This is a genomic window from Paraburkholderia ginsengisoli NBRC 100965 (assembly GCF_000739735.1).
GTDB lineage: Bacteria > Pseudomonadota > Gammaproteobacteria > Burkholderiales > Burkholderiaceae > Paraburkholderia > Paraburkholderia ginsengisoli.
This window is the reverse complement of sequence record NZ_BBJF01000006.1, coordinates 455534-568866: the sequence shown is the minus strand read 5'-3', so window position 1 is coordinate 568866 and position 113333 is coordinate 455534. Positions and strand designations below refer to the sequence as shown.

The window sequence follows — 113333 nt, the reverse complement described above, 5'->3', positions numbered from 1 at the left end:
CCTTGCATTCTCCTTTGCTTTCCTTTCCCGCGCCGCGCCCGCAAGGGCCGCGGATGTAAGTCGATGCTACATGATCTCGTCGAGCAATATGGGCCGGCGCTCGTCTTCGCCAACGTGCTGGCCGCCTCGCTAGGGCTGCCGGTGCCGGCGATGCCGTCGCTCGTGCTGTTCGGCGCGATGGCGGCGATGCATCCCGGCTCGGTCGGCACGCTATTGCTGCCGGTCCTGATTCTGTCGATCTTCGCCACGCTGATCGGCGACAGCGCCTGGTATTTTGCCGGCCGCGTGTATGGCGGCAATACGCTGAAGACGATTTGCCGCCTGTCGCTGTCGCGTGACACGTGTGTGAAAAAGACCGAGCGCTTTTTCGGCCGCTGGGGCGTGCGCGTGCTGGCGGTGGCCAAGTTCGTGCCGGGCCTGTCGATCGTGTCGATTCCGATGGCCGGCGCCATGGGCACGAGCTACCGCACTTTCCTCACCTACGACAGCATCGGCGCCGCGTTGTGGTCCGGCACGGGCCTGATCATCGGCGCGTTGTTCGCGCGACAGATCGACATGCTGTTCGCGATCGCCGGACGGCTCGGCCGCACGGCAGCGCTGGTCGCCGTTGCGCTGCTGCTGGTGTACGCGGCTTACCGGTGGATCCGGCGCCGCCAGCTGATTTCGAAGCTCGCCGCCGCGCGCATCGAAGTCGACGAACTCGCCACGCTGGTCGCGGCGGGTCAAACGCCGGTGCTGTTCGACATCCGGTCGCACGAGAAACGCAAGCTCGATCCGTTCATCATTCCCGGCTCGAAGTTCGCCGACGAACGCCAGCTCGACGAGATCGTCGCGACTTATCCGCACGATCAGAAACTGGTGATCTACTGTTCCTGCCCGAATGAGATTTCCGCGGCATGGATGGCCAAGCAACTGAACGAGGCCGGCTTCTCCGATGTGCTGCCGCTGCGCGGCGGCATGGAAGCCTGGCGCGACTCGGGCAAGCCGGTGGAAGCGCTGCGCGACATGCCGCCGCCTGAAGTCGCGGTCGACGACGTCGCGCCGAAGGCCGTCTAGCCCCCGCAGCGCACCCGCATCGGCGCGCTCGCGCCGATTCGCCTCCCGTTCGTTCTACCGATGAACTCCGAAGGAGCGGTTCAATGCTTTCGACTCAGGAAGTTTCGACTCAAGATGTTGAAGGACAGCAGGCGTTAATCGCCGACGCGCCGTTTTCGTCGCTCGCGACGCGTATGCACCAGATGTTCCCCGAGCTGACCTGCGCGGAAATCGACCGCCTGCGCCGCTTTGGCGAGATCGGCCAGTGGCATGCCGGCGAGTTGCTGTTCGAGACCGGCCATACCGGGCCCGGTATGTTCGTGCTGCTCGAAGGGCGCGTGAAGGTTTATCAGCGCGATGGCATCGGGCGAGAAGTCGTGATCGGCGAACACGGCGCCGGGCATTTTCTTGCCGAGGTCGGTCAGTTGTCGGGACGGCCCGCGCTCGTGAATGGCCTCGCGCTCAGTGCCGTGCAAGCGCTGCTGATTCCGCCTCACGGATTGCGCGCGCTGCTCGTCGCCGAAGCGGAACTCGGCGAGCGCATCATGCGCGCGCTGATCCTGCGGCGCGTGTCGCTGATCGAAAAGGGCGCGGGCGGCCCGATCCTGATCGGCAATAGCGGCGATGCGCAGCTCGTGATGCTGCAAGGCTTCCTGTCGCGCAACGGCCATCCGCATTCCGTGATCGACGAACGCGACGAAGACGCGCTGCGTCTGATCGAGCAGTTCGCCGCGCAACGCGAAGACATGCCGCTCGTGATCTGTCCGGACGGTTCGGTGCTGCGTCACCCGAGCATGCCGGAACTCGCGACCTGCCTCGGCCTGCTGCCCGACCTCGACGACTCCCATGTCTACGATGTCGCGATCGTCGGCGCCGGACCGGCGGGTTTGGCAACCGCGGTGTACGCGGCGTCCGAAGGCCTGTCGGTGATCGTGCTCGACAGCCGCGCGCCGGGCGGGCAAGCGGGCGCCTCGTCGCGGATCGAAAACTACCTCGGCTTTCCGACCGGCATCTCCGGCCAGGCGCTCGCGGGCCGCGCGTTCGTGCAGGCGCAGAAGTTCGGCGCGCACGTCGCGATTCCGGTCAACGTGAAGGCGCTCAATTGCGCGGAGTCGCCGTACCGGCTGGAGCTGAAGTGCGGCGGGCATATCACCGCGCGCACGATCGTGATTGCGAGCGGCGCGGTTTATCGGCGGCCGGCGCTGGAAGGCCTCGATCGCTTCGACGGACGCGGCGTCTACTACTGGGCGTCGCCGGTCGAAGCCAAGCTCTGCAAGCGCCAGGAAATCGTGCTGGTGGGCGGCGGCAATTCGGCCGGTCAGGCGATCGTCTATCTGGCGACACACGCGGCCAAGGTGCATGTGCTGATCCGCCGAAGCGGTTTTGAAGCGACCATGTCGCGCTATCTGATCGATCGTATCCGCTCGTTGCCGAACGTGTTCGTGCATCCGAACACGGAGATCGGCCGGCTCGAAGCCGACGAAAGCGGACTGGCAACGGTCGGCCTGAAAAAGCCGCTGCCCGACGGCGTCGAACATTTCGACACGCGGCATCTGTTCCTCTTCACCGGCGCCGATCCGAACACCGACTGGCTGCGCACGTGCGGCGTGGAACTCGACGCCAAAGGCTTCGTGCTGACCGGGACCAGTGCGGACGGCGTGGCCACCTGCGATCTCGGGACGACGGTCGAAGGCGTGTACGCGATCGGCGATGCGCGCGCGGGGTCGACCAAGCGGGTCGCCGCTGCGGTTGGGGAAGGCGCGGCGGTGGTCGCGCAGATCCATCAATTGCTGGCGGTCTCTGCTGGCGAGGCGGTCGCGCTGGGTGCTTGACCCGGGCGATCCGGGCCACTCGTCGGCCCTTGGCGCAGCGAAGCGCTCGAGGTCCGACGGGTAACCTGCTGTTACACACGCCTTCAACTCGTTGCACCTGCGATGCTCCCCGTTTCGTAAGATGGTCGTTAGCCGTTAGACAGCCAACGACCGGCTCTTTCGAAATGGAGACCTCGCATGATCAAACGCGTCTATCGCGCGATCGTATTCGCCGCCCTTGGCCTTACCGCCGCCTGTGCATCGACTGCAGCGCTGGCGCGGGTGAACGTCGGCGTGTTCGTCAATACGCCCGGCCCGGTGTACGCCGCGCCGCCCGTGATGTACGCACCGCCACCGCCGGTTGTCTACGCGCCGCAACCGGCCTACGGTTACGGCTACCGCGGCGACTATTACCGCCACCACGGCTGGCATCACGACCATGGCCGCCATCGCGGCTGGGATCGCCATCATGGACGCGGCTGGTAAATCCGTCGCGGGCATCGCGCCCGCTCCGATTCATTCGCCGTATTCACGCTAAAGTAGCGGCTGCTGATCCAGGTCGGGCCTCGTGCCCGCTTCCCTCGCAGTCACTCACTGATCGACCGACGCCCGCGTGAAGACACTGCCGCTCCCTGCCGCCCGCACCCTGCATCTGGCCGCGCAAGGTTTGCTGACGCCGCCGCGCCGCAAGGCCGTCAAGGCCGATGTGCTCGACACGATCCGCCGCATGGCGCAATTGCAGATCGACACGATTCACGTGGTCGCGCGCAGTCCTTATCTCGTGCTGTTCAGCCGGCTCGGCGCGTATCCGCCGCAATGGCTCGACGAACATCTCGCCGCGGGCAAACTGTTCGAGTACTGGTCGCATGAGGCCTGCTTCGTGCCGATCGAAGACTATGGCCTGCTGCGTCATCGCATGCTCGACCCGAGCGGCATGGGCTGGAAATACGCGGCCGAATGGCACGACAAACATCGCAAGGACATCGACACGTTGCTCGCGCATATCCGCGCGACGGGTCCGGTGCGCTCGGCGGATTTCGTCCGCGAGGCGGGCACCAGCAATGGCTGGTGGGACTGGAAGCCCGAGAAACGCCATTTGGAGGTGCTGTTCGCGATCGGTCAATTGATGGTCGCTGAGCGCCGCAATTTCCATCGCGTCTATGACCTGACCGAGCGCGTGCTGCCGGATTGGGACGACGCGCGCGATCTGCCGCCGGCCCACACCGTCACCGCCGACGTGCTGCGCCGCACCTGCCGCGCGCTCGGCGTCGCGCGTGCCGATTGGGTCGCCGATTACTACCGGCTGCCGCGCCGTCCGTATCGCGACGAGCTGCATGCACTCGCCGACGCGGGCGAGCTGATTCCCGTGCAGGTGGAAGGCTGGAAACAGGACACGTTCGTTCATCATGACTTCGCGCCGCTGCTCGACGACGCAGTGAGCGGCAAGCTCGCATCGACCGTGACGACGGTGCTGTCGCCGTTCGATCCCGTCGTGTGGGATCGCAAGCGCGCGGCCGCGTTGTTCGACTTCGACTATGTGATCGAATGCTATACGCCGGCCGCGAAGCGCAAATACGGCTACTTCGTGCTGCCGCTGCTGAGCCGGGGCAAGCTGGTCGGCCGCGTGGATGCGAAAGCGCATCGGGCCCAAGGCATCTTCGAACTGAAGTCGCTGCATATCGAACCGGGCGTGCGTTTGAGCGCTCGCCTCGCGGGCGATCTGCGCCGCGCGTTGCAACGTTGCGCCGATTGGCACGGCACGCCACAACTGACCATGACGACGGCGCCGCCGGATTGGCGCGAAGCGTTAAGCGCCGACAGCAACGCGCAAGCGTGACCACCCACCATCGCCGCGCGAACCTGCGTTCAATGCAACGCCGCCCACGCAAGCGACAGCGAGAACACGCCCAGCACGATCGACGCGCCGCGCTGCATCTTCACCGGATCCAGCCACAGCTTGCCGCTGCCGAGCGCCGCGCCGAATGCAATCCACGCGAGCGCGATCGGCACCGCGAGGCACGCGAACGTCAGCATCGCGATGAGATACGCCGGCATTTGCGTGAAGGCGATAGCCGGAAAGATCGTGCCCGCGAACAGCAGGGCTTTCGGATTGAGCAGCGTCGCCACGAACAACGTGCGCATGCTGCCGGTGCGCTGAGTCGAATCGGGTAACGCAACCGCCGCTCGCCACATATCGACGGCCAGGTAGGCGATGTACCCACCCGCCGCTATGCGCAACAGCGACGGCAACCACGGCAGCGCATGCGCCGCGTGCGCGAGAAAACGTCCCCATACGGAAATCGACACGAGATAGCCTGCCAGCTCGGCGGCGATCAACGGCACCGAGCGTCGCACGCCCTGACGCAAACCGGCCGCGGCCAGCAGCGTGTTGGTGGGCCCCGGCGTAATCAGCACGACGATAATGCCGACCGCCAGCAATGCGAATGCAGACGCAGAGAACATAAAAAAGCGCAGTGTTGGAAGCAGTGCGCCTTTTTATCATAGATGACGGAAGCGCTGCGGTGCGGCGCTGAAATGCGAGGACGTGGCTGCGCTCAATCGCTGCATATAACGGCTGCGCGTATGCCGCGCCGCTCGCCCAGCACCGCCGCGTCCTCCTTCAGTGATCCAGCTTCGCGCGCAATTCGCGAGCGGCTTCGAGCAGCGCTTCGTAACCCGAACGCGCGTGCTCCGGCAGATCGGGATCGCCCACCAAGGTGCCGAGCGTTTCGATCAGGCTGTACAGAATGCCCCGCGCCGCGCCCGACGCAATGCCGCCGGACGACACCTGCTGATCCACGTGACTGAGCGCTGCATCGAGGTTCTCCAGATCGGGCCGGTTGCCGTTGGACGGCTCAGGCGAAACGTCTTGGGTCATGATGGAACATCGCTCCTGTTGAGGCTGTTGATGCTTCGGTGAACAAGCCATCCTTTCACGTTGTTATATACCGATCGTGCGCCGCCGTCTATTCGTGATCGGGCCGAGCGCGATCCACGTTAAGGCGTCCATCGATACATCAGGATTTTCGCGCGTGCGTCGTCTTCGAGCAGCACCACGTACTCGCCGTTCTCGCGCTGCGCCGCGCTGATGCCGAGATACACGTCCACCCAGCCGCTCGTGTTGCCGACGCTCGCGCCCGGCGTCATGGTGCCGACCGCCTGGCCCGTGCGCGCGTCGTACACATCGACCTTCGCCGTGTACAGCTCCGCGACGAAGATGTAGTTGCCCGCCACCGCGACACCCACCGTGGTCGTCTGCGGATTGCTTTGCGTATTCCACGGCAGCGAGATCGCGTACTGTTGCGTGGGCGTGCCGGAGCTCCAGTTGTCGTAGCGTGCGAGCACCGGCCCCGCCTCCTTCCAATGCGTCGCGTCCCACGGAATCGCGCTCGTGAAACCGGACAAATACATCGTGTCGGTCTCCGCGATGTAGACGAGCCGCGCGAGTCGCGTGAACGGTTGCGGCATCGCGAACATCTTCGAGGTGGCGTACGTGTAGATCGGATTGCCGGCCGCGTCGAAGCCTTGCATCGGCATCTCGCGGATGCCGCTTAGCGGCGTCGCGAGCCAGACGTCGCCCGGCGTGTCGACCCACCAGAAGCCATTGCCGACCGTGCTGCCGGTCGACGGATTGCTGCTGATTTCGCTGGCGTCGACAGCGCCGTTGCCATTGGCGTCGCGCCACAACCATTCGCCGTAAGTCGGCTGGCCTGCGGGCCATGAGCCCGGCAGCGGATTCTGCGCGAGCAGGCCGGATGGAATCGCCATTTCGCCGTGCGCCGTATCGAAGCGATAGACATTCAGATAGTGCGCGCCGGGATCGAGCGTATAGAGAAACGGCCGGCCGTTGATCCGGCGCACCATCGGCTCGCCGCGCACGCCGCGCGGCTGATGGAATGCGGGGTCGTCGGGATAATCGAAACGGTCGAGCGTGAAGGCTGCATACGTCCATTCGCGGCCGGCGGGCTGGTTGTAGTCGAGCGTGAAGCGCTTCGAACCCGTGTAGACGGAGTTGGGCGTGGCCGGATCGAACGCGGCGCTATCGACGAACGTCAGGCCGTAGAGCCGCCAGTTGAACGCGCGCGAGCTGAACACATAACTTTCGAGCACCGCGCCCTGTCCGACCGACGCCGAACCGATCGCGCGCGGCCCCTCGCCGTTCTGCGCGACATACAGATTGCCCGCCGCATCGACCCCGATCCCCGTGATGCCGTTGAACCGCACGTTGCCCGCCGCGCCCTTGATCGCATGAAACATGCCGTTGCGTGTGCCGATCGCCGCGCCGCTTTGCGGCTGGCCGTTGGCGTCCTTGTTGAAGACGAGAATCTGCTGCAGCGGTCCGTTATCGGCGACCAGGATCTGCCCCGACGGCGCTACCGCGATATCGGTCGGCACCGTGCCGGCGGGCAACGTCAACGAGTTGGCGAGCGCGGCGCCGTTGGCGGCGTAGTGCAGAATAGTTAGGGTTCCGGATGAAATACCGCTCAGCACCCACAGCGACGAATCGGTGTCCACCGCGATGCGACCCGGCGACGTGACGCTCCACGAGCGCAACGGCTGCATCGATTGCGCGTCGTAGACGACGATCCGGTTGCCGTAGGTGTCGGCCACATACAGTTCGGTATCGGTGGCGGCGAGGCCGCGGATGCTCGCGTCGGCGCCGGTGGTCACCGTCTGGACCGGCAGGAAGCTGTTCTTCGTCGCATTCGCACTATTGCCGATGCCGCCGCTGAACGGCGCGCCGTTCGCCAGATTCGCGAGCGTGCGGCGCGTGATGCCGTACCAGGTCTGATTGGCCGCTGGATAGTCCGCGCCGACCAGCGCGTTGCTCTGATTGCCGATCGACATCGCCGCGTACAGGTACGTGTGATTGACCGCGACCGCGTCGCCACCGGCCGCGCCCCAGCCGTGCGTCGAGCCGGCGACCGCAAGTTTGTCGCCCGCGCGGTAGGCCGCGATTTCGCTGCCGCTCTCGTCCCACGGCGCATTGGTATAAACGGTGCCGTCGGCGCCGACGCTAATGGCCTGAATATCCTGCTGCATCCATTTGCCATCGCCAAAGCCAAAGCTATTGCCGATCCATGACGTGGTGTAATTGAGTTGAGATTGCGCGGACACATTCAGCGGAATCAGACTGTGGATTAAAGCCACGGCCACGCCCAGGCGGGAGAGAAGTTTCACGACGGTAGTTCCTTGCGAGGCGCGAAGCGCGCACGGCGGGCGTGTCCGGTGCGCTTCACATGTACGCGGCGTGTGAGACGCCATTGCGCATACATCGGTGTTGGCGCTTTATCCTCGCATATAAAAAGCGGAAATTTATTTGCTAAAAAAGTCGTGCTATTGGCGAATCGATTTAAATAATTCGAAGCACATAAGATCACGCTGTAATGGGCACGTTATTCTGTTTCTAGCGTATGCGCCCGGCAGGTTGCCGCGTGCGTGTGTCGACCACGTGATGAGGCGCGGTGAGAGTGAGGGGTGTGACCGGGCGAGCGCGGTGGCTCTGCGGGAATCCGCAGCCTTCGCTCCGCGCGCTGGCGGAACGAAGGCTCGAGTACTGCGCGAGCGCGTTACGAATGCACAGCGTGCTCCGCAACCGCCGCTTGCGCGGCAGCCGCTTCGGCAGCGGTAACGGCAGGCGACACGATCGCCGGCTGTCCCGTCTGACGACGCGAACGCCCGGAGCTCAGATAATCCGCGATCGAATCCTGCGTGACTTCGCCGACATAGCGGCCGTCGCCATCGAGCACCGGCATCCATGACGAATTGAACTGGTACATCTTCGACAGCACGATGCGCAAATGCTCGTCGGCGCTCACGGTCGCCTTGAACGGGGTGAGATGATCGCCGCACACGCCCTGACCCGTGCGCGCCGCACGGCGCGTCACGTAGCCGAGCGCCTGCCGGTTGTCGTCGACGATGGTCAGATAGCGGTTGTCGCTGTCGTCCATCATCTGGAACGCGCGCGCGACCGGCATGTCGGCCCGCGCGGTTTCCGGCTGCGTGGCGGCGTCGCCGGCCTTCACCAGCAACAGGCGCTTCAACGTGCTGTCCTGGCCGACGAACGCGCCGACGAACTCATCGCACGGATGCGCAAGCAACGTATCCGGATGATCGTATTGCACCAGTTGACCACGGCGGAACACCGCGACGCGGTCGCCGAGCTTGATCGCTTCGTCGATGTCGTGACTCACCATGATGACCGTCTTGTTCAGTTGACGCTGCATCTGGAAGAACTCGTTCTGGATCGACTCGCGGTTGATCGGATCGACCGCGCCGAACGGCTCGTCCATCAGCAGCACCGGCGGATCGGCGGCCAGCGCGCGAATCACGCCGATACGCTGCTGCTGCCCGCCCGACAGTTCGCGCGGATAGCGCTTCAGGTACTGCTTCGGATCGAGCGCCACCATCGACATCAGTTCCGTGGCCCGCTCGCGGCAGCGCTTCTTGTCCCAGCCGAGCAGACGGGGCACGACCGTGATGTTTTCCTCGATCGTCATGTTCGGGAACAGGCCGATCTGCTGGATCACGTAGCCGATGTGCCGGCGCAATTCGACTTCGTTCAGACCCGAGGTGTCCTCGCCGTTGATCAGCACGCGGCCCGAAGTCGGCGCGATGAGACGGTTGATCATCTTCAGCGTGGTGGTTTTGCCGCAACCCGACGGGCCGAGGAACACACAGATTTCTCCTGCGCCGACGGTGAGGCTCACCGAGTCGACCGCCTTGACCTGCTGGCCGTCCTTCTGCGTAAACGTCTTTGTCAGTTTGTCGAGTTCGATCATGTCTTTTGCACTCCCTTCGGTGTCAGCAGGCGTTGCAGCGCTTGCAGCAGCAGGTCGGAGACGATCGCGAGCAAGCTCACGAGCACCGCGCCCACCAACAGTTTCATCATGTTGCTCTGGCCGATCGCGCGAATGATCAGCGTGCCGAGCCCGCCCGCGCCGATCACCGCGGCGATCGTCATCACGCCGATGTTCATCACCACGGCCGTTCGCACGCCGCCGAGAATCACCGGTACCGCGAGCGGCAAATCGACGAGGCGCAGCCGTTGCCACACGGTCATGCCGATGCCGATGCCGGCTTCCTTGATACCCGCGTCGACGTTGCGCAGCGCGAGGTAGGTGTTGCGCATGATCGGCAGCAGCGAATAGAGGAACACGGCGGTGATCGCGGGCACCGCGCCGATGCCCTGGCCGAAGCGCGAGAACACCGGAATCATCAGGCCGAACAGCGCGATCGACGGCAAGGTCAGCACCACGGTCGCGACGCTCAGCAACGGCGCGGCGAGCCATTCGTGTCGATTGATCAGGATTCCCAATGGAACGCCGACGACGATCGCGCAGCCCACCGCGATCCCCACCAGCCACACGTGTTGCGCGGTCAGTTGCAGCAGCTCAGGCCAATTGGCCGATAAATAGTCGAATACAGTCATGAAAGGTCTCCGCTCAGGGCAGCTTGTGCGCGTGCAGGAAGTCCGCCGCGACTTCGCGCACCGGCTTGCCGTCGATGTCGACCTGCTTGTTCATCTCGAGCATGACGTCGTTGTTCAACGCGTCGGATAGCGCGTTCAACTGCGTCGCGAGTTGCGGGTTCTGGTCGAGAATCGCTTTGCGCACCACGGGTGTCGCGTTGTACGCGGGGAAGTAGTGGCGGTCGTCTTCGAGCGGCACGATGTTGAAGCCCTTCACGCGGCCGTCCGTCGTGTAGATCAGACCGATCGGCACCTGGTTGTTATGCAACGCGGTGTAGACGAGCCCCGGGTCCATCTGCCGCGTTTCCGCGCGGCTGAACTCCATGCCATAGGCGGCTTCGAGCGGCTTCAGGCCGTCCGGCCGATTGGCGAACTCCGCATCCATCGCGAACACGTGCTTCTTTTTCGGCTCCGCCGCGAGCTTCGCGGCGAGCTGCGAAATCGTGCGAATGCCGGTTTTCTGCGCCATTTCCTGCGGCAACCCGAGCGCGTACGTGTTGTTCAACGGCGAAGCATCGAGCCAGACGAGGCCGCGTTTCGCGTCGAGTTCTTTCACGCGTTCGTACATCGTCTTCGGATCGAGCTTCTCGGTGATCTTGTTGTAGACGATCGCGGCAGTGCCGGTGTATTCCCACACCACGTCGACCTGGCCGTTCTCCTGCGCACTACGCAACAACGTGCTGCCGAGTCCGGTGCGCGCGTCGATCGTGTAGCCCTTCGATTGCAGGTATTGCGACGTGATCTCGGTAAGAACGTACTGCTCGGTGAAATTTTTTCCACCGAGCACGAGCGTCGCTGCGCTCGCATGAAGGCTCGCGAAGAGCAATGCGCCGGCCGCGATCCAGCGGCCGCGCTTGAACGGATTCATCATGCCGTCACCCCGCGTCGTGCGAGCAGGTAGCGGCTGCCGGTCGAGACGATGCCGTCGAGCACCAGCGCTAGAATCGCGGTGGCCGCGGCGCCGAGCAGAAGCTGCTGCTGATTGTTCAGGTAGATGCCGGGGAAGATCAGCGTGCCGAGACTGTCCGCGCCGATCAGATAGGCGAGCGGCGCGCTGCCCACGTTGATCGCGAGCGCCGTTCGCACGCCGCCGATGATGATCGGCATCGCGTTCGGCAGTTCGACGCGCAGCAGCGACTGCCACCCGGTCATGCCGATGCCGCGCGCCGCTTCACGCAGCGCGGGCGACACGTTCTTCATGCCTTCGTACGCGTTGCGCGTGATCGGCAGCAACGACGCGAGGAACAGCGCGACGAGCGCCGGAATGTCGCCGATGCCGAAGATGCCGAGCGCAATCGCCAGCACGGCCAATGACGGAATCGTGTTGCCGATGTTGAAGATCTGCATGAAGCGTTCGGCGTGACGCGCGAACGACGGTCGGCTCAGCAGGATGCCGGCGGGAATGCCGACCAGCAGCGCGAGAGCCATCGAGTAGCCGACCAGCAGCAGGTGGCGCTTCGTGTAGTAGACGAGATCGGGCGCGTACTGATGCAGTGCGCCGGGGTCGATCGCGCGACACAGCAACGCGACGACGATGCCGAGAGCGACGAGACTGCCGATCAGTCTGGCAGGACGATGAATCATGAAAATGCGCCTCCTTGTTCGGGCGGCGCGCGGAAATAGCCACGCCGCACAGGCGTCATGACGACGCTGCGAATGGGAAGTTCGGGACGCGGCAGGTGCCGCGAGTTGAACCGAGTGGTACCGGGCGGGTTTGGTTGCCCGGCGCAAGGACGTTGGGCGATGAGTTGCCCGGGCCCTCGGTGGCTGACCAGTCAGCAAAACTGGTGCCAGATCCATCGATGAAAGTGGACGACGGCGCTGAGCCGCTTGTCCGACGGGGCGTGAGCCCCTTTGGAAGACCGGTTTTTTTACCGGTGACGGGACGAATGCAATGTGACGCTAGTTTGCATCCAACCCCTTCTAACTTAAGCTATTTAGCTGCGATTTCGCGGTTAGGGTCCGGCGATTATACGGACGTTGGAGGGCTTCGTCTACCCATGTGGCTAATTTATAGGCAGCGGCGCGGCCGTTGGGCTGGCAAACCGGCTCCCGGAAACGCTCACCGGTCGGGGGTTCGGGCGGCATGGCGCCGCCCGGAATCCTCACCTCAAACGGCCACCGAAGCGACCGGTTGACGGCGATTCGCCGTCGCGTCGGGCGACGCCAACGGCTCAATGCAGCGTCACGATCTCGCCACTGGACGCCGCGCGAAAATCCGCCGCGTCAGATCGAACGCGACCAGATTGCCGGCCACCACCAGCAACAGCCCGACCACCGCCAACGCGGACCAGCGGTAGCCCTCGAACACGGTCGACGCCGCCAGCGCCACGATCGGAAATAGCACCGTGCAGTACGCGGCCCGCTCCGGGCCCATGCGTCCGACCAGCATCAGGTACGCGGTGAAACCGATCACCGAGCCGAACACCGCGAGATAAACCAGCGCGCCGAGATAACGCGCGGACATCTCGACGTCGAACGAAAAGCCGGCCAGCAAGCTCCCGACCGTCAGGATGCTGGCGCCGATCAACATCGCCCAGCTATTGGTGGCGAACGGGTGCAAGCCCATCGACTGCATCTGGCTCGACAGCAGATTGCCCGCCGAAAAACACAAGGTGCCGAGGAACGAGATGCCGAGTCCGAGCCACGCGGTGTGATCGTTCAGGTGTCCTGCCATCTGCTGAACGAACAGACACACGATGCCGACGAGACCGAGCAACGCGCCGGCAATCGCGCTCGGTTGCAATGGACGGCCCATGAAGAGCCGGCCGTTGATCGAGTTCAGCAGTGGCGCGGTCGAAAACACCACGGCCACGAGGCCGCTCGGGACGACCTGTTCGGCGTAGTAGAAGCACAGAAAATTCAGGCAGAAGAGCGCCAACCCTTGCGCGGCCAGCAAGCGCCACGCGGCGCGTGGCGGCCAGATCGGCCGGCGCATGATGCGCAGCAACGCGAACAGCAACAGCGCGGCAATCCAGAAGCGCCACGCAATCGACACGGGCGGCGGTACCGAACCGAGTTGCCATTTGATCGCGATCCACGTGGTGCCCCAGATCAGAACGGTGGCGGCATAAAGCAGGAGATTCATGATCGAGCCTGTCACGGCGAAAACGGAAGGAAGCTCGACTATGCGGCCGGGCAAGCGTCGGCACTTGTCCAGACTTGCGCATTTTTAATCGGGCGATGAACGGCCGCTCAGGGCTCGCCGTATACTCGTGCATCCGTCATCGAACCTTCGTCCGTCCGTTTCCGTGAACGCCAATCCGCCCGTCCCCGTGATGCCCGCTACCGAAACGCCGTTCGGCCTTCAGTCGGTCTGTCACACGCTGAGCAGCGCCAACGCGAATCTGGACCGCTTCGCGTGGCTCGGCGACCGGCTCGCGATCGCCGTCTGGACGCGCGATACGGAAGAAGCCGAGACCGTCTACGAACGGCCCGGCCATCACACGCTGTCGTGCTATCTGGATGGCGGCTATCGCACCGAACGGCAGAAAATGCCCGGTCACTATGGCGCGCCGTCGCGGCTGTGCGCGCTGCCCGGCGAACACGAATCGCGCTGGTGGGTGCGCGGGCACATGCACTTCATGCACCTGTACTTCCTGCCCGAGCATTTCACGCAACGCGCCGTGCAGGAACTGGATCGCGAGCCGCGCGAACTGACGCTCGCCGATCGCACGTATTTCGAAGATGCCCGCATCGCGAGGTTGTGCCAATCGCTCGTCAATGAAGATTGGCAGAACCCCGACGGCTTGCTGCGCACCAACGAGACCGCGCACGAAGTACTGAGCCTGCTGCTGCGTTCACAAGGCGTGCGCCGCGGCGACGCGTCGCTCAAAGGCGGGTTGTCGGTCGCGACGCGGCGGCGGCTGCGCGACTACATCGACAGCCATCTCGCGCAGACGCTCACGCTCGGCGAACTCGCCAACGTCGCGGCGTTATCGGAGTTTCATCTCGCGCGCATGTTCCGCGAATCGTTCGGACTGCCACCTGCTGCGTGGATCGCACAGCAACGGCTCGAACGCGCGCGCACGCTGCTGCGTACGACGACGCTGCCGCTCGCGCAAGTCGCCGAGCAATGCGGCTATGCGAACGCCAGCCATTTCAGCCATCGCTTTCGCGAGAGCGTCGGCGTCGCGCCGACGGTGTTCCGGCAGGCTATCGGCGGTTGAGTCGCGAGCAGGTAATTAGCGGTTACTGCAACGCCATTGCCAGCACGCGCGCCACATGAAGCGCGTCGACGCCGGCGCCATCGTGAATCTGATGCCGGCAACTGGTGCCGTCCGCGACCATCAGCGTGTTGCCGTCGATCTTGCGCACCGCCGGCAGCAACGACAATTCCGCCATCGCCTGCGACGTCGCGTAGTGCTCGGCCTCATAGCCGAAGCTGCCGGCCATGCCGCAGCACGACGACTCCACGGTCGACACCTTCAGCTCGGGAATCCACTTCAACACGGTCTGCACGGGTGTGAACGCATCGAACGCCTTCTGATGACAATGACCATGCACGAGCGCTTCTCGCATGGCCAGCGGCTTCAACGCAAGCTGCAAACGGCCGGCCTTTTCCTCGCGCACCAGAAACTCTTCGAATAGAAATGCCTGCTGCGAAAGCTGCCGCGCCTCAGCGCCGAACCCGTAGTGCAGAAACTCGTCGCGCAACGACAGCAGACACGACGGTTCCAACCCGACAATCGGCACGCCGCGCTCGACGAACGGCTTGAACAGATCGAGCATGCGCCGCGCTTCCTGCTTCGCTTCATCGACCAATCCCGCCGCGAGGAACGTGCGGCCGCAGCACACCGGCCGCTCGCCCTGACGCGCGTTGAAATGCACCGTATAGCCGGCGGCCTCCAGCACCTGTTGCGCGGCGCGCGCGTTGTCCGGCTCCATGTTGTTGTTGAATGTATCGACGAACAACAGCACCTCTTTCAGCGCGCCACCGCATGTCGTTTTGCCGGCCTTCGCATCGGACAGAAACGACTTTCTGAAGCGCGGCAAACTGCGTTCAGGCGCGAAGCCAACCGAGCGCTTGAACCACGCCGACAGCACCGGCACGTTATCGGCCAGCGCCATCAAACCCGGCACGCGGCTCGCGGCGCCCGCATAGCGCGGCATGAAGGCGACCAGCCTGTCACGCAGACGCAGCCCATGACGTTTGACGCGCGCCGCCCGCGCCTCGATCTTGAACTTCGCCATGTCGACGCCGGTCGGGCAATCGCGTTTGCAGCCCTTGCATGACACGCATAGATCGAGCGTGTCCTTGACGTCGTCGCTCGCGAGGCCCGCTTCGCCGAGTTGTCCCGAGATCGCGAGACGCAAGGTGTTCGCGCGTCCGCGCGTGACGTGCTGCTCGTCCTTCGTCACGCGATAACTCGGACACATCGTGCCCGCGTTGAACTTGCGGCAGTGGCCGTTGTTGTTGCACATCTCGACGGCCTTCGCGAGACCGCCGGACAGATCGTTGCCGCTGCCCGGCAAGCTCTCCGCTCCGGTCAGAGGATCGCGTTCGACGTTCCATGCCGACCAGTCTAGCGCGGTGTCGATCCGTGCTGTCGCATAGCCTGGCGCGAAACGGAAATTGCGCGCGTCGTCCATCTTCGGCGGACGCACGATCTTGTCGGGATTGAAGCGATTCTCCGGGTCGAACAGCGCCTTGATTTCGCCGAACGCCTGATTCAGGCGCGGCCCGTACTGCCACGCGACCCATTCGCCACGGCACAGGCCGTCGCCGTGCTCGCCCGAATACGCGCCCTTGTACTCACGCACGAGCGCCGCCGCTTCCTCGGCGATCGCGCGCATCTTCATCGCGCCGTCGCGACGCATGTCGAGAATCGGCCGCACGTGCAGCGTGCCGACGCTCGCGTGCGCGTACCAGGTACCTTCGGTGCCGTGCCGATGAAACACGTCGGTCAATCGGCTCGTGTAGTCCGCCAGATGTTCGAGCGGCACCGCGCAGTCTTCGATGAAGGACACCGGCTTGCCGTCGCCCTTCATGCTCATCATGATGTTGAGCCCGGCTTTGCGGACTTCCCACAACGCTTTCTGTTCGTTCGCGTCAGGCATTTCAACGACCGAACCGGGCAAGCCCAGATCGGCCATCAGTTCCGTGAGTTGGCTGAGCGACGCGAGTTGCGCATCGCGATTCTCGCCGGCGAACTCCACCAGCAGAATCGCTTGCGGCTCGCCGACCAGCGCCTTGCCAATCACCGGACGAAACGCAGGATTACTCATCGCCAGATCGATCATCGTGCGATCGACCAGTTCCACTGCCACCGGCTTCAGCTTGACGATGTGCTGCGTCAGCTCCATCGATTGGCGGAACGTCGGGAAGTTGACCACACCGAGCGTTTTATACGCGGGCAGCGGGGCGAGCTTCAGCGTCAATTGCCGGCTGAACGCGAGCGTGCCTTCCGAACCGACCAGCAGATGCGCGAGGTTAGCGAAACCGTCGTCGGTATAGGCACGCGGGTTCTGGCAATCGAACAGGTCGATGTTGTAGCCCGCCACGCGCCGCAACACCTTCGGCACACGCGCGACGATTTCGTCGCGCTCGCGTTGCGCGATTCGCGTCACGCCGTCGAGAATCTGCTGCAGGCGCGCGCCTTGCGGCGGCTCGCGCAGCGATGCGAAGCGCGCTTCGCTGCCGTCGGCGAGAATCGCGTCGATCGCATCGACGTTGTGCACCATGTTGCCGTATTCGATCGAACGCGAGCCGCACGAGTTGTTGCCGGCCATCCCGCCGATCGTGCATTGCGCTGCCGTCGACACGTCCACCGGAAACCATAGGCCGTGCGGCTTGAGCCACGCGTTCAGATGGTCGAGCACGACCCCGGGCTCGACTGTCACCGTGCGCGCATCGGCATCGAACGCGACGATGTTGTTCAGCCACTTGCTCGTGTCGATCACCAGCGCTTCGCCGACCGTCTGGCCGCATTGGCTCGTGCCCGCGCCGCGCGCGAGCAGCGGCACCTTTTCGCTGCGCGCGATTTCCAGCGCGATGCGCAGATCGTCCTGATCGCGCGGCACCACCACGCCGACCGGCATGATCTGATAAATCGACGCATCGGTCGCGTAACGGCCGCGGCTCGCCGCATCGAACAGCACGTCGCCGCGTAGCGATTTGCGCAGATGCTGCGCGAGCGGACTCACTAGACGCGCGGTGGAGGGGACCAGATGAATCGGCTTGACGAGTAAAGAAGAAGTGGGGTTCGTCATATCGTCGGCACGTGGAAAAAGCAGGCGAGGCTGCGAAAGCGAATGAAGCCGGTCAGTACAACGTCACGCTGACCGGTGCGAGTCCTTCGATGCGGCCGTTCGCCGTGCCCGCCGTGCGCGGGAAAAACATTCCGGTGTACGAACCAGCGGTGACCACCATCTCGGGCGTCACCGCAATGCCCCGCGAACTCGCGTGGTTGACGAGCCACGTCAGCAAGCGTCGCGGATCGCCCGCGGGATTGGCGGCCGGTGCTTCGACCACGTCGTGTCCATCGAAACTGAAACGCAGCGACGGCGCCATGAACGGAAAGTCCTCGCGATACGGCGTGAATTCACCGACGATCAACGCGCCGTGATTCTGCAAATCCGCGAGTTGCGCGAGCTTGTCGATGTCGGGCCACGCGGCATAGCGGCTCGCGACAATCTCGATGGTCGCGCCGATCGATGCGATGCCTGCCTTCACTTCGCCTTCGCTGTACGGCGTAGTGGACGGCTCGAAGCGGCGGCCGAAGCGAAACGCGATTTCCAGTTCGAGCCCGAGCGGCGCAAAGCCTTCACGCGAGACGCGCGCGCCGGCGGCATGCAAATCGGCAGCGGGCAGCGGCGCGCCCTGAATTGGCCCGCTTGCGGACTTCGCGCCGATTTTCCAGCCGCCGATTCGCGCGCCGTTGAGGCTCAGAATCTCGTGCTGGATCGCATAGGCCGCATCGGCGTCGGCGGGGATTTCATCGGGCGACAACGTGTCGAGTGTGAATCGATCGCGGCGGGCATCGGCAAGACGCCGGCTGAGTGAGGTGGTCATGTCTTTGATGTTTGCAAACGGGGTGGGACTGTGCGCTCACGCGCCCATACGTGTCGGGACATGCGCGTTGTCCGCCGGATCGAGCGCGAACTTGCTTTCCGGCTGCATGCGGAACGCGAGCACCACGCCGAGGCCCATCAGCAGCATGCTGCCGACGAACGGCAAATCCCAGTTGCCGAAGTAGTCGATCAGGAAACCGCCGACCACCGGCGAGATGATTGCTGCCAATGCCGAGCCCGTGTTCATCATGCCGCTCGCGGTGCCCGCGAATTCCGGCGCGATGTCCATCGGGATCGCCCACATCGGGCCGATCGTCATTTCGGCAAAGAAGAAGCCCGACGCGAGACACGCGATCGACAGATAGAGGTTGTGCGTGAACATCAGCGGGATCAGCGACAGCAGGCACAACAGCATGCACACCGACACCATCCAGCTGCGTGCGCGTTTCAGGCTGCCCGTGCGTTTGAAGATCCAGTCGGTTACGAGGCCGCCGAGCGTATCCCCGAGCACGCCGGCGAAGAACACCACGGACGCGAAGATCGCCGACTTCTGCAATTGCAGATGATGATTGCGCAGGAAGTACAGCGGAATCCAGCTCAGGAAAAGCCACAGCGTCCAGCCGTAGCAGAAGTACACGATCGTGACCGGCGCCATGCGACGAAACAGCTTGCTCCAGGGCACGCCCGCCACTTTCGGCTTTGGTGTGGGCAGCACGGCGAGTTCGTCGGCCGTGATGCGCGGATGATCTTTCGGATGCTCGGTGAACGTGACCGCCCACACGACGACCCACAGCAGGCTGAGCACGCCGCAGATATAGAACGACTCGCGCCAGCCCCAGTTCGCCATCACCAGCACGATAAGCGCGGGCGCCACCGCATTGCCGACACGCGACGCCGCATGCGTGATGCCCTGCGCGAAGCCGCGCTTTTCTTTCGCGACCCAGCGCGACATCGCGGAGGTGGCGGCGGGGAACGTCGCGCCTTCGCCGAAACCGAGCAGCACGCGCGCGGCCAGCAGCGATGCGAGACCGCCGGCGAGGCCGGTGAGCAGCGTGGCGACGCCCCAGATCGCGCCGCAGAACAGCAGCGTGCGCTTCGCGCCGAAGCGGTCGCTCACCCAGCCGCCGATCACCTGAAACAGCAGGTACGGATACGCGAAGGCCGAGAACACCAGGCCGACCTGCGTATGCGAGAGTTGGAATTCCTTGCCGAAGCCCGCCGCCGCCGTGCTGACGTTCACGCGGTCGAGGTAGGTGATGAAGTACATGATGCAGAGCATCACTAGAACGATACTGGTCGCACTGGTCACACGAAACCGCTTCATCGTCTCTCTCCATTGCATGTGTCGACGGCGCGCCTGAGTGGCGCGCCACGTCGTCGGCCGTCAGCGGCACGCGCTGCTGCGGACGCATTGCATGTTGTTCGCGCCGCGTTCTATGCGCGGCTTGTCGAGTGCTCGAACGGAGTGCTCCCTGCCCTCCCTCGCTGCCCTTCGTTTCTTCTTTTGAGGCTGACGCTTCCGAGCGTGCTGCGGGTGCCGGGCGCGCCCGCCCGGCGCAACTCAGGCCGCGGCCTTCAAACCGGACCTCTTGACCGGCTGGCTCAACCACTCCATAGCGGCAGGCAAGCCGCTTTCCTTGAGCGGCACACCCGCGAGACGCAAGCCCATTTCGCAACCGGCGAGCGTGGCGAGCAGCATCAGGTCGTTGCAATCGCCGAGGTGGCCGATGCGGAACATGCGGCCTTTCATCTTGCCGAGGCCCGTGCCGAGCGACATGTCGAAGCGTTCGTAGATGAGCTTGCGCACCGCGTCGGCGTCGACGCCGTCGGGCATCATCACACCGGTCAGCACCGGGCTATACACGGCCGGGTCCGCGCACTGGATTTCCAGGCCCCACGCGCGCACCGCGCGGCGGGTCGCTTCGGCGAGACGCTCGTGACGCGCGAACACGTTGTCGAGCCCTTCGCCGAGGATCATCTCCAGCGCTTCGTGCAAGCCGTAGAGCAGGTTCGTGTTCGGCGTGTACGGCCAGTAGCCGGTCTTGTTCATCTCGACGATTTCGCTCCAGTCCCAGAAGGCGCGCGGCAGTTTCGCGTGCTTGCTGGCGGCCAGCGCTTTCGGCGAGATCGCGTTGAAGCTGATGCCCGGCGGCAGCATCAAACCCTTCTGCGAACCCGACACGGTCACGTCGACACCCCATTCGTCGTGGCGATAGTCGGCGCAGGCGAGGCCCGAGATCGTGTCGACCAGCAGCAGCGCCGGATGACCCGCCGCGTCGATTGCGCGGCGCACGGCCGCGATGTCGGACGTGACGCCCGTGGAGGTTTCGTTGTGCACGACGCACACCGCCTTGATCGCGTGTTGCGTGTCGGCGCGCAGGCGCTCTTCGATCATCTGCGGCTGAACTCCGCACCGCCAGCCTTCGATGCCCGGCAGCCCGAGAAACTCCGGCTTGAGCCCGAGGTTTTCCGCCATCTTTTTCCACAGCGTCGCGAAGTGGCCCGTCTCGAACATCAGCACGTGGTCGCCGGGGCTCAGCGTGTTGGACAGCGCCGCTTCCCACGCGCCCGTGCCGGAAGCCGGATAGATCACCACCGGTTGCTGCGTCTTGAAGATCTTCTTAATGCCGTCGAGCACCTTCAGACCCAGTTCCCCGAACTCGGGACCGCGATGGTCGATGGTCGGATAGCTCATCGCGCGGAGGATGCGGTCGGGCACCGGGCTCGGACCCGGAATCTGCAGGAAGTGGCGGCCAGCGGGATGAAAGTCTAGCTTGAGCATTGGGCTCCTCCGATTGAATTTTGCATTCAAAAAACTATATCAGACGATCCGCGACGAGCCCAAGGCGAAATTGGCAGCTTGGCGCCCGTGTTTACCCGCGCTATTAACTAATCTTTCGGCTTCCGATAAAATCCCGACTCATGCGATGTTGAGGACTTTTGTATGCAAAATTCGGATTTCAACGCGGGTGTAACCGCTTCCCCGCTGATGCCGAAGGTCGAGCGCCAGCGCTTGCACGACACGGTGGTGGAGCACATCCGCCGCTTTATCGTCGAAGGGGTGCTGGAGCCGGGCAAGAAACTGAATGAGCGTGAGTTGTGCGAAACGCTTGGTATCTCGCGCACGCCGCTGCGTGAGGCGCTGAAGGTGCTGGCCGCCGAAGGGCTGATCGAAATTTCGCCGAATCGGGGCGCGTCGGTGTCGAAGATGTCGGAGGCGGAGTTGCGCGAGACCTTCGAACTGATGAGCGGCCTCGAAGCGTTTTCCGGCGAACTCGCTGCGGAACGGATGACCGCGGCCGAGTTGGCCGAGATCAAGGCGCTGCATTACGCGATGCTCGCGTGCCGCACGCAGAACGATCTGCCTGGTTACTACAGCCGCAATCAGGCGATCCATGACAAGATCAACGAGGCGGCGAGAAATTCGGCGCTACGGCAGACGTATATCGCGGTGAACCGGCGCTTGCAGGCGCTGCGGTTCCGTTCGAACTTTCAGGTTCCGAAGTGGGACAGCGCCATTCACGATCACGATGAAATGTTGAAGGCGTTGGAAGCGCGTGACGGCAAGAAGCTGAGCGCGATTTTGCGGCAGCATCTGCTCGACAAGCGCGATGCGGTGTTGCAGGTGCAGTCGCAGGAAGCGGCGGCGGGATCGGTGTTGAAGACTTGAGGCATTCCGGCAAATTGCGTTAAATGATTACGCTGTCAAAATCCGGAATTAAAGGTGCCAACTTTATGTCGGCGCCTGCTTTCGGCTTTGCTTTTCATTTCCATAAGTCTCCCGCCATATACACGAAAAATAACGATTTACCGGCGCTTCGTAAGCAAAAGAAATCTATTGCGCCACCCGCCGCAACGGCGTTACAGCAAAGGATCGCAAGGGCCGATTGAATGGCGTCTCAATCGATTAAACAGAAAGCAACACTCGCTTTTTATTAGCGCATGGCCTCATGCGCCGCCAATCTATTATTCGCGCAATTCCTTGATCGAATAAGAGCTTTTAGAATGAATAAACGGATCGGCGTTGCGCTTATTTCGGCGTCTGTATTGGCGGGTTGTGGTGGCGGTGGCGATAGCGGCAGTGCGCCGGCCGTGCCGGACAGTTTTGTCGGCATCTTCAAAGGCACGACGGGAGATTCACGGACTTTCGTATCGATGGTGCTGACCGACGGCACGTTCTACGATTTCTACAGCGGCGTGCCGACCACCGCCGCCGCAGCAACTACCGCGACGAACACAACGACGAACCCGGTCGGCGGCGTAGTAGTCGGCACGGGCAGCGGTTCGGGCGGCAGTTTCTCGTCGTCGAACGCGTACGACTACCAGGTGACGACCACCGGTTTGAGCACCGGCGTCGCGGCCACTACGCTCTCGGCGAGCTATACGACCTACGCGTCCATGTCGGGGACCTTCACGCATAACAGCAATGGCGCAGCCAATACGTTTGCGTCCACCTATAACAGCACGCTGTCCGCAGCCACACCGTCGCTCACAACGGTGGCCGGCATCTATTCCGGCACGGTAGGTACGACTGCCGGCGGAACGGAAGACCTCTCGCTGATTATCCTGCCGGCGGGCACGGTGACCGGTCAAAGCGCGAGCGGCTGCTTCTTCTCGGGGACAGTCGCGCCGCATGCCACGAACAATGCGTACGACCTCAGCATCACGTTCGCGGCGACCGTCTGCACCTATAGCGGCACTGCGATGACCGGCCTGGGCCTCTACGACTCCACCGAGTCGAAGCTTTACGGCGCGACCTCGAAGACGGACAAAACGGCCGGCATCATTTTCGTCGTCAAGAAAACCTCGACTTCGGCATCCTGATTGCCGGAGGTTCGTCCACCCAAACTTGTCCACCTAAAATGTTGGCAAGCCTGTGGACAACGCTCTCACAGCACAGCTAAGTGGTTGAGGCAGTTGGAATAATGAACGGCGGCTTCAGTGTAGGCATTCCGCGGTTCCCTGAAGTCCGCCGCGACTGACGGCTCGTTTAGCAAGGACGCCTTGCGACACGACGCGTCCTCGTCTCCAGTTGTCCACATAATTTGTTGGCAAGGCTGTGGACAACTTGCGCACAGCACTACCAAGTAGTTGACGACACAGGCTAATCTTCCATCGGTGCTGTCGCGAGCAGCATCCGCTCAGCGCGCCGTCTCCTTCCGACGCAGCGACTCCGGCATCCCGTACAGCATGATCAGCGCGCAGATCACGCTCATCGTGCCGATCACGTACAACGCGGGCGTCGTGCTGCCCGTCAGATCCTTCACGCGACCCACCATGATCGGGCTCACGATCCCGCCGAGCTGTCCAAGCGTATTGATCAACGCGATCCCGCCGGCCGCGCCTGCACCCGTCAGCAACTTGGGCGGCAGCGCCCAGAACGCCGGAATCGACGCCACCACGCCCGCGCCCATCACGGCCAGCGCGATCACCAGCAATGTCGTCTGCTTGTCGAAGAAGCCCGCGGCAAAGAAGCCGATTGCCGACATCACCAGCAGGCCGAACACGAACTTGCGCCGTTCGCCGGTCGCGTCGGACAGACGCCCCACCACCACCATGCAGATCGCGCCGCACACATAAGGCACCGCCGTCAGCAAACCGATCATGGTCGGGTTGTTGGTGCCCGCCACGTGAATCAGATGCGGCGTCCAGAAATTCAATCCGTACGACGCCACCTGAATCAGGAAGTACACCAGGCCCAGCGTCAGAAAGCCCGGTGTCTTGAGCGCCCCCATCAGCGAATGACCGGTGTTCGAATGACGGCTCTGCTGCGCAATCTGTCCGGCCAGCAGCGTCTTCTCCGACGCCGACAACCAGCCCGCGTCCTCGATACGATCCTTGAGCAGTTTCAACACCAGAATCCCGAGCACGACACAGGGCAAGCCGCCGAGCAGAAACAGCCAGTGCCAGCCCGGCATGCCGAGCACGCCGTTCATATGTCCGATCACGAGCCCCGCGAGCGGCGCGCCGACCAGGCCCGAGAACGCGGACGCCAGAAACAGCATCGACGTGATACGCCCGCGATAGCTCGGCGGAAACCACAGCGTCAGGTAATACAGCACGCCGGGTGCGAAGCCCGCTTCCATCGCACCGATCACGAAGCGCAGCCCGTAGAACTGCCATTCGTTGTTGACGAATACCATTGCCGCCGTCGCGAGCCCCCACGAAATCATGATCCGCGCGATCCAGCGCCGCGCGCCGACCTTGTACAGAAACAGATTGCTAGGCACTTCGAACAATACGTAGCCGATCACGAACAGACTCGCGCCCAGGCCGTATGCGGTATCGGACAGGCCGAGATCGCTCTGCAACTGGAATTTCGCGAAGCTGATGTTGATGCGGTCGAAGAACGCGAACAGATAGCAGATCATGATCAACGGCATCAGCCGCCACGCGACTTTGCGGATCACGGCCACGAGGTCGTCCGCGCTCTGCTGACGACTGCCGCTTGCAACTGCGCCCAGGTCACTCATGCTTGTCTCCAATGCCGGATTCGGCAATGCCGTCCGGTCGTTTAGTCGGTTGGTGAATTGATTGGTCGGGGGAACGTCAGATCTGTAGAACGTAGTCAGGCACGGGATGCAGGTCGCCATTGCGGCCCGCCTTCGCGAGTTGCCCCGGCACGTCGTGGCCGAGCAACGCGGGCAGACCACGCGATAGCGCGATCAGCTTTTGCAGATCGATCCCGGTGGGAATACCCATCTCGTCGCACATGTTCACGAGGTCTTCCGTGCAGATGTTGCCCGACGCGCCCGGCGCGAACGGACAGCCGCCGAGGCCGCCGAGCGCCGCGTCGAAGCGGCGCGCGCCGACTTCATACGCAGCCAGCACATTCGCGAGACCCAGCCCGCGCGTGTTGTGAAAGTGCAGCGTGAGCGCGGCGGCCGGCACGCGTTCGAGCACGCGTTTCACGAGCCGCGCCACCTGGCGCGGATTCGCCATGCCGGTCGTGTCGGCGAGCGTGATGCCTTCGATGCCCATCTCGCGATACGTATCGACAATGCCGACCACACGCTCTTCGTCGATGCGGCCTTCGAACGGGCAGCCGAACGCCGTCGCCACCGACGCGTTCAGCAGCACGCCCGAGCCCTTCACGTGCCGCACGATGTCGTCGAATGCACGCAGGGACGACTCGCAACTCATGCGCATGTTCGCGCGGTTGTGGGTCTGACTCGCGGACATCACGAGGTTCAGTTCGTCGGCCCGCGCGGCGAGCGCGCGCTCGGCGCCCTTCAGGTTCGGCACCAGCGCGACGTAGATCACACCGGGATGCCGCGCTATCTGCTGGAATACAGCGTCGCCGTCGCGCAAGGCGGGAATCGCTTTCGGCGACACGAACGAGCCCGCCTCGATGCGCGTGAAGCCCGCGGTCGATAGCGAATCGATCAATTCGATCTTGTCGACGGTCTCGACCCACGTGGGCTCGATCTGCAAGCCATCGCGCGGCGAGACTTCCTGCACGATCAGTTTGTCGAATTGCGTGCTGTTAGGGGTGGCGTTCATTGTACGGCTCCTTCGCGGCGCAGCCGCTCGATGTCTTCGTTGGCGAACCCAAGCTCGCTAAGTACGCTGCCGGTATGCTCGCCGAGCGTCGGCCCTTGCCAGCGTACTTCGCCCGGCGTGTCGGACAGCTTCGGCACGATGCCCGGCATCTTCACCGACGCGCCGCCCGGCAATTGCGCTTGCAGCAACATGTCGCGCGCCTGGTAGTGTGGATCGGCGACGATATCGGCCACCGAATAGATGCGCCCCGACGGCACTTCCGCGCGTTCGAGCGCGGCCAGCACGTCGTCGGTCGCGTGGCGCGAGGTCCATGCGGTGATCGCCTGATCGAGCATCGCGGATTGCTTCGCGCGGCCGTCGTTGTGCGCGAGCGCGGGATCGTCGGCGAGATCGGGGCGGCCGATCAGGTGCATCAGGCGCCTGAAGATCGGATCGCTATTGCCGGCGATCACGACATAGCCGTCGTCCTCGGTGCGATACGTGTTCGACGGCGCGATGCCCGGCAACGCGCCGCCGCTGCGCTCGCGCACGTGGCCGAGCAGATCGTATTCCGGCACGAGGCTTTCCATCAGATTGAACACGCTCTCGACCAGCGACACGTCGACCACCTGACCTTCGCCCTGGCCGGTCTTCACGCGCAGCAGCGACATCAATGCGCCGATCACGCCGTGCAGCGACGCGAGCGAATCGCCGAGACTCACGCCGACGCGCGCCGGTGCGCCGTCGACTTCGCCGGTCGTATAGCGAATTCCGCCCATCGCTTCGCCGATCGCGCCGAAGCCCGGCCGGTCGCGATACGGACCGGACTGGCCGTAACCGGAGATGCGGACCATCGTCAGCTTGGGGTTGATGGCGTGCAGCACGTCCCAGCCGAGGCCGAGCTTTTCGAGCGCGCCGGGACGCAGATTTTCGATCACGACGTCGGCGTCGGCGGCGAGCCGCTTGACGATCTCGACACCCTCCGCCGACTTCAGATTCACGCAGACGGACTTCTTGTTGCGCGACTGCAGATACCACCAGAGCGAGGTGCCTTCATGCAGCTTGCGCCATTTGCGAAGGGGGTCGCCGGTTTCTGGCGCTTCGATCTTGATCACGTCGGCGCCGAACTCGGCCATGAGGCGCGCGGCGAACGGCGCGGCGATGAGGGTTCCGATCTCGACGACGCGAATACCCTGAAGCGGTCCACCCATGATGCTGTCTCCAATGCTGGTTTCGTAGTGAGAGACAGCTTATGAGCGGCGCGGCGGCGGCGTCCAACCGCAATTCGCCAACGACCGTTCGTGGATGGCGAACGCTCAGGGTTTGGCGGCGGTGGGCGGGGCTTCGGCGGCCTCCGAGGCTTCGATCGAACGCAAGTGATCGAACAACAAACGGCTCACCGGCGAAAGCGCGTCGACGTCGCGCACCACCAGCACGAGGCTGCGTTCGGACCAGTCGTCTTCGAGCGGCGTGCCGACCAGCCCGAGCGAACGGCCCATCAATTGATACACCTTGCCCGGCAGCACGCCGACGCCCATGCCGGCTTGCACCATCCGGCACACCGCGTCGAAACCCGGCACGTGGATGCGCAGGCGCAGCGGCTTGCCTGCCTGGCGCGCGGCGAGATGCGTGCGCGCGTTGATCGAACTCGCGGCGTGCAGGCCGACGTGATCGCCGTCGAGCGTTTCGGCGAAAGCCACACTCGTGCGCGCCGCCAGCGGATGATCGTCGCGCATCACGAGCACCAGCGAATCGCGCCGATAGTGCTCGACGTGCAGATCGTGCGTATCGGCGTCGCCGGAACAGATGCCGAGATCGGCGAGACTGTCGTCGACGGCTTCGACCACGCCGCCGCTCGGCCGCTCTTCGAGATCGAGCTTGACGCGCTCGTGCTGCAACTGGAACGCACGCAAGTCTTCGGGAAGAAACTCGACGATCGCCGACAGATTCGCCATCATCCGCACGTAGCCACGCACGCCGCTCGCGTGACCCGCCAGTTCGATACCGATGTTCTCGATGTCGCGCATCACACGGCGCGCGTGATGCAGCAACGTTTCGCCGGCCGGCGTCAGCGTCATGCCGCGCGCGGTGCGCTGGAACAGCGTCGCGCCGACCGCCTGTTCGAGTTCGAGCAGACGCTTGCTTGCGGCGGAGACGGCAATCGCCTCGCGCTCGGCCGCGCGCGTGAGCGTGCCTTCTTCGTAGACCGCGAGAAAGAGCTGAAGCGTGGTGAGGTCGAGCCTTCGGAGAAGGTTTTTGATTACCATGGCGGGGCGCCGGAAGTTCGGTCAGTGGTAATCATCCTCTAGCTGATAGCGCACCGCCAGCACGGTCACGGTCTGACTGCTCTCGATTTCGAACAGGGCGACGTAGCCTGACCGGCCAAACGGGATCAACAGTTCACGCAGAAACGGCGTATCCCGCTGAACCTTGCGGCACGTGAACGGCGACGTGCGCAGCGTGGCGACGCCGCCCCGAATGGCTTGCAACGCGCGCTCGGCGAGTTGCCAATCCGTATCGGCCCGTTCGAGGATGAAGTCGTACAGTCTTTCAAGGTCGGCTGCGGCAGCACGTGTGAAACGAACCTGATACGTCATCGTTTCTTCTTTGCTCCGGCCTTCGCTTTCGCTTCGACAAGCCGCGTCTCGAGACCGGCGAGGACGTCGTCAGCGGACACGTAGTCGCTGCTTTGCTTCGCCTCTTCGCGCGACGTCAGGCCTCGTACCACAAACTCACGAAGATTCAGCCGCCGCGCAATGTTGTCGCGGATAGCCTGTTCCACGAAATTGGAAAGGCTTTCGCCGTCCTGCAGCACGTCCTCTGCTGCGGCCCGCAATTCGGGCTCCACACGCACCGACGGAAAAGTAGCGCTTTTCATCATCTGCTCCATGCATCGCATTTGCGATGCATTATGTCGCTATCCGGATTCAGGCGCAACAGGCCCGCGCGGCCGTGCTCCCCAGGCCCTTGCGCTCAATCCTTCCACGCCGACCCAAGAATCATCGTGCAGAAATTCTCGCGATGATAATGCGGGTCCTTTAGCGCCAGCACATCCGCCTTCACGTTCCCGAAGGTCGTCTCCGGCTTGTGAATCGTGCCGTGCGCGAACGCGTCGATGATGCCTTCCTTGAAATGCGCGCCGCGCGGATGCGCGTGAATCACCTCGTGACGCTGATGCTCGGCGAACTCGTCGTAAGCGAGACCCAGCACGTCCATTTCCACACCTGCCGTGACTAGCGCGACCACCGGTTTCATATGTTGCGGAATGCCAGGCGTCGTGTGCAGCGCGATCGAATTCCACACCTGCTCGATGTCGTCCTCGCCGATGCCATGACGTCGCAGAAAATCGCGCGCCGCGTTGGCGCCGTCCACTTCGAAGCGGTCATGCTCGCTGCTGTACGGCGCGACGAGTCCCATGTCATGGAACATCGCGCCGATGTACAGCAACTCCGGATCGTACTTCAACTGCTTGCGCGCGCCGGCGAGCGAGCCGAACAGGAAGACGCGCCGCGAATGGTGATACAGCAGTTCGGTTTCGGTGTCGCGCACGAGTTGCGTGGCTTCGCGCGCCATCATGCTGTCGGGAATCTGAATGCCTGCGATCATGGTCATGTGAAGTGCTCCGTGACGAATTGGAGTGAGGGACGCGCTGTCCTCGCGACTTCAAAGCGCGTTTGGTATGCTGGTCCGCGGCGCTTTTTCGTGCGCTTTGAACTGCGCATCCGATGAAGTCCAGTATTGGCCAGCGCGCCGCCGCAAACAATCGCCGTGGACCGTTGAACCCTGCCAAACGCACCACGTTGACTGCCGCGGCTTGCGGATCTTCGTTCATCGTCAAAGGAAGTCTTTCGATGCCTACCGTCGCGATCGCGATCTTCCCCGGCGTGCAGGCGCTCGATGTCGCCGGTCCCGTCGATGTGTTTTCCGAAGCGAACGGGTTCATCGCGCCGGCCGATCGCTACGAGGTCAAACTGGTCGCCGCGGAGGCCACGCCGCTACGCGCGTCGAACGGCATGACGCTGGTCGCCGACGCCACGTTCGACAACGCGCGCGAGCCCTTCGATCTCGCGCTGGTCGCGGGCGGCCCGGCATTGCCCCATGACGCCGCGCCCGATGCGCGCCTGCTCGACTGGTTGACGAACGTCGCCACGCGCTGCGGCCGCTACGGTTCGATCTGCACCGGCGCATTCGCGCTCGGTCACGCGGGCTTGCTCGACGCGCGCAACGTCACGACGCACTGGCAACATGCGGCGCAACTGGCCGCGCAATTTCCGCGGGCGCGCGTCGATTTCGATCGCATCTATCTGCGTGACGGGCCGCTCGTTACGTCGGCGGGCGTGACGGCGGGTATTGATCTGTCATTGGCGCTCGTGGCCGAGGATCATGGTCCGCATACCGCGCTGGCTGTCGCCAAACGGTTGGTAGTGTTCGCGCAGCGCCAAGGCGGCCAATCGCAATTCAGCCCCTATCTGACGGCGCCCGCCGATGACACGTCGCCAATCGCGAGAGTTCAGGCGCACGTGATGGAGCGGATTCGCGAGAGCTTCACCGTGAAGCAACTGGCGGATGTCGCGGGCATGAGCGCTCGCAATTTCGCGCGCGTGTTCGTGCAGGAGACTGGCGTGACGCCGCATGAGTTCGTCGAGCGGGCTCGTGTGGATGCGGCGCGCAAGCTGCTGGAAAACAGTGGCGCGGCCCTCAAGGCAGTGGCTTATGAGTGCGGGTTTGGGACCGCGGACCGGATGCGAATCGTGTTCACGAAACGGATTGGCGTGACGCCGATGCAGTATCGGGAGCGGTTTCGGGCGGGTTAACCGCTGCGCGCAAGTGCAGCGCAAGCGGACGCGAACCACAATGCCGAGACCGGACGCACGCTTTCGCATCCGAACGTCAGCCTGTCTTTGCCCCTATCGCGCTTTCCTATCCAGGGAGTGACTGCTCCAGGGCGACGAGATTTCTCGGCACCACACGAATGATGCCGTTCCGTGGGCTGTCAATGTCGGCGATAAGCATGAAGGAAAGCGACACCACTAACGGCATGACCAGGAGGAAGCGCCGCATCACCTTTGCGCTGCGCGATCCGTAACCAACCAGCAGGTTGCAGAACAAGCCGATCAGAATCAGCAACGCCCATGCGGACCGGGGGATGCGGTTCCATTGCGCCGCCTGGGTGTATCCCTGCGTGTTGATCACGTCGTTCATCCCGGAAACGACCAATGCGGTGACGGGGGTGGGCTGAGCGGCCGCTGCGGCCCGAACGACGGCCCACATATCCATTTGGAGCCGCGCGGTCACGGCGTTGATTGCAGTGAGTTCCGCCGGGTCGCGAATCAGATAGAACTCAATGCGTTGATCCAGATATTTCCGGAGAAGCGGCCGCAGGTCTGTTGCCGCGGCGCTGGGCAGGAGATCCGCCCGGAAGAATGCCGTGCCAATCGCGTTGGCTTCCTCTTCTTCGTAGTTCTTGCGCTGGTCGTAGCGTCCCACCGCCATGGAAAGACTGAAGCCGATGACGAGCGCCAGGAGCGTCAGGGTAGCGGACAGGACTATGCCGAAGTCTTCGCGGGCATCGCTATCGAGCGGTTTGCGGCGTCTCAGCACGGAAGCGCCGACCCATGCGGCCCACGACATGAGAACCATGCAGACGACGAACAAGACCATTGGGTGAGTGATGAGCTGTTCCATTTTTGACGTCCTGTAGGCTGACCGGCTCCGGTCTACGCGTGACCGGCATCGCGAACTACGAACGATTGACAGACCACGGCCATGGGCGCGAACGACGTGCCGTCATGCGCCGTCGCTCGGCATCATGGTTCAGGCGAGGCGTTGCGCACGCCGCCTAGTTTCCACCGCATTCGCGGTTCGCGCCAGTGTCAGTCCGGGCAGGACCTGAATGCCGCGTGAGAAAATACGGTCCTCAGCCAGCCAACGCTTATAAGGACCGACATGCCTTCCACTTCCCCGATCCGCGCAATCGTCACCGGCCACACTCGCGGCCTCGGCGCAGCGCTCGCCGAACAGCTGATCGCACGCAACGTCAGCGTGCTGGGCCTATCGCGCTCGCGCCACGCCACGCTGAAGACGCGCTTCCCGGCGCAACTCGAAGAGATCGAACTCGAACTCGCCGACCCGGCGCGCGTCGCGCAATGGATCGCGACCGATACGTTGCGCGCTTTCGTCAGCGGCGCGCACACCGTTCTGCTCATCAACAACGCGGGCATGGTGCAACCCATCGGGCCGATCGAAGGGCAGGACGCGGCGGCGATCGCGAGCGCGGTGAGCCTCAACGTGGCCACGCCGCTGATGCTGGCCAGCGCGCTCGCGGCAGCCGCCGTCGATGCCACCGACCGCCGCATCGTCCACATTTCCAGCGGCGCGGCCCGCAACGCGTATCCCGGCTGGAGCATCTACTGCGCGACGAAGGCCGCGCTCGATCATCACGCACGCGCCGTCGCGCTCGATGCGAATCGCGCGCTGCGCATTTGCAGCCTGGCGCCGGGCGTGATCGATACGGACATGCAGGCGGAGATTCGCGGCAGCGGCGAGGACCAGTTCCCGATGCGCGCGAAGTTTGAAGAACTCAAGCGCAATGGCCAACTGACGACGCCTGAGCAATGCGCAGCCCAACTGGTCGACTACGCGCTCGGCGACACGTTCGGGCAGACGCCGGTAGCCGACATCCGCGAGATCGCCAAACCGGCGTGACGATCGGCAACGGCGCCTCCCGAAAAACCTCACCTTTGATACACAGCGGTGCGGGTTCGGCGTGAGGCGCCGCTTCAATTGCTCCCGAAAACCCTCACCTTTCGAGCTTGGGGGCAGGGCGCAAAGGCATGCTGGGCAAGGCGCGATGGGTTCGAAACAGGCGACTCCCGCAAACCCTCACCTTTGGACCGGAACGGCGTGAACCGTATGCGCGAGTGCGCGTCGTGGGTGGTTATGCCGTGTGTAGCGCATGCGCAAGGCAGGCGGCGCGGCGATGCGCCACGAAGGATGAACGACTCTCTGTCGATAGAGCGCCGATAGGTAAGCCATTGATACGGCGCGCACAATCCATCACGCCAGAAGAAGCAACGCGTGGTAGCGGAGTATGCCAACACGTCGATACGGACAACGACAGCGCAACAAATCTCGCCGGGGATGGTTGCGGTCGTGATCGTCGCCACCGCGCAAGAGTGAGGTCAAACGAGGTGCGCAGACTCACGTATCGCGTAACGTGGCCGGCTCCCGAATATCCTCACCTTTGAGCCGCGGAACGGCAGTTCGACGAACAAAGAAGCGCTCACGCCGCCACAGCGGACAGTTCGGAGAGCGCGTATTTCGAAGTCGCGAGGACTTCAGCGGGGACGGGAACATGCGCGCGCCGCAGCAGCGCGCCGCTGCGAAACATCAGCAGATCGCCGGGCTTGCAGGTGGTCCACACTTCATCGGTCAACGGCGTGGTGGCAATCACCGCCGTGCGATCAGCGGGCGTGCCGCGTTCCGCGAAGTCCACGGTGAGATCGCCATCGACCAGACGCGCGCTCGAAAACGGCCAATGACGAATCACGTACGACAGACGCGTCGAGCAATACGCGAACTGCGCTTTGCCGTTCGACAGCACGAAGTTGAAAATGCCGAACGGGTTCAGCATGCGTGTCGCCTGCTCGATGACGTCGAACACGGCGTCGATGTCGTCCGGGTCGGCATCCGCGTGTGTGGAGAAATGCGCGTAGAGGCGGTTCATGATGAAGCAGAACGCCGCTTCGCTATCGGTCGAGCCGACCGGCGCGAACGGCCCCGGCTCCGCCAACGCATCGATCGATTTCAGGTCGCCGTTGTGCGCGAACACCCATTGCTGGCCGCGCAACTCGCGCATGAACGGATGGCAATTCTCGACCCGCGCGCCGCCCTGCGTCGCCTTGCGAATGTGCGCGACGACATTGCGCGATTTGATCGGATAGCTCTTCAGAAACTCGGCAACCGGCGACTGATACGCCGGCCTTTCATCGACGAACACGCGGCATGCGCGTTCTTCGTAGAACGCCACGCCCCAGCCGTCGACATGATGATCGGTCAGACCGCCGCGCGCGGCGAAGCCCGTTAGCGAGAAGCTGACGTCGGTGGGTTCGGCGCAACTGAGGGCGAGCAACTGGCACATGTCGGCGTCGTCCTAGGCCAGTTGCACCGGGGCGCGAGTGCTCGCCGTAACCGCATTCGCAGTTACCGCCTGTATATGTCCAGAAGGTTTCGCGGCCATTGCAAGTCACCCCGTGTCGTTCACGTTCACTGGGAGACTAACGTGTTTCAACCACTGCCGTTATAGCGAATCATGCTTTGCAAATCACCGGGGTCATAGCGCCCGGCAACCGCTCCCGGAAACCCTCACCTTTCGCGCGGCGCGCCGCTTTTGAGCCGTCTAGCCCGCCAGCTTGCGGAACGTTTCGAGCACCGCGTCGCCCTTGAACGGCTTGACGATCCAGCCTTTGACGCCGGCCGCCTTGCCGCGCTCCTTCATCGCCGGGCTGCTTTCGGTGGTCAGCATGATGACGTTCACAGTCGTGTTCGCGAGTTCGCCGCGAATCTTCTCGACCATCGTCAGGCCGTCCATGTTCGGCATGTTGACGTCGCTGATCACCAGCTTGATGCCGGGACTGGCCTTCAACCTGGCGAGGCCGTCCTTGCCGTCCACCGCCGTATCGACGTCGAGACCGTTTTTCTTCAGAAAGCCGGCCACTTCGTCGCGCACCGTGCTCGAGTCATCCACCACCAGAATTTTCGACATGCTGTTTCCTTTGACCTTTTGACACTACTCAGAACAGATCCAGTTCGCCTGCTTCGACCATCGCGCCGACATCGTCCGGCACTTCCCTGAAGTCTTCCGGCGACCAGCTCAGGCTAAACACGAAACGTTGATGCAACCTGACCGCGCGGCCCGATTGCGGGTCGCGCAGCCAGTACATGAAACACAGTTGCGGATTGCCGCTGCCGAACGAGATGTACTTGTGCTTGTGATTCACCAGCAGCGGCACTTGCACTTCGCTGCGCCGCCATGCGTCCGCGTCGCCGACATAACGGTTCCTGAACGAGCCCCACACGAGGTTCGTCACTTCGCCGAGCACGCTGTTCAGGTCGCGGAAATCGGCTTCGCCGGCGGGCGCCTTGTCGATCATCCGGTGTCGGTCGAGCAGTTCGAGGATCGGCGCCTCTTCGGCCTGCATCGTCATGTAGCCGCGGCACCACGCACTCTCCAGCGGAATCAGGCTGAACACCTCGCCGAAGATGATGCGGTCGCGCACGATGCACGGCGTCTCGCACGTGATGCTCAAGTCCTTGAACACGTCGCCGAGAATCGCCTGGGTCAACTCGGCGATGCCGCGCACCAGCGCGTTCGGATAATCGAGGCTGAAGATGTATTCGTCGATCACGCGGCGCAGCGGCGCCATGTCGTGCGCAACATAAGCGGCGCACACGACGCGGCGCAAGCTCTCGGGCAAGCCATCCGTGTTCGCGTCGTGTTCGCGTCGCATGATGATCGGCAACTCGGGACGCACCGCGTTGATCCTGATCGCGAGTTCGGCGCTGGCCTCGGGCGAGCCGCCATAGTTCTCGGCGAACAGCACCGCGCCCAGATCGATGTTCGAACGCAGCACCGACTGCAAGCGGTTCTTGCCCACTTTCACGCCGACCAGATTGTTCTCGTCGCAAAAGCGCTTGAGCGCCTCTTTGTGCGTGGGGCAATCGTCCAGCACGAGTACCTTGCTGACCGGCTCGTTGAGGTTCATGTCGCTTTCCTGATCGCCCCGAGGCCTGTCGTCATGGTCAAAACAATTCCAGCTCGCCGCTGGTTTCTTCAACAGCGCTCGTATCCGCGACGAAGTCGAGCGGCGCATGCGCGCACACGCAGACGGTCGCGGCAAGCCGCGCGTCGCCGTTGAGCACGACCGAATACGACGACAGCAGCGCTGGCTTCAATTCATGCAGATGCGGCAGGCAACGCGCGTTCAACACATAGGGCGTCGACATGCCGAGGTCCGGGAAATAGCGCAGCAGTTCCTGATTCATCGCACCACAACACAGGTTGCAGATTTCCAGAAACGCTTCCTCGAACGGCCGCTCGTCGGCGTCGTTCAAGTAGTAGCGGCGCGTGGTGTCGTCCTCGTCGAAGTGCAGGATCAGCAGCAGCCTGAACACGATCGACGAAATGGTCAGCACGACCACCTGCGTGTCTCTCGTTGCGCCGCTGTCCGCTTCGGCAATCGACGCGATCTCGCAGAGGTCGCCCGCGTTCATCGGCAAACGCGCTTGCGCCGCCTTGCGGAAGATGCGCTCGAAGCTATCTTTCGCGTGAGCCGAAATCACACCGGCACCTCGTCGAGCTGCGCGTGAAAGCGGTTCGCCATCGACTCGACGCTGGCGAGCGACGCCGCGATCATCTTGCCGCCCGCCTGGATGTCCTGAAACGTCGACGTGGTGGTCAGGTCGTTGCGGTGCAGGCTGTCGCGATAGCTCTTCGACAACTCTTCGGAACGCGCGGCGAGCGAGCGCACTTCGCTCGCCACCACCGCGAAGCCGCGGCCGGCCGGACCCGCACGCGCCGCTTCGATCGACGCGTTCAGCGACACGATCACCACATGCCGCACGATCGACGACAACTCCTGATTCTTAGCGTGCATGTCGTGGTTCTGCGTCATCAGCGAGATCATCTGCTCGTGCCAGCGCTCGAACGTCGCGCCGAGTCCTTTAAGACGCGCGGCTTCGGCGGCGATCTGGCGCGCCTCGCTCGTCCACTGCGCCTTGCTCTCGTGCGCGGCGTCAAGCATCGCGCGCTGTTCAGCGGCGCTGGCCGACTGTCGCTTCAGCTCGTCGCGCAACTGTTCGGTCAACGCATGGAGCGCCGCTTCGGCGTGCTCACGTTCGCGGAGCGCTACCTGATGCGCGGCGTGCGCAGCTTCGAGCGGGTCGATCCGCGCTTGTGCCTCCGCACGCAAGCGCGCCGTCAGCCTCGCGCTGTGCAGTTTGTGGGCGGCCCATGCCGACAGCGCGGTGAACGCGCCGCCCGCGAACGCAGCCAATAGATACTGTTGAGTCACGACCAATCCTTCGAAATCCGGCGAGCCGCGTTCAACCCGTCACCGCGTCGAGTTGCCGTTCGCCGCTCGCTTCGCTGTCGCCATTGATGCCGCTTGCGGCGCGCGCCTGCACGCCGAGCGTGTCGACGGCGACGCTGTCCGGCAGGTAGACGATCGTCTGGAACTGACGGAACGGCGCGCCCTGGCGATCGTCGGTAAAGCGCAGCTCGATGCTGCCGTTCTCTCGCCGCAGAAAATCGCGCACGGCGTCCATGCCGACGCCACGTCCGGACACCTCGGTGACCGTTTCCGCCGTCGAGAAGCCCGGCCGGAAGATGAAGTCGGCAATCGCCTCATCGCTCAGTCCGTCTTCGCTGCCGATCCAGCCACGCTCGCGCGCGATGCCGCGAATCCGGTCGAGCGCGAGACCGCGGCCGTCGTCACTGAGTGTGATCTGTAACGCGCCGCCGTCCACGCCGACTTCGATATCGATCGTGCCGACCGGTGCTTTGTGTTGCGCGCTGCGAGCGTCGGCGGTTTCGATGCCGTGGTCGATCGAATTGCGCAGCAGATGCACGAACACGTTGCTCAGCGTGCCGCCCGCCTGCCCGCGCAGACGGTAGCCGTTGTCGTCGATGCGCACGGTCGGCGCGGGTTTGCCCAACTCGCTCGCAAGCGACGGCAGCGAGTCCAGCACGCCGGACAGCGCGTCGCGCACGCTCTGGCTGCCCAATGAGCGCAGCATGCGGCGCAGTGCATCGCACAGCGACTGCAGTTCGTGAAGGTCGGCGGCGTTCGTTCGCTCCAGCAGATCGAGCGTCTGCTGAAGGTCGTCCCTGTCGACCATCACATAGCGGCCGGTGTTGCCCGCGTCGTTCGCCTGACCTTTGCCCTTACGTCCAAGGCTCTGCTCGTTGATCGTCGCGTAGCTTTCGATAGCCTCGCGCACGCGCGTCAGCTCACGCATCAGATGCTCCTGATCCCACGAGCGATCCGCGTCCGGCTGGCGCAGCTCGTGATAGCTGCGCTCGGTTTCGTGGACGACATTGGTCAGATGCTGCAGGTTGTAAGTCCGCGCGTTGCCCTTGATGGTGTGCATGTTGCGGAACAGCTCGGCAATCGCCGCATGATCCGCTTCGGAATGCTTGCGAATGATGCGCTCGTTTTCGCTGACAAACCCCGCCGAGCTTTCTATGAAGTGATGAAACTTCTCCTCGCTGACCGCGAGAATCTCGCCGATCATGTCGAGGCGGCGGCGTTGCTCGCTCGCTTCGGCCGCAAGCTTGCGCAGTTCGGTGACGTCGCGCACGCACAGCATCAGCCGCACGATGGTGTCGTCTTCATCGGTGATCGCGGACCAGCTCAGGTCGAGCATCTTCACGCGGCCATCGGGCATGCGCTTCGCAATCTCGCCGACCAGCAGGTGCTGATTGAACGCGAAGTTGATGCAGTCTTCACCGAGACACGCATGCGTGGCCGCGTCGATCTGCGAGAGCGCGTCCGCGCCGAGATCGGTGTCCGAGAACACGAGGTCCATCAGCGCGCGCCCCGCAATGTCTTTCGTCTCGAAGATATCTTCCAGATACGCCGAGTACTCCGCGTGAATCTTCGCGCCGTCGACCACCGTCAGAATGCCTTGCTGCATGTTCTGCAACATCGCCTGGATGTCGGCGGTTTTCCGTTTGAGTTGCGCGGAGCTTTCCTGAATCTTCTCGATCATGCCGTTGAACGCGACGATCGAACGGCCGATTTCATCAAGCCGTCCCACCGGCACACGGCGCGTGAAGTCCTGACTCGATGCGATTTCGCTCATCATCGCCTGCATGCTGCTGAGCGGGCGCGTGATCTGCCGATACAGCAGCGCGCCGATGGAAGTCAGCAGAATGATCGCGATACCGGTGACGGACGCGATGGCCGTAGTGGTGGTGGCGAGCGTCGCGTTCAGCGACGTGATCGCATCATCTTTCTCGCGATTCTTCTCGACGCGCAACGTCTCCACAATGCCTTCGAGTTCGTCGCGATATTGCGCGACGTTGGCGAACAGATACGCCTGTGCGAGTTCATTCTTGCCGTCGGCCTTCATCTTCGCCGTCTCGGCAATCGCGGCGAAATAGTTTTCGAGGCTGTCTTTCGCCTGTGCGACGAGTCCTTGCTGCGCGTGACTCGCGGCCTCGGTGGCCTGCAACGCGAGCGCCTGTTGCAGCGACGCCTTTTTCTTCTTCAGTTCGTCCTGAGCCTGGGCGACCGTGTTGGCGTCGGGCGCGTAGACGAGCGTCATCGTGGCGAGCTGCACGTCCTTGACTTGCGACACGAGGTCGGCGGACGCGAGCGCGCTGGGCACGACGCCCTCGGTTACCTTGCGCACTTCGGCGGCGCTGCCGCGTGTCTGGTAGACGGCATAGCCGCCGATCGCCGACAACGCGACGAACATCAGAACAACCAATAGCGTGATGCGATGACGGATCGTCATGTGAACCCCCCGGGGCCTGGCCTTCGCGTCCGCTCTCAGTTGGAGCCGCGCGTTTTTTGTGCGAAATATGGTCTGCTTTGCAGCGTCGACGAGTATGGCCGACGCATGTTACTCAGCGATGACTACATAGTTTTTTTCGCACAGGCGAGGGGGCGAAATTCAGTTCTAAAGTTTTGCGTGTCGAAGGCCGTTAATCGTTGGCCTTCGAATTTGTGTGCTGACGAACTCGCGTTGTCGCGCATGCGAGCGGCGGGTAAACCTGCCGACGAACCTATCGCCCGCACGCCGACATGTTCCCGAATTCCCTCACCTTCGAATCCGAAGTGCGCCGACAGGTAGGCATATTCTCACCTCGGCAGCTCCCGAATGCTCTCACCTGTCGCAAGCGACGAAAAATCATGTTTGACAGCGGAGTACAAGCTCGATGAAAAATCGCGGCCCACGCAACGCGTTGTCCGCGTGTGTGTGGCCGTGTAATACCGCTTGCGCCGCGATGGCGATGTCATGCAAGGCAAGCGCGAAGGCAAGCGCGGACGTTCGCGCGTTGTTTGTATAGGGAGGAGGATGTAAGGAGATTGGCGGCTTCGGCGCGCGGCGTCGACACGACGGTGAGTTCGTCGAACGCGCCGCACGTCACCTGAAGCGGCTATGTGGAGTACTCCCTGGAAATACTCACCTCAAGCACAGGTGCGCACCTGGAGTGGCAATCACTCACCTCCTGGAATCGCTCACCTTATGCTGACGATCTCCTGGAACGACTCACCTCAACGCCTCTTTGTAGTCTTTCACGGTGCTGTTCGTCTCCTGGAACGACTCACTTCCCGGCGAATCTGGCGGTGAAGCTGGCGAACGTCTCCTGGAACTCCTCACCTTTGAACGCCCATGGGGCGATCTCCTGGAATTCCTCACCGTTCGCGACGCGAGCGCTATCCCCTGGAAATCCTCACCATCCTGGAACGGCTCACCTTCGACCTGAACCAGCGATCAAACCTCGCGGCCCGATGCTTATAAAGCGGCGGTCGGAATCGATATTCCGATTGATTGGTTTGAGCATCACGCGCGGGTTCCTACACTTTTTACCTCTTCATACAGGAGGGTCATCCGTGAGTTCTGCCGCCCAAACATCTCTGGACACGTCATTCGAAAATCTTCCCATCCGGCGCGTCGCCGGGTTGATCGGCGGCGAGGTTCAGGACCTCAAGCTCTCCGCCTCGCTCGACGATGCCGCGATCGACACGCTCCATCGCGCGCTGGTGAAATACAAGGTGCTGTTCTTCCGCGGCCAGTCGCATCTGGACGACGCCGAGCATCAGGCATTCGGCGCGCGTTTCGGCGATACCGTCCCGCACCCGACGGTGCCGTCGCCGGCAGGTACGAAACTGTTCGAACTGGACGCGTCCAAGGGCGGCGGCCGCGCGGATTCGTGGCACACGGACGTCACCTTCATCGATGCGTTTCCGAAGATTTCCATTCTGCGCGGCGTGAAGATTCCGGCGTATGGCGGCGACACGGTCTGGGCCAATACCGCCGTCGCGTACGAGCGTCTGCCGGACGATCTGAAACGACTGGCGGATTCATTGTGGGCAGTGCATACCAACGATTACGACTACGGCGCCGAGCGCGTCGCGGGCACCGACGCGCAATCCGCCGATGCACGCCTCGCGCATCATCAGAACGTGTTCGTTTCGAGCGTGTACGAGGCGGAGCACCCGATCGTTCACGTGCATCCGGTGTCGGGTGAAAAGGCCTTGTTGCTGGGCCACTTCATCAAGCGCATCGTGGGTCTGTCGAGTTCGGAGTCGGCGCGCATCTTCGAGATCCTGCAAAACCGCGTGATCCGCCTCGAAAACACCGTGCGCTGGCAGTGGCGTCAGAACGATGTCGTGATCTGGGACAACCGCGCCACCCAGCACTATGCGGTCAACGACTACGGTACGCAGGAGCGGCTCGTTCGTCGCGTGACGGTCGCGGGCGAACGCGCGGTGTCCGTCGATGGGCGCCGTAGCCGCACGCTTCGGCGGCCGTAACAGCACCCGCAAGGGCAGTCGCAAAGCGCTGTCCTCGACCGGATCGCGTCCGCCGCCTGAACGAATTTCACGGTCGATTTTCTGCCGGGCGCGTCGGCTGCTGAAAGCGGCAAGGCCCGGCGAACGGACCCAGCGAGTCCCGTCTGATCCAGGCGCTGCGGTCTTCGCTCAGAACTTCACCTTCACCTGAAACCCGATCGTAAACGGCAGATTGTCCGAAGGGATCGGCGGAATCACGATGAAGTTCGCGCCCACGCGTTTGTATTCGACCATCACGATCGGCGCAACCACGGGGCCGATCGTATGGTTGCGGCCGAGGCCCCAGTTGCCATAGTTATAGCCGGAGATGATCCCGCCCATCGCCGCGATCCGCACGATGCCCCAATGCGCGAACTCCGGCGCCCAGACGCCACCGCCATAGTACGAGGGCCGGCGCAGCGAATTGCGAAAGCCGCCGGCGGTCAGCGCCCATTGATTGTTGAGCCAGCATTCGACGCCAAGGCCGGGATTGAACTGCTCGAAATCGGTATTCGGATCGGGGTCGATGTGATATGACCCAAGCATGGCGTCGACCCACACGCCACCCTCGCACCAGTTGCCCGCGTGCGCGGCGGATGCCGCTGCGAGGCTCGCAATCAGCGCCACTGCAGTAAGTCGGATATTCTTCTTGATCTGCCGAAAATGCATGTGCTCTCCGTCACCAGTCGAGCGCCGGTGTCATCTATGTGGTGGCCATGAGCGTGTCGCCCGTCGCGCACTGTACCTCAAGCCGCACACGCAATGTTGAGGGCACGCTCGGACCCGCGGGCACACGACGTGCCCCGCGCCACGAACCGCAGCGATAACGGAGAAGCGATGGCAAAGCGGTGAATCAGCGGTGGATGCGCGGCTCGCTTCACCGGCATCGTCGATGCAGGACTAGAGGCCGAGGTCGGAGAGGCCTGGATGATCGTCGGGACGGCGGCCGAGCGGCCAGTGATACAGACGATCGGTTTCGCGGATCGGCAGATCGTTGATGCTCGCATGACGGCGCGCCATCAGCCCGTGCTCGTCGAACTCCCAATTCTCGTTGCCGTACGAGCGAAACCAGTTGTTCGAATCGTCGTGCCATTCGTAGGCAAAGCGCACGGCGATGCGGTTATCGGTGAACGCCCACAGTTCCTTGATCAATCGATAGTCGAGTTCCTTCGCCCACTTGCGGCGCAACAGACCGACGATCTCCGCGCGGCCATGCGTGAATTCGGCGCGATTGCGCCAGATGCTGTCCTGCGTGTATGCGAGCGACACACGTTCGGGGTCGCGCGTGTTCCAGCCGTCTTCCGCGGCGCGCACTTTCTGAATCGCGGTTTCGCGCGTGAACGGGGGCAGCGGCGGGCGGGTTTCGATCGGATCGGCCATGATGGCTCCTCAGTCAGGTTGCGGCGCGCCGCGAGGGCGGCCGGGGGTGGCGGGTTTGCTTGCGGAATCGCCTGCGACGATGCGGGCGGACATGCCTCGCTCATCGGCGAATCCGGCCTTCGCCTTGGACCCGCCTTCGGCGTCGAGCAACGTCTGGGCTGCTTTCTGCGCGTCGAGCGCGGCGTCGGCCTCGCCGCTCACCAGCGCCACGGCGATGGCGCCATCGAGCAGAACGAGCCACTGACGCGACAGCCGCGCCGCGCGCCGCGCATCCATGTTCGACTCCGCAGCGAATGCATCGCATTCGGTCCGCACGAAATCCAGCAGCCGTTCCTTGTGTTTGCGCGCGACTATCCGGATCGGATCGTCGGCCGAGGCAATTTCACCGGCTGCATTCAGAAACGCGCAGCCATGAAAGTCGTCCGACGCGAACCATTCGCGCAGGACCTCGAACATGCCGAGCAGACGCTTTCGCGCAGTCTTGCCGCGCCGCTGCGTGCCCGCGATAAACCAGTTCATCCAGCGTTCGTCGCGCCGTTCGAGCGCGGCCGCGACGAGCGCGTCTTTCGATTCGAAATGCGTGTAGAAGCTCTTGCGCGCCGTGCCGGACTGCTTGACGATCGCATCGACGCCGGTCGCGTGGATGCCGCCGGCGTAGATCAGCGCTTCGGCGGCGTCCAGCAGACGCTCGCGCGCACTGCCGGGGGCCGTTGCTTCGGTTAGAGGATCGGTAGCCATGCACGAAGGGTAGAACGATCATTCCCCTTCGTCAAGTCGTGACGTGTTCCGGCGCGCTGGCTACGCTAGCTGCTATCGTGATGACGATCGACCAACCGGAACGAACGTCATGAGCTCATCATCTGTCCGCGCCACGCTGGCGCGCGCGCTGCTGGCCGCCACCTTGCTGACGGCGATGGCCTGCACGCCGTTGCAGGTCCTCACTCACTCGGTCAGCCAGAACGAGGCGCGCGTGCCGGTCGGCCGCTACGAAGTCGATCCGGACCATACCAGCATCACGTTCGACATCGATCACTTCAAATACTCGCGCTTCACGATCCGCTTCGATCGCAAGCACGGGCAGCTCGACTGGAACGCGGGCGGTCTCGACCAGAGCACGACGTCGATCACGATCGACGCGGCGAGCATCGATACGAACGTGCCGCTGCTCGACAAGATGGTGAAGGGCGACAGCATGCTCGACGTGGCGCGCAATCCGGAGATTCGCTTCGTGAGTACGCGGTTCGAACGCACTGGCGAATCGCGCGGCACGCTAACCGGCGATCTGACGATTCGCGGCGTCACGCAACCGGTGATGCTCGACGTCACGTTCAACGGTTTCGCACCCGACCCGCTGACGAAGAAAGACACGCTCGGCTTCTCCGCGGACGGCCATTTCAGCCGCGCGAAGTTCGGTTTGACGACGTGGTATCCGGCCGTCGGCGACGACATTCATGTGCGCATTCAGGCGGAGTTCGTGAAAACGCCCGCAGGCGGTTGAGTACGATGCGGGCGTTGGATGGGGCGTGGCTTTGGCGGTTCGGCGCGACGGCTGTCGCGTCAACTCATGCAGCGGTCCAGTCGAGAATCACCTTGCCGCTCTCGCCGGACAGCATCGTCGCAAAGGCCTGCTGATAATCGTCGACCTTGAAATGGTGCGTGAGGATCGGCGAGAGGTCCAATCCGCTTTGCAGCATCGCGACCATCTTGTACCAGGTCTCGAACATCTCGCGCCCGTAAATGCCTTTGATTTCGAGGCCCTTGAAGATCACCTGAGTCCAGTCGATCGCGGTCTGCGCGGGCGGAATACCGAGCAATGCGATCTTGCCGCCATGATTCATCGCGTCGAGCATGCTGGTGAATGCGCTCGGCACGCCGGACATTTCCAGCCCGACGTCGAAGCCTTCGGTCATGTGCAGATCGGCCATCACGTCGCGCAGCGATTCGCGCGACACGTTCACCGCGCGCGTCGCGCCCATCTTGCGCGCGAGTTCGAGGCGATAGTCGTTGACGTCGGTGATCACGACATTGCGCGCGCCGACGTGTTTCGCGATCGCCACCGCCATGATGCCGATCGGTCCGGCGCCGGTAATCAGCACGTCCTCGCCGACCAGATTGAACGACAGCGCGGTGTGCGTCGCGTTGCCGAACGGATCGAAGATCGCCGCAAGATCGTCGGAAATCTCGGGCGGAATCTTGAATGCGTTGAAGGCCGGAATGACCAGATATTCGGCGAACGCGCCTTCACGATTCACGCCGACGCCGACCGTGTTGCGGCACAAATGCCGACGCCCCGCGCGACAGTTGCGGCAGAAACCGCACGTGATATGTCCTTCGCCCGACACGCGGTCACCGATCGCAAAGCCGCGCACTTCCTGCCCCATCTCGACGATTTCGCCGACATACTCATGGCCGACATGCATCGGCACCGGAATGGTTTTCTGCGCCCAGTCATCCCACTTCCAGATGTGGATGTCGGTGCCGCAAATCGCGGTGCGCGTGATGCGGATCATCACGTCGTTGTGGCCGACTTCGGGCTTCTTGACGTCGGTGAGCGTGAGGCCCGGCGCGCGTTCGAGTTTTGCCAATGCTTTCATATGCGTCTCTGTTTCAGATAACACCGAGTTCACGGCCGACGCGCGCGAATGCGTCAACCGCGCGATCGATTTGCTCGGGCGTGTGCGCGGCGCTCATCTGCGTGCGGATGCGCGCGCGGCCTTTGGGCACCACCGGGAACGAAAAGCCGATCACGTAGACGCCTTCCTTCAACAACGCATCGGCCATCTTCGACGCGAGTTGCGCGTCGCCAAGCATCACGGGAATGATCGGATGTTCGCCCGGCACGAGCGTGAAGCCGAGCGCGCTCATCTTGCTGCGGAAGTGCGCGCCGTTTTCACGCACACGTGTACGCAATTGCGCGCCTTCGTCGCTTGCCAGCAGTTCGAGGACTTTCAGCGATGCGGCGGCGATGCTCGGCGTCAGCGTGTTCGAGAACAGATAGGGACGCGAGCGCTGCCGCAGCAATTCGACGATCTCCTTACGCGCGGCGACGTAGCCGCCCGATGCGCCACCCAGCGCTTTGCCGAGCGTGCCGGTGATGATGTCGACACGCGACAGCACCCCGCAATGTTCCGGCGTGCCTCGCCCGTGTTCACCGACGAAACCCACCGCATGTGAGTCGTCGACCATCACGAGTGCGCCGTAGCGGTCGGCCAGATCGCAGATGCCGGCGAGGTCGGCGATGATGCCGTCCATCGAGAACACGCCGTCCGTTGCGATCAGCTTGAAGCGCGCGCCGGCGGCGTCCGCTTCTTTGAGGCGCGCTTCGAGATCGGCGAGATCGTTGTTCTTGTAACGGAAGCGCTTCGCCTTCGAGAGCCGCACGCCGTCGATGATGCTCGCGTGATTCAACTCGTCGCTAATGATCGCGTCGTTTTCGTCGAGCAGGGTTTCGAACAGGCCGCCGTTCGCGTCGAAGCAGCTCGAGTAGAGAATGCAGTCGTCGGTTTGCAGGAACGCCGCGAGCGCGTGCTCCAGTTCCTTATGCACGGTTTGCGTGCCGCAGATGAAGCGCACCGACGCCATACCGAAGCCGTCGTTGTCGAGGCCGTTTTTGGCCGCTTCGATCAGGCGGGAGTCGTCGGCAAGGCCGAGATAGTTGTTCGCGCAAAAATTCAGCACGTCGGTGCCGTTGGCGAGACGAACGTCAGCCGACTGCGGGCTGGCGATCACGCGCTCGTTCTTGTAGAAGCCGTCGGCACGGATCTGTTCGAGAGTGCCGCGCAAGTGGGCGAGGTATTGGTCACGCATGAACCAGACTCCTGGATAGGTGATGACGCTCATGTCGGCCTGTCCGGCACGAGCGCGGCATGGGCGACGACAAAGCGGCCTGTTATAGTCGGCTGTCAGTTTTATCGGATATTTTCGTTTTTCCGAACTAAAATCCGGTATATCGAACAACTCTAAACGATGGGTCAGGAAATGGCAAGTTCGGGTATTCGCCGCGCCGCGGCCAACGCGGCGCCCACCTCCGGCGCGACGTCGGTGCCGGCCAGCGCGGCGCCGCCGCGCGTCGGCGAACAGATTCAGCGTCTGCGCGCCGAACGGCGCATGACGCTCGACGATCTGTCGCGCGCGGCCGGCGTGTCGAAATCGATGCTCTCGGAGATCGAACGCGACAAGGCCAACCCGACGATCGCGGTCGCCTGGCGGCTGACCAATGCGCTCGGCGTCAGTCTCGATTCGCTGTTTGCACCGCCCAAGCCGCCGGAGGCGATCGCCGTCTCCGGTCCGCACGAGATTCCCACGTTGAGCGGGCATGAAGCCAAATACCAGTTGCGGGTGTGGGGGCCGATCGAGCTGGCCGGCAAGTTCGAGTGGTATGAATTGACGCTGCAGCCGGGCGGTGCGCTGGTGTCGAACGCGCACGAGCCCGGCACGCGCGAGCATTTGACCGTGCTGCACGGCTCCATCGAAATCGAAGCGGCCGGCGCGACGAAACGGCTCAAGGTGGCGGACACCGCGCGCTATGTTGCCGACGAGCCGCATGCGATCCGCAACGCCGGCAAGGGCGAGGCGAAAGCGCTGCTGGTGGTGATCCACGGGTGAAAACCGGGCCGCGCCGGGCGCCTCGCGGCTAGCAGTTGGCGGATTCGGCCATTCGGCCGAGGTTGCATCGAACACTGTATATTTGTACAGTACAGGGTATCGACTGGAGCCGAGAATGAATAATCTGAGAGCCGACCCTACCGATCAAGCTCTGGCCGCGCTGCGCTATCAAACCGCGGCGCGCGATCTCGAACACATCGTGCGCAATATTGCCGCGCGCTATATCGTGCAGCAGGTGCCGCTCACGTGGCGTTTGCTGCATGCCATCGAAGCCGAGGCGCTCGCCGACCTTGGCTTTGCCAGCCGGCACGACGCGCTGATGCTGGGGTTGTTCCAACGCCCGTCCGACTTGCCTTATCCCGAAACGGATGAAGCTGTGGATTTCGGCACGTCCACCGCACTGCCGGCGGTGTTCGCGTTCGCCGTCAGCGCCTACGAAGAGGCCGCGCGCCGCGCAGTGAAGCCGGCGTCGGAGAACTCGGGGCTAAAGCGCTCGCGGCCTTGGGGCGGCTAAGGCGGTATTTTCGTCGGTTGCCACCTACAATATGCGCAACTAACGGAAGAATAGCCTATGTCACCTCCTCATCTTTCCGACCCGGTTCCACGCCCTGCGCCGTCCACGGATCTATTCGACCAGCAGCGCGAAGACTGGCGTCGCGATCCACAAATCGCTTTCGATGCCTGGCTTGCCAGGCAGCATTTCAGACGGTCGTCCGCGAGCGTCTACCAGGCGCAGTGGGGACTTTTCCTCGAATGGCTCGGTGCGCGACAGAAGAGTCTGGTCACGGTCGATACGCACACGATCGCCGAATTCGTCGCGGGGCTCCCAATTCGAAAACCCCAACGAGTCCGCTATTTACGGCTGATCGAACGGGTGCTGGATCATGTGCGCGAAGTCGAATCGGCGTCGACCAACCCCGCGCGTTTCATTGTTCAGGATGGCGAAGCAGCTTGGCGAAATGCGCGCGACAACGAGCCCACCGGCTTTCTTACCCATGCCGAACGGACTGCGCTGATTGCGCAACTGTTTGCACCGTTGCCGGATTTGTCGAACGCGCAGCGCTGGAGAGAGCGGCGTGACCGGGCGTTGATCGCGGTATTTCTCGGCGGCGGATTGAAAACGGGTGAAGCGGCGGCACTCACGGTTAGTTGCGTGAGTGCCGGGTCGCCGTGGGTCACGATCGAGTCCGCCAATCCGATGCTGACCCGCCGCACCCGGCTCGCGCCGTTCGCCACCGCGATTCTCGACACCTGGCTCGCTGAACGGCGTCACACGGAACTGGCCGGTAATCTCGTTTTCCCGGCGGCGCCCTCCGGGCGGCCGATGCACAAAGCCACGATGCTGCGCGCGGTCGACGCGTTGATCGACGGGGCCGGGGTCGCCGAGTCGCGGAAGTCCCGCGCTAGCCCGCAAACATTGCGCAACACTTTTGCAGCGGATCTGTTCGAAAGCGGGGTGGAAGCGGAGTTGGTCGGCCAATGGCTGGGGTTCGTGCAGGCGGTGTCTGCCAATCGGCTGCATCGCGCGTGGCTAATGTGGACGGATCAGCAGATTTCGCCCGCCGCCGACGTTCCTGATCCGGCAGCGTCGCCTTTGCCTGCGCCCCGGCGCGACGGGCGTTTGATGCGGAAATCGGGAGCTAGCGAGCCCTGAAAAGGCTCACCTTCCGGGTCCCGAATTTCCTCACCTTTAGCGATTTATCCGTTACCGCACCGCGTCGACTTGTCGAGACGTCGCGACCGCGTCGCTCGACAGAAAGCGGCTGACCGCCGCGAGCCTTGATTCGCCGAGCCCCGACGAGTGCTCGCATTCCGGGCAAGATAGTTCGAAGCGGTGATCGACGTGCGACAACTCCGGCTCACCTTCATCACATTTCGGGCATCGTAGCGGCAACTGGACATGGCCGTCTGCGGCAGTGCCGATCACGCTCAACTCATCGCTGGTCAACCGGCCCGCTTCGACCAGCGAACAAAGCAGGTTGCCGATCGTCGGATCGATGCCCTGCCGGGCGCGCAGCACGGCGACTTCTTTCGTCAGCGCATCCACTTCATCCGATTGTTCGCGCAGTTGAGCATCCAGCCGATCGCCGCGCGCCTTGGCCGCGGCGATTTGCTGGATAAATTCGAATTCCTTGCGACTCGCGTCGCGGACGCCCGATTGATACGTCGCCGCCATGCTGCGCAACGAATCGAGTTCGACCAGCATCGGCTTGACGCGTCGTTCGGCCTCGGCGACCGCGTCTTTGATTTGCTGCGCATAGTGTTCGGTGCTCTGGCGCAGCTCGACGTGCAAAGCGTCGATCCGGTCGCGCAGCGTGGCATTGGTCGCCAGTTCGCCCTCGAGACGCTGGCGCAGCGCTTCGTTTTCGCTATCGAGCCGGCGCACCGTCGCCTGCAAACCTTCCTGATGAACATTTCCGTGAGTAGTGGCGCTCGATAACTCGGTCTCGAGCGCGCGAACCCGTTCCCACGCGGCTTCGGCCCGCAGTTCGCTGCGCTTGATCGCCTCGTCCGACGCGTCGCGCCGAATTTCCGCATCGCGTGCACGTTGCTCCGCGGCCGCGATTTGCGCGCGGATTTCTTCGCGTTCGGCGTCGAGTGTCGTCCGCGCGTGGCTGACGGCCTCTTCGAATAGCGCGCCCAGGAGCTCACCGGCGCGATCTTCCAATGCTTTCGGGATAGCGCCCGCGCCGACTTTTACCCGCGATACGGCCCGGATGCGTTCCCAGAAGTGGTCGATGTCCTTCGGAATGTCGCTTGCGCTGCCGGTCTGTGTCAGATCACGAACCGCTGCCATGGATGGGCGAATGCCCAGGTCGAAAAAAAGTCGCTTGCAGGCATGCAGCGACAGATCTTGCCGTCGCACGCCTTGAGCGCGCATCGTTTCAAGCTCGCCACGGATGGCTTGCCGTTCCTGGTCCAGATTCATGTTCAACCTCGATGTCGCTCGAATTGGATGGATCATAACAATTTACGTAGCGTTTGCTACCTATTTGTCCGGTCCTGCCGGTTTGAGCGAATTGATGTGCTTTGGAGCGTGTGAAACGTCGAATGACTTACACCAGCTACATTTCTCCGTGAAACAAAACGAAGAATAGCCAATAAGCTCTTGTAAAGAAAGAGATTTTAGTGCCTTTCAACTGATCGCGTACTGTTTCACGAACATGTGCTGGAGGCAATGTAGGGTTCGGCCGTGTCCGAAGGACTCGCGGGGAAAGGGGCTAGAGAGTAATAAAAGTAAACACCTTTGAACCCATGTTAAAAACGTTAACGCCACGGCAAACCCTTATCTGGCAAGGGTTCCAGCCCGGCAAGGTGAAGCTTTGCGGGAGACGCGGTGAGATCTTGCGGGAATCTTGAGTGATGAGGTTCGGGGGCCTCGGTGAGCCGGTCCGGGACACAACGTGAGCGGGTTCAGGAGAGCCGGTATACCGTCGGTTTCCGCAAAGGTGAGAGTTTGCGGGAGCTAATCCCGGCAGATCGCCCGACAGCACTCGAAAGTCCGCGCTAAGGCCCGCCTGGCGAAAGGTGAGCGATTTCGGGACCGCCTTTGATCTCGCTTTTTTGCCTGGTTTTGGGCTCGTTAACCCCATTGGTGAGCCAAGTCAGGAGGAAACGCGAACCGAAGGTGAGACTTTACAGGGTCGCAGGGGCATTTTTGCCGTAAATGTGTGCATTCCCGGGCATAAGGTGAGCTTTTGCGGGAGCGTTGCTTCGTTGCGATGCGCAATTCGTCGGAAGCGTCGGCCGGCTTGTGGATGCCGGAATTCGAAAGGTGAGCAAATTCGGGAGCAGCGGATTGGGCGGGTCAGTGGCACGTCTAAATTGCCTGGTTTGCCTAAAGGTGAGACTTTTCGGGAGGTTTTTGAGCGGCTGTGGACTGCTGAGGTGAGGAAATACAGGATCAATTTGGCGGCTGTCGCTCGGAAAAGCCCTACGGATGCCGCTTGAGGGGCGGTTGCCCGGTGATTAACCGAGTTGATTGGTGAGGTTTTTCGGGAGGGGGTGGAAGGTTAACGGTGGCGTGGTCTTTTCTCTCATATAGGAGCGTCGGTGAGGGTTTGCGGGAACGTCTATCGATCAGCGAGTTATAAAGATATCTGTAACTCATTGAAATTGTTGAAGTATCTTATATTGTTACGTAAAGGTGAGGCTTTTCGGGAGCTGCTCGCGGAGGTGCGCCTAACCGCCTGGGCAGCCCAAAGGTGAGGTTTTTCGGGAGGGTTTCTCAGCGATTGCGGGGCTTGACGTTTCGGAAGGCCGCGCCACTTCAAGCGTTCCACGCGCGTTAAGGTGAGCTTTTTCGGGGAGTATTTGGATGGAGAGGCGTCGCTTAGCGACCGATTAGACATGTTGGCGCTTCCGCCCGCGCTTCGATGGACGCCTACGGTTGCGGGCGGCACTGCAAAAGAGCCAACGGAACCGCAATTGATCTCTGCGGGTTTGAACTGGCGAACTGCGACCACATGTTCGTATCGAGGACCTGTGCGGCGGCACTTCGCCTGACGTGCCCTCCACGTGCATGAGGCCGGCACAACCCGCGCTGCGGAGCGTCAGCTGTGCCGTGGAGGCCGCTGGGGGCTGGCTCCAACCGGCTTGGCAGCAGAATCCGGCAAACGTCGTGTCTCAATGACAGCTCTCCAGACGCATGCCTTCATGCGGGCGGCGACCTGATTTCGGAGTCCCCGGCGCCGCTGTTTTGCCGCCCCTCCCCTTCCCTTTCCCTTTCTCACTGACCAGAAACGCCTGAAGCCTGTTCCAGCACTATCCCTCCACCAGTCGGTCGACACCACATCGCCAAATTCGCCAAAATTTTTTAAGGTGAGGAGATTCGGGATCGAGTACTCCCCGTTCGTGAGCGGCACTGAAAAGGCCGAATTTGCGCAGGCCGCGATCCGTAAGGACGGCCCGAACCTGGCGTAAACCGGTGAGGTGAGAGTTTTCGGGAGTTGCTCGAGGTGAGTCAGGCCTCGTAAACTCACTTCACCGGGAACGGTGAGAGTCGCGCTATAGACGCGTATCACCACAGCCGGTATGCTCTCGCCAAATCCCTCCTCGACCAGACGCATGGCCACCAAGCGCGCGAAGAAGACCGATGTAGTCAGCCCGAGCTCGGCCGAATTGCGCAAAGCCGTCGAGGCGATCGCCATTCAGCCGAAGAGCGGCAAAATCACGCTGCTTACTCGCAAGCTGTTCAACGTGCTCCTCGCCGTCGCCCAGCAAGCGGACGAATCGGGCGACACGTATCGGGCGCTGCTCTCCGACATCGTCGCCAATTCCGCCTTCGACTCGAACGACACCGCGCTCGTTAAGGAGCACCTGCGGCGTATGGTGTCGGTGCAGGTCGAATGGAGCACCGGCACGTCCAGTCAGAAGCCCGGTCGCAAATGGGGCATTTCCACGCTGATCGCCGACGCGGAAATTCTCGAGGACCCGACTACCCGCCGCGTCTGGGTGGAATTTTCGTTTGCGCCGAAGATCAAGAAGAAGCTGCTCGATCCGGTTCAGTACGCGCGTCTGAGTCTGCAGTTCCAGAGCCAGCTGCGCAGTAGCGCAGGTCTCGCGCTGTACGAGATCTGCGTGCGCTATCTGACCAACCCCAGTCACCTGACGATGCGTGAGACGTGGGAATGGTGGCGCCCTATTCTGTCGGGCACGCCGGACACGGAAGCAGGCGACGAGGCGAAGCGCGAATATAAGTACTTCAAACGCGATTACCTGCGCCCGGCGATCGCCGAGGTCAACGCGGTCACGAACATCTTTGTCGAACTGATCGAACACCGCGAGGGGCGACGGGTCGCCGAAATCCAGTTTCGCGTGACGGAGCGCAAGCAGCCGATGCTGGCGCTCGACGAACATCCGAATGTGTTCGACAGCACGCTGGTCGACCGGATGGTGAAGATCGGCATCCCGCTGAAAGAAGCGCAAACGCTGTATGCCGACAGTGAAGAAAACCGTATTCGCGCCGCTTTGCAGATGACCGAGCAACGCATGCGCAGCACGTCGTTGCCGCCTGTGCGCAGCGCGCCTGCGCTGTTCAAGGATGCGTTGAAGAAAGGTTATGCGCCGCCCGTCGAAGCGCTGCCGTCAAGCGGTGCAGGCAAAGCCGCGGTCGCCGCGCCGGCCGATGATCTCAAAGCGCGCTTGTTGGGCGAATACTCGGCGCATCGTCGCAAGGAAGCGTACGAGTTGTACAACGAGCAAGGTGAGGCGGAGCGGGAGATCGCACGGCAGTCTTTCGAGGAAGACGAATTGCCGGCGCTCGGCACGCACATGCGGGACGACTGGCGCCGTCGTGGCCTGGATTCGAAGATTGTCGAAACGGCGTTCTTCGATTGGCTCGCACGCAAGACCTGGGGTGAGCCGACCGATGGCGATCTGCTCGCCTTCACGTTGAGTCAGTCGCGCGCGGCTTGATGGTTTTTCGACGAGAGGCGGCCACGATCGCGAGCCGCCTTACTCTGTTCCAATATCGCCGACTTCGCGGCGCTTTTACTTCAGCATCTTTTCAATCTGCCGCAGGATGTCGTCACGCTTCTCCCGCGTGAGCCCCTTCAGGCGCAGTTCGATTCGATCATCCCCGTACGATTTCAGATCGCCAACCGACATCCCGTCGAGCTTGATCTCCAGACGTTGCGCGTAGCGTTGCCGGCCTGCGGGTTTGACGCTCTCCTGAGCGCTCGCCCTCCCCTTCACGATATCCGCGACTTGCCGCGTGCTCAGATCGTCGGAGAGGATCTTGTTGATCAGGCGCAGCGTCGCGTCGGCTCCCCGGGCGGTGTGATAACGACCGACCTGGTAAGCCATATTCGAACCGAAGCGATCCGGGCGCGCGACCATCTCATGCATGACGGCCTCGGGCAGCTTGGCGACGGACAATGCGACCGCGACGGTTGATTCGTCCAACCCGAGATGCTCGGCGAGTTCTTTTTGGCTTTGGAAATGACGATCGTCGAGAAAGCGTTTCCAGACCACCGCGTTGTCGAAGACCGTCTGCGAATCGCGTTGGACGTTCAGGTCGTAGCCGAGTTTGTAGCTCTGAATACCGATGGGCAGATCGATGACGATCGCCTTCACCGATTCCTTGTTCGCCTCTTTCAGCGCGCGCACACGTCGGCCGCCGTCGCTGACAAAGTAGGTGCCGGGATTGTCGTAGTCGGGAATGACATGAATCGCCTGCTGCTGTCCTTGCCGGGCCAGATTGACAGCGAGGTCCGCAATCGACGACTTCAGATAGAAGTGGCGAGGATTGAACGGACTCGGCTTGATGTTCTTCAGCGGGAGTTCGATGACCTGGCTGGGCCGATATCCGTGTTCGATTCTCCACGCGCGGTAGGCCGCCGATTCATTGGCAGTATCGACGGTGTCGATCTCCGGAGCACTATGCGGCACCACGGCTGAAAGTGGGCGCCCTGCCGCGGCTTCGGTGCTCGTGGGACCATTCTTGACGATGCCGTCGATCGCATTCAGACGATCGAGCGCGGTTCGCTTTTCGCTGCTGGTCGTATCAGGACGTGCTTGAAAGCCTTTGGCGAATTGGGAGGGTTTCATTCAGGGTCCTTTATGCGCATAAATTTCACGGGAGCAAGGCGGCGATCTCGTTCGCGCACGCCCGTACTTCGAGGGCGGCGAGCTTGGCGCCGCGGTCGTTCATCTGAAGTACCGTCTGCCCTAGCGCCATGGCCTGCTTGTAGGCTTCACGCGTCGGGATCTGGGTCTTGAGCAGAGGGAAGCCGAGTTCTTCCAGCGCGCGCTTCAGTTCGCGCGTCAACATCCGCTTCTCTTCGGTTTTATTGAGTAGAAAGACGGCACGCAGGTCTTCGTTCATCACTTGGGCTTGCTGGACTAATTTGACCAATCCGATGCTCGACCAATAGTCGGCTGGCGATGACGATGTCGGGATCACGGCGACGCTCGCTGCAAGCAGGACGACGCCAGAAACTTTTTCGGTGATGGATGGCGGGCAGTCGACCACGATGATGTCGTAGTCCGCCACGAACTTCTTGATCTCGCGATGGATCTGGCTGCCAGCTTCTGAGAGGTTGATGACCGGGAAGGGGATGCCGGTGTCGCCATCTGATGAGGCACTGGCCCAGTGGATCAGGGTGTTTTGACCGTCTGCGTCTACGACGAGAACGCGTTTGCCTTTCTCGTGAAACGCGGCACCGAGATGCATCGCGATTGTGCTTTTCCCGACCCCGCCTTTTTGCTGTGTTACCGCGATGATTTCAGCTGCCAAATTTCACCTCCTCTTTTTAGACGCAAATGGATTTTACCTGGATGAATTCGCATTTCAATCATTTTGTGAAAGCAAAAATAAGAAATAGCCGTTCGGCGTAGGTTTATGCGCATAAAGCGCCTGCGTCGAGGGTAGCCACGGTTTTGACAAGCCGCTGGGTTAATTGGAATCGGATAGAGACAGTTGAAATGCAGCGATTGATGGCTCGAGTAGAGATGCGCTCTTCAGTTCCGGGGACGGGATCTGGCATTTGGCGTTCGTGGCGTCCTTTCGAATGAATACGGTGCCAGCTGTCTCCAAGATCTCGTCAGCGGACTCGACGTTCGCTTCGGTGCTCGTAGTGAGCGACTGTTTGCTTATGGAAAGTGGCGGGAGACTTTATGCGCATAAAGTCGTCGCGCAGACAAGGTCGATCGGCTGGAACCGACGGTCGAGTACCGTTGGCTTGCTCCGGTCACCGAACGTCTTGGGGGATGTGCGGGAGTCGCAATGGCGTGACCTCCGATGAGGCGGCGGTCATTTCAATCTGGAGGGGGCTTCACGCTTGCAAGCGACTGTCGAAAATGAAGTTGGGTGCTCAAGATCGCTCGGCCTTAATTTTTCGTGGGTTCGTGCGCAGCTTGTGCCGCTTGATCCGTTAGGCAGCGCTAGTTCATTTCTCCCCTGCAGATGCGATGGCTGCAAGCGCGATGGCGCCTGTCGACCGAGGTTGGCTTCCACCGTCTCCGGCAGCCATCACTTTGTGCTTAAGAAAGTCGATACAAGAGGCTCCGCAGTCAATCATGTGACTATAGCCAACACTGTTTATGCGCATAAACTTCATTGCCTACTGCCCTACTGCCCTACTGCCCTACTGCCCTACTGCAGCGAACGCCTCGCACGCCGCAGTGAGTATCCCTATTCCCAAAGTACAAGTCAGAAAAACGGACCAGCTCAAACAAAAGATTTAGCACTGCTCTTCGCGCGCGGATCGCGAACAATCTACCGCTCTCAAACCCGCAGCCAACCCGCGCACGCAAACCCCTGCTCCACCTCCCTCCCAACCCGCTAAAATTCCCCACCGCCATCCCCGCAACAACCACGCGTTCCGCCGCCCTCATGATCACGATCTACCACAATCCCCGCTGTTCCAAATCGCGCGCCACATGCGAGCTAGTCAGCAGCACGTACAACCGCACCGACGAACCAACGGAAATAATCGAGTATCTGAAACGCCCGCTCACCGTTTCGCAACTCAAACAACTCAATGCTCAACTCGGCTGTCCGATCCGCGAGATGATCCGCGACACTGAAGCCGAGTACAAAGAACTCCAACTCGCCGACATCACCTTGACGGACGCTCAGCTATACGAGGCCTTGGCCGCGCACCCTATCCTTCTGCAGCGGCCGATCGTCGTGCGAAACGGGCGTGCCGTGATCGGCCGCCCTCCGGAGAACGTTGCTGCGCTGTTCACATGAGCGTCGGAACCCAGCCAGTCTCACGACCCAGCAACAAGCCCTCGCTTCAAAACGAAAGCTCCAGCACAGCAGCCACGCCAGGCCCAACCTCCCGAGCTAAGCTTTGCCCGGCAACGCCGCATCCTTCGTCACGATCTTCGTCGGAATGATGCGGAGTTCGCTGAACGTATCCGCGATACGCTGCTGCTCCGCAAGCACGTTTGCGTCGATGGGCTTGTAGACATGCGCGTAGTGCCGCAAGCCCGCTTCGATCACGCCCGCGTCGAGTCCCTGAATCGGCGCGAGCTGCGCGGCGGCTTCCGCGTAGTGCCCTCGCACCCACTCCCCTTCTTTGCCGACCTCGTCCATCATGATGGCGAGCACCTCGCTGTTTTGCTGCGCGAACGGCCGCGCACTCAGGAAGAACTGATGGTGGCTTACGATGCCGTCGGCATCCGCGAGTAAGCGCGCGTTCGATTGCCGCTTCGCTGCTTCGAGGAACGGATCCCAGATGGCCCATGCGTCGATGGCGCCGCGTTCGAAGGCTGCGCGTGCGTCGGCAGGCGGCAGGTAGACGGGCTGAATCTCGCTGTACTTCACGCCGTTCTTCTGCAACGCGGCGACGAGAAACCAGTGCACGTCCGAGCCTTTGTTAAGCGCAAATTTTTTGCCTTTTAAATCGGCCAATGTTTTGATCGGCGCATCCCGATGAACGAGGATGCCTTCGGCGTGCGGTGTCGGAATTTCATAAGCGGTATAGACGAAGTTCGCCCCCGCGGCCTGGGCGAACACGGGCGGCGCCTCGCCGACATACCCGAAATCGATTGCGCCGACATTCAGCCCTTCGAGCAGTTGCGGCCCGGCCGGAAATTCTGTCCACTTGACGGTGATGCCGTGCGGCGCGAGCCGCTTTTCGAGCGCGCCGTGCGCCTTCAATAACACCAGCGTGTTGGCGGCTTTCTGATAGCCGATGCGAAATTCCTTCGCTTGTGCATCGGCGGCGAAAGCGGACGTGGAGACAACGGGCAACGTGGCTGCGGCCAACGAAGCGCCCACGCCGGCAAGAAACGCGCGGCGCGTGAGGTGCGGATGACGGGACATGGCAATGCTCATTAAAAAGACGGCCGCAAAACGTGCCGATTGGCTCCGACGATAATTCGTCTGCAAGCCTGGACGAACCGATTAATTCGCATAAGCAAATCACGCGCGCGAGCGGAGCCCTTGTGCGACCGCGGCCCGCTCGCGTCGCTGCATCGAGTCCTCAGCGCCCGCTACAATTTGTCACCCGCGGAAAAGCGCGGCTGCATCAATTGACTAAAGGGACATCGTGCATCTGACGACAACACTCACTCCGTGGGCATCCCACGACACGCGACTCATTCTGTCGTGTGCGCTTGGACTCGCGCTCATCATCGTTTTTATCAGCGTGCTGAAGCTCGCGCCGTTTCTGTCGATTCTCGTCGGCACGTTCGCGGCGGGCTTTGCCGCCGGCTTGCCGCTCGAAGCGGTCGCGAGCGCATTCAGCAAAGGCGCGGGGGCGTTGCTCGGCGACGTCGGCATCATCATCGCGCTGGGTGCGATGCTCGGTGCGCTGATGGCGGAGTCGGGCGCCGCTGACCGGCTCGTGTCGACCATTCTCAAACACTCGACGCCACGCACGCTGCCGTGGATGATGGCCGTCGTCGCACTGATCATCGGCCTGCCGCTTTTCTTCGAAGTCGGCCTCGTGATGATGGTGCCGATCATCTTCGTGATGGCGCGCCGTTCGCAGCAGCCGATCCTGCGCATCGCGATTCCCGCATTGGCCGGCATGACCACGCTGCACGCGCTGTTGCCGCCGCATCCGGGTCCGCTGATCGCGGTGAGCGCACTGCATGCCGATCTCGGTTTGACGCTGGGCCTCGGCTTGATCGTCGCGATTCCTGCGGTGATTCTCGCGGGCCCGCTCTACGGCATCTTTCTGTCCAAGCGGATGCATGTGGCCGAGCCCGAGGAAATGGGCAAGCTCTTCAGCGCGCAGCAAAACGCGGCCGAGCCGCCGGGCTTCGCGATCTCGCTCATCACGATTCTGTTGCCCGTCGTGCTGATGCTGGGTCGCACAATTGCAAAGCTGCTGCTTCAGCCCGAGACGTTCCTCTTCAACACGCTGAATTTCCTGGGTGAGCCGCTGATCGCGCTCGGCCTCACCGTGTTGTTCGCTGTGGTGGCGCTCGGTTGGTCGCGTGGCATGGCGCGCGAGCGCGTCGGCGGCATTCTGCGCAAAAGTTTGCCGCCGATCGCCGCGCTGCTGCTGACCATCGGCGCCGGCGGCGGGCTGAAGCAGGCGCTCGTGGTGGCGGGCATCAGCACGACGATCGGCAAGATCGCGGTCGGCGCGCACATGCCGCTGATTCTGCTGGCCTGGCTGATTGCCGTCGCGCTGCGCCAGGCCACCGGGTCGGCGACTGTCGCGACCACCACGACTGCGGGTATCGTCGCGCCGGTCGTCGCCGGCTTGAGCGCGACGCACAATTCGCTGATGGCGCTGGCGATCGGCGCGGGTTCGGTGTTCTTCTGCCACGTGAACGATGCCGGCTTCTGGATGGTGCGCGAATATTTCGGGCTGCAGTTGAAACAGACGGTACTGGTCTGGTCGGTGTTGCAGACGATCGTCTCGGTCGTCGGCCTTGCGCTGACGCTCGTGTTGTGGACCGCGTTGACGTGATATCCGGAGCGCGGCGCGCGAACATTCGCCGGATTTAACGCCGGGCTTTCTTTTCTGATCGCTTCGCTCGCTTACACTTGCCGGCAAGCGAGGCGCGCCCTGCGCCTCGCGTCCTTTGAAAGCGGAGCCGATGCCATGCTGGAACTGAGACCGACTTGCGAAGCATGCGGCAAGTCACTGCCGCCGAACGCGCCTGACGCGATGATCTGCACGTACGAATGCACCTTCTGCGAAGTCTGCGCGCTCAGTCGGCTGCGCAATGTCTGTCCGAATTGCGGAGGCAATTTCCAGCATCGGCCCATTCGCGCGCGCGCGCAGCTCGCGAAACATCCGGCGCGGACCGACGCGCACGCCGGCGCACTCGATGAAGCGTCGCACGCGCGGTTTTTTGAACGCTATCGGGACACGCCGCCTGGCGAGCGTTGATCCGCGGGCGGCGGGTGCATTTGCGCGGCGCGGCGTCGATGGCGATCGATGAAACGTCATGTGCGCGCTCTTCTCTTCTTTCGTTTCGCGACGAGCACCGGCGAAGAACGAACACCGCCAGCCAAGGGCAACCCTAGGCCATCGCTACAGAAAAACATTATTGCGCAAATTGAAATCGACGCCATTTTCGACGGTGTTCCGTCGATGCGCCTAAGCCACGAACGGACTTGGCGCCCGGCGCTTACTCAGTTTTGAACAGGGGATCGAATTATTTCATTTATTGAAAAAATGTCTTCTTGTCTTCGGTATTTGTAGCCGGCTACTCACTCGTTATTCTTCAGCCCATCGATCGCACCCGATCGCGAACCAAACGCCGAAGAGGAGTAGCACCATGAAACGCATTCTGTCCGCCTTGATCGCTTCCGTCGCCCTGTTTGCCGCCGCTTCCGGCGCAGCCCATGCTGCCGCTTCGGCACCGTGCAACGGCCCGGCTTCGTACTGCAACGTGTTTTTCGGCAACTGATCGGCTGACCCGCGCGCCGGCACGTTGTCCGGAGCAGATTCGTCGAAGAGCGGTTTCGAAAACAACAAAAAGGGCGCCGAATTCGGCGCCCTTTTTGTATTCAGCGGAATTTCACGCAGTCATAAAAGCTGGGAGTCGGCGAACCCGTTGCGCGACCTTCATGGGCTTCCGGTTCGAACATCGAAAGACCTGCCGCGGCTCAACGCCCAATGTGCGCAGGCCCCCTGCCAAAATCGCACCGCGAAGGCGGCTAACTCTTCCCTCCGCCATCCATCCCGCTCCCCTTGCGCCACACCTCCTTGCCGCGCTCGGATAGCTCACCGCAGCTATGTACCTTGTCCGCTTCCGTACCGTCAACGGCCATTTCGCCGCCAGCTTGCTCCTGCGCTCGCTGCTTTTCATGCTTGCGAGCCGCGACTGCTTCGTCATGGGATTTGCCTGCGTAATTCAGACTCATGGCTGTTTCCTCCAGAAAGTCGATTTGCTCCAAGGGTGAAGCAACGCTCGATCCGCGCGCACTGGCCGGAATTCGTGCGACTGACTGACGCGAACTTCGGCAGTGGTACAACAGCGCGATCAACGGCCGCCACACGCTGGTAGCCCGAACCTGCCGCCAGTCTGTTCAGGCGCATTGCCTTAACCGCGAAAGCGGTCTGACGCGCCCGCACCAAACCTTTCCCGCACGCTTTTGCCTCAATTCGTCACTGACCGAAAGCATGCTTGATTGACAAGGCAAAAATACCAGTTATCCACAAGGTTATTCAGCGTTTCTGTGGATAACTTTGCTGGCCGCGAGGTTATCCACCGACCACGCTCCCTGCCGCGTGTTGAAGCGCATCCGGACGCCGGCATTTGCCTGCCCGGTCGCCCCTAATCCCCCGGCGATTGCCTATCATGGACAGTTCGTACCTTTCTGCGCATAAAGCGCCCACCACAAGGAAGCGAACCATGGCCCATCACATTGCAGTCGTCGTCGGCAGCCTGCGCCGGGACTCGTTCAATCGTCAGCTTGCGCACGCCGTGACTTCACTCGCGCCTTCCGACTTCACCTTCGAATTCATCGACATCGGCTCGTTGCCGCTCTACAGCCAGGACTACGACGCCGACTATCCGGAAGCCGGCAAGCAGCTGAAGCAGCGTGTCGAAGCCGCCGACGGCCTGCTGTTCGTCACCCCCGAATACAACCGCTCGATCCCCGGCGTGCTGAAGAACGCGCTCGACTGGGGCTCGCGTCCTTGGGGCACGAACTCGTGGGGCAATAAGCCCGGCGCGGTGATCGGCACGTCAGTCGGCGCAACCGGCTCGGCTCTGGCGCAACAGCATCTGCGCAATGTGCTCGCGTATCTCGATGTCGCTACGCTCGGCCAGCCCGAGGTGTTCATCAAGCACGACCCTGCGGTCATCAACGAAAAAGGCGAGATCGTGAACGACGGCACGCGCAAATTCCTGCAAACCTTCGTCGACCGCTACGTCGCGTGGGTCAAGCTGCACACCGCTGGCTGACCTGCGCTTCATCAGCCAGATCGTCAAGAAACCGCTGGCGAAGGGCCGCGGATGAGCACTGCAAGGCACTGCAAGCTGCAAGGAGGGGGCGGGCTGTCATCGCCATATGACAGCCCGCCCCTCGCCGTTTATACGTGGTGATGCCCCGTCACCCGTTCCCACCCGTGACGGACGGCGAGCTTGAAGCGCTCCCACGTGCTATCGGGCGATGTGGTTTCCCAATGACGGCGCGCTTCCGGCTCGATGTCGTCCCACGGACGGTCACGAAAGCGCGAGTCGTTGCCGATTTCCGCGCCATATCGATAAGCCGGCACGTAGTCTTCATAACGCGCATCGTCGGCCGCGTATTGCTCGTCGTAGTGCGAGCGAAAATCTTCTTCGTATTCGAGATACTCATTCGGCATCTGGCCGCCCAGGCCCGCGGTCGGTTGCCCCGCTTCCGAGACGACTTCCGACGGCTGCATCACCGCGCCCGAGCCCGGCATCGAGCCGGCAGCGATGGCGCTGCGCCCCACGTCGCCGACCAGAGGATCGCGTACCGGCTCGTTCACCGGATCGACCGTGGGCCGCTCGCTGAGCGGCGGCGGCACGAACGGCTCGGCGTCGGTGCTTGCCGGCGGCACCGGGTACAGCGGATCGGCTGTCGTGACCGGCCGCGTGGCCGCGCCCGGCGTCGTCATCCCGGACGGCACGACCCCCGGCGATGTCGCGCTCGACGTGTGCGGCGTGCCCGGCGTCACGGCGCCGATGCCCAGTTCGTCGAGGACCGAATGTTCGCGTCCGCTAGCGGTTTGCGTTTCCCAGTCCGGCAGACGTTCGCCGATGTCGGTCGCGCCCAGCCTCGTCAACATGTCGCGCGCGAGTTCCGCATGCGATTCGCTCGCCGCGTTGACGCACACCAGCACGGCGCCGCGTCGCACGGCTTCGGCGTAGCGCGCGGTTTCCGGCGCGCGCGAGCCAGTGGTGAACAGGCTCGACAGAAAGCGCTCGATATTGGCCAGCACGCCCGCGCCGGCGACTTCGTCAGTGGCCGAGCCGACGGATGGCTCCGGACTCGCCTGCAACTCGATCGTTTCGCGCGCGAAACCGGTCTGTACAAGCGTGTCGCGGGCGCTTTCCGCTTGCATGTAGGTGTCGAATAAACCAATCACGGTATGTTGCATGGCTGTCTCCCGACGTATTTGGGTGGAACGGGCGGCGCTGCAACGCCCCGCCCTCCTCCTCGTCGGAGCCGCAACGATCATGCCGGGCCGCGCGCCGAGCCCGGCGCGCGGCCCGGCGCCTGTCCGCGCGGGATCGGTCCGATAAAAAAGCGCGGCGTACCGCTGCCGTGCTTTTTACAACCGCTGGTAAAGGGCGCTCAACCCGCCCCACCATTCCTACTTCGCCGGATGCGCCTGCGGATCGGCGCCCGTTTGCGCCAGATTCCGCTGAATCGTTTCGAGCAGCTTTTCCAGCAAGCCGATATCGAATGGTTTCGACAGCACCCGCACGTCGACGCGCCGCGCCCGGTCGAGTTCTTCCGCGTACCCCGTGACGAGAATTACCGGCAGCTTGGTGTCGAAAGCCAGCACCGCCTCGGCCAGATCGATGCCGTTCATCTTGCCGGGCATGTGAATGTCCGACAGCACGAGATCGAAGGGCAGCGGCTCGCCGGTGCGGGCCCGCCGCGCGTGTGCGTCGTCGAACAGACGCTGCGCCGTGTCGGCATTGAAGACGCACGTGACCTGGTGGCCCATCATCTGCAACAGCGCTTCGGTGCCGGCGGCCACTTCCTCGTTGTCCTCGACCAGCAGGATGCGCAGCCCCTGCGGTGCGACGCTCTGCTCGGCGGCAGCTTCGGCGGGCCCGGCGGCCTCGGGTTCGTCCGCGGCGCGCGGCAGATAGAGCCGCACCGACGTGCCCGCGCCGACCGCGCTGTCGATCGCCGCGAGGCCGCCCGAGCTCTCGCAGAACGCAAACACCTGCGGCAAGCCGAGCCCGGTGCCCATGCCTTTCGGCTTGGTCGTGAACAGCGGTTCGAAGGCGCGCGCGAGCACGTCGGGCGCCATGCCGACGCCGGTGTCTTCGAGCGACAGCTGCACGAAATCGCCGGTCAGCGGAAAGCCGTCCTCGTGACGGAACACGATGTTGGTCGCCCGCACGGTGAAGCGCCCGCCGTTGGGCATGGCGTCGCGCGCGTTCACCGCGACGTTGATCAGCGCGAGTTCGAGCTCCGCCACGTCGACACGCGTCGGCCAGGTCTCGACGCCCGGATCGATCACGAGCGAAACCTTCGCGCCGAGCGACGCGCGCAGCAACTCGCGGCAGGTCGGCAGCCACTGTTCCAGCGACAGCGTCTCGGTGCGCAACGGCTGCTTGCGCGCGACGCCGAGCAGTTGCCGGGTCAGCGATTGGCCACTCTTGAGCGCGCGCTCCATCGCGGACAGTTCGCGGTCGAGCCCGGCCACGCCGCGCCGTCGCACGATCTGCACGTTGGACGAGAGGATCATCAGCAGGTTGTTGAAGTCGTGCGCGACGCTGCCGACCAGCGTGCCGAGCGCCTCCATCTTGCGCGACTGGCGATACGCGGATTCGATCGAGCGGCGCATCGACGCTTCGGCCTGCCAGCGCTGCCACGCTTCCTGTTCCGCCGCGAGGCGTCGCAGGGACAGCCAGATCACGCACCATAGCGCGATCGACGGGGTGAACATCGACAGGATCAGCACGCTCAGGTGCCGGTACCACGCGGCCCAGATCGCCGACGTGCGGTAGCCGCACAGCACGTACACCGGATACGAGCCGACATGGCGGAACGCGAGAATCAGATTGTCGCCGTCGACGTTCGAACGCATGCGTACGACGCCGGCCCGCCGCCCTTGCGCGACGGCTTCGGCGAAAGGCGAATTGGACGCCATCGCCGCGGCCTCGCGCGGGGTGCGCGGAAAGTGCGCGAGGACCGCGCCGTCCGTGCGGACGAGGCTCATGATCATCGGCGTGCTGTTGTTGCCGCCGAGCAATTCGCGGTAGAACGCATCGAAGTAACTCGGCCGCAACGCGACCGACACCACGCCGGCGAACGAGCCGTTGGCGGCGCGACGCTCAACGCCCATGTTGAACACCTGCTCGCCGGCCACGTGCCCCGTCATCACCTTCGACACATGTTCGAGCGCGTTGCCGTCGCGAATGCCGACAAAGTCGTCGCGCGTGCCGATCGACAGCGTCGGCGATGGATAAAAGCGGCTGCTGGCGAGCAGCGCCCCCTCACTCCCGAAGATCGAAACGGCGGCCACCTGCGGATAGCCGCCGCCCATTGTGCGCAGCTTCTCGTGAATCGCGGCTTCGCGCGCGCGGATGCCGTCGTCGTCCAGTCCTTCGGTCAGATCGATGATGCGCGCGTCGAGCGTCTCGTTCATGTCGAACACTTTCAGCGCGTGCTCTTCCGCGACCCGCACCGTGCGCAGCGTCATGTCGGTGGCGTCGGCCTCGCGCGTGCGTAGATCGCTGAGCGCCATCGCCGCGACATAGACGCAGGGCAGCACGACTGCCGCGACCAGCAGCGCGATCAGCGTGATGCGCCGCACGTGGAAATTCTGTTCCGGTACGGCGGGGAACGACGCCTCCTCCGCCGGCTTCGCGGAATGGCGAGACGGGCGGCTCGCACGCGGCGGGTCGAACTGGTCTGATGTCATTTTTCGAAAATGCGAAAGTCGTTCGGGCCAGGCGAGCTGGATTCGGCTTCACAAGAGAAGCATAGACACAGAGCGGCGATAGACGTTACATGGAAGAACCCCGGCCGACTGGCGCCGCTTATTCGTCTGTCTTTTCAAACAGCGACGAATCGACAAGCGCAAACGTATCCAAAAGTATAAATATAAAAGAAACTGAACTGGATCTATTCAAACATTTTTGTAAACCGTGCTGAAGGGGAATATCTAATTAGCGAAGGCGATTTTGGTGAGTTGCCTTTGCGCCGTTTTACTTCGAAAATCCACGCCACGATAAGAATCCGTCCGCCATGTCCGGACGGATTTGCCGCGAGGGCCGCCGGACACGCATACCCTGCGTGTGGCGAAGCATTCGCGGAGCCACGCGCGGCAATGGGACTGTCCGATCCATTAAGCCGGGCAGATCGATCTACGGGGTAGGCTTCGAACATGCCGGTCATAGCCGTCGTCCACGCTGCGCGCTCGCATTCATGCAGGCGGCCCGGATTCGCCCATCGCGCCGCGTCCCGCCCGCTCCCCATTCGCACGTCAGTTGCGCTTCAGCAGTCGCCGTCGCACTTTGCCGCCGGTCGACAGACCTCGCGCTAAAGAAATCCCCTCTATGCGCCGTTAATGCGTAAGAGTTCATTCCGCCTACCGACCTGCCCATGTCTTTGCCCATTGTGATCGCCGACGATTCGCTGCTTGCCCGCAAGGTGCTCACCAAGGCATTGCCGCCGGATTGGAAGGTCGACGTGTCGTACGCATCGAACGGCCGCGAAGCGCTCGGTCTGTATCGCGAAGGCAAGGCGTCGGTGATGTTCCTCGACCTGACGATGCCGGACATGACCGGCTATCAGGTGCTGGAAGCATTGCAGCACGAGGATCTGAACACTTTCGTGATCGTCGTCTCCGCCGATGTTCAACCGATGGCCCAGGCACGCGTGCGCGCACTCGGCGCGGCCGCGTTCATCGCCAAGCCCGTGACGCCCGAGGCGGTACTGCCCATCCTCAAGGAGTACGGGTTGTATGTCTGAGCCAATCCTCACCGAAGACCAGCGCGACGCGCTGCAGGAGGTCGCCAATCTGGCGATGGGCCAGGCCGCGACGCGGCTTGCGCGGCTGCTCGATTCGTTCATCGAACTATCCGTGCCGCGCGTGCGGATGGTGGCGTTGAGCGACGCGGCGCACGCGTTGCGAGAGATGACCGGGATCGAGGACACGGTGAGCGCGGTGCGCCAGGGGTTTCGCTCCGACATCAAGGGCGAGGCGCTGGTGATCTGCCGCAGCGATTGCATCGCGCAGTTGTGCTCGCTCGTCAGCGATCCGTATGCGCGCTCGAGCTACGAAGCGGTGAGTCAGAAAGAGCTGGTGTTCGACGTCGCGAACGTGCTGACGGGCGCCTGCGTGTCGTCGATTCTCGACCAGCTCGGCCGCACGCCGGTGTTTTCCGCACCGGGTATGCTCGGCGAAGCGCTGACGCTCGACGAGGTCTTTCAACCCGGCGTGCTGCAATGGCAGGTCGCGTTGCTGGTCGAAGTGAACTTCGCGCTCGAAGATCATAGCTTTCGTGCGCATCTCGTGATGCTGATGGCCGAGGAATCGATTCGCCACATGAACGGAGCGCTCGACGCGCTGTTGTCCAGCCTATGAACGCACCCGTGAATTCGCTGAGCGACCTGGTGGTCGAGCGCGTCGGCTTCGGCATCTTCGTGCTCGACCGCGAGATGAACGTGCTCATGTGGAACCGCTTCATGCAGGACCACAGCGGGTTGTCGCCGGAACAGGTGGTCGGAAAATCGCTGTTCGTGCACTTCCCCGAACTGCCGCGCGTGTGGTTGTCGCGCAAGATCGAAAGCGTGTTTCAGCTCGGCAGTTTTGCGTTCAGCTCGTGGGAGCAGCGGCCGTATCTGTTCAAATTCGATCATGACCGGCCGATCACCGGCGGTGTCGATTTCATGCAGCAGGACTGCACGTTCATGCCGCTCACGCGCGAGCGCGAAGTGGTCGCCGTGTGCGTGACGATCTCCGATGTCACGCACGTGAGCATCGTGCAGCGCGAACGCGAAGAGGCCGTCGCGAAGCTCCAGGAATACGCGGACCGCGACGGTCTGACGGGCATCGCGAACCGACGCTTTTTCGAAGCGCGTCTGCGTGATGAATTCACGCGCTGGCAGCGTTATGGCGGCGACATGTCGATGCTGCTGTTCGATCTCGACCACTTCAAGAAGATCAACGATCAGTTCGGCCACGGCGTCGGCGATACCGTGCTGCGCGTGATGGCGCAGCGCGTCGCGGAGGTGGTGCGGGCGCAAGACACTTTCGGGCGTTTCGGCGGTGAGGAGTTCGCGTTGCTGCTGCCGTGCACGCCGCTCGCCGATGCGATGAGCGTCGCGGACAAGATCCGCTGCGTGATCGCCGACACGCCCATCGAAGTGCTGGGCACGGAGGTGCCGGTGACGGCGAGCGTCGGCGGCGCGTCGGCGCGCCCGGGCGTGCCGGCGTACGACGTGCTGATCAACGAGGCCGATGCGGCGCTGTACAGCGCAAAGCGGCAGGGGCGCAACCGCGCGGTCGCGTTTGGCTGACGGCGCTCGGCGGCGTTTTTTCGCCGCAACACGACGTTTAATCACAGCACGGCCGGCCGTACGCGCCGATGACGAACGCCCCGCCCCGCTTCACCGCGCAGCCGCCTGGCCCTTCCCGTCCCTAATTCACCCGCGAAACTGCGGCGTCTCGCAAACGTTGATATACTTTTCGCCGTTTCCGGCATCCCAGCCGGGTGTTTCGCGCGTGTCCGCGCGCGCGGACTACCTGCCCAGCGGGTAGGCATAAAACCTCTTTGAACGCCTTTCAGCGGGCGCCTCCAGCGGAGATCGTCTTGGCTGTTTCCAATCTTGTCGTGGACGATACAGAAATCGACGCCGCTGCCGCCACATCCGGCAGCTCGTTCTATCTCGCCATGCGCATCCTGCCTGCTGCGCAGCGCGATGCGATGTATCAGGTCTACGCCTTCTGCCGCGCTGTCGACGATATCGCCGACAGCGACATGCCGCGCGCTGAACGCGCCGCCGCGCTCGAACGCTGGCGCGCCGACATCGACGCGTGTTATGCGGGCGCGCCGCGCGCCTCGTTGCGCGCGCTGACGCGGCACATTCACACGTTTCAGCTGCAACGCGAAGATTTCCACGCGATGATCGACGGCATGGCGATGGACGCCGCCGCCGACATCTGCGCGCCCGACGAAGCGACGCTCGACCTCTATTGCGACCGGGTCGCGAGCGCGGCGGGCCGGCTGTCGGTGAGCATATTCGGGATGCGGAAGGAGCCTGGCCGCCTGTTGGCGCACCACCTGGGCCGCGCGCTGCAACTGACCAACATCCTGCGCGATATCGACGAAGACGCCGGTATCAACCGCTGCTACCTGCCGTACGAACTGCTGGCGCGCGAAGGTATCGCGGTAACGAACCCCACGCAGATCGCCGACGATCCGTCGCTGCCGCGCGTGTGCGCGACGCTCGCCGAGCGCGCGCAACAGCACTTCGCCGAGTCCGACGCGATCATGGATTGCGAGCCGCGCCAGCATGTGAAGGCGCCGCGCATCATGTCAGGGGTGTATCGCGTGCTGCTCGAACGCACGCTGGAACGCGGCTTCGACATTCCGCGCACGAAGGTCAGCAAGCCGAAGCTGAGCATGCTGTGGATCGTCGCGCGTTACGCGCTCTTCTGAGCTGATGCCGAAGCTCGTACATGTGGTCGGTGCGGGCCTCGCCGGCCTGGCCGCCGCAGTGCAGTTGCAGCGGCGCGGCGCGCAAGTCGTGCTGCATGAAGCGGAGCCCCAGGCGGGCGGCCGCTGCCGCTCGTACTACGACACCCGGCTTGGCACGACCATCGACAGCGGCAATCACGTGGTGCTGTCGGGCAATACCGCGACACTCAACTACTTGCGCGCGATCGGCGCCGCCGACGAACTGGTCGGCCCGGCGCAACCCGAGTATCCGTTCGTCGATCTGGCTACGCGGGCGCGCTGGACGGTGCGTATGTCGCCAGGACTGCTGCCCTGGTGGATTTTCGACGCAAACGCGCGCGTGCCGAACACCGGTCCCGGCGACTATCTTTCGCTCGTGCCGTTGCTGCTCGCGAAACCGGGGCGCAGCGTCGCGCAGACCATGCGCTGCAACGGCCCGCTGTGGGATCGTCTGCTGAGGCCGCTGTTTCACGCGATGCTGAACATCGAGCCGCGTGACGCGTCGGCGGAGCTGACCGGCGCGATGGTGCGTGAGACCTTGCTCGCGGGCGGCCTCGCCTGCCGGCCGCTGGTCGCGCGCAACGGTCTGGGCAGCGCGTTCGTCGATCCCGCGTTGCGCTTGCTGCAGCATGGCGGCGCGACCATCAAGCTGGGTTCGCGGCTGCAGGACGTCGTTTTCGCGGCCAACGGCGGCCGCGTGCAGGCGCTGAATTTCGTCGACGAAAGCGTCGCGCTCGACGCGAACCAGGCGGTGATTCTCGCGCTTCCGCCGGAGATCGCGCCGACCGCCGTGCCGGGGCTGCGCGCGCCGACCCGCTTCGCAGCGACCGTCAACGTGCATTTCGCGGTCGAGCCGCCGTTCGGCATGCCGCCGCTCACCGGGCTGCTGAACGCGACGGCCGAATGGCTGTTCGCGTTCGACGGCCGTTTGTCGGTGACTGTCAACGCGGCCGAGCGTCTGCTCGACATGTCGCATGAAGCGCTCGCGAGCAGCGTCTGGGCCGAAGTGGCGCAGGCCGCCAATCTTCCTGCCACGCCGATGCCGGCCTGGCAGATCGTGATGGAAAAACGCGCGACGTTTGCCGCGCTGCCGGAGCAGGAAACGCTGCGTCCGGGCACGCGCACTCGCTGGAACAACCTGATGCTCGCGGGCGACTGGACGGCCACCGGCCTGCCCGCGACGATTGAAGGCGCGATCCGCTCCGGCCAGAAGGCCGCGGATACGTTGCTGAATGAACCGATGGAACGCCGATGAACGACTTATCTCAAGCCCAGCCTCTGGACGACGTCTTACCCGAAACTGCCGACGCGGCGCCCAACGTATCGGCGGACGGGCAGCACGCGCTGGCCGTCGAGACGCAAGCGAACGCCGTCGCGCCGGTGGTATCGACCGCCTCTCTCGACGCTGCGATCACGCGCGCGACTGATGCGATTCTCGCCGCGCAACAGCCGGACGGCCACTGGGTCTACGAACTCGAAGCCGACGCGACCATTCCCGCCGAATACGTATTGCTGGTTCATTACCTCGGCGAAACGCCGAACCTCGAACTGGAGCAGAAGATCGCGCGCTATCTGCGCCGCATCCAGTTGCCCAACGGCGGCTGGCCGCTCTTCACCGACGGCGCACTCGACATCAGCGCCAGCGTGAAGGCGTATTTCGCGCTGAAGATGATCGGCGACCCGGCGGATGCCGAGCACATGGTGCGCGCGCGCGACGCGATTCTCGCGCACGGCGGCGCGGAAAACGTCAACGTCTTCACGCGGATTCTGCTGGCGCTGTTCGGCGTGGTGTCGTGGCGCGCGGTGCCGATGATGCCCGTCGAAATCATGCTGCTGCCGATGTGGTTCCCGTTCCATCTGTCGAAGGTGTCGTACTGGGCGCGTACCGTGATCGTGCCGCTGCTGGTGCTCAACGCGAAGCGACCGCTCGCGCGCAATCCGCGCAAGGTGCGCATCGACGAGCTGTTCCGCGGCGCGCCGGTGAACACCGGCATGAACGACCGGGCGCCGCATCAGCACGCGGGCTGGTTCGGCTTTTTCCGCGGCGTGGACACGTTGCTGCGCGGGGTCGACGGCCTGTTCCCGAAAGCAACGCGCGAGCGCGCGGTGCGCGCGGCCGTGGCCTTTGTTGACGAACGCCTGAACGGCGAAGACGGCCTCGGCGCGATTTTCCCCGCGATGGCCAACTCGGTGATGATGTACGACGTGCTCGGCTATCCGGCCGATCACCCGAATCGCGCGATCGCTCGTCGGTCGATCGACAAGCTGCTCGTTATCAAGGATGACGAAGCATATTGCCAGCCGTGCCTGTCGCCGGTCTGGGACACATCGCTCGTCGCGCACGCGTTGCTCGAAACCGGCGAGGCACATGCCGAGCAGGCGGCCGAGCGCGGGCTCGCGTGGCTGCGTCCGCTGCAGATTCTCGACGTGCGCGGGGACTGGATTTCGCGCCGTCCCAATGTGCGGCCCGGCGGCTGGGCGTTCCAGTACAACAACGCGCACTATCCGGACGTCGACGATACGGCGGTCGTCGTGATGGCGATGCAGCGCTCGGCGGCGCTCACGCAATCCACCGTCGATCGCGACGCCATTGCACGCGCGCGCGAATGGGTGCTCGGCATGCAGAGCAGCGACGGCGGCTGGGGTGCGTTCGAACCGGAAAATACCCAGTACTACCTGAACAACATTCCGTTCTCCGATCACGGCGCGTTGCTCGATCCGCCGACGGCGGACGTCTCGGGCCGCTGCCTGTCGATGCTCGCGCAACTCGGCGAACTGCCGCAGAGCAGCGAGCCGGCGCAACGCGCGTTCGCGTACATGCTCCAGGAGCAGGAGTCGGACGGTAGCTGGTATGGGCGCTGGGGCCTGAACTACATCTACGGCACATGGACCGCGCTCTGTTCGCTGAACGCCGCCGGCATGCCGCACGACGACCCGCGCATCCGGCGCGCCGCGCAGTGGCTGCTGTCGATCCAGAACCCGGACGGCGGCTGGGGCGAGGGCGGCGAGAGCTACAAGCTCGACTATCGCGGCTACGAGCGCGCGCCGAGCACGGCGTCGCAGACCGCCTGGGCGTTGATGGGTCTGATGGCGGCGGGTGAGGTGAATCACGAAGCCGTCGCGCGCGGCGTCGACTACCTCCAGCATGAACAGCGCGAGCACGGCCTGTGGGACGAAACGCGCTTCACCGCGACCGGCTTCCCGCGCGTGTTCTATCTGCGCTACCACGGCTATCGAAAGTTCTTCCCGTTGTGGGCGCTGGCGCGCTTCCGTCATCTGAAGCGCAACGGCCTCACGCGCGTCGCGGTCGGGATGTAACGGATGCCGCTTTCGACAACGCAGTCAGCCGAGGCCGACCGTAACAGCTTGCCGGTGATCGTGGTGACGGGCATGGCATTCGAGGCGCGGATCGCGCGCGGCGAGGGCGTCGAGGTGGTGTACGCGGCGCGCGCCGATCTGCTGGAGCGTGCGTTGACGGCGGCTGTCGCGCGCGGCTGTTCGGGCATCGTCAGTTTCGGCACGGCGGGCGGTTTGGCGCCGGAGCTGGAATCGGGCGCACTGATCGTCGCGGATGCCGTCGAGGGGCCGTTCGGGCGCATCGACACCGATCGTCGCTGGGCCGGGAAGCTCGCTGCCGCGATAGCGGCAGGGCCGCTTGCCGCGCGTCTGCAACGCGGCCTGATGGTGGCGGTCACCGCGCCTTTGGTGTCGGCCGACGACAAGCGCGCGCTGCATCGCTCGACCGGCGCGTTGGCGGTCGACATGGAATCGCACATCGCCGGCGCGACGGCCGCTGCGCACGGCGTGCCGTTTGCCGTGTGCCGGGCGATCGTCGATCCGGCGTGGCGCACGCTGCCTTCCGCCGCCACGGCCGGTCTGCGCGACGACGGCAGTACGGCAATCGGTCCGATTCTGCGGGAGTTGCTGCGCCAGCCGTCGCAGCTGCGCGGTCTTCTTCAGGTTGCCGTCGATGCCCGCGCCGCGCGGATTTCGTTGGTGCAGGCGCGGCGGGCAATGGGCGAGGCTGGGGCGTTGCGGATCGCGGCTGTCCGCTGAGGGAAGCGGTTCATCGTACGCCGTTCGGCATGCCACCTGGCGCGGAGGTACGGGCCGCCCGCCCAATTCAGTGGCTATTGAAATACTAGTGAAAACCCTTATTTGGTACAATGTCAGTGTTAACCCTAGGTCGAAGACGCAAGCGCGCCGACCTGGCTGCCCCAAACACGGAGTACCAAAATGAATTTCCATACCAGAAAGTGGGTCAAGCCCGAAGACCTGAACCCCAACGGCACGTTGTTCGGCGGTAGCCTGCTGCGCTGGATCGACGAAGAAGCGGCCATCTACGCGATCTGCCAACTGGACAACCAGCGCGTCGTGACCAAGTTCATGTCCGAGATCAACTTCGTCAGTTCCGCGCGTCAGGGCGACATCATCGAACTCGGCATGACCGCCACGCATTTCGGGCGCACGTCGATCACGCTTCGCTGCGAAGTGCGCAACAAGATCACGCGCAAAAGCATCCTGACTGTGGAGAAAATGGTGTTCGTCAATCTCGATGAGAACGGCGAGCCTGCGCCTCACGGACGCACGCAGATCCGTTACGCGGAAGAGACGTTTGCCCGCTATCGCGAGAGTTCGCGGCAGGTGCCGCAGAGCGCGGTGGCGGTCGAAGATGAGAGAGCGGCGGCGCGCGCCGAGGCGGATAGCCTGCATTGAGGCGGTTGGTTGGCCACCGGAGTGCGGGCGGGGCGGGAGGTGGTCAGCGGCGCTTCGCGTGCCGAACCGCTACTTCAATTCCGCTCAGCTTTACCAGCATCAAGCCAGTCTTCGCGGGACGCCCACTCTGGGCGTCCCGCAGCGCTTTCATCTCTTCGTCAGCGCTTTTCCAAACCCCATTTCCCTATTGCGCAACCGGTGCCGTAGCTGGCTGTTTGTCGTCGGCCGGAGCGGTTTGGGGCGCCGGCGTCGGCGCCGGTGTCTCTGACGCGGGTGCTGGCGCCGTAGCCGGTGCGGTAGGCGTCGCGCCCGCTGCGCCACTGGCCGGCGCGTCGCCCGGATCCGAGTAGTCCGGTACGCCCGCCGGCGCGCCCGTGGCCGCGCCTGAGGCCGCGTTCGGGGCTTCAGCGGCGTCGCCCGGGTCCGCGTAGTTCGGCAAGCCCGCAGCCGGTGCGCCGGCCGCAGGAGCCGCCGCGCCCGAGTCACCCTGGTCGTCGTAGTCAGGCAGCGGCGCGGCGTTGTCGCTGGTGCCGCGCAGACGCGCGCGGCGCTGCTGCGTGTAGGCGTCGCGCACGAACGAGTATTTGTCCAGCGCCGCTTGCTGCAGCAGATCGGTGGCGCCGAGCAGGTCGGAGCGCACGCTCACGAACTGCAGCACGTACAGCGGATTACGCACCGCCGGTTCCATGTAGTTGAGCGGGTTGAACTTCACATCGACGATGAGGCCCATGCTGTCACGCACGGTGCTCGGCCCGAACAGCGGCAGCACCAGATACGGACCCGACGGAATGCCCCAGTGCCCCAGCGTCAGCCCAAAGTCCTGATGGTGCTTCGGCAGGCCGGCGGGCGTCGCCCAGTCGAGCAGGCCGCCGAGACCAAACACCGAGTTGAACGCGAAGCGCATGATGTCTTCGGTCGCGTCGGTGAACTTCAATTGCAGCAGCGCGTTCGCCGCGTTGCTCAGATCACCGAGGTTCGAGAAGAAGTTGCTGACGGCCGTGCGCAACGGCTGCGGCGTCACCTTCTGATAGCCCTTCGCCACCGGCACCGCGACATAGCGGTCCACCCCGTCGTTGAAATTGAACACGACCCGGTTCACCGGTTCGAACGGGTCGCCGGGCTTGCGGTCGGGACCGGTCGCACAACCGGAGATCAAACCCGTGGCGGCGAGCGCCAGCGCGGTGTTACGCAGCATCATGCTTATATTCCTTTTTGCTTCGCGCGACGTTGGCGCGGCTTGCCCATGAGCACAGGTTGAAACACCACGGCGCCGATCAGCGTGCAGAGCAGCGAAAGCGCCAGCAGCCGTCCCATACTGGACGTCCCTGGGTGGTGCGACAGCCAGAGGCTACCAAACGCGGTCGCCGTTGTCGCCGCGCTGAACAGCACGGCGTGCGTCAGGCTCGACTGCAACAGGCCGGTCTGGCCGTTGCGCCAAGCCATCACGAAGTAGATCTTGAATGCGACGCCAACTCCGAGCATCAGCGGTAGCGCAATGATATTCGCGAAGTTCAGCGGCATGCCGAAAACCACGCACAGTTCGAGGGTGACGAGCGCCGATACCAGCAACGGCACCAGCGTGCGCAGCACGTCGCCGAGGCGCCGCAGCGCGACCCACAGCAGGATCGCGATCGACAGCAGCGCGTAAGCAGCGGCTTGCAGGAACGCCTTGATGATCGTGTCGGCCGAGTGCAGGATCGAAATCGGCCCGCCGATCGCGCCCGGCTCCGCCTTCTTCACCGCGTGGGCGAAGCGGGCGAGCATCGCGTCGTCGCCCGGGTCGGTGCCCGGTTTGACCTTCGGCGCGATGTCGACGAGCGCGCGGCCGTCCTTCGACACCCACGCGGCCGAGATCGCCTTCGGCAGATTTTCGCGGGTGATTTCGCTCGGCTGCAGCAGGTTTTCCAGCTGCTTCAACGCGATGCGCAGCGTCTCTGACATCGCGGTTTCGGCGCGGTCGCGCGTGGCGGCATCGGCGGCGGCGAGCTTTTTCAGCGTCGCCGACAGATGCTCGGCTTCGGCGGCGCCCGGGCCCGGATGATCTTCGGCGGCGAGCGACAGCTGGTTCGACGCGCGCTTGAGCGCATCGACACGCACGGCGTCAGTCGCCTGCGGCGCAGGTTGCTGCTGCAGTGCGGGCAGCAGTTGCTGCGCGGCGCTCGCGATCAGCATCATCTTCTGCTGCTGCTCGCTCGGAATGAACGTGCTCAGCGTGGTGACGCGGCCGACTTCCGGCAGCGCGCGCAAACGCTGGGCGATCCGGTCGGCTTCTTCGAGCGACGGCGCCAGCGTATGCACGTTGTTGACGGCGGCTTCCGGCGAATCCTTCAGCGACAGCAGCGTCGCCATCGACTCCGTATGCGGGTCCTTCAGATGCAGCGGGTTGAAGTCGAAGCGCAAGTGCGTGAGTAATGGCGTCGCGCCGATCACGACGATCAGCGTGCCGATCAACACTGGCCGGCGATGATGATCGAGGAAATCGTCGACGGGCGCGAGTTGCTTGAAGCCCGGCGAGCCGGCTTCGCCCGGCGGGTTGAAGACTTTCAGCAGAGCCGGCAGCAGCGTCATGTTGGTGAGGTACGCGACGAACATGCCGACGCCCGCGATCTGCCCCAACTCCGACACGCCGCGATAAGCGGTCGGCAGGAACGAGAAGAAGCTCAGTGCGACCGCTACGGCCGCGAGCGTCAGCGGCACGCCGATGCTGTGCGCGGTGTGCATCAGCGCGGCGGAAAGCCGGTTGTCGCGGTTGCGTTCCTCGCGGTACTTGACGCCGAACTGCACGCCGAAGTCGACCCCGAGCCCGATGAACAGCACCATGAACGCGACCGAGATCATGTTGAGCGCGCCGACCATCAGCAGGCCGAGCGCGGCAGTGATCGCGAGTCCGACGAACAGCGTGATGAACACGGCGGCGATCATGCGGCCCGAGCGCAAGGCCAGCCACAAAATCACCAGCACGACGATGAACGTGCCGATCCCGTTGAGCACCGCGCCGTCCTGGACCGAGGCGAACTCTTCGTCGGCGAGCGGCTGTTCGCCGGTCAGGCGGATCGTCGCGCCGTAGCGCGAGTCGAGATGCAGCGACGCGGCGGTCTCGCGAATCGCTCGCGATGCGTTTGCGCCCGGCTGCAACGCGTCGTAGTTGACGACCGGTTGCACGATCACGAACGCGCGCGCCGGATCGGTGGCGGCGCTCTTGTCGACCAGCGCGCGCCATGAGAATGCGGCGGGCTTGCCGGCCAGTACCAGATCGAGCGTGTTCGCGCTTTGCGATAGCAGATGGCTCATGTCGGCGAGCTTCACCTGACCCAGTTGGAGCGGCAGCAGCAGGCTCGTGGTCAGCGTGCCGGCGAGGCCGGTCAGGCTCGGATCGTGGGCGAGGGCGTTGACGAGCGGACGCGACTGGACGAGTTGCGAGGTGGTGGACATCACCTCGTCGGTGGACGGGAACAGCAGGCCGTTGTGTTCGAAGAACGGGCCGCCGGCCGGCTGCGAGACCGCGACGAATTCCTTCGGGTCGGCTTTGAGCGCGGTAGTCAGCACGTTGGCCGCGGCATCGGCGAACTCGGGCGCGCGCGCTTCGACGACCACCAGCACGGTATCGCCGCGATCGGGGAAGGCCTGGTCCAGCGCATTTTCGAGCGCCGACCATTGCTTGTCGGTCTCGATCAGGCGGCTGATGTCCGTGTTGATCTTGAAGTTATGTACAACATAGAAGCTGCTCAAAACGGCGAGCACGATCGACAGTGCGATGACCCTGAGCGGATGACGCACCGAAGAGGCGACGAGACGGACAATAGATGACTTCAGCATGTAGGCGAACGTAGCCTTATCACGGGTGTTGTTTTTGACGAAAGTGCACAAGTATACAGAGCTGGAGCGCTCTAACCCGACTTCGGTAGCAAGTACGGCTCCCGCGACGGCTTTCCGGGGCGGGAACGCAATCTCGGTATACTGGTCTATCCTGCTTTCGCCTTGGGCTCGCTAGCCCGGCGGCGCTTACTTCTCTCAGGTCCTGACGAACGTATGAAACGTTATCTGTCTGCTTTTCTGGCTGCGGCCGTGGTGTCAACGGCGGCGTATGCGCAAACCGCACCGGATGCGGTAGTAAAAAGTGCCGTCGAAGGCACGGTCGCCGCGATGAAAGCCGACCCGGCGGCGCGCGGCGGCGACATGGCGAAGATCACCAACCTGGTCCAGACGCGCTTCGTGCCGGCCACCGACTTCCAGCGCACGACGCGGATCGCGGTCGGCAAGGCGTGGTCGACCGCGACGCCCGAGCAGCAGAAGCAACTGTACGAGCAGTTTACGCTGCTGTTGGTGCGCACCTATGCTGCATCGCTTTCGCAACTGCGCGATCAGGACGTGAAGTTCAAATTCCAGCCGGTGAGCGTGGCGGCGGGCGCAACGGATGTCGTCGTGCAGTCGCACGTGCTCAGCAACGGCGGTGACGACGCGATCGACTATCGGCTGACCAAGGGTCCGTCCGGCTGGAAGATCTACGACATCAACATGATGGGCGCATGGCTGATCCAGGTGTATCAGACGCAATTCGCCGATCAGATCGCCAAAGGCGGGATCGACGGGCTGATCAAGTTCCTCACCGCACATAACGCGCGCGGCGCGTGACGTCCGACTGATTCAACCGATTCAGCGCAGCAAAAGAAAAAGCGCGGTGGCCGTTTAGCCACCGCGCTTTTTTGTTGTGCGCAAACCACGAGGCAGATGAAGCCGCCCCGTCCAGGCATCAGTGCGCGGCGGTCGCCGTCTGCACCTTCTTGCCCTTGCCGCTGCGCTGAATTTCTTCGAGCTTGATCTCGACGTGACGCGAGAACACGTACTCGGCAGGACGCTGCTTGTCCAAAGGAATGTCTTTGACAAACTCGCCCGTGGTCTTCGGCCCGCGCAGGCTGACCTTCAGCGCCTTCAACGGATGCGCGACCGTGTCCATCACGGCGGTCGCTTCGAAGCCGCAGTGGACCATGCAGTCCGCGCACTTCTCGTAGTTGCCGGTGCCGTAGTTGTCCCAGTTCGTGGTTTCCATCAGTTCCTTGAAGGTCTTCACATAACCTTCGCCGACCAGATAGCACGGCTTCTGCCAGCCGAACACGGTACGCGCCGGGTTACCCCACGGCGTGCATTCGTACGTCTGATTGCCGGCGAGGAAGTCGAGGAACATGCCCGACTGGCTGAACGACCAGTTCTTGCCGTTGTTGCCGCGCTTGAAGATTTCGCGGAACAGATGCTTGGTCTTGTCGCGGTTCAGGAAGTGCTGCTGATCCGGCGCGCGTTCATACGCGTAACCCGGCGAGACGGTGATGCCGTCCACGCCCATCGGACCGAGCGTGTCGAAGAATGCGGCCACGCGTTCCGGCACGGCGTCGTTGAACAGCGTGCAGTTGATGTTCACGCGGAAGCCACGGCGCTTCGCTTCGCGAATCGCGGCCACGGCCTTTTCGTACACGCCGTCCTGCGACACCGAGTGATCGTGGGCTTGCTTGTCGCCGTCCAGGTGGACCGACCAGACGAAGTACGGATTCGGCTCGTAGTCGTCCATCTTCTTTTCCATCAGCAGCGCGTTCGTGCACAGGTACACGAACTTCTTGCGCGCGATGATGCCCTTGACGATCTGCGGCATTTCCTTGTGCAGCAGCGGCTCGCCACCGGCGATCGACACCACCGGCGCGCCGCATTCGTCGACAGCGCCGAGGCATTCTTCCAGCGACAGACGCTGATTAAGGATGGGGTCCGGATAATCGATCTTGCCGCAGCCATTGCAGGCGAGATTGCAGCGGAACAGCGGCTCCAGCATCAGTGCGAGCGGGTAGCGTTTGTTGCCGGACATGTGCTGACGCATGATGTATGCGCCGACCCGGACTTTCTGTAGCAGCGGAATAGACAAGACGTCCTCCTTAAACTTCGCGTGCAGCGAGTGGTTGCATCAGCTTCGATGGCAACTTGAATTCGACTTTTTCTTCACGGCCCGCCATCGTCGTGACATCGACGGGCCCCAATGCGCTCAGCGCATCGATCACGTTCTTCACCATCTCTTCCGGCGCCGAAGCGCCGGCGGTAATGCCGACGGTCTGCGCGTTGGCAAACCATTCCGGCTTCACTTCCGAACCGTCGGCGACGAGGTAGCTCGCCACGCCGCTTTCGCTGCCGATCTCGCGCAGCCGGTTCGAGTTGGAACTGTTGGTCGCGCCCACTACCAGCAGCACGTCGACCTGCTTGCTCAGCTCGCGAACCGCCGCCTGGCGGTTTTGCGTCGCGTAGCAGATGTCGCGTGTATCGGGGCCGACGATGTTGGTAAAGCGGCGCAGCAGCGCGTCGATGATGCCGCGCGTGTCGTCGACCGACAGCGTGGTCTGCGTGACATACGCGAGCGGCGTGTCGAGCGGCAGGTCCAGATGCGCGACCTCGGCCTCGCTCTGCACGAGCAGTACCTTGCCTGGAATCTGACCGATCGTGCCTTCCACTTCCGGATGCCCCGCATGGCCGATCAGAATCAGCGTGCGGCCGGCGCCCACATATTGACGACCTTGCACATGCACTTTGGTCACGAGCGGGCAGGTGGCGTCGAGCACGTCGAGGCCGCGCGCGTCAGCATCGCGTTCGACGGTTTGAGCAACGCCATGCGCGCTGAAAATCGCCACGGCGCCTTGCGGTACTTCATCGAGTTCCTCGACGAAGCGCGCGCCTTTCTGGCGCAGATTGTCGACCACGTGGCGATTGTGGACGATCTCGTGACGTACATACACGGGCGCGCCGTGTTGCTGTAACGCGCGATCGACGATCTCGATTGCGCGAACAACACCCGCACAAAAGCCGCGGGGCTGAGCAAGGATGACTCGCATAAGTTGGCGAACTCCGACTGACGCGGGTTTCGAACAAGCCGGTAACTCTGACTTTATCGCCGCGACCATCTAGTTAGTTGACGTCTTGAGCCCCGGCGACGGGCCGGTACAGCAAAACCAAACGCGCATTCTAACGCTATCAGCCCAGCTTTGCTTTTGGCGCGCCCCTTGTGTTGGGCGGCTGCCGCAGTTGCGGCCGGCCTTCGCGGGCCGCGCCGTTCGTGCATGCGGTAATGATTGCACGCTGCACCGCTTTGACGGAACCCTTAAACTACGAGGTCCCTGCGACGCGCATCGGCGCCGCATTACAGAATGGTTTCGAGGCTCGCTGGATGGACGTCGAACAGTACGAAAATTTTCCGATCCCGAGCGTGTTGCTGCCGAAGGCGCTGCGCGCGCCAGTCGACATTATCTATCAGGTTGTCCGCACCGCGGCCGATATCGCCGACGAAGCCGACTGGAGCGCGGCCGAGCGGCATGCCCGCCTCGCCGACCTCCGGGCTGGCCTCGACGCGGTGGCTGAGCGGCGCGTCGCGCCGGTTCATCCGCTGCTGTTCGGCAAACTTGCTGGCGTGGTGGCTCAGTATAAACTGCCGCTCGCGCCGTTCTACGATCTGCTCGACGCGTGCGCGCAGGACATCGACACCAGCCGTTATGCGGACCGCGCCGCGTTGCTCGATTATTGCCGCCGCTCGGCGAACCCGCTCGGGCATCTGATGCTGCATCTGGTGGGCGCGGCCACGCCGCAAAATCTCGCCGACGCCGACGCGATCTGCACGGCGTCTCAGCTAATCAGCTTCTGGCTGGACGTGGCCGTCGACTGGAAAAAGGACCGCGTGTATCTGCCGCTCGCCGACCTGCGGCGCTTCGGCGTGACCGAGTCGCAGATCGCCCACGGCATCGTCGACGACGCGTGGCGCGCGCTGATGGCGCACGAGGTGTCGTTCGTGCGGAACATGCTGGCGCGCAGCGCGCCGCTCGCGTTGCGGATTCCGGGACGGCTGGGTATCGAGTTGTGCGGCGCAGTGCATGGCGGCCTGCGCTTTCTGGAGCGCATCGAGAAGGCGGGCTACGACGTGTTTCGCGAGCGTCCGGTGCTCAACGCGTTTGACTGGTGCGTGGTCGCGCTGCGCGCAGCGGTGATGCTGCTGTCGCGGCGCGTCGGCGTACAGACGCAATCAATCGAGGGTAAAGCTTAATGGCGGCGGTTCTGTTTGTTCTTTCGTGTGTTTCCCTGCTGATCTGGGGCGTGCTGCTGTTCGGGCGCGGTGGTTTCTGGCGGGCGCGTCCCGCCGCGCCGCTGACCGTCGCGCCGCGCGCGACGTGGCCGGCGGTCGCCGCCGTGGTGCCCGCCCGCAATGAAGTCGATGTGATCGCCGAGGCGGTTACGACGCTGCTTCAGCAGGACTATGCGGGCGCGTTCCACGTGATCGTCGTCGACGACCACAGCACCGACGGCACCGCCGACGCCGCCCGCGCGGCCGCGTTGCAGCTGCAGTGCCCGGACCGTCTCACGGTGTTGAGCGCGAAGCCGCTGCCGCCGGGCTGGTCGGGCAAGGTGTGGGCGCAGTCGCAGGGCATCGAGGCGGTGCGCGCGCTCGGCTTGCCCGCCGACTACCTGCTGCTCACCGACGCCGACATCGGCCATCCCGCCGACGCGGTCAAGCAGCTCGTCGCCCGCGCGGATGTGGAAAAGCGCGACCTCGTCTCGCTGATGGTCCGTCTGCGCTGCGATTCGTTCTGGGAAAAGGCGCTGATCCCGGCCTTCGTGTTCTTCTTTGCGAAGCTGTATCCGTTCGCGTGGGTCAACAATCCGCGCAACCGCACTGCGGCGGCGGCGGGCGGTTGCATGCTGGTTCGCCGCAGTGCGCTCGAAGAGGCGGGCGGCATCGAGTCGATTCGCGCCGAGCTGATCGACGATTGCAGTCTCGCCGCGCGTATCAAGCACCGTGGCATGGGACGTCATCCGATTCGGCTGGACGTGGCGGCGCGCAGCGTGTCGCTGCGTCCGTACGATAGCTGGCGCGAGATCTGGAACATGATTGCGCGCACCGCCTTTACGCAGCTGCATTACTCGCCGCTGCTGCTGGCGGGCACGCTGGCCGGCATGACGATCATTTATCTGATGCCGCCGGTTGCCGCGTTGGTGCTCGGCCCGTTGGGTTGGCCCGCGTGGCTCGCCTGGGCGGCGATGTGCTGCGCGTATGCGCCGATGCTCAGCTACTACCGGCGCTCGCCGTTGTGGGCGCCGTTTCTGCCGCTGGTCGCGCTGTTCTATGTCGGCGCGACGTTCGCGTCGGCGGTGCGGTACTGGCGCGGCAAGGGCGGTCAGTGGAAGGCGCGGGTTCAGGCCCCGGTGCAGGAGCGTTGATGGCCCCGCACGGTTGAGGTCGATGGACAAAAAAAACGGCGCTACGGCGCCGTTTTTTTTGTCACTTGGTGAGCAGCATGTACAGCTGAATCACCACGTCGGGCGAAAACGTGAACGGTACCCAGCCGTGGCCGGTATGGCGCATCACCAGCAGGCGGTCGCCGTTCGATTGCTTCTGCACCGCCATGACCGGGTTTTTCGTCGACACGAATTGCCAGCCCGGCGGAATGCCCGGTGGCTGCTCCGGCGTCATCGACGCACGCGCATTCGACAGTTCCTCGATCAGCTTGCCGATCTGGTCCGGGCGCAGCGCGACCGTCTGGTCGCCGATCGTCATCGTGATCTCGTCGCGCGCGGGGCGATTGATTTCGAGCGTCGGCTGGAATTGCGCGGCCGGCTTGTCCGCAGGCGGCTGCTCCGTCGACGGCTCGTCCGTCAGTGCGTTCGTGAGTTCGCCAGCCGGTTCGTCGGAGACCGGCGCGTTGTCCTCGACGGCTGCCGGCGCCGCTGTCTCAGCCGCCGTCGTCTGCGCCGTGGATTCGGGCGCGACGTGATCCGCCGGCGCCTCTTGCGGCGCAGCGGTCTGCGCGTGTGTCTCGGGGATGTTTTCGGGCTGCTGGGCCACGACAGCCTGAATGAGCTGATCGACGCCCGTTTCCAGCGCGCCGAGCTGTTCGTGAAGGTTCATGCGAGGTTTCTCTGGTAAGACCCGCGATTTTACCTGCTGCGCGTAGGCTTTGACCTGCCGCAAGCGCGGGACTTGTAACAAAATGCTTACGGCCGCGCCGGACGATCCGGCGCGGCGTGCCGATGAAGGCGGGATGCGCGCGTCAGGGCTTCAGATAGCCGGCTTGCCGGAACCAGTCGAGCGCATCGCTCAATCCTTCGCGATAAGGCCGCGCGCGATAGCCGAGTTCGCGTTCCGCCTTCGCCGACGTGAAGTACATCTTGTTCTTCGACATCTTCAGGCCGTCGACCGTGACGAACGGTTCGCGCTTCGTGATCTTCGCGACTGCTTCCGCGCCCATTGCGAGCGGATAGAGCGGCCAGCGCGGCAAACTGAGCGTCGGCGCCTTGCGGCCGGTCAGCGCCGCGATGTCCGCGAGCATCTGCTGGAGCGGCAGATTTTCGCCGCCGAGAATGTAGCGCTCGCCGATCTTGCCGCGTTCGAGCGCGAGAAAGTGGCCGGCCGCAACGTCGTCGACATGCACGAGGTTCAGGCCGGTATCGACGAACGCCGGAATCTTGCCGAGCGCCGCTTCGACGATGATGCGTCCGGTCGGCGTCGGCTTCACGTCGCGCGGACCGATCGGCGTGGACGGATTGACGATCACCGCCGGCAGCCCGTCCTCGGCGATCATGCGCTCAACCGCGCGCTCGGCCAGCACCTTGCTGCGCTTGTACACGCCGATCGCCTGATCGGGCTTGAGCGGCGAGGTTTCGTCGGCAGACTGGCCGGAACTCGTCACCTTGAGCGTCGCCACGCTGCTTGTGTACACGATGCGCTCGACGCCTTCCTTCAGCGCCGCGCGCATGGTCGCCTCGGTGCCTTCGAGATTCGAGCGTTCGATTTCGCTCGGGTCCGGCGCCCACAGCCGATAGTCGGCGGCGACGTGCAGCAGATAGCGCACGCCGCGCAGCGCGTTGCGCATCGACGCTTCGTCGCGCATATCGCCGACGACGATTTCCGCGTCCAGCGCCTCGACGTTCTGGCGCGGACTGGTGGCGCGCACCAGCACGCGCACCTTGAAGCCCTTCTGTTGCGCGATGCGCGCCACCGACGAGCCGACAAAGCCGGAAGCGCCGGTCACGAGCACGAGATCGCGATTCTGTTCGGTCATTCTGTTTCCATTCCCTGCATGACAGTCGACGGATTGTACGTGGCGCGCACGCCGCGTGTACCGTCATGTGTCGAGCAGCCTTCGCGCGACGCGACTAGAATGCCGGCTTGAAAGATTGTGAGGAGAAGACGGCATGGCCCCGGATCTGGATCAGCGGATCGAAACGTATTACGTGCGAGTGCGCGGCATGGTGCAGGGCGTCGGCTTTCGCCACGCGACCGTGCGGCAGGCGCACGCGCTCGGCATCAAGGGATGGGTCGCGAACCTCGACGACGGTTCTGTCGAAGCAATGCTGCAGGGCTCGGCCAATCAGGTCGACCGGATGTTGTCGTGGCTGCGTCATGGGCCTCCGGCGGCGCGCGTGACGGAAGTGAGCGGCGAAGAACGCTCGACGGAAAAGCGCTACGAGCGTTTCGAGCAGCACTGAGCGATGCCGTTCAGCGAACCCGCAAAGAACGGCGGCGCGCCATCGGGTGGATGGCGCGCCGCCTTTGTCGTTCGTGCTAGCCGTTGATGCCGTTAATGCGTTGCCGAGGCGTCAGGTCCGCCCACGTTTAGCGCGCCACCAGCAAACTCTCCGCAAAGCCCCACTCTTCCTCGATCCACTGATGGCTGCACACGAAGCCGGCGCCGTCGGCAATCGCGGGCATCTCTTCCGCACGATACTTGTGGCTGCTCTCGGTCCAGATCGTTTCGCCCTGCTTCAACGACACCGTCAATTGCGCCGCGCCGATGTGCGCCGTGACATCGCGCTTCGCCCGCAGGTGCATCTCGATGCTGCGCGCGTCCGGGTTGAAGCGCGCGACGTGTTCGAACGCATCGAGCGGCAGGTCGCCGTCGAGTTCGCGATTGATGCGCGCGAGCAGATTCAGATTGAACGACGCGGTAACGCCGATCGAATCGTCGTAGGCTGCCACCAGCACGGGCGTCGGCTTGATCAGATCGGTGCCGAGCAGGAGCGCGTCGCCGGGTGCAAGCATGTTGCGGATCTCGCGCAGAAAACGCGTGGCCGCGAGCCTGCCGAAATTGCCGATCGTACTGCCGAGAAACAGTACGAGTAACCGGTCGTTCGGTGCGCGCTGCTTGCTTACTTCGGCGAGACCGGCCAGATAATCGCGCTCGTAACCGACAATCGAAATCCGCTCGATGTCGCCGAGTTCGCGTCTGCACAACTGCAACGCGCTGCGCGAAATTTCAATCGGGCAGTAAGAAGTGGGGCGCTTTTTACACAGCGCTTCGAGAATGCGCCGCGTTTTACGGCCGCTGCCGCTGCCGAGTTCGGCGACGGTCACGTCATGCGGCAGATGCTCGACGATGTCGGCCGCGTGCTTCGTGAGCAACCGTTCCTCTGCGCGCGTCACGCCGTATTCCGGCAATACGGTAATCACTTCAAAGAGCGCGGAGCCCACTTCGTCGTACAGATATTTCGACGGCAGCTCTTTCTGCGGCGTGTGGGCGAGTCCCGCGCGCACGTCGGCGGCGAAGGCGGTGCGGAAATCGGGTGACGCGTCGTGCAATAGGGCTGGCTGGGTCATGCTGGCTCCAGTAGTCATATTCGATGAGCGGGATTGCTGGCCGGGCGGCATGCGTGGTGAAACGCGTGGACTGCATGCCGTGGAAAAGACGGGCTGGCTGATCTTTGCAGACTGCCTGTGCCGTTCCGGCTCGTTGATGCTGTGTGCTGTCGAAAACAGCGTGCAAGACTTCGTAGCAAGATTCGCGCTTGAGTCGCTCGCGCGACCCGAAGCGGCGTTGCCGATGAGACTGCGCGGCTTCGTCTGCCTCGCGTGAAGTTTATGTTCTAGTGCATCGACGCGCTATGCGCACGGACTAATTGCACCCGCTCCACTCGGCCGCGCCGAGCCGCGTACGGATAACCCGTCTAGAATGCCGGCTTGCGTCGCCTTTCGAAAACAAAAACGCAGCTTGCCGCTTTGTGCTTTCCGCAGCACTGCCTGCTTGTGAGACCTCAATTCCAATGAGAACAACGAACAACGTGACGAACGCCGCCAACACTGCGCCAACGCATGCTGCGCTGCAACCCCCCTCGTGCGAAGCCGCATCGCATGACGAAGCGTTTGCCGACGTGCCGACGCAATGGGCCGGACGATGAACCAGTATGACCCAAAGCGCGGAATCGCGTTGTCGGTGGGCGCGTCTGCAATGTTCGCGTTACTGTCCGCCTACGCGACGCTGCTCGCGCCGCTGAGCGGCCTCGACATCTTCGCGTGGCGCGTGGTGTGGACGGTGCCGGGCGCGCTGCTACTGGTCGCGTTGCGCAAACGCCTGCCGATTCTCCGGCGTCTTCTTTACCGGATGGTGACCGAGCCGAAGCTCTGCGCCGCGATGCTCGTGAGCGCGGCGTTGCTCGGCGTGCAACTGTGGTTGTTTCTATGGGCGCCGCTGCATGGCCGCATGCTCGAAGTGTCGCTCGGCTATTTCCTGCTGCCGCTCGCGATGGTGCTCGTCGGCCGCTTCTACTATCACGAACGTCTCGACGCGTTGCAGTGGCTCGCCGTGATCTGCGCGGCGGTGGGCGTCGGCCACGAACTGTGGGTGACCGGCGCGTTTTCGTGGCCGACGTTGCTGGTCGCGCTCGGCTATCCGCCGTACTTCGCATTGCGCCGCAAGATCAATCAGGATTCGCTGGCGATGTTCACGGTGGAAATGGCGCTGCTGCTGCCGGTGGCGATCGCGTGCATCGTCAGCGGCGGTTCGCTGACGACGATCGCCGGTCGCGTCGACATGTGGTGCCTGCTGTTGCCGGGCCTCGGCGCGTTGAGTACGATCGCGCTCGCTTCGTACCTGAAGGCGAGCCGCTTATTGCCGGTCGCGTTGTTCGGCATCCTCGGTTATGTGGAGCCGGTGCTGCTGGTGCTGGTGTCGATCACGCTACTCGGCGAAACGCTCAGCGCCGCCCAACTGGCGACTTATATTCCGATCTGGATCGCGGTGGCGTTGACCGCATTGCACGGCGTTCGTCTCGTGCGGCTCGCGCCGAATTGAGCGGCACGCGCCGAATTGAGCGGCACGCGGGGATTGCCGATTAACGATGCGTCGCCGCCTGGTCCGCATTGATGCGCGTCGGACCGACTTGGGCGTCGATCGCTTCGCGCAACTCGGGCCGCCAGCCGAAGCCGAACAACGCTTCCGCGAGCACGAACAGCGGTCCGATCAACAGGCCGATCACGTCGTCGACGAAGGCCGGCTTGCGATGCTCGTACGCCACGTGACCGATGAACTGAAACACCCAGCCGACCACGAACAGGCCGATGCCGGTGGCGAGCCACACGAGCGTGGACTGCGCGGCGATCCATTCGCCGAACGCGAGACACAGCGCCGACACACAGGCCATCATCACGCCGAGCGAGACGTCGAGCACGAGGTAGTAGACGGTGGCCGCGGTGAACAGCAGCCACGCAGCCGATAGCGTCACCGGCAGCATAGCGTTGGCGAGAGCAGGGCGGCTCAGCAACACGGCCAACGCCAGCACGATCAGCGGAATGCCGATGAAGTGCGTGGCGATATTGCGCCGGTCACGATGGTAAGCCGCGTATTGCGTCAGTTGTTGCGTCAGCGTTCTCATGGATGCCGCTCCTCTTTCAAAGCCAGCATAATCGCGGGCAGCCGAAATTCAAACCATCGGGTAGCCGACAATCGCGCACGGATGCCGTCCCATGACTGTGAGTTTTTCATCGAATGAGCTTGCCGCGCGGCTTGGGCGCAGCGCGTGGTTTCGTGCCGCGCCTGCGGCGATGCAGGCAGAGCTGATCGAAGCAGGGCGCGTCGAACGGCTGCCTGCGGGGCAACGGCTCTTTACGCGCGGCGACGCCGACGACGGCCTCTATTGCGTGCCCGACGGTCTGATGAGAATCGGCGCGGCGAGTTCGACGGGCAAGGAGGCGTTGCTCGCCGTCATCGAACCAGTGAACTGGTTCGGCGAGATCGCGCTGTTCGACAACCGGCCGCGAACCCACGACGCGTATGCCGAACGCGACGCCGAGCTGTTTCATGTGCGGCGCGCGGCGCTTGTCGCACTGCTCGAACGCCGGCCCGCGTATTGGCACGTGTTCGGGTTGCTGCTGACGCAGAAACTGCGCCTCGCGTTCGATGCGATTGAAGAGGCCGCGTTGCTGCCGGCCGCGCAACGCGTCGCGCGCCGGTTGTTGCTGATGGCGGGCGGCTATGGCGAACCCGGCGCGTTGCGGCGCGTGCTCAAGGTGCCGCAGGAAGATCTGGCGATGATGCTTGCGCTGTCCCGGCAGACGATCAACCAGGTATTGAAGCAGTTCGAAACGCAAGGCGCGTTGAAGCTCGGCTATGCGGAAATTGAAATTGCCGATGTGCGAAAACTCGGCGCGCTCGCGGATCTGGATACGGGGCCGTTGTCATAGCGACGCGAGTTTGCGCCGCGAACGATGAACCGTTTCGCGGCGCACTCCATAGCTGAAAACGGCAACGCGTCAACTCATCGCCCCGGCGAACTCGGCGCGCAGATCCTGCAACCTGTCGCGCGCGGTGCTCAGACGTTCGACGAGCTGCGCGGATGCGCGCGTGATCGGCATGCGTGTCTCGTCGCTGAGCGAATGATCGAAAGCGAGCAGCGCCTTGATCGCCGACGGATTCGGCGCGGAGAACAGCAGGCGCAATACGGGCAGCAGGCTCGCGAACAGATTGCGCGCGTCGAGGTCGCATTCGGTCCGGATCAGCGCCTGGATCGTGACCAGCAGATCCGCGCACACGTGCGCGCTGGCCAGAATGCCGCCGGTGCCGCCGTGGCTCAGACACTCGTCGAAGGTTTCGTCGGTGCCGCACAGCACGTTCACCCGCAGGCCGCGCAGCTTCGCGAAATTTTCCTTCACGCACTCCTTGATCGCGACGATGTTGTCGTACTCGACGAGGCGCGCGACCGTGTCCGGCTCGATCGTCACGCCGGTGCGATGCGGCACGTTGTACAGCACGATAGGGCGCTCGGTGGCAAGCGCGGCCTGTTCGAAATGCCACTGCACGCCGGCCTGGTTCGGGCACACATAGGACGGCGCGGAGAGCAGATAGCCGGCGCAGTCCCAGCGGTCGTAGCGGTGTATTTCGTGCAACACGTCGCGCGTACTCGATCCACCCACGCCGATCAGCATCGGCAGACGCGAGCCGATCACGTCGGTCAATGCGTGCAACACGGTGAGGCGCTCGGCCTGGTCCAGCAACGCGGCTTCGCCGGTCGTGCTCAACGCGACGAAACCGCTGATCTGCGTGTGCAGGTAGTAGTCCGCGAGGCGCTGCAATGCGTCGATATCGACTTCGCCATTGCGCAGCGGCGTCACGATGGGCAACCAGATACCTGAGAACATGATTAGCGCGCCTTCGCGACGTTGCCGCGACGCTTCAACGGTCCGATCAACGCAGCGGGGACGGTCGAGATCAGCGTATGCAGCGTGAAGTCGAGGTCTTCGCACGCGATGTCGAGTTGCACGCGCACCTCTTCGCGAACGGCTTCGGCGCTGACGACATAGACACCCAGCGGCGAGTGAAGCAGCGCGCGCAACTGCGTGCCCGCGAGATCGTGAGGCGGATGCGGCAGCGTCACCTGCAAGAGGGCGCGTGCCGAGGGGAAGGGAATGACGTTGCTGTGTTGAACCGGGGGCTTGTCGAGCGACTGCGTGGCGAAGCGATGATCGATGGATTGCGTGAGTGCCATGTGATGTGGCGTCGGCTGACGCCATGGTTGATCAGGACACTTCGAGATTAGGCTTCCGCACGTAAACGCGGTGCAAAAATCGGCGTGTTCGCTGAAAAAAACATGGTCGCTCGATACGGGTGCACGCGAACGTGAGCATATGACATTCGTTGCGCAACACGATTCAGTTGCGATCCAACAGCGATGCAAACGCGCAGAAAAAAAGGCGAGTCAAACGACTCGCCCTCCCTGAATGGCACGATTCGGCTTCGATTATCTACACCTGCGTGGCCGGTGCGTGCCTAAGCCGATCACGTGTTATTGCGTCTTGGTCGTGCCGGCTTGCGCGCCGTCGGCTTTTGCCGGGGCATTGCTGGCCTCTTTCGCGCTCCCCGTATTAGCCTTTGCGTCGCTGGTTTCGACTGTGGTTTTCTTGACGGCTTTGTGTGCCTTGGCCGTGTGAGTGGCTGACGTCTTCTTCACCGATGCCTTCGTCGAGGTCTTGGCGGGCGCTTTCGTCGTGGCGGCGCCTTCGTCTTTCGCGCCGGTTTGCACGGCGGTGCTCGCCTTCAGATTCGCTTGACCGGCCGGCTGCGTTTGCGCCGGTTGCGCGGTTTGCGTGGTCGACGGGGCGGCCGTTTGAGCGAATGCTGTCGACACGAGCAGAGCGGAAGCGAGAGCGGCGAAAAGCGTCTTCATGATGTGACTCCTGGTTGAACCGGTGAATTCTTTGTCGCGGCTGAATGGTTTTCAGCGCTGCCGGTTTAACGTTGGCCGCAGCCTAAGAGTTGACGCCGCTCTGGTGACAAAACGTAACCGCTGAAACATATCGGGGTACTGAATCAACGAGGGCGCATCGCGGTATGCGATGAAGAAGGAACGGCGCTCGTTTTGGAAACGAAGCGCGCGGAAGTCATTCAGACAAAAGCGAAGACCAAGAAGGAGACGAGGAAGACGGCGAGCCGGGGCGGCCCCGCCTTCGACTCACGCATGTGTCCTTAAAACAAAACCCAGGCATCACTCACTGAAACGGATTCTGCACGACGCCCGGCTTCGCATCCGGCTCGTCCTTCACCTTCGCCGGCAGATTCGTTTGCGCCTGCAAGCTGGCGACGATCGCATCCACCGCTTCCTTCAGCGCGAGCGCCGCCTTCAGTCCGCGCTGGTCCTGCGTCAATTCCAGCGTGCCGTTCAGCACGACGCGCGTGGTGCCGTTGCTCAACGTGAGCGCGTCGCCCTGAATGTTGAGTACGTCGTCATCGTTCGAATAGGGTTTAAACACCTTTTAGTCCTCCCGGTCGCTGGTCCTTGAGGTTTTCCGGAATTCCCGGAAAACGGATGCCCGATGTTGCTTCGAGTTCGTGAATCGTGCGGATGTCGTAACGATTGGTCGAGACATTGTCCACTACCACCGCGAATGCGAGTTGCCGCGACGGTACGTAGACGACCTTGAACAACTGCGTCGGAACGAACACGCGCGTCGGTCCGATGGTCTGCAACTGCTGGCCGTTGAAGATCGGACCGGTGACCACGTAGGTATCGTCGTAAGACATCGCGATCTTGCGCACCGACGTTTCGATGCGCGACCACAGCCGCTGATTGTTCTCGCGATCCTGCGGCACGATGTTGGCGAGCGAGAACGATTGTGCCATCGCCTGCTGATTCCAGCGATTGCCCGCCGGGCTCATGTGACCGCGATCGAAGCCGCTGCGCTTGTAGTCCGCGAGCGTTGCGCCTTCGCCATCGGGCAAGCGCGCGTCTTCGAAGAACTTGTTGGTGCGCACCATGTCTTTGGCCGCTTCGATATGGTCGCGCGTCAGATGCTCGGCGGACCACAACGGGCCATGCGTGATGCCCGAATGCAGAACCGCGAAATCGCTATAGCAGAGCATGCGCGTTTTCGGCGCCATCTTCTGATTGCTCAGAACGGGCCATTGCGCATTCGGTGTGAACTGGGTGCAGGACGGCGCCGCGCCCGCGTGAGCGGCAACGGCGAAGAATAGACAGGCAAACCACTTCTTCATGTGTGTCGGTCGGTCGAGGGATGGGGGCGCAAGTATAGCGTCGCGCACCCGCATCGGGCGACCCGAAACGCGACGTGGGCGCAAGGGAAGAGGGGCGGTCGCGCAGCGCAATGAAAAGCGAGGCGGCGCGTGAGGCGGAGTGACCCACGCGAAGCGAGCGGACAAAAAAACGGGCCGCTTTGCAGCGACCCTAATGCGTGGACTACCGACTCTACGCATGCCTGCTTAACAACAGCTTAAGCGCGTGCAACGCGGAATCGATTTGAGTGACGCGGCGTACGGGCACACTGACGCGCACGAGCAAGCACGACTCGCGAACGGCATTTTCGACCGACAAGACCGGCCTGCGGAAAGACGCGGAAGACTAGTTACCGAACACGCTGTTTTCGGCACGTACAGTTTGGCGGTCCACAGCTTGAAGACGCCAGAAGCCGCTGGTCTGCGCGCGCGTCGGCAGGGCCGTCCATGCGGCGGCGCCTTGCGCCGCGCTCACGCGTTGCTTGCGGTCGACGTGCAAGCCACGCAGCGTACACAACGGCGCATCCGTGCTAGGCGCACAGAGCGTGGTCACGCCGTCTTCATCGTGCAACTCGCCCCACGGGGGCAGATCGATCCCTTGATGCGCTTCCCTCGACCACCGGTGTTCATCGGTGTCGAGCCATAGGACAGCGTAATCGTGGCTGACGGTGGGATCGGAACCGTTGATCAGGATGGTCAGTCGCATGGCAGTTCCGTACAAAGTGCGAAGTGATGCCCTATCAGTCTATGCGGTGACGCGCGTTATGCAAGGCAAAAGGTATGACGATCGGGTACGAAAAAACGGACGCCCGCTGCGCGCGGCAGTACGATAGCCGGCGTCACGATGACGTTCGCGGAGGCGCGCCATGCTGCGTCGATTTCTGCAATTCACGCTGGCGGCAACCTGCCTGAGCACGGCGCCGCTCAGTGTTGTAGCGGCGGACACTGCGCCGTTCGCCGGGCCTGCGCCGGTCGTCTATGTGGCGGACTTCGAACTGGACGCGGCGAACCTCACGCCGGATAGCGGGCCGGGGCAACGCGTGCGTCGACTGCGCGGTTTGCTGCCCGCCGGACCCGGGCCGATGGGGCAGGACAAGAATCCACAGGATCACGCGACGCACATCGTGAACGAGATGGCCGATGCGCTGACCGAAGATCTGCACAAAGGTGGCGTCGATGCGCGCCGCATCGCGCCGGGTCAACCGTTGCCAGCAGCCGGTTGGCAAGTGCGCGGCGTGTTTCTCAACGTCGACGACGGCAATCGCTTGCGACGCGCGATGGTGGGCCTCGGCGCCGGCCAGAACGACATCCAGGTGGCGGTGTCGTGCGACAACCTGAGCGCGGCCGCTTTGCCGCCGCTGTATCAGGCGGTCGAAGAAGCCGATAGCAAGAGCGCGCCGGGTGCGGCGATCAAACTGAATCCGTATGTGATCGCGGCCAAGTTCGTGATGGCGAGCGGCGACGAGAGCAAGACGATCCGAAAGACCGCGCAGGAGATTGCGGACGCGGTGATCGTGAAGCTGCACGCGGCGGCGCAGTAGGCGGCGACACAAAACCAACCCTCAAGCCAGGTCCAGCGATGCCGTCAGATCGCCCAGCGGCGCAAGCCCATTGCTCGCGAACGCGCGGTCCCGCGCGACCACGCCATCGAGCGGCGCCAACCCATGCACGCGGCTGATGAAGCGAAGAATCGAGTTGGTGTCGTACACGGTGTGATCGACGTAGCCCTTCTTCGCCAGCGGCGAGATCACCAGTGCGGGAATCCGCGAGCCCGGACCCCAGCGATCGCCTTGCGGCGGTGCGACCGGATCCCACCAGCCGCCGTTCTCGTCCACCGTGACGATCACGACCGTGTTCGCCCACTGCGGGCCGCGCTGGATATGCTCGATCACCGTCGCGATGTGGCGGTCGCCCGATTCGACGTCCGCGTAACCGGCGTGCATGTTCAGGTCGCCTTGCGGCTTGTAGAACGTGACGGTCGGCAGGCGTCCCGCATCGATATCGGCGATCAGCCGGTTGGTCGACGCGTCGTTGCCGAGGCCGCCGTCGCGCAGGTGCCTGCGCCGTGCCGCCGTGCCCGGCGCGTAATTGGCGAAGTAATTGAACGGCTGATGGTGATACTGGAAGTCGGGCACCGCGCCGGTGTCCTGGTGCTCCAGCGCGTATTGCCATGCGCCGCTGTACCAGGCCCAGTCCACGCCCTTGTCGGTCAGACGGTCGCCGATCGTCGCGTATTTTTGCGGTTGCAGCACGCGCGGATTCGACAGGTCCGAGAACGCCGGGTCGCCGCCTTCGGGCGCGCGCACATTGCTCGGCTGATAGGGCGGCGCCATCGTGTTGACCGCGTAGCCGTCGGCGGTGAACGCGCCGTCGTTGACGAATTTCGGCGGACCGTCGAGCGCGGACACGGGCGAATCCTCCGCGACCTTCAGGCGCGTGCCGGTCGGATCGTCACCTTCGACCACCGACACCAGTTTCTTCGCCGGGCTGTTGTGGACGTCCGGATAGAACGGCGCCTGCGCCGAGATCAAAAAGATGTGGTTCAGCCACGAGCCGCCGAATGCCGCCATGAAGAAGTTGTCGCACAGCGTGTATTGCTGCGCGAGATTCCATAGACGCAGCGTGTCGGCGGAATTGCGGTAATGACCCATCACGAGGCCGCCGGAGTCGCCCCACGCGGCGAACTGGTTGTTGCGCCCGGCGCTGATCTGCATCTGGTTCTGATAGAAGCGGTGCACCAGATCGCGCGTGATCACGCCGGTCGGCAACGGCGCGCCGTGCGCATCGGCGATGCGGAACGGGCGGTTGTGCAGATGGTCGAGATCGTTCTGGCCGATCATGAAGCGCCGGCCGTCGACTTCCTGCGCTTGCGGCACGAGCCCGCCCCAGATAGCGGGCAAACGCGGCATCGGTGTCTGGCCGTCGCGATCGAGTTGCAGATAGCGCTCGGCGCTCACCGCGTCGAGCGGATGCTGAACGCCAGGGAAGTTGCCGTAGAGATTCGCGAAGCTGCGATTCTCGGCGTAGATCACCACGATGTTTTTGACCTGATCGTGCAGTGCCGCATCGAGCCGCAGGTCGCCGGCACTGCGCGGCGCGCCGTCGCTCGCCGCGAGCGGCTCGGTTTTGCAGCCGCTCAGCGCGAGGCCGAAACCGACTGCCGCGAGACCGGTGAGGACACGGCGGCGCTCGGGATCGTCGGGAGTGTCGGCGGTGGTGTGAGTGGGGTTGTCGGCGTTGGGCGGGAGCTTGGAATCGTGGTCGGTCATCGGTCAGTTCCGAAGTGTGCGTGACGGGCGCATAACTGCCGCGCGGGGCGGCGCGCGCGCGGCACCGGTTGCGGATTCAATGAGGCCGGCTGGCCTCGCGGGCTAAGGCAGTCGACGCTTTACGCGCCAACTGTTGTGCGTTGCATCGACGGCGAGCAGCAGCCAATGACGCGCGTCGACGGGATGACGCCGTTGCGTGGCATAACCGTCGACGTTCAACTCGAGTTCGTCAGGCGCGCGCCGATGACAGGTGGCATGCGCGCCGGAGCCGTCCGCGAATTCGACGATCGCGGCGGCCGCTCGGGCCGGCTCGGGCAAATGCGCGATGCTCACGGCGCAGCCCGGATAAAGATGCGAGTCGGCAACCTGGATCTGGATGGAATCGGACATGAGCGTGGCCTCCGTACGCTTGAGCGGAGCGAGCACGCGGCAGCGATACCTCGCGCACTGGACCGGATCAAAGAATAGCACCGCACAGCCATTGCGCAATCGGGGTTTGGCAGCGGTTGCGGTACGGCTGCGAGCCGGCGCAGTCACCGGTTAATGAGCGCTGCTCGCTTCGCGCTATGATGCTGCTCTGACCTTGATGAACAGCAGAAAACGGCAGCCCAAGATGGCAAAAGAAGAGCAAACAGGAGCGGGACGCAAACCCACGAGGCCACGTAGCGCGGCAGCTTCGGCATCGCGGGACGATGCGGCATTGCCGCAAACCGACAACGCCGACGCCGCCGATCCCACCGACGAAGAGAGCGCCGGCGGATCGACTTACCTGGTGCCTGGCCTCGAACGCGGCCTGCGCATCCTCTCCGAATTCAGCGCGCGCGAGCCGGTGCTCGGCGCGCCCGAATTGTCCAAGCGGATCGGCATTCCGCGCACCACCACTTTCCGTTTGTTGCAGACGCTCGAAGCGCTCGGCTTTCTCGAGCGCGTCAACGGCGACCGGTATTTCCGGCTGAGCGTTGCAGTGCTGAGGCTTGGCTTCGAATATCTGAGTTCGCTCGAACTGACCGATGTCGGCACGCCGATTCTCGAACGGCTGCGCGACGCCACCGGTCTGAGCACGCACCTGCTGATCCGCGATCAGCGCGACGTGGTGTTCGTCGCCAAGGCGCAAACGCATGCGCCGATGTTCAGCTCGGTGAAGGTGCACGTCGGCACGCGCTTGCCGGCCCATGCGACCGTGCACGGCCAGGTGCTGATGGGTGACCTGAGCTTCGAGGAGTTGCGCCAGTTGTATCCCGAGCCGCAGCTCGAACGTTTCACCGAACGCACGCCCGCGACCGTCGAAGAATTGTACGGACGCGTGCGCGAAAGCGCGGCACTCGGCTATGCGCTGAGCGAGGCGTCGTTCGAGCGAGGCATTTCGGTGGTGAGCGCGCCGGTGCGTGACCAGAGCGGCAAGATCGTGGCCGCGTTGACCGTGACGATTCCGCGTTCGGATATCGGCGAGGCCGAGGAGCGCGACCCGCTTGTCATCGCCGTGTGCCAGGCGGCGCTCGAATTGTCCGAGCGGCTTAGCTATTGTCCCCGCCCGGACGATCCGACGGCGGCGCAGGCGCGCCGTAAAGCGGTCACGGCGGGCTGATCGATAGGCGGCGTTTCGCTTGGCTGATCGGCGAGTCCGGCTGCTTGTTCAGCCGGACTCGCTGTGTCATCCCGCCATTCGCTGAGAAGTTCGGAGGCTCCGAACTCAAGCACTTCAGAACGAGTGATGGATGCCGGTCAGGACGATCGTCTGGTTCCGGCCGCTCGACACCCCCGCGGTAAAGAAGGCGGCGTTGGTGTCCGAGCCCGCGCGCTGATACAGCGCGTTCACGTACACCTGCGTCGACTTCGACAACGCATAGATATCGCCGATCATGAACTGCGTCCAGCGATGCCCGGCCAGCGTCGTCGTCGCCGCGCCACCGGCCACGGTGTTGAACGGCGTGAACTGATAATTCGCCCCCGCGTCGTAGCTCTGGAACGTGTCCGAATGTCCCGCCGACTCCAGCTTCACGCGCGTGTACAGCGCATGCACCAGCAGTTTGCCGAACTGATACGACGCGCCCGCTCCCATGTTCTGCACCTTGTCCGCGACGTAGTTCGCCGACGGCACGCCCTGGAAGGTGGTGATGCCGGTCGTGACGATCGACGGCGTGCGGTCGTTCTCGTTCGAATACGTCGCGCCTGCCTTGAACGGACCGTTCGCATAACTAAGCGCAAAGCTCATCGTCCTGCCGGTCGCGAAGTTCGTCGTGTTGCCCAGCCCCATCATCGCGCCGACCGAGAAGCCGCCGAAACTCGCTGAACGGAATTTCACCGAGTTGTCGAACGGCACGACGCCGGTATCCGCGAGCGAGTCGATGTTGCCCGGGTGGAACGCGTACCAGCTGGCGGCCAGATAGGCGGTGCTCAGCGGGCCCAGCACGTCGAAGCTGAACGGCGTCTGATGACCGAAGGTCAGCGTGCCGATCTTGTCCGAGCTCAAGCCGACGAACGCCTGGCGATTGAACAGCACGCCGGATTTCGCAAACGCGCCGGTGTTCGTGTAGAAGCCGTTTTCGAGCTGGAAAATCGCCTTCAGGCCGCCGCCAAGATCCTCCACGCCCTTCAGGCCCCAGCGGTCGGGCTGCATGTTGCCCTGTTCCATCATCCACTTGGAATGGCCACCCACATTGCTGACATACGCGATACCGGCATCCAGGCTGCCGTATAGCGTCACACTGCTCTGCGCCCAAGCGCTCGTGGTCGCGCAGATTGCCGTCAAGCCGGCTGCAATGATGTGCTTCACCGTTGGTTCTCCTGATCACACGACATTGGCTCGCGCCGAATTCGTCGTCCCTGATCCTTGCTTTGGGGTTGAATGCAGTTCCGGTATGCACCGAAAACTGCTCCGCTTTATGTTCCACCTATGGGCGTTTGTATCGCCTATGGAAAAGTATAGTGAGTCTGAAAGTGGTCAAAATAAATTTTCGGACCCCGTACAAACCCGAGGGGTGGCGACTTCTCCTGTCTGAGAATTGCCTCCAAACTCAAGCCGGAAAAGGCTCGCGGCCTGATGAAGCGCTCTCGCCGGATCACGCAACAACGTGTTGCGAATGCCACAGTCGGTGTTTTCCCCTACGCCTTCAGATTTTTATTTTTTCTCGTCAAAGCCACTCCTATAATCATCCATACACGAACTGATGTTCCTTATGTGGAACATAGAGCTTCAGGAGAAGGCGAGAAATGACTGATCAATGGCGCTGCGCCGGCCATGCCGGCGACCTGTCCGAAGACGCGCCGCTCGAGTACAAACTCGACGGCACCGAAATCGGCATCTACAAGGTGGGCGACGAGCTGTACGCGCTCGAAAACGTCTGCCCCCATGCATACGCGTTGCTGACGCAGGGCTTCATCGACGGAGATACCGTCGAGTGCCCGCTGCACGAGGCCGTGTTCCATATCCCGACCGGTAAATGTCTGAAAGAGCCCGGCGGCCGCGACCTGAAGATGTATTCGGTACGTCTCGCAGGCGAAGAAATCCAGATCAAGGTGGCATGACATGCGAGAGGTAGCCGTGAACTTCAATCCCTTCCTGAAACCGTGGCTCGCGCCGCAGCCGAACAACGTCGCCGGCAAGGGCGTGATCGAGAAGCCGGGCGAGACCGGCAACTTCATCTGGCAAACGCGTAAGGCCGAGCCGACCCAGTACGAAAACGACTTCGGCGACGCGCTCGAAAAAGTTTTCGAAGCCGGCGCGATGGAGTTGCAGGAAGTGGCCGACGGTTTGAACCGCGTGGGCTTCCGCACCCCGGAAGGCAATACGTGGGACGCCGATCGTCTCGCCGCCGAACTCCGCCTGCTCGCCGAATAAGCGCGCCCCTTCGAACACCCGCGAACACGTTTCATCGCATCCGCATCCGGAGTCTCTCCATGACGTCCCCCACTACAACTCAAGGCGCAGCCGACCCGATCCAGTCGTACCTGAACCAGGGCTTGCGCAACTACTGGTATCCGGTCGCGCCGAGCTGGCAGGTCGGCGACGCGCCGGTCGGCATCACGCGCCTCGGCGATCAGATCGTGCTGTGGCGCGACAAGGAAGGCAAAGTCCGCGCACTCGAAGACCGCTGCCCGCATCGCGGCGCGCGTCTGTCGCTCGGCTGGAATCTCGGCGGCAGCGTCGCGTGCTGGTATCACGGCATTGAAGTCGACGGCGGCGGCATGGTCACCAAGGTGCCGGCCGTGTCGAACTGTCCGCTGGAAGGCCAGAAGTGCGTGAAGTCGTATCCGGTCGAAGAGCACGCCGGCGCGATCTTCCTGTGGTTCGGCGACGACGCGCACAAGGAACCCGCGCCGCTCGTATTGCCGGAAGAGTTGGTGGGCGCGGAGTACGCGAGCTTTCTGTGCGTGTCGAACTGGAAGTGCAATTACCAGTACGCGATCGACAACGTGATGGACCCGATGCACGGCGCGTATCTGCACGCGACGTCGCACTCGATGGCCGAAGGCGACAAGCAGGCCGACATGCGCGTGCGCAAGACCGAAACCGGTCTGATGTTCGAGAAGGTCGGCCAGCGCGACGTGAACTTCGACTGGGTGGAACTCGGCGAAACCGGCTGCCTGTGGATGCGTCTCGCGATTCCGTACAAGAAGAAGTTCGGCCCGGGCGGCAACTTCGGGATCATCGGCTTCGCGGTGCCGGTCGACGAAGACAACTGCCAGGTTTACTTCTGGCGTACTCGCAAGGTACAGGGCTGGCAGCGCGACGCATGGCGCTTCATGTACCGCAATCGCCTCGAAGGTCTGCATTGGGCCGTGCTCGAACAGGATCGCTACGTCCTCGAAAGCATGGCGCCGAATGCGCGCGATCACGAATTCCTCTACCAGCACGATGTCGGCATGACGCGTGTGCGCCGCATGCTGCGTCAGCGCGCGCAACAGCACTTCGCCGACCTCGACGCGCATCGCGCGCAAGTGGCGGCCGCCACGCCGGTCGCAGCCGAAGCAGGCCACAGCCATGCATAACGACGCACACGCAGCGCTGAACGGCCGGCGCGTCCTCGTGACGGGCGGCGCGCGCGGTCTTGGCGCGGCGTTCGTCCGCGCGCTGGTGCAAGCCGGCGCGCAGGTGGTGTTCGGTGACGTGCTGCACGACGAAGGCCGCGCGCTCGCCGCGTCGCTGCACGAGCAGGGCCACGCGGCGACCTACCTGCCGCTCGATCTCGCCGACCCCGCCAGCATCACGCGATTCGCGCAGCAAGGCGCCGCGCAACTCGGCGGGCTCGACGCGCTGATCAACAACGCGGCGATCACCAACTCGGGCGGCAAGTTCGCCGACGAGTTATCGGTCGACACATGGGACGCCGTGATGAACGTGAACGTGCGCGGCACCTGGCTGATGAGCACCGCCGCGCTGCCGTATCTGCGCGGCTCGGGGCGCGGCAGCATCGTCAACATCGCGTCGGACACGGCGATGTGGGGCGCGCCGAAGCTGCTCGCGTATGTCGCCAGCAAGGGCGCGGTGATCTCGATGACCCGATCGCTCGCACGCGAATTCGGTGCCCACCAGGTGACCGTCAACGCGATCGCGCCAGGCCTCACCGAAGTCGAGGCGACCGCCTACGTGCCTGCCGAGCGGCACCAGTATTACCTGCAAGGCCGCGCGCTGACGCGCGCGCAAGTGCCCGACGACGTGACCGGGCCGGTGCTGTTCCTGTTGTCCGATGCCGCGCGCTTCGTGACCGGCCAGTTGCTGCCGGTGAACGGCGGCTTCGTGATGAATTGATCTTGTCGAATCGAAAGGAGAAAGAGAATGGCGGACGCCGATATCGAACGCAAATCGTGGGACCAACCCGCGGACGCGAGCTTCGCGCAGTGGCTGGACAGCCGCGTCGCGCGCCTTGAAACGCGTCGTTACGACTGGGACGCGCTGAAGTTCCAGGCCGACTACGACCCGAAGTATCGCCGCGCGCAAATGCGCTACGTCGGCACGGGCGGCACGGGCGTCGCGAAGGACATGAACACGGTCCCCGCAGGCGGCTTCACGTTCTCGACGATGGTGATCCCGGCCGGCAACATCGGCCCGAGCCATATTCATATGGACGTCGAAGAAATTTTCTTCGTGCTGCGCGGCAAGATGAAAGTGATCTGCGAGAAGGACGGTGAGCGTTGGGAAGCGGTACTCGGCGAACGCGATCTGATCTCGGTGCCGCCGGGCGTGTACCGCACGGAGGAGAACATCGGCGAAGAAGACGCGCTGATGTGCGTGATGCTCGGTTCGCCGAAGCCGATCACGCCGACGTATCCGCCGGATTCGCCGCTGGCGAAGCTCAAGCGCTAATCAGGCGCTAATCGAACGCGAAGCCTGCTTCACCGTTGCATTGCTAGAAAACACCCGCGAAGGAAATCATGTCCGCAGTCCCGTCCGCTACCGCCGATCAACCCGCCACGCTCGAAGCACGCCTTGCGCGCTTTCCGGCGCGGCAGGTCTCGCTGGCGTCGCAACGCACGCTGAGCTATCGCGAAGCCGGTAGCGCCGGCAACAGCGCTAACAGCGACGCACTGCCGCTCGTGCTGTTGCACGGTATCGGATCGGGCGCGGCATCGTGGGTGCAGCAATTCGAAGGACTCGGCGCGAACCGCCGCGTGCTCGCGTGGGATGCGCCGGGTTATGGCGCGTCCACGCCGGTTGCGGCTGAATCGCCGGTTGCCGTCGACTACGCAGGTGTACTGAAGGAGTGGCTCGACGCGCTCGGCCTCGAACGTTGCGTTCTGGTCGGGCATTCGCTCGGCGCAATCATCGCCGGTGCGTTTGCCGCCGCTCATCCGCAATTTGTGGCCGGTTTGCTGCTGCTGTCGCCTGCGGGCGGTTACGGCGCGGCATCGGCGGAAGTGCGCGAGACCAAACGCGACCAACGCCTCGCGATGCTGAACGAACTCGGTCCGCAAGGTCTCGCCGAAAAACGCAGCGCGAACATGCTGTCCGCTCACGCGAACGACGAAGCCCGCGCATGGGTGCGCTGGAACATGTCGCGCGTGATCCCGCACGGCTACGCGCAAGCGACGCATCTGCTCGCCAACGCCGATCTCGCCGCCGACCTCTCGCGCTTCAAAGGCCGCATCAACGTCGCGGTCGGCGCCGACGACACCATCACCCCTCCCGCGGCCTGCGAGCGAATCGCGCTCGCCGCGGGCACGAAATTGCAGGTTGTGCCGCACGCGGGGCACGCCGGCTACATCGAAGCACCCGCCGCGTACACCGCGATCATCGACACGTTCTGCCGCGCGAGCGGCGGACAACGGAGCCAATGAATGACGCCCGACACTCTCAACGCCGAGCGCGACGCGGGCGACGACCGCACCGACACCGGTAGCGAAGGCGGCTACCGCGTGCCCGGTCTGGAACGCGGTCTGAAGATCCTGACCGAGTTCTCGCCGCGCGAGCCGGTTCTCGGCGCGCCGGAATTGTCCCGGCGCCTGAAGATTCCTCGTACGACGGTATTCCGCCTGCTGCAAACGCTCGAATCGCTCGGTTTTCTCGAACGCGCCGACAAGGACCGCAACTATCGCCTCGGCGTCGCGGTGCTACGGCTCGGCTTCGAATATCTGAGTTCGCTCGAATTGACCGACCTCGGTTTGCCGATCATCGAAGCGCTGCGCACCGACACCGGCCTGACGAGCCACATCGTGATTCGCGACGGACGCGATGTCGTGTTTGTCGCCAAGGCGCAAAGCCATGCGCCGATTTTCAGTTCTGTGAAGGTCAACGTCGGCACCCGCCTGCCCGCCTATGCGACCACGCACGGCCAGGTGCTGATGGGCGACATGACGCTCGACGATCTGAAGAAGCTCTATCCCGAGCCGGAACTCGAACGCTTCACGAAGCAGACGCCTGCCACCGTCGAAGACCTGTACGAACGGATTCTCGACGACGCGCGACGCGGCTTCGCGATCAGCGAGTCGTCGTTCGAACGCGGCATTTCGGTGGTGAGCGCGCCGGTGCGTAACGACACGGGCCGCATCGTCGCCGTCATCACGACGACGATTCCGCGGCATGAGATCGACGCGTCGCTGCTCGACAGCGGCCTGATCGACAAGGTGCGCCGCGCGGCCGATGAACTCTCGCAGCGGCTCAACTACCGCCCGAAGACCGGCCCGAACGCGGGCAGCAAATACATGAAGGCACTGGGACTCCGATGATCCAAATCGACTTGACTGGCCAGGTGGCGGTGGTGACGGGCGGTTCGTCCGGCATTGGCCTCGCGACCGCCGAACTGTTTCTGCGGGCCGGCGCGTCGGTCGCGATCTGCGGCCGCGACACCGAGCGTCTCGCGCAAGCGGAAGCCGCGCTGAAAGCGCAATTCCCCGACGCGCAACTGCTGGCGCAAAGCTGCGACGTGCTGAACGCCGACGACGTCAACGCATTCGCGCAAGCGGTGCAAACGCGCTTCGGCCGAACCGACATGCTGGTGAACAACGCGGGCCAGGGCCGCGTGTCCAGATTCGCCGACACCACCGACGACGCGTGGCGCGAAGAACTCGACCTGAAGTACTTCAGCGTGATCCGTCCGACCCGCGCGTTCCTGCCGATGCTGCGCGACGCGGCCAACGGCGGCGCGGGCAACGCGACCGTGGTCTGCGTGAACTCGCTGCTCGCGCTGCAACCGGAGCCGCACATGGTGGCGACTTCATCGGCGCGTGCTGGCGTGCAGAACCTGATCAAGTCGCTCGCGGTGGAACTCGCGCCACAGCGCATCCGCGTCAATTCGATTCTGATCGGCATCGTCGAATCGGGTCAGTGGCGCCGCCGTTATGCGAAGGAAGCGCAGCCGGGCCAGAGTTGGGAAGACTGGACCGCCGAACTGGCGCGCAAGAAAAACATTCCGCTAGGCCGCTTCGGTCGTCCCGAAGAAGCCGCTCAAGCGCTCTTTTATCTGGCTACGACGCTGTCGTCCTATACGACGGGCAGTCACATCGATGTTTCTGGAGGCGTTGCACGACATGTCTAATAAAACCACCGTTGGCGAACTGATCGCCACTTTCCTCGAGCAGTGCGGCGTTCAAACCGCATTCGGCGTGATCTCGATCCACAACATGCCGATCCTCGACGCGATTCATAACCGCGGCAAGATCCGCTATGTCGGCGCGCGCGGCGAAGCCGGCGCGGTGAACATGGCAGACGGCCTCGCGCGCGTCTCCGGCGGCCTCGGCGTTGCGTTCACCAGCACGGGCACGGCGGCCGGCAACGCGGCGGGCGCGATGGTCGAAGCGTTGACAGCGGGCACCGCGCTCTTGCACGTGACCGGCCAGATCGAAACCGAATACCTCGATCAGGACCTCGCGTACATCCACGAAGCGCCGGACCAACTGTCGATGCTGTCGTCGATCTCGAAGGCGGCGTTCCGTGTGCGCTCGGTCGAGACCGCGCTGCCGACGATCCGCGAAGCCGTGCGCGTCGCGCAAACTGCGCCGAGCGGCCCGGTCAGCGTCGAGATTCCGATCGACATTCAGGCCGCCGAAGTCGAATGGCCAGGCGACCTCGCCGCGCCGCACGTCACGACGCTCACGCATTGCAGTCAGCGCGTCGCGCAACTCGCGGAACAGCTGGTCAACGCGAAGCGTCCGCTGCTATGGCTCGGCGGCGGCACCCGTCATGCGACCAAAGCTGTCGAGCGTCTCGTGGCGCTGGGCTTCGGCGTCGTGACCAGCGTGCAGGGCCGTGGCGTGCTGCCGGAAGATCATCCGGCGACGCTCGGCGCGTTCAACGTGCACGCGGCGGTCGAGAGCTTCTACAAGACTTGCGACGCATTGGTCGTGATCGGCTCGCGTCTGCGCGGCAATGAAACGCTGAAGTACAAGCTCGCGTTGCCACAACCGCTGTATCGGATCGACGCCGACGCGCTCGCCGACAACCGCGGCTACCGCAACGAGATGTTCATTCACGGCGATGCATCGGCGGTGCTCGAAGAACTCGCGACGCTGCTCGAAGGCCGCCTGAAGGTCGATCCGACATTCGCGCAGGATCTGGCTGCCGCACGCGAACGCGCGGTCGCCGACGTGGGCAAGGGCCTCGGCCCGTACAAGCGCCTCGTCGACGCGCTGCAAGAGGCCGTGGGCCGCGACTACAACTGGGTGCGCGACGTCACGATCTCGAACAGCACGTGGGGCAACCGCATGCTGAAGATCTTCTCGCCGCGCGCAGGCGTGCACGCACTCGGCGGCGGCATCGGCCAGGGCATGCAGATGGGCATTGGCGCGGCGCTTGCGGGCAATGCGGCGAAGACCGTGTGCCTCGTCGGTGATGGTGGCCTGATGGTCAACGTCGGCGAACTCGCGACGGCCGTGCAGGAAAACGCCAACGTGATGATCGTGCTGATGAACGACCAGTGTTACGGCGTGATCCGCAACATTCAGGACGCGCAATACGGCGGCCGCCGCTGCTACGTCGATCTGCATCAGCCGGATTTCGCGCAGTTCTGCGAGAGCCTGAAGCTTACGCACTACCGCATCACGTCACTCGACCAGGCCGACGCGATCATTCGCGAAGGCATTGCGAAGAGCGGCCCGGTGCTGGTCGAAGTTGACATGTTGTCGGTCGGCTCGTTCGCCACCGCATTCGCGGGGCCGCCGGTCAAGGAACAGGAGCCCGAACATGCGTGAGGCCGGCTACGCGGGACATCACGCACCCGTCGACATCGCGATGATCGGCTTCGGCGCGATCGGCCAGGCGGTGTACCGCTCGGTCGCCGCCGATCCGACCGTGCGCGTGTCGCACGTGATCGTGCCGGAGCGGCACATGGCGTCGGTGCGCGAAGTGGTGGGCTCGTCGGTGGACGTGGTGGCATCGGTCTGCGCGTTGAGCAGCCAGCCGCATTTCGCGCTGGAGTGCGCGGGTCATAGCGCGCTCGTCGATCACGTGGTGCCGCTGCTGAAGGCCGGCACGGATTGCGCGGTGGCGTCGATCGGTGCGTTGTCCGACGTGATGCTGCTCGACGCGTTGTCCGCCGCCGCCGATGAAGGCGACGCGACGCTGACGCTGCTCTCCGGCGCGATCGGCGGCGTGGATGCGCTCGCCGCGGCGAAGCTCGGCGGCCTCGATGAAGTGTTGTACACGGGCCGCAAGCCGCCGACCGGCTGGCTCGGCACGCCGGCCGAACAGGTGTGCGATCTGAACACGCTGAAGGAAGAGAAGGTGATCTTCGAAGGCAGCGCGCGCGAAGCGGCGCGGCTCTATCCGAAGAACGCCAACGTCGCGGCGACGATCGCGCTCGCCGGTCTCGGTCTGGACCACACCACGGTCCGCCTGATCGCCGATCCGAACGTGACGCGCAACGTGCATCGCGTGCTGGCGCGCGGCGCATTCGGCGAGATGTCGCTGGAAATGTGTGGCAAGCCGTTGCCGGATAACCCCAAGACGTCCGCATTGACCGCGTATAGCGCGATGCGCGCGCTGCGCAATCGCGCGGCCCGCTGCGTGATTTGAGACCCTGGCTGAATAGCTGACTAGCTGAAGCAAACCGGAATGACCGACATGACTCACTTCGATACCAGCCTCGTGCCCACCGGCGATATTTTCATCGGCGGCGAATGGCGGCAAGGGCGTGGCAACCCGTACAAAAGCCTGTATCCGGCGGATCAGTCGGTCAACATGGAAATCTCGACGGCCAGTGCCGACGACGCCCGCGACGCGGTGGAAGCCGCCGACCTCGCATGGCGTCGCGCGGACTGGTCGGGTCTGAAGCCGCATCAACGCGCGCTGGTCCTGTACCGCATCGCCGATCTGATCATGGCGCGTCATGAAGCGCTTGCGCAATTGCAGCGTCGCGACAACGGCAAGCCGATCGGCGAGACGCGGGTGCTGGTGGCGAGCGCCGCGAACACGTTCCGCTATTTCGCGGCCTGCCTCGAAACGCTCGACGAAGACGTTACGCCGTCGCGCGGCGACTATCTGACGATGAGCATCTACGAACCGATCGGCGTGATCGCGGCGATTACGCCGTGGAATTCGCCGATCGCATCGGACGCGCAGAAGCTCGCGCCCGCACTCGCAGGCGGCAACGCGGTGGTGTTGAAGCCGGCCGAAGTCACGCCTTTGACCTCGTTGGCCTTGGCGCGCATCTGCGAAGAAGCCGGCGTGCCGAAGGGCGTCATTAGCGTGTTGCCCGGCAAGGGCTCGGTGATCGGCGACGTGCTGGTGCGTCATCCGCTCGTGAAGAAAGTGTCGTTCACCGGCGGCACGGAAGTGGGCCGCGGCATCGCGCGCATCGCAGCGGACAAGCTGATGCCGGTGTCACTCGAACTCGGCGGCAAGTCGCCGACCATCGTGTTCGACGACGCCGATCTCGATCACGCGGTCAACGGCGTGCTGTACGGCATTTTCAGTTCGTCGGGCGAGGCGTGCATCGCGGGTTCGCGCCTCTTCGTGCAGCGCTCGATTTACGACGCTTTCATGAAGCGTCTCGCCGAAGGCGCGCGCAAGCTGCGCGTCGGCGATCCGTCGCGCGCCGAGACGCAAATGGGTCCGCTGATCACGGCGGCGCATCGCGAGACCGTCGAGCGTTATGTTGCGCTGGGTCTCGAAGAAGGTGGCCGCCTGCTGTGCGGCGGCGAACGCCCGGTCGGCGACGGCCGCGAAGCCGGCACCTACTTCCAGCCGACGATCCTCGAAGGCCTGACGAATGACGCCCGCATCTGCCAGGAAGAAATCTTCGGTCCGGTGCTGGTCGCGATGCCGTTCGACGACGAAGCGTCGCTGCTGAAAGACGCGAATAACAGCGTGTTCGGCCTCGCCGCCGGCATTTGGACGCGCGACTACAAGCGCGCATACCGGATCGCCCGCGCGCTCGAAGCCGGCACCATCTGGATCAACACCTACAAGCTGTTCTCGATCTCGACGCCGTTCAGCGGCTGGAAAGAGAGCGGCATGGGACGCGAGAAAGGCCGCCTCGGCATCCGCGAATACATGCAACAGAAAAGCCTCTACTGGGGCTTGAACGACGCGCCGCTGGCGTGGGCCAACTGATACGCAAACGCAAGATACGCAAGAGGCACGTTATGACGATTCTCGGCATTGAACAGATTATTTACGGTGTGACGGATCTCGCCGCCTGCCGCCGCTTTTTCGCGGACTGGGGTTTGAAAGAGACCGCGCACGACGAGACGCACGCGCGCTTCGAAACGCTGAACGGCTGCACGGTTCTGGCCGTCGACGCAAACGATCCGTCGCTGCCACCCGCTTTCGAAGAAGGTCCGACGCTGCGTGAAGTGACCTGGGGTGTTGCGACGAAAGCCGAACTCGACGAACTGCGCGGCCGCTTCGCCGGTCAGCCGGGGCATGTCGAAACCGACGACGCCGTGGGTTGCATCGACCCGAACGGGATGGCGATTCGCGTCGAAGTGACCCGCAAGCGCGACCTCGACGTGCACGGTTCACCGTCGAACGTGTGGGGGCAGACGTTGCGCGTCGATCAGCCGTCACCGATCTATGAACGCGCCGAGCCGGTCGAAGTAGGCCACGTGGTGTTCTTCACGAACAAGCTCGCCGAACAGGAAAAGTTCTACCAGGAGCTGCTCGGCTTCGAAATGTCGGACCGTTATCCGGGCCGTGGCGCGTTCATGCGCTGCGCGCCGCACGGCGGCCACCACGACATCTTCCTGCTTGCATTGCCCAACGGTAAGCGTGGTTTGAATCACGTCGCGTTCACCGTGCGCGATATCCACGAAGTGTTCGGCGGCGGCATGCACATCAGCCGTTGCGGTTGGGAAACGCAACTCGGGCCGGGACGTCATCCGGTGTCGTCGGCGTACTTCTGGTACTTCCAGAATCCGGCCGGCGGCCTGATCGAGTACTACGCCGATGAAGACCAACTCACGCCCGACTGGCAGCCGCGCGATTTCGAACCGGGTCCGACCGTGTTCGCCGAATGGGCGATCGACGGCGGTATCGACGGCAACACGCGGCGCCAGAAAAACGCGAAGGCGCCCGAAGGCAAGTTCATGACGGAGCGTAAAAATGACTGACGCTGCTACCGAAAAAGCGCAAGCCGCGCATGCCGGACTCGAAGCGCCGCGCACGATCGTCGTGATCGGCGGCGGCCAGGCGGCCGGCTGGGTCGTGAAGACGCTGCGCAAGGAAGGCTTCGACGGACGTCTCGTGATGATCGCCGACGAAGTGCATTTGCCGTACGAACGCCCGCCGTTGTCGAAGGCCGTGCTCGCGGGTGAAGCGGATATCGACACCGTGCGGCTGGTCCAGCCCGACGACTTCGACGCGCTGAACGTCGAAGCGTGGCAACCGGATTGCGCGAGTTCGATCGATCGCGAGCAACGCATCGTGCGCACGCAGTCGGGCCGCGAGGTGCAATACGACCGCCTCGTGATCGCCACCGGTGGCGCGGCGCGCAAGCTGCCCGATGCGCTGGTGAAGACCTCGCATGTCACGTATCTGCGCACGCTCGACGAAGCCGTCGCGCTCGGCGAACGGCTGCGCGCGAGCAAGCGCGTGCTGGTGGTGGGCGGTGGCTGGATCGGCCTGGAAGTGGCGGCGACCGCGCGCAAGCTCGGCGTCGACGCGACCGTGGTGGAAGGCGCGCCGCGTTTGTGCGCGCGTTCGCTGCCGCCGCTCGTGTCCGGCTTCCTTTTGGACCTGCATCGTGCGAACGGGGTGGACGTGCGCCTCAATGCAGCGCTCCTGAAGCTCGAAGATCATCCGCACGACGCCGGTCGGATTCGCGCGACGTTCGCGGACGGCTCGACGCTCGACGCCGATTTCGCGGTTGCCGGCATCGGCCTCGCGCCGCACACGGCGCTTGCTGTGGCCGCGGGCGTGAAGGTGGACGACGGCATCGTCGTCGATCACTTCGGCGCGACCGACGACCCGCGCATCTTCGCGTGCGGCGACGTCGCCAATCATCCGAGCGCATGGCTCAAGCGCCGCGTGCGGCTCGAATCGTGGGCGAACGCGCAGAACCAGGCGATTTCCACGGCGAAGGCCTTGCTCGGCACGTTCGAACCGTACGCGGACATTCCGTGGTTCTGGTCGGATCAGTACGACGTCAATCTGCAAATCCTCGGCGACATTCCGGGCGATGCGCAACTGGCGGTGCGCGGCGATCTGCCGGGCAAACGCGCGACGCTGTTCCATCTGGAAGACGGCGCGATCCGCGGCGTGATCGCGATCAACACGCCGCGCGAACTGAAGCTCTCGCGCAAATGGATGAACCAAGGCCGGACCATCGACCTTGCCACCTTGACCGACGCCTCGACGGCGCTTGCCTAACCACATCTACGGACGGCACCACGGCATGAGAACCATCGACAACACCATCATGGGGGACCGCAGCAGCGCCGGTGTCTCAGGCCCCGTGACCCGGGGCTCGATCATCGCGCGTCTCGAACGGATGCCGAGAAACGCGATGCAGGTGCGCGCGCGCATTCTGATCGGCCTCGCGACGTTCTTCGACGGCTTCGACGTGATCGCAATCGCGGCCACGCTGCCGATCCTGATCGCGAAGTGGCAATTGACGCCGTGGGAGATCGGCTTTCTGATTGGCTCCGGCTCGGTAGGACAACTGATCGGCGCGTTCGTGTTTCCGTGGTACGCGGAACGCAAGGGTCGCGTGAGGGCAATTGCGTTGAGCTCGGGGATCATCGGCATCACGAGTATTGCGTGCGGTTTTGCGCCGACGTTCGCCGCGTTCGTCGTACTGCGGGTGATTCAGGGTTTGGGGCTGGGCGGCGAATTGCCGGTGGCCGCGACTTATATCAACGAGATCAGCCGCGCGCATGGCCGTGGACGTTTCGTGCTCCTTTACGAAATCGTGTTCCCGGTCGGGCTACTTGCGTCGAATGCGCTGGGTGCGTGGATCGTACCGCGTTTCGGCTGGCAAGCGATGTACTTCATCGGCGGCATGCCGTTGATTCTGTTCTTCGTGCTGCGCAAGCTGGTGCCGGAATCGCCGCGCTGGCTCGCCGAGCGTGAACGGATGGCCGAGGCCGATGCCGCCGTGCATGCGTTCGAACGCGCTGCCAAAGGTCCGCTGCCGCCGGTGCTCAACTCGGCTGAATTCGACGCGATGGCCAATCGTCACCCGAAGCGGCGCATGGCGGACCTGTTCGGCCCGGCGTATCTGAAGCGCACGCTGGCCGTGGCGATGCTGTGGATCACTTGCGGCTTCATCCAGTACGGTTTGTCGACGTGGCTGCCGACCATCTATCGCACGATTTATCACGCGCCGCTGCAGCTCGCGTTGAACCTGGCGGTGGCGGCTTCGGTGCTCGGCGTGTTGGGATCGTTGACCTGCGCGTTGCTGGTCGACAAGGTGGGACGCAAGCCGATCATCAACGTGTCGTTCCTCGCGTGCGCGCTTTCACTGGTGCTGGCGGGCGTGTTCCACGGATCATCGGTGTATGTGGTGGCGACGTTCTGCGCGTTGGCGTTGGGATTCCTCGCGTGCGGGTTCATCACGGCTTACGTCTACACGCCGGAGTTGTATCCGACCAGCATCCGTGCGATGGGTTGCGGTGTCGGTGGCGCGTGGCTGAAGGTGGCAGCGATTTTCGCGCCGGCGATCGTGTCGAAGACGATGATCGGCGGCAACTTGCAGGTGGCGTTTTATATTCTCGCGGCCGTGCCGTTTCTGGCGGCGGTTGCGGTGCATCTTCTTGGGATCGAGACTAAGGGGAAGGTGTTGGAACAACTGGAGGCTTGAGGTTTCCGGCTTCAGCTTTCGAAGCGGAATGAGTTTTGGTGGGCGGTAGATGCGGTAGTACCGCAATGGCAGGGAGACGGAAGGCGCACTGGGCGGTGCGCCTTTTGTCTTTTTGTGAACCTGATGGGGCGAAGGAATTTGCCGATTTGCTATCACAGGCGCGCGGCATTTCAATGTGGCTGAATACGAACGGCGGGCGCCGGCGGATCGGTTGACGCGTCAATTCGCGCGCACATGACACGCGGCCTCCACACGATT

The 113333-nt window shown here is 63.5% G+C and carries 106 protein-coding genes and 1 pseudogene (1 of these 107 cut by a window edge); 51 read left to right on the top strand and 56 right to left on the bottom strand.

The window, feature by feature from the left end:
* Positions 1 to 63: 63 nt before the first annotated feature.
* The 4 genes from BGI01S_RS15535 (at position 64) to BGI01S_RS15520 (ending at position 4683) form a co-directional block, all read left to right on the top strand.
* Positions 64 to 1056 carry a DedA family protein/thiosulfate sulfurtransferase GlpE gene (locus tag BGI01S_RS15535; RefSeq protein ID WP_042326667.1) on the top strand — a complete coding sequence of 331 codons (993 nt, stop codon included), beginning with the start codon at positions 64 to 66 and terminating at the stop codon, positions 1054 to 1056.
* An 83-nt stretch (positions 1057 to 1139) separates the two neighbouring features.
* Entirely contained in the window at positions 1140 to 2867 is a 1728-nt protein-coding gene (locus BGI01S_RS15530; protein ID WP_042326665.1) for an FAD-dependent oxidoreductase, read from the top strand.
* Positions 2868 to 3044: 177 nt separating this feature from the next.
* Positions 3045 to 3332 (top strand): hypothetical protein, encoded by a 288-nt coding sequence (locus BGI01S_RS15525; protein WP_042326663.1) that lies wholly within the window; start codon positions 3045 to 3047, stop codon positions 3330 to 3332.
* 127 nt (positions 3333 to 3459) lie between these two features.
* Positions 3460 to 4683, top strand: coding sequence for a winged helix-turn-helix domain-containing protein (locus tag BGI01S_RS15520; RefSeq protein ID WP_042326661.1), 1224 nt, complete (start codon positions 3460 to 3462; stop codon positions 4681 to 4683).
* Positions 4684 to 4712: 29 nt separating this feature from the next.
* Here BGI01S_RS15520 and BGI01S_RS15515 read toward each other — a convergent pair whose 3' ends face one another.
* The 8 genes from BGI01S_RS15515 to BGI01S_RS15480 form a co-directional block, all read right to left on the bottom strand.
* Positions 4713 to 5309 (bottom strand): LysE family translocator, encoded by a 597-nt coding sequence (locus BGI01S_RS15515; protein ID WP_042326659.1) that lies wholly within the window; start codon positions 5307 to 5309, stop codon positions 4713 to 4715.
* Positions 5310 to 5466: 157 nt separating this feature from the next.
* Positions 5467 to 5724 carry a hypothetical protein gene (locus BGI01S_RS15510; RefSeq protein ID WP_042326657.1) on the bottom strand — a complete coding sequence of 86 codons (258 nt, stop codon included), beginning with the start codon at positions 5722 to 5724 and terminating at the stop codon, positions 5467 to 5469.
* 119 nt (positions 5725 to 5843) lie between these two features.
* Complete coding sequence (locus BGI01S_RS15505) at positions 5844 to 8027, bottom strand: NHL repeat-containing protein (protein WP_042326655.1); 2184 nt, start codon at positions 8025 to 8027, stop codon at positions 5844 to 5846.
* A gap of 389 nt (positions 8028 to 8416) precedes the next feature.
* On the bottom strand, positions 8417 to 9628 hold the full coding sequence (locus tag BGI01S_RS15500; protein ID WP_042326654.1) for an osmoprotectant ABC transporter ATP-binding protein OsmV: 1212 nt from the start codon (positions 9626 to 9628) through the stop codon (positions 8417 to 8419).
* Entirely contained in the window at positions 9625 to 10278 is a 654-nt protein-coding gene (locus BGI01S_RS15495; protein ID WP_042326652.1) for an ABC transporter permease, read from the bottom strand. Before BGI01S_RS15495 ends, BGI01S_RS15500 begins: the two co-directional genes overlap by 4 nt.
* A gap of 13 nt (positions 10279 to 10291) precedes the next feature.
* Positions 10292 to 11188 carry a glycine betaine ABC transporter substrate-binding protein gene (locus BGI01S_RS15490; protein WP_042326650.1) on the bottom strand — a complete coding sequence of 299 codons (897 nt, stop codon included), beginning with the start codon at positions 11186 to 11188 and terminating at the stop codon, positions 10292 to 10294.
* A complete protein-coding gene (locus BGI01S_RS15485) occupies positions 11185 to 11901 on the bottom strand; it encodes an ABC transporter permease (RefSeq protein ID WP_042326649.1) in 717 nt (238 codons plus the stop codon). The genes BGI01S_RS15490 and BGI01S_RS15485 overlap by 4 nt, the downstream gene beginning before the upstream one ends.
* 601 nt (positions 11902 to 12502) lie before the next feature.
* Positions 12503 to 13405 carry a DMT family transporter gene (locus BGI01S_RS15480; protein ID WP_042326647.1) on the bottom strand — a complete coding sequence of 301 codons (903 nt, stop codon included), beginning with the start codon at positions 13403 to 13405 and terminating at the stop codon, positions 12503 to 12505.
* A gap of 190 nt (positions 13406 to 13595) precedes the next feature.
* Between BGI01S_RS15480 and BGI01S_RS15475 the strand changes: the two genes are divergently transcribed.
* Entirely contained in the window at positions 13596 to 14486 is an 891-nt protein-coding gene (locus BGI01S_RS15475) for a helix-turn-helix domain-containing protein (protein ID WP_157004183.1), read from the top strand.
* A 22-nt stretch (positions 14487 to 14508) separates the two neighbouring features.
* On the opposite strand, the gene BGI01S_RS15470 is transcribed toward BGI01S_RS15475, so the two are convergent.
* From BGI01S_RS15470 to BGI01S_RS15455, 4 genes are all read right to left on the bottom strand, one after another.
* On the bottom strand, positions 14509 to 17529 hold the full coding sequence (locus BGI01S_RS15470; protein ID WP_042326644.1) for an FAD-binding and (Fe-S)-binding domain-containing protein: 3021 nt from the start codon (positions 17527 to 17529) through the stop codon (positions 14509 to 14511).
* A 52-nt stretch (positions 17530 to 17581) separates the two neighbouring features.
* Positions 17582 to 18331: a 2-keto-4-pentenoate hydratase gene (locus tag BGI01S_RS15465; RefSeq protein WP_042326642.1), complete on the bottom strand. Its 750-nt coding sequence runs from the start codon at positions 18329 to 18331 to the stop codon at positions 17582 to 17584.
* A gap of 36 nt (positions 18332 to 18367) precedes the next feature.
* Positions 18368 to 19654, bottom strand: coding sequence for an MFS transporter (locus tag BGI01S_RS15460; RefSeq protein ID WP_042326640.1), 1287 nt, complete (start codon positions 19652 to 19654; stop codon positions 18368 to 18370).
* 237 nt (positions 19655 to 19891) lie between these two features.
* Positions 19892 to 21112: a pyridoxal-phosphate-dependent aminotransferase family protein gene (locus BGI01S_RS15455; RefSeq protein WP_042326639.1), complete on the bottom strand. Its 1221-nt coding sequence runs from the start codon at positions 21110 to 21112 to the stop codon at positions 19892 to 19894.
* Between the two features lie 162 nt (positions 21113 to 21274).
* On the opposite strand from BGI01S_RS15455, the gene BGI01S_RS15450 reads away from it, so the two are divergent.
* Positions 21275 to 22000 (top strand): GntR family transcriptional regulator, encoded by a 726-nt coding sequence (locus BGI01S_RS15450; RefSeq protein ID WP_042326637.1) that lies wholly within the window; start codon positions 21275 to 21277, stop codon positions 21998 to 22000.
* Between the two features lie 335 nt (positions 22001 to 22335).
* Positions 22336 to 23154: a hypothetical protein gene (locus BGI01S_RS15445; protein ID WP_157004182.1), complete on the top strand. Its 819-nt coding sequence runs from the start codon at positions 22336 to 22338 to the stop codon at positions 23152 to 23154.
* A gap of 317 nt (positions 23155 to 23471) precedes the next feature.
* Here BGI01S_RS15445 and BGI01S_RS15440 read toward each other — a convergent pair whose 3' ends face one another.
* The 7 genes from BGI01S_RS15440 to BGI01S_RS15410 form a co-directional block, all read right to left on the bottom strand.
* Positions 23472 to 24803, bottom strand: a complete 1332-nt coding sequence (locus tag BGI01S_RS15440; protein ID WP_042326633.1) for an MFS transporter — start codon at positions 24801 to 24803, stop codon at positions 23472 to 23474.
* A 76-nt stretch (positions 24804 to 24879) separates the two neighbouring features.
* Positions 24880 to 25833, bottom strand: a complete 954-nt coding sequence (locus tag BGI01S_RS15435) for a hydroxymethylglutaryl-CoA lyase (RefSeq protein ID WP_042326631.1) — start codon at positions 25831 to 25833, stop codon at positions 24880 to 24882.
* On the bottom strand, positions 25830 to 27023 hold the full coding sequence (locus BGI01S_RS15430) for a CaiB/BaiF CoA transferase family protein (protein ID WP_042326629.1): 1194 nt from the start codon (positions 27021 to 27023) through the stop codon (positions 25830 to 25832). Before BGI01S_RS15430 ends, BGI01S_RS15435 begins: the two co-directional genes overlap by 4 nt.
* 105 nt (positions 27024 to 27128) lie before the next feature.
* Entirely contained in the window at positions 27129 to 28079 is a 951-nt protein-coding gene (locus BGI01S_RS15425; protein WP_042326627.1) for a LysR family transcriptional regulator, read from the bottom strand.
* Positions 28080 to 28100: 21 nt separating this feature from the next.
* Positions 28101 to 28409: a type II toxin-antitoxin system RelE/ParE family toxin gene (locus BGI01S_RS15420; protein ID WP_042326625.1), complete on the bottom strand. Its 309-nt coding sequence runs from the start codon at positions 28407 to 28409 to the stop codon at positions 28101 to 28103.
* Positions 28406 to 28702 (bottom strand): YlcI/YnfO family protein, encoded by a 297-nt coding sequence (locus BGI01S_RS15415; RefSeq protein ID WP_303621168.1) that lies wholly within the window; start codon positions 28700 to 28702, stop codon positions 28406 to 28408. Before BGI01S_RS15415 ends, BGI01S_RS15420 begins: the two co-directional genes overlap by 4 nt.
* Before the next feature lie 83 nt (positions 28703 to 28785).
* Positions 28786 to 29424 (bottom strand): HD domain-containing protein, encoded by a 639-nt coding sequence (locus tag BGI01S_RS15410; protein WP_042326623.1) that lies wholly within the window; start codon positions 29422 to 29424, stop codon positions 28786 to 28788.
* A 239-nt stretch (positions 29425 to 29663) separates the two neighbouring features.
* On the opposite strand from BGI01S_RS15410, the gene BGI01S_RS15405 reads away from it, so the two are divergent.
* Positions 29664 to 30626 carry a GlxA family transcriptional regulator gene (locus BGI01S_RS15405; RefSeq protein WP_042326621.1) on the top strand — a complete coding sequence of 321 codons (963 nt, stop codon included), beginning with the start codon at positions 29664 to 29666 and terminating at the stop codon, positions 30624 to 30626.
* 106 nt (positions 30627 to 30732) lie between these two features.
* Here the strand turns inward: BGI01S_RS15405 and BGI01S_RS15400 are convergent, their stop codons facing one another.
* Entirely contained in the window at positions 30733 to 31497 is a 765-nt protein-coding gene (locus BGI01S_RS15400) for a bestrophin-like domain (protein WP_042326618.1), read from the bottom strand.
* Between the two features lie 261 nt (positions 31498 to 31758).
* On the opposite strand from BGI01S_RS15400, the gene BGI01S_RS15395 reads away from it, so the two are divergent.
* On the top strand, positions 31759 to 32517 hold the full coding sequence (locus BGI01S_RS15395; RefSeq protein WP_042326617.1) for an SDR family oxidoreductase: 759 nt from the start codon (positions 31759 to 31761) through the stop codon (positions 32515 to 32517).
* Positions 32518 to 33094: 577 nt separating this feature from the next.
* Here the strand turns inward: BGI01S_RS15395 and BGI01S_RS15390 are convergent.
* The 6 genes from BGI01S_RS15390 to BGI01S_RS15365 form a co-directional block, all read right to left on the bottom strand.
* Positions 33095 to 33952 carry a class II glutamine amidotransferase gene (locus BGI01S_RS15390; RefSeq protein WP_042326615.1) on the bottom strand — a complete coding sequence of 286 codons (858 nt, stop codon included), beginning with the start codon at positions 33950 to 33952 and terminating at the stop codon, positions 33095 to 33097.
* Between the two features lie 258 nt (positions 33953 to 34210).
* Entirely contained in the window at positions 34211 to 34576 is a 366-nt protein-coding gene (locus tag BGI01S_RS15385) for a response regulator (protein ID WP_042326613.1), read from the bottom strand.
* Between the two features lie 28 nt (positions 34577 to 34604).
* A complete protein-coding gene (locus BGI01S_RS15380; protein WP_042326612.1) occupies positions 34605 to 35576 on the bottom strand; it encodes a chemotaxis protein CheX in 972 nt (323 codons plus the stop codon).
* A gap of 37 nt (positions 35577 to 35613) precedes the next feature.
* The gene (locus tag BGI01S_RS15375) at positions 35614 to 36153 is read right to left on the bottom strand and encodes a hypothetical protein (RefSeq protein ID WP_042326610.1); all 540 of its coding nucleotides are present in this window, start codon (positions 36151 to 36153) and stop codon (positions 35614 to 35616) included.
* Positions 36150 to 36884, bottom strand: a complete 735-nt coding sequence (locus tag BGI01S_RS31290; RefSeq protein ID WP_042326609.1) for a methyl-accepting chemotaxis protein — start codon at positions 36882 to 36884, stop codon at positions 36150 to 36152. The genes BGI01S_RS15375 and BGI01S_RS31290 overlap by 4 nt, the downstream gene beginning before the upstream one ends.
* A 31-nt stretch (positions 36885 to 36915) precedes the next feature.
* Complete coding sequence (locus BGI01S_RS15365; protein WP_042326608.1) at positions 36916 to 39333, bottom strand: HAMP domain-containing protein; 2418 nt, start codon at positions 39331 to 39333, stop codon at positions 36916 to 36918.
* A gap of 1103 nt (positions 39334 to 40436) precedes the next feature.
* Between BGI01S_RS15365 and BGI01S_RS15360 the strand changes: the two genes are divergently transcribed.
* Positions 40437 to 41360, top strand: coding sequence for a TauD/TfdA dioxygenase family protein (locus tag BGI01S_RS15360; protein WP_042326606.1), 924 nt, complete (start codon positions 40437 to 40439; stop codon positions 41358 to 41360).
* A gap of 168 nt (positions 41361 to 41528) precedes the next feature.
* Here BGI01S_RS15360 and BGI01S_RS15355 read toward each other — a convergent pair whose 3' ends face one another.
* The 3 genes from BGI01S_RS15355 to BGI01S_RS15345 form a co-directional block, all read right to left on the bottom strand.
* Positions 41529 to 42047 (bottom strand): hypothetical protein, encoded by a 519-nt coding sequence (locus tag BGI01S_RS15355; RefSeq protein ID WP_042326604.1) that lies wholly within the window; start codon positions 42045 to 42047, stop codon positions 41529 to 41531.
* Between the two features lie 231 nt (positions 42048 to 42278).
* Positions 42279 to 42758, bottom strand: coding sequence for a nuclear transport factor 2 family protein (locus tag BGI01S_RS15350; protein ID WP_042326602.1), 480 nt, complete (start codon positions 42756 to 42758; stop codon positions 42279 to 42281).
* A 9-nt stretch (positions 42759 to 42767) separates the two neighbouring features.
* The gene (locus BGI01S_RS15345) at positions 42768 to 43496 is read right to left on the bottom strand and encodes a TetR/AcrR family transcriptional regulator (RefSeq protein WP_232624428.1); all 729 of its coding nucleotides are present in this window, start codon (positions 43494 to 43496) and stop codon (positions 42768 to 42770) included.
* A gap of 109 nt (positions 43497 to 43605) precedes the next feature.
* On the opposite strand from BGI01S_RS15345, the gene BGI01S_RS15340 reads away from it, so the two are divergent.
* On the top strand, positions 43606 to 44256 hold the full coding sequence (locus BGI01S_RS15340) for a YceI family protein (protein WP_042326600.1): 651 nt from the start codon (positions 43606 to 43608) through the stop codon (positions 44254 to 44256).
* A 64-nt stretch (positions 44257 to 44320) separates the two neighbouring features.
* Here the strand turns inward: BGI01S_RS15340 and tdh are convergent, their stop codons facing one another.
* Positions 44321 to 45352 (bottom strand): L-threonine 3-dehydrogenase, encoded by a 1032-nt coding sequence (gene tdh, locus BGI01S_RS15335; RefSeq protein ID WP_042326861.1) that lies wholly within the window; start codon positions 45350 to 45352, stop codon positions 44321 to 44323.
* A gap of 13 nt (positions 45353 to 45365) precedes the next feature.
* Positions 45366 to 46565 (bottom strand): glycine C-acetyltransferase, encoded by a 1200-nt coding sequence (locus BGI01S_RS15330; protein WP_042326599.1) that lies wholly within the window; start codon positions 46563 to 46565, stop codon positions 45366 to 45368.
* Between the two features lie 159 nt (positions 46566 to 46724).
* Between BGI01S_RS15330 and BGI01S_RS15325 the strand changes: the two genes are divergently transcribed.
* From BGI01S_RS15325 to BGI01S_RS15315, 3 genes are all read left to right on the top strand, one after another.
* Positions 46725 to 47363: a helix-turn-helix domain-containing protein gene (locus BGI01S_RS15325; RefSeq protein ID WP_042326598.1), complete on the top strand. Its 639-nt coding sequence runs from the start codon at positions 46725 to 46727 to the stop codon at positions 47361 to 47363.
* Positions 47364 to 47478: 115 nt separating this feature from the next.
* The gene (locus tag BGI01S_RS15320; RefSeq protein WP_042326597.1) at positions 47479 to 47877 is read left to right on the top strand and encodes a DUF2471 domain-containing protein; all 399 of its coding nucleotides are present in this window, start codon (positions 47479 to 47481) and stop codon (positions 47875 to 47877) included.
* A gap of 57 nt (positions 47878 to 47934) precedes the next feature.
* Entirely contained in the window at positions 47935 to 49017 is a 1083-nt protein-coding gene (locus BGI01S_RS15315; RefSeq protein ID WP_042326596.1) for a tyrosine-type recombinase/integrase, read from the top strand.
* A gap of 51 nt (positions 49018 to 49068) precedes the next feature.
* On the opposite strand, the gene BGI01S_RS15310 is transcribed toward BGI01S_RS15315, so the two are convergent.
* Complete coding sequence (locus tag BGI01S_RS15310) at positions 49069 to 50292, bottom strand: DNA-binding protein (RefSeq protein ID WP_042326595.1); 1224 nt, start codon at positions 50290 to 50292, stop codon at positions 49069 to 49071.
* Between the two features lie 2138 nt (positions 50293 to 52430).
* On the opposite strand from BGI01S_RS15310, the gene BGI01S_RS15305 reads away from it, so the two are divergent.
* Complete coding sequence (locus BGI01S_RS15305; RefSeq protein WP_042326594.1) at positions 52431 to 53780, top strand: replication initiation protein; 1350 nt, start codon at positions 52431 to 52433, stop codon at positions 53778 to 53780.
* A gap of 75 nt (positions 53781 to 53855) precedes the next feature.
* On the opposite strand, the gene BGI01S_RS15300 is transcribed toward BGI01S_RS15305, so the two are convergent.
* Both BGI01S_RS15300 and parA read right to left on the bottom strand, forming a co-directional pair.
* Positions 53856 to 54914: a ParB/RepB/Spo0J family partition protein gene (locus BGI01S_RS15300; protein WP_042326593.1), complete on the bottom strand. Its 1059-nt coding sequence runs from the start codon at positions 54912 to 54914 to the stop codon at positions 53856 to 53858.
* 25 nt (positions 54915 to 54939) lie between these two features.
* A complete protein-coding gene (gene parA / locus BGI01S_RS15295; protein ID WP_042326592.1) occupies positions 54940 to 55602 on the bottom strand; it encodes a ParA family partition ATPase in 663 nt (220 codons plus the stop codon).
* Positions 55603 to 56700: 1098 nt separating this feature from the next.
* On the opposite strand from parA, the gene arsC reads away from it, so the two are divergent.
* Positions 56701 to 57060: an arsenate reductase (glutaredoxin) gene (gene arsC, locus BGI01S_RS15290; protein WP_042326591.1), complete on the top strand. Its 360-nt coding sequence runs from the start codon at positions 56701 to 56703 to the stop codon at positions 57058 to 57060.
* Positions 57061 to 57156: 96 nt separating this feature from the next.
* Here the strand turns inward: arsC and BGI01S_RS15285 are convergent, their stop codons facing one another.
* Positions 57157 to 58140 (bottom strand): sulfonate ABC transporter substrate-binding protein, encoded by a 984-nt coding sequence (locus tag BGI01S_RS15285; protein ID WP_042326590.1) that lies wholly within the window; start codon positions 58138 to 58140, stop codon positions 57157 to 57159.
* Positions 58141 to 58366: 226 nt separating this feature from the next.
* On the opposite strand from BGI01S_RS15285, the gene BGI01S_RS15280 reads away from it, so the two are divergent.
* The 4 genes from BGI01S_RS15280 to BGI01S_RS31075 all read left to right on the top strand — a co-directional run bounded on the left by BGI01S_RS15280 (position 58367) and on the right by BGI01S_RS31075 (position 60692).
* Positions 58367 to 59743, top strand: a complete 1377-nt coding sequence (locus BGI01S_RS15280; protein ID WP_042326589.1) for a GntT/GntP/DsdX family permease — start codon at positions 58367 to 58369, stop codon at positions 59741 to 59743.
* A gap of 135 nt (positions 59744 to 59878) precedes the next feature.
* Entirely contained in the window at positions 59879 to 60169 is a 291-nt protein-coding gene (locus BGI01S_RS15275) for a DUF1272 domain-containing protein (RefSeq protein WP_042326588.1), read from the top strand.
* A 48-nt stretch (positions 60170 to 60217) separates the two neighbouring features.
* Positions 60218 to 60424: a hypothetical protein gene (locus BGI01S_RS30215; RefSeq protein WP_157004180.1), complete on the top strand. Its 207-nt coding sequence runs from the start codon at positions 60218 to 60220 to the stop codon at positions 60422 to 60424.
* A gap of 136 nt (positions 60425 to 60560) precedes the next feature.
* The gene (locus BGI01S_RS31075) at positions 60561 to 60692 is read left to right on the top strand and encodes a hypothetical protein (protein WP_255219742.1); all 132 of its coding nucleotides are present in this window, start codon (positions 60561 to 60563) and stop codon (positions 60690 to 60692) included.
* A 250-nt stretch (positions 60693 to 60942) separates the two neighbouring features.
* Here the strand turns inward: BGI01S_RS31075 and BGI01S_RS15265 are convergent, their stop codons facing one another.
* On the bottom strand, positions 60943 to 61149 hold the full coding sequence (locus tag BGI01S_RS15265; protein ID WP_042326860.1) for a hypothetical protein: 207 nt from the start codon (positions 61147 to 61149) through the stop codon (positions 60943 to 60945).
* A gap of 491 nt (positions 61150 to 61640) precedes the next feature.
* Between BGI01S_RS15265 and BGI01S_RS15260 the strand changes: the two genes are divergently transcribed.
* The gene (locus tag BGI01S_RS15260) at positions 61641 to 62195 is read left to right on the top strand and encodes an NADPH-dependent FMN reductase (RefSeq protein ID WP_042326586.1); all 555 of its coding nucleotides are present in this window, start codon (positions 61641 to 61643) and stop codon (positions 62193 to 62195) included.
* 128 nt (positions 62196 to 62323) lie between these two features.
* Here the strand turns inward: BGI01S_RS15260 and BGI01S_RS15255 are convergent, their stop codons facing one another.
* Both BGI01S_RS15255 and BGI01S_RS15250 read right to left on the bottom strand, forming a co-directional pair.
* On the bottom strand, positions 62324 to 63358 hold the full coding sequence (locus tag BGI01S_RS15255) for a hypothetical protein (protein ID WP_042326585.1): 1035 nt from the start codon (positions 63356 to 63358) through the stop codon (positions 62324 to 62326).
* A 216-nt stretch (positions 63359 to 63574) separates the two neighbouring features.
* Entirely contained in the window at positions 63575 to 65866 is a 2292-nt protein-coding gene (locus BGI01S_RS15250) for a hybrid sensor histidine kinase/response regulator (RefSeq protein ID WP_042326584.1), read from the bottom strand.
* A gap of 683 nt (positions 65867 to 66549) precedes the next feature.
* Here BGI01S_RS15250 and BGI01S_RS15245 point away from each other — a divergent pair.
* The 8 genes from BGI01S_RS15245 to BGI01S_RS15210 all read left to right on the top strand — a co-directional run bounded on the left by BGI01S_RS15245 (position 66550) and on the right by BGI01S_RS15210 (position 74345).
* Positions 66550 to 66918, top strand: coding sequence for a response regulator (locus BGI01S_RS15245; RefSeq protein ID WP_042326583.1), 369 nt, complete (start codon positions 66550 to 66552; stop codon positions 66916 to 66918).
* The gene (locus BGI01S_RS15240) at positions 66911 to 67534 is read left to right on the top strand and encodes a chemotaxis protein CheC (RefSeq protein ID WP_042326582.1); all 624 of its coding nucleotides are present in this window, start codon (positions 66911 to 66913) and stop codon (positions 67532 to 67534) included. The genes BGI01S_RS15245 and BGI01S_RS15240 overlap by 8 nt, the downstream gene beginning before the upstream one ends.
* Complete coding sequence (locus BGI01S_RS15235; protein WP_042326581.1) at positions 67531 to 68469, top strand: sensor domain-containing diguanylate cyclase; 939 nt, start codon at positions 67531 to 67533, stop codon at positions 68467 to 68469. Before BGI01S_RS15240 ends, BGI01S_RS15235 begins: the two co-directional genes overlap by 4 nt.
* A gap of 293 nt (positions 68470 to 68762) precedes the next feature.
* Positions 68763 to 69611, top strand: a complete 849-nt coding sequence (gene hpnD, locus BGI01S_RS15230) for a presqualene diphosphate synthase HpnD (protein WP_042326580.1) — start codon at positions 68763 to 68765, stop codon at positions 69609 to 69611.
* Between the two features lie 4 nt (positions 69612 to 69615).
* Complete coding sequence (gene hpnE / locus BGI01S_RS15225; protein ID WP_042326579.1) at positions 69616 to 70884, top strand: hydroxysqualene dehydroxylase HpnE; 1269 nt, start codon at positions 69616 to 69618, stop codon at positions 70882 to 70884.
* On the top strand, positions 70881 to 72947 hold the full coding sequence (shc, locus tag BGI01S_RS15220) for a squalene--hopene cyclase (RefSeq protein ID WP_042326578.1): 2067 nt from the start codon (positions 70881 to 70883) through the stop codon (positions 72945 to 72947). Before hpnE ends, shc begins: the two co-directional genes overlap by 4 nt.
* A gap of 3 nt (positions 72948 to 72950) precedes the next feature.
* Positions 72951 to 73685, top strand: coding sequence for a phosphorylase (locus tag BGI01S_RS15215; protein ID WP_042326577.1), 735 nt, complete (start codon positions 72951 to 72953; stop codon positions 73683 to 73685).
* Between the two features lie 180 nt (positions 73686 to 73865).
* Entirely contained in the window at positions 73866 to 74345 is a 480-nt protein-coding gene (locus BGI01S_RS15210) for an acyl-CoA thioesterase (protein ID WP_042326576.1), read from the top strand.
* Positions 74346 to 74529: 184 nt separating this feature from the next.
* On the opposite strand, the gene BGI01S_RS15205 is transcribed toward BGI01S_RS15210, so the two are convergent.
* Together BGI01S_RS15205 and hpnN are read right to left on the bottom strand one after the other, a co-directional pair.
* Positions 74530 to 75543, bottom strand: a complete 1014-nt coding sequence (locus tag BGI01S_RS15205; RefSeq protein WP_042326575.1) for an MlaA family lipoprotein — start codon at positions 75541 to 75543, stop codon at positions 74530 to 74532.
* A gap of 2 nt (positions 75544 to 75545) precedes the next feature.
* Positions 75546 to 78161 carry a hopanoid transporter HpnN gene (hpnN, locus tag BGI01S_RS15200; protein ID WP_042326858.1) on the bottom strand — a complete coding sequence of 872 codons (2616 nt, stop codon included), beginning with the start codon at positions 78159 to 78161 and terminating at the stop codon, positions 75546 to 75548.
* Between the two features lie 213 nt (positions 78162 to 78374).
* On the opposite strand from hpnN, the gene BGI01S_RS15195 reads away from it, so the two are divergent.
* The gene (locus BGI01S_RS15195) at positions 78375 to 78977 is read left to right on the top strand and encodes an MlaC/ttg2D family ABC transporter substrate-binding protein (RefSeq protein WP_042326574.1); all 603 of its coding nucleotides are present in this window, start codon (positions 78375 to 78377) and stop codon (positions 78975 to 78977) included.
* Positions 78978 to 79095: 118 nt separating this feature from the next.
* On the opposite strand, the gene hpnH is transcribed toward BGI01S_RS15195, so the two are convergent.
* Positions 79096 to 80250 carry an adenosyl-hopene transferase HpnH gene (hpnH, locus tag BGI01S_RS15190; protein WP_042326573.1) on the bottom strand — a complete coding sequence of 385 codons (1155 nt, stop codon included), beginning with the start codon at positions 80248 to 80250 and terminating at the stop codon, positions 79096 to 79098.
* 10 nt (positions 80251 to 80260) lie between these two features.
* On the bottom strand, positions 80261 to 81205 hold the full coding sequence (gene ispH / locus BGI01S_RS15185) for a 4-hydroxy-3-methylbut-2-enyl diphosphate reductase (RefSeq protein ID WP_042326572.1): 945 nt from the start codon (positions 81203 to 81205) through the stop codon (positions 80261 to 80263).
* 332 nt (positions 81206 to 81537) lie between these two features.
* Here ispH and hpnC point away from each other — a divergent pair, with 332 nt between their 5' ends.
* Together hpnC and BGI01S_RS15175 are read left to right on the top strand one after the other, a co-directional pair.
* Positions 81538 to 82404, top strand: a complete 867-nt coding sequence (hpnC, locus tag BGI01S_RS15180; protein ID WP_042326571.1) for a squalene synthase HpnC — start codon at positions 81538 to 81540, stop codon at positions 82402 to 82404.
* Complete coding sequence (locus BGI01S_RS15175) at positions 82404 to 83576, top strand: glycosyltransferase (protein WP_042326570.1); 1173 nt, start codon at positions 82404 to 82406, stop codon at positions 83574 to 83576. The genes hpnC and BGI01S_RS15175 overlap by 1 nt, the downstream gene beginning before the upstream one ends.
* A 61-nt stretch (positions 83577 to 83637) precedes the next feature.
* Here the strand turns inward: BGI01S_RS15175 and BGI01S_RS15170 are convergent, their stop codons facing one another.
* Both BGI01S_RS15170 and hpnA read right to left on the bottom strand, forming a co-directional pair.
* Positions 83638 to 84264 carry a hypothetical protein gene (locus tag BGI01S_RS15170; RefSeq protein ID WP_042326569.1) on the bottom strand — a complete coding sequence of 209 codons (627 nt, stop codon included), beginning with the start codon at positions 84262 to 84264 and terminating at the stop codon, positions 83638 to 83640.
* Positions 84265 to 84406: 142 nt separating this feature from the next.
* Positions 84407 to 85417 (bottom strand): hopanoid-associated sugar epimerase, encoded by a 1011-nt coding sequence (hpnA, locus tag BGI01S_RS15165; RefSeq protein ID WP_042326568.1) that lies wholly within the window; start codon positions 85415 to 85417, stop codon positions 84407 to 84409.
* A 133-nt stretch (positions 85418 to 85550) separates the two neighbouring features.
* Here hpnA and BGI01S_RS15160 point away from each other — a divergent pair, with 133 nt between their 5' ends.
* Entirely contained in the window at positions 85551 to 85844 is a 294-nt protein-coding gene (locus BGI01S_RS15160; RefSeq protein WP_042326567.1) for an acylphosphatase, read from the top strand.
* A 127-nt stretch (positions 85845 to 85971) separates the two neighbouring features.
* On the opposite strand, the gene egtD is transcribed toward BGI01S_RS15160, so the two are convergent.
* On the bottom strand, positions 85972 to 86952 hold the full coding sequence (gene egtD / locus BGI01S_RS15155) for an L-histidine N(alpha)-methyltransferase (protein ID WP_042326566.1): 981 nt from the start codon (positions 86950 to 86952) through the stop codon (positions 85972 to 85974).
* 574 nt (positions 86953 to 87526) lie between these two features.
* Between egtD and rarD the strand changes: the two genes are divergently transcribed.
* The gene (gene rarD, locus BGI01S_RS15145) at positions 87527 to 88423 is read left to right on the top strand and encodes an EamA family transporter RarD (protein WP_042326857.1); all 897 of its coding nucleotides are present in this window, start codon (positions 87527 to 87529) and stop codon (positions 88421 to 88423) included.
* A 40-nt stretch (positions 88424 to 88463) separates the two neighbouring features.
* On the opposite strand, the gene BGI01S_RS15140 is transcribed toward rarD, so the two are convergent.
* Positions 88464 to 89003 carry an Mpo1 family 2-hydroxy fatty acid dioxygenase gene (locus BGI01S_RS15140; RefSeq protein WP_042326564.1) on the bottom strand — a complete coding sequence of 180 codons (540 nt, stop codon included), beginning with the start codon at positions 89001 to 89003 and terminating at the stop codon, positions 88464 to 88466.
* Between the two features lie 91 nt (positions 89004 to 89094).
* Here BGI01S_RS15140 and BGI01S_RS15135 point away from each other — a divergent pair, with 91 nt between their 5' ends.
* A complete protein-coding gene (locus tag BGI01S_RS15135; RefSeq protein WP_042326563.1) occupies positions 89095 to 89811 on the top strand; it encodes a Crp/Fnr family transcriptional regulator in 717 nt (238 codons plus the stop codon).
* Positions 89812 to 89880: 69 nt separating this feature from the next.
* Here the strand turns inward: BGI01S_RS15135 and BGI01S_RS15130 are convergent, their stop codons facing one another.
* From BGI01S_RS15130 to BGI01S_RS15105, 6 genes are all read right to left on the bottom strand, one after another.
* Complete coding sequence (locus BGI01S_RS15130) at positions 89881 to 90765, bottom strand: 4-hydroxy-tetrahydrodipicolinate synthase family protein (protein WP_042326562.1); 885 nt, start codon at positions 90763 to 90765, stop codon at positions 89881 to 89883.
* Between the two features lie 2 nt (positions 90766 to 90767).
* On the bottom strand, positions 90768 to 91112 hold the full coding sequence (locus BGI01S_RS15125) for a hypothetical protein (RefSeq protein WP_042326561.1): 345 nt from the start codon (positions 91110 to 91112) through the stop codon (positions 90768 to 90770).
* Positions 91113 to 91409: 297 nt separating this feature from the next.
* Positions 91410 to 91790 (bottom strand): hypothetical protein, encoded by a 381-nt coding sequence (locus BGI01S_RS15120; RefSeq protein ID WP_042326560.1) that lies wholly within the window; start codon positions 91788 to 91790, stop codon positions 91410 to 91412.
* A 322-nt stretch (positions 91791 to 92112) separates the two neighbouring features.
* Positions 92113 to 92373, bottom strand: coding sequence for a hypothetical protein (locus BGI01S_RS15115; protein ID WP_042326559.1), 261 nt, complete (start codon positions 92371 to 92373; stop codon positions 92113 to 92115).
* Positions 92366 to 93115, bottom strand: coding sequence for a DNA/RNA non-specific endonuclease (locus BGI01S_RS15110; protein ID WP_042326558.1), 750 nt, complete (start codon positions 93113 to 93115; stop codon positions 92366 to 92368). The genes BGI01S_RS15115 and BGI01S_RS15110 overlap by 8 nt, the downstream gene beginning before the upstream one ends.
* Before the next feature lie 364 nt (positions 93116 to 93479).
* Positions 93480 to 93839, bottom strand: coding sequence for a DUF3564 domain-containing protein (locus BGI01S_RS15105; protein ID WP_042326557.1), 360 nt, complete (start codon positions 93837 to 93839; stop codon positions 93480 to 93482).
* 160 nt (positions 93840 to 93999) lie between these two features.
* On the opposite strand from BGI01S_RS15105, the gene BGI01S_RS15100 reads away from it, so the two are divergent.
* Positions 94000 to 94674, top strand: a complete 675-nt coding sequence (locus tag BGI01S_RS15100) for a DUF4410 domain-containing protein (protein ID WP_042326556.1) — start codon at positions 94000 to 94002, stop codon at positions 94672 to 94674.
* A gap of 21 nt (positions 94675 to 94695) precedes the next feature.
* Here the strand turns inward: BGI01S_RS15100 and BGI01S_RS15095 are convergent, their stop codons facing one another.
* Positions 94696 to 96402 (bottom strand): acid phosphatase, encoded by a 1707-nt coding sequence (locus BGI01S_RS15095; protein WP_042326555.1) that lies wholly within the window; start codon positions 96400 to 96402, stop codon positions 94696 to 94698.
* 102 nt (positions 96403 to 96504) lie between these two features.
* A complete protein-coding gene (locus tag BGI01S_RS15090) occupies positions 96505 to 96792 on the bottom strand; it encodes a hypothetical protein (protein WP_042326554.1) in 288 nt (95 codons plus the stop codon).
* A gap of 223 nt (positions 96793 to 97015) precedes the next feature.
* Here BGI01S_RS15090 and BGI01S_RS15085 point away from each other — a divergent pair, with 223 nt between their 5' ends.
* Complete coding sequence (locus BGI01S_RS15085; protein ID WP_042326553.1) at positions 97016 to 97987, top strand: IclR family transcriptional regulator; 972 nt, start codon at positions 97016 to 97018, stop codon at positions 97985 to 97987.
* Positions 97988 to 98101: 114 nt separating this feature from the next.
* On the opposite strand, the gene BGI01S_RS15080 is transcribed toward BGI01S_RS15085, so the two are convergent.
* A complete protein-coding gene (locus tag BGI01S_RS15080; protein ID WP_042326552.1) occupies positions 98102 to 99175 on the bottom strand; it encodes a porin in 1074 nt (357 codons plus the stop codon).
* 437 nt (positions 99176 to 99612) lie between these two features.
* Here BGI01S_RS15080 and BGI01S_RS15075 point away from each other — a divergent pair, with 437 nt between their 5' ends.
* The 14 genes from BGI01S_RS15075 (at position 99613) to BGI01S_RS15010 (ending at position 113075) form a co-directional block, all read left to right on the top strand.
* On the top strand, positions 99613 to 99927 hold the full coding sequence (locus BGI01S_RS15075) for a non-heme iron oxygenase ferredoxin subunit (protein ID WP_042326551.1): 315 nt from the start codon (positions 99613 to 99615) through the stop codon (positions 99925 to 99927).
* Between the two features lies 1 nt (position 99928).
* Positions 99929 to 100240 (top strand): recombinase-like helix-turn-helix domain-containing protein, encoded by a 312-nt coding sequence (locus tag BGI01S_RS15070; protein WP_042326550.1) that lies wholly within the window; start codon positions 99929 to 99931, stop codon positions 100238 to 100240.
* 59 nt (positions 100241 to 100299) lie between these two features.
* On the top strand, positions 100300 to 101391 hold the full coding sequence (locus BGI01S_RS15065; RefSeq protein ID WP_042326549.1) for an aromatic ring-hydroxylating dioxygenase subunit alpha: 1092 nt from the start codon (positions 100300 to 100302) through the stop codon (positions 101389 to 101391).
* Complete coding sequence (locus tag BGI01S_RS15060; RefSeq protein ID WP_042326548.1) at positions 101384 to 102151, top strand: SDR family oxidoreductase; 768 nt, start codon at positions 101384 to 101386, stop codon at positions 102149 to 102151. The genes BGI01S_RS15065 and BGI01S_RS15060 overlap by 8 nt, the downstream gene beginning before the upstream one ends.
* A 27-nt stretch (positions 102152 to 102178) precedes the next feature.
* Positions 102179 to 102706: a cupin domain-containing protein gene (locus tag BGI01S_RS15055; protein ID WP_042326546.1), complete on the top strand. Its 528-nt coding sequence runs from the start codon at positions 102179 to 102181 to the stop codon at positions 102704 to 102706.
* 68 nt (positions 102707 to 102774) lie between these two features.
* The gene (locus BGI01S_RS15050) at positions 102775 to 103677 is read left to right on the top strand and encodes an alpha/beta fold hydrolase (protein WP_042326545.1); all 903 of its coding nucleotides are present in this window, start codon (positions 102775 to 102777) and stop codon (positions 103675 to 103677) included.
* A complete protein-coding gene (locus BGI01S_RS15045; protein WP_042326543.1) occupies positions 103678 to 104565 on the top strand; it encodes an IclR family transcriptional regulator in 888 nt (295 codons plus the stop codon).
* Entirely contained in the window at positions 104562 to 105374 is an 813-nt protein-coding gene (locus BGI01S_RS15040; RefSeq protein WP_042326542.1) for an SDR family oxidoreductase, read from the top strand. The genes BGI01S_RS15045 and BGI01S_RS15040 overlap by 4 nt, the downstream gene beginning before the upstream one ends.
* Positions 105367 to 107025, top strand: coding sequence for a thiamine pyrophosphate-binding protein (locus tag BGI01S_RS15035; RefSeq protein ID WP_042326541.1), 1659 nt, complete (start codon positions 105367 to 105369; stop codon positions 107023 to 107025). The genes BGI01S_RS15040 and BGI01S_RS15035 overlap by 8 nt, the downstream gene beginning before the upstream one ends.
* On the top strand, positions 107018 to 107848 hold the full coding sequence (locus BGI01S_RS15030) for an aspartate dehydrogenase (protein ID WP_042326540.1): 831 nt from the start codon (positions 107018 to 107020) through the stop codon (positions 107846 to 107848). Before BGI01S_RS15035 ends, BGI01S_RS15030 begins: the two co-directional genes overlap by 8 nt.
* 48 nt (positions 107849 to 107896) lie before the next feature.
* Positions 107897 to 109387: an aldehyde dehydrogenase gene (locus BGI01S_RS15025; RefSeq protein ID WP_042326539.1), complete on the top strand. Its 1491-nt coding sequence runs from the start codon at positions 107897 to 107899 to the stop codon at positions 109385 to 109387.
* 32 nt (positions 109388 to 109419) lie between these two features.
* Complete coding sequence (locus tag BGI01S_RS15020) at positions 109420 to 110385, top strand: VOC family protein (RefSeq protein WP_042326538.1); 966 nt, start codon at positions 109420 to 109422, stop codon at positions 110383 to 110385.
* Positions 110378 to 111643 (top strand): NAD(P)/FAD-dependent oxidoreductase, encoded by a 1266-nt coding sequence (locus BGI01S_RS15015; protein ID WP_042326537.1) that lies wholly within the window; start codon positions 110378 to 110380, stop codon positions 111641 to 111643. Before BGI01S_RS15020 ends, BGI01S_RS15015 begins: the two co-directional genes overlap by 8 nt.
* A gap of 25 nt (positions 111644 to 111668) precedes the next feature.
* Positions 111669 to 113075, top strand: a complete 1407-nt coding sequence (locus tag BGI01S_RS15010) for an MFS transporter (protein ID WP_042326536.1) — start codon at positions 111669 to 111671, stop codon at positions 113073 to 113075.
* A 219-nt stretch (positions 113076 to 113294) separates the two neighbouring features.
* On the opposite strand, the pseudogene BGI01S_RS31070 reads toward BGI01S_RS15010, so the two are convergent.
* Positions 113295 to 113333 (bottom strand): annotated as a pseudogene (locus BGI01S_RS31070) (VOC family protein); its annotated part runs 224 nt beyond the window's last position; the annotation flags it as partial.

Bases quoted from the DNA above. Each gene is read 5' to 3' on its own strand.
- BGI01S_RS15535 (WP_042326667.1), top strand. From the start codon at position 64: ATGCTACATGATCTCGTCGAGCAATATGGGCCGGCGCTCGTCTTCGCC.
- BGI01S_RS15530 (WP_042326665.1), top strand. From the start codon at position 1,140: ATGCTTTCGACTCAGGAAGTTTCGACTCAAGATGTTGAAGGACAGCAG.
- BGI01S_RS15525 (WP_042326663.1), top strand. From the start codon at position 3,045: ATGATCAAACGCGTCTATCGCGCGATCGTATTCGCCGCCCTTGGCCTT.
- BGI01S_RS15515 (WP_042326659.1), bottom strand. From the start codon at position 5,309: ATGTTCTCTGCGTCTGCATTCGCATTGCTGGCGGTCGGCATTATCGTC.
- BGI01S_RS15510 (WP_042326657.1), bottom strand. From the start codon at position 5,724: ATGACCCAAGACGTTTCGCCTGAGCCGTCCAACGGCAACCGGCCCGAT.
- BGI01S_RS15500 (WP_042326654.1), bottom strand. From the start codon at position 9,628: ATGATCGAACTCGACAAACTGACAAAGACGTTTACGCAGAAGGACGGC.
- BGI01S_RS15495 (WP_042326652.1), bottom strand. From the start codon at position 10,278: ATGACTGTATTCGACTATTTATCGGCCAATTGGCCTGAGCTGCTGCAA.
- BGI01S_RS15490 (WP_042326650.1), bottom strand. From the start codon at position 11,188: ATGATGAATCCGTTCAAGCGCGGCCGCTGGATCGCGGCCGGCGCATTG.
- BGI01S_RS15485 (WP_042326649.1), bottom strand. From the start codon at position 11,901: ATGATTCATCGTCCTGCCAGACTGATCGGCAGTCTCGTCGCTCTCGGC.
- BGI01S_RS15480 (WP_042326647.1), bottom strand. From the start codon at position 13,405: ATGAATCTCCTGCTTTATGCCGCCACCGTTCTGATCTGGGGCACCACG.
- BGI01S_RS15475 (WP_157004183.1), top strand. From the start codon at position 13,596: ATGCCCGCTACCGAAACGCCGTTCGGCCTTCAGTCGGTCTGTCACACG.
- BGI01S_RS15470 (WP_042326644.1), bottom strand. From the start codon at position 17,529: ATGACGAACCCCACTTCTTCTTTACTCGTCAAGCCGATTCATCTGGTC.
- BGI01S_RS15465 (WP_042326642.1), bottom strand. From the start codon at position 18,331: ATGACCACCTCACTCAGCCGGCGTCTTGCCGATGCCCGCCGCGATCGA.
- BGI01S_RS15460 (WP_042326640.1), bottom strand. From the start codon at position 19,654: ATGAAGCGGTTTCGTGTGACCAGTGCGACCAGTATCGTTCTAGTGATG.
- BGI01S_RS15455 (WP_042326639.1), bottom strand. From the start codon at position 21,112: ATGCTCAAGCTAGACTTTCATCCCGCTGGCCGCCACTTCCTGCAGATT.
- BGI01S_RS15450 (WP_042326637.1), top strand. From the start codon at position 21,275: ATGCAAAATTCGGATTTCAACGCGGGTGTAACCGCTTCCCCGCTGATG.
- BGI01S_RS15445 (WP_157004182.1), top strand. From the start codon at position 22,336: ATGAATAAACGGATCGGCGTTGCGCTTATTTCGGCGTCTGTATTGGCG.
- BGI01S_RS15440 (WP_042326633.1), bottom strand. From the start codon at position 24,803: ATGAGTGACCTGGGCGCAGTTGCAAGCGGCAGTCGTCAGCAGAGCGCG.
- BGI01S_RS15435 (WP_042326631.1), bottom strand. From the start codon at position 25,833: ATGAACGCCACCCCTAACAGCACGCAATTCGACAAACTGATCGTGCAG.
- BGI01S_RS15430 (WP_042326629.1), bottom strand. From the start codon at position 27,023: ATGGGTGGACCGCTTCAGGGTATTCGCGTCGTCGAGATCGGAACCCTC.
- BGI01S_RS15425 (WP_042326627.1), bottom strand. From the start codon at position 28,079: ATGGTAATCAAAAACCTTCTCCGAAGGCTCGACCTCACCACGCTTCAG.
- BGI01S_RS15420 (WP_042326625.1), bottom strand. From the start codon at position 28,409: ATGACGTATCAGGTTCGTTTCACACGTGCTGCCGCAGCCGACCTTGAA.
- BGI01S_RS15415 (WP_303621168.1), bottom strand. From the start codon at position 28,702: ATGGAGCAGATGATGAAAAGCGCTACTTTTCCGTCGGTGCGTGTGGAG.
- BGI01S_RS15410 (WP_042326623.1), bottom strand. From the start codon at position 29,424: ATGACCATGATCGCAGGCATTCAGATTCCCGACAGCATGATGGCGCGC.
- BGI01S_RS15405 (WP_042326621.1), top strand. From the start codon at position 29,664: ATGCCTACCGTCGCGATCGCGATCTTCCCCGGCGTGCAGGCGCTCGAT.
- BGI01S_RS15400 (WP_042326618.1), bottom strand. From the start codon at position 31,497: ATGGAACAGCTCATCACTCACCCAATGGTCTTGTTCGTCGTCTGCATG.
- BGI01S_RS15395 (WP_042326617.1), top strand. From the start codon at position 31,759: ATGCCTTCCACTTCCCCGATCCGCGCAATCGTCACCGGCCACACTCGC.
- BGI01S_RS15390 (WP_042326615.1), bottom strand. From the start codon at position 33,952: ATGTGCCAGTTGCTCGCCCTCAGTTGCGCCGAACCCACCGACGTCAGC.
- BGI01S_RS15385 (WP_042326613.1), bottom strand. From the start codon at position 34,576: ATGTCGAAAATTCTGGTGGTGGATGACTCGAGCACGGTGCGCGACGAA.
- BGI01S_RS15380 (WP_042326612.1), bottom strand. From the start codon at position 35,576: ATGAACCTCAACGAGCCGGTCAGCAAGGTACTCGTGCTGGACGATTGC.
- BGI01S_RS15365 (WP_042326608.1), bottom strand. From the start codon at position 39,333: ATGACGATCCGTCATCGCATCACGCTATTGGTTGTTCTGATGTTCGTC.
- BGI01S_RS15355 (WP_042326604.1), bottom strand. From the start codon at position 42,047: ATGCATTTTCGGCAGATCAAGAAGAATATCCGACTTACTGCAGTGGCG.
- BGI01S_RS15350 (WP_042326602.1), bottom strand. From the start codon at position 42,758: ATGGCCGATCCGATCGAAACCCGCCCGCCGCTGCCCCCGTTCACGCGC.
- BGI01S_RS15345 (WP_232624428.1), bottom strand. From the start codon at position 43,496: ATGGCTACCGATCCTCTAACCGAAGCAACGGCCCCCGGCAGTGCGCGC.
- BGI01S_RS15340 (WP_042326600.1), top strand. From the start codon at position 43,606: ATGAGCTCATCATCTGTCCGCGCCACGCTGGCGCGCGCGCTGCTGGCC.
- tdh (WP_042326861.1), bottom strand. From the start codon at position 45,352: ATGAAAGCATTGGCAAAACTCGAACGCGCGCCGGGCCTCACGCTCACC.
- BGI01S_RS15330 (WP_042326599.1), bottom strand. From the start codon at position 46,565: ATGCGTGACCAATACCTCGCCCACTTGCGCGGCACTCTCGAACAGATC.
- BGI01S_RS15325 (WP_042326598.1), top strand. From the start codon at position 46,725: ATGGGTCAGGAAATGGCAAGTTCGGGTATTCGCCGCGCCGCGGCCAAC.
- BGI01S_RS15320 (WP_042326597.1), top strand. From the start codon at position 47,479: ATGAATAATCTGAGAGCCGACCCTACCGATCAAGCTCTGGCCGCGCTG.
- BGI01S_RS15315 (WP_042326596.1), top strand. From the start codon at position 47,935: ATGTCACCTCCTCATCTTTCCGACCCGGTTCCACGCCCTGCGCCGTCC.
- BGI01S_RS15310 (WP_042326595.1), bottom strand. From the start codon at position 50,292: ATGAATCTGGACCAGGAACGGCAAGCCATCCGTGGCGAGCTTGAAACG.
- BGI01S_RS15305 (WP_042326594.1), top strand. From the start codon at position 52,431: ATGGCCACCAAGCGCGCGAAGAAGACCGATGTAGTCAGCCCGAGCTCG.
- BGI01S_RS15300 (WP_042326593.1), bottom strand. From the start codon at position 54,914: ATGAAACCCTCCCAATTCGCCAAAGGCTTTCAAGCACGTCCTGATACG.
- arsC (WP_042326591.1), top strand. From the start codon at position 56,701: ATGATCACGATCTACCACAATCCCCGCTGTTCCAAATCGCGCGCCACA.
- BGI01S_RS15285 (WP_042326590.1), bottom strand. From the start codon at position 58,140: ATGTCCCGTCATCCGCACCTCACGCGCCGCGCGTTTCTTGCCGGCGTG.
- BGI01S_RS15275 (WP_042326588.1), top strand. From the start codon at position 59,879: ATGCTGGAACTGAGACCGACTTGCGAAGCATGCGGCAAGTCACTGCCG.
- BGI01S_RS30215 (WP_157004180.1), top strand. From the start codon at position 60,218: ATGAAACGTCATGTGCGCGCTCTTCTCTTCTTTCGTTTCGCGACGAGC.
- BGI01S_RS31075 (WP_255219742.1), top strand. From the start codon at position 60,561: ATGAAACGCATTCTGTCCGCCTTGATCGCTTCCGTCGCCCTGTTTGCC.
- BGI01S_RS15265 (WP_042326860.1), bottom strand. From the start codon at position 61,149: ATGAGTCTGAATTACGCAGGCAAATCCCATGACGAAGCAGTCGCGGCT.
- BGI01S_RS15260 (WP_042326586.1), top strand. From the start codon at position 61,641: ATGGCCCATCACATTGCAGTCGTCGTCGGCAGCCTGCGCCGGGACTCG.
- BGI01S_RS15255 (WP_042326585.1), bottom strand. From the start codon at position 63,358: ATGCAACATACCGTGATTGGTTTATTCGACACCTACATGCAAGCGGAA.
- BGI01S_RS15250 (WP_042326584.1), bottom strand. From the start codon at position 65,866: ATGACATCAGACCAGTTCGACCCGCCGCGTGCGAGCCGCCCGTCTCGC.
- BGI01S_RS15245 (WP_042326583.1), top strand. From the start codon at position 66,550: ATGTCTTTGCCCATTGTGATCGCCGACGATTCGCTGCTTGCCCGCAAG.
- BGI01S_RS15240 (WP_042326582.1), top strand. From the start codon at position 66,911: ATGTCTGAGCCAATCCTCACCGAAGACCAGCGCGACGCGCTGCAGGAG.
- BGI01S_RS15235 (WP_042326581.1), top strand. From the start codon at position 67,531: ATGAACGCACCCGTGAATTCGCTGAGCGACCTGGTGGTCGAGCGCGTC.
- hpnE (WP_042326579.1), top strand. From the start codon at position 69,616: ATGCCGAAGCTCGTACATGTGGTCGGTGCGGGCCTCGCCGGCCTGGCC.
- shc (WP_042326578.1), top strand. From the start codon at position 70,881: ATGAACGACTTATCTCAAGCCCAGCCTCTGGACGACGTCTTACCCGAA.
- BGI01S_RS15215 (WP_042326577.1), top strand. From the start codon at position 72,951: ATGCCGCTTTCGACAACGCAGTCAGCCGAGGCCGACCGTAACAGCTTG.
- BGI01S_RS15210 (WP_042326576.1), top strand. From the start codon at position 73,866: ATGAATTTCCATACCAGAAAGTGGGTCAAGCCCGAAGACCTGAACCCC.
- BGI01S_RS15205 (WP_042326575.1), bottom strand. From the start codon at position 75,543: ATGATGCTGCGTAACACCGCGCTGGCGCTCGCCGCCACGGGTTTGATC.
- hpnN (WP_042326858.1), bottom strand. From the start codon at position 78,161: ATGCTGAAGTCATCTATTGTCCGTCTCGTCGCCTCTTCGGTGCGTCAT.
- BGI01S_RS15195 (WP_042326574.1), top strand. From the start codon at position 78,375: ATGAAACGTTATCTGTCTGCTTTTCTGGCTGCGGCCGTGGTGTCAACG.
- ispH (WP_042326572.1), bottom strand. From the start codon at position 81,205: ATGCGAGTCATCCTTGCTCAGCCCCGCGGCTTTTGTGCGGGTGTTGTT.
- hpnC (WP_042326571.1), top strand. From the start codon at position 81,538: ATGGACGTCGAACAGTACGAAAATTTTCCGATCCCGAGCGTGTTGCTG.
- BGI01S_RS15175 (WP_042326570.1), top strand. From the start codon at position 82,404: ATGGCGGCGGTTCTGTTTGTTCTTTCGTGTGTTTCCCTGCTGATCTGG.
- BGI01S_RS15170 (WP_042326569.1), bottom strand. From the start codon at position 84,264: ATGAACCTTCACGAACAGCTCGGCGCGCTGGAAACGGGCGTCGATCAG.
- hpnA (WP_042326568.1), bottom strand. From the start codon at position 85,417: ATGACCGAACAGAATCGCGATCTCGTGCTCGTGACCGGCGCTTCCGGC.
- BGI01S_RS15160 (WP_042326567.1), top strand. From the start codon at position 85,551: ATGGCCCCGGATCTGGATCAGCGGATCGAAACGTATTACGTGCGAGTG.
- egtD (WP_042326566.1), bottom strand. From the start codon at position 86,952: ATGACCCAGCCAGCCCTATTGCACGACGCGTCACCCGATTTCCGCACC.
- rarD (WP_042326857.1), top strand. From the start codon at position 87,527: ATGAACCAGTATGACCCAAAGCGCGGAATCGCGTTGTCGGTGGGCGCG.
- BGI01S_RS15140 (WP_042326564.1), bottom strand. From the start codon at position 89,003: ATGAGAACGCTGACGCAACAACTGACGCAATACGCGGCTTACCATCGT.
- BGI01S_RS15135 (WP_042326563.1), top strand. From the start codon at position 89,095: ATGACTGTGAGTTTTTCATCGAATGAGCTTGCCGCGCGGCTTGGGCGC.
- BGI01S_RS15130 (WP_042326562.1), bottom strand. From the start codon at position 90,765: ATGTTCTCAGGTATCTGGTTGCCCATCGTGACGCCGCTGCGCAATGGC.
- BGI01S_RS15125 (WP_042326561.1), bottom strand. From the start codon at position 91,112: ATGGCACTCACGCAATCCATCGATCATCGCTTCGCCACGCAGTCGCTC.
- BGI01S_RS15120 (WP_042326560.1), bottom strand. From the start codon at position 91,790: ATGAAGACGCTTTTCGCCGCTCTCGCTTCCGCTCTGCTCGTGTCGACA.
- BGI01S_RS15110 (WP_042326558.1), bottom strand. From the start codon at position 93,115: ATGAAGAAGTGGTTTGCCTGTCTATTCTTCGCCGTTGCCGCTCACGCG.
- BGI01S_RS15105 (WP_042326557.1), bottom strand. From the start codon at position 93,839: ATGCGACTGACCATCCTGATCAACGGTTCCGATCCCACCGTCAGCCAC.
- BGI01S_RS15100 (WP_042326556.1), top strand. From the start codon at position 94,000: ATGCTGCGTCGATTTCTGCAATTCACGCTGGCGGCAACCTGCCTGAGC.
- BGI01S_RS15095 (WP_042326555.1), bottom strand. From the start codon at position 96,402: ATGACCGACCACGATTCCAAGCTCCCGCCCAACGCCGACAACCCCACT.
- BGI01S_RS15090 (WP_042326554.1), bottom strand. From the start codon at position 96,792: ATGTCCGATTCCATCCAGATCCAGGTTGCCGACTCGCATCTTTATCCG.
- BGI01S_RS15085 (WP_042326553.1), top strand. From the start codon at position 97,016: ATGGCAAAAGAAGAGCAAACAGGAGCGGGACGCAAACCCACGAGGCCA.
- BGI01S_RS15075 (WP_042326551.1), top strand. From the start codon at position 99,613: ATGACTGATCAATGGCGCTGCGCCGGCCATGCCGGCGACCTGTCCGAA.
- BGI01S_RS15070 (WP_042326550.1), top strand. From the start codon at position 99,929: ATGCGAGAGGTAGCCGTGAACTTCAATCCCTTCCTGAAACCGTGGCTC.
- BGI01S_RS15065 (WP_042326549.1), top strand. From the start codon at position 100,300: ATGACGTCCCCCACTACAACTCAAGGCGCAGCCGACCCGATCCAGTCG.
- BGI01S_RS15060 (WP_042326548.1), top strand. From the start codon at position 101,384: ATGCATAACGACGCACACGCAGCGCTGAACGGCCGGCGCGTCCTCGTG.
- BGI01S_RS15055 (WP_042326546.1), top strand. From the start codon at position 102,179: ATGGCGGACGCCGATATCGAACGCAAATCGTGGGACCAACCCGCGGAC.
- BGI01S_RS15050 (WP_042326545.1), top strand. From the start codon at position 102,775: ATGTCCGCAGTCCCGTCCGCTACCGCCGATCAACCCGCCACGCTCGAA.
- BGI01S_RS15045 (WP_042326543.1), top strand. From the start codon at position 103,678: ATGACGCCCGACACTCTCAACGCCGAGCGCGACGCGGGCGACGACCGC.
- BGI01S_RS15040 (WP_042326542.1), top strand. From the start codon at position 104,562: ATGATCCAAATCGACTTGACTGGCCAGGTGGCGGTGGTGACGGGCGGT.
- BGI01S_RS15035 (WP_042326541.1), top strand. From the start codon at position 105,367: ATGTCTAATAAAACCACCGTTGGCGAACTGATCGCCACTTTCCTCGAG.
- BGI01S_RS15030 (WP_042326540.1), top strand. From the start codon at position 107,018: ATGCGTGAGGCCGGCTACGCGGGACATCACGCACCCGTCGACATCGCG.
- BGI01S_RS15025 (WP_042326539.1), top strand. From the start codon at position 107,897: ATGACTCACTTCGATACCAGCCTCGTGCCCACCGGCGATATTTTCATC.
- BGI01S_RS15020 (WP_042326538.1), top strand. From the start codon at position 109,420: ATGACGATTCTCGGCATTGAACAGATTATTTACGGTGTGACGGATCTC.
- BGI01S_RS15015 (WP_042326537.1), top strand. From the start codon at position 110,378: ATGACTGACGCTGCTACCGAAAAAGCGCAAGCCGCGCATGCCGGACTC.
- BGI01S_RS15010 (WP_042326536.1), top strand. From the start codon at position 111,669: ATGAGAACCATCGACAACACCATCATGGGGGACCGCAGCAGCGCCGGT.